This window comes from Paenibacillus vandeheii (assembly GCF_030433635.1).
GTDB lineage: Bacteria > Bacillota > Bacilli > Paenibacillales > Paenibacillaceae > Paenibacillus > Paenibacillus vandeheii.
Genome location: NZ_JAROCD010000003.1, coordinates 346029 through 461371 on the forward strand (window position 1 = coordinate 346029; position 115343 = coordinate 461371).

The following is a 115343-nucleotide window of genomic DNA, read 5'->3' on the forward strand; positions in this document are numbered from 1 at the left end:
TTTTCCGGATTGGCTGACTCCCCGCTGCAAGTGAAAGGAAAGTTAACCGATATTGTCCTAGATGTCGCCGTGGATGGAGAGAACACCGTGTTTGATTACGATATTCCATAAGAATATTGCGTTAGCAAGATAGAATGAATACATAAGAAGAGCTTTCAAGTTAGAAGAAATTAATCAATATGCTGCATTAGAAAGGAGCTGACGGTTGTCGGCTCTTTTTTTGCGTGGAAGTTGCAATTAGTGCAGAAAAGTTGGCTTTGTCACCTTTATGCATGGATATGGTAACGCTTACGATATATAGAGAGTCGATTGTAATGGGAGTAGGTCCGGAATAACGGATAAGCTATGAAGCGGATTCACCCAGAAAAAAAGAGTTTATGTTTAACGCTTGCATCGTTAAAATTAGATTCACTGACTAATGAAGGCAAGGTGAGGTAAGAAGATGTCATACCGGACAAATCTATTTTCCAAAATGGTCATTTTAATTTTAATTATGCTGGTTCCCGTCGTACTGCTGTACTGGTATTCCAACCATAAAACAACAGCAGTTCTGCGGGATGAACTCAATCGTTCCAACAGCAACCAGCTTGAGTTTTTTCAAAATCAAGTGAATACCCACATCGAATTGTTATCCTCGTGGCCGAATCTGCTCATCCATGACCCCGATATTGCGAGCTTCCGGCGGATCTACGCCGATAGTAAATATTTCGATCTGGATACGATCAATCTGGTTAAACGCATTCAGAACAAGCTGAGCATCCAGGAAAGTTCATCGAACTGGACAACAAAATTATATCTGTATTCGCCGACGCTGGGCAGGGTCATCTCTGAAAGAGATGCTGGCTATTATGATCAGCAGACGCTGCGAGGCAACATATCATCCGGATGGAATGTTCGAAAGATTCAGGAGGGGGAAGATGAGCGATTCGTCTTCAGCTGGATCACCGTATCTCCATACGGCATTAGCGACCCGGCAGCCAATGCGCAGACCGTGATCAAGCTTGAATTTGACAGTGACAACATTCGAGATATGCTGGACAAATTCAAGGACGATGGTCGCCATGATCCGTTTTATTACCGAGAAGAGACGGGGGTTATCTATAACCGATCTTCGGATCGTGCACTGACAGGTCAGCTGATGGACAAGCTGGCTATTGATAAGCTTAAGGATGTGGATAACCGGACGGTAGTCATTGACGGCGAGCCTTACATGGTGAATACGGTAAAATCCAGCACAACAGGCTGGTATCTGGTCGATTACATGCCGCTATCGGCGATTCTGAAGCCGATTCATCAATCCAATATACTGTTTTATTCAGCGATGATCTGTCTGCTCTTGATGAGCTTTGCCGTGGCCTATCTGTTATATGTTCAGGTCCAGGTCCCTGTCAAACAGTTGATTCGTGGATTCCAACGATTGAAGCAGGAGGATTATTCAGTTCGAATCACGCCGAAAGGACGCAATGAGTTCAGCTTTTTGTCGGAACGATTCAACTCGATGGTGGCGCAAATTCAGCAGCTGTTTGAACACGTGTATCTGGAGCAGATTCATGTGCGTGAAGCCCGGCTGAAACAGCTGCAATCGCAGATTAATCCACACTTTTTCTATAATTGTTTCTCGTTCATTACAAGCATGGCAAAGCTGAAGCGTGTGGATGCCGTCGTTGCCATGTCGCATAATCTGTCCCGATACTATCGGTATACGACGAGGCAGGAGCGAGATGTCGTGCCGCTTACGGAGGAAATTGAGTTCGTCACCTGTTATCTTGAAATTCAGCAGATGCGTATGGACCGAATACGTTTCAAAATTGACTTGTCGGAAGAGATCCTGAGGCAGGAAGTGCCTCCGCTAATCGTACAACCCTTGGTGGAGAATGCGGTTATTCACGGGATTGAAGCCGATGCCGAAGCTGGGGAAATACGGGTGTCGGGAGAACAAAGAAATGGCTTGATGATTCTTACCGTAGATGACGACGGACAAGGTATGGATGAACTGGCCCGGCAGATGCTGCTCCACAAACTCACAGGTGGTATGGATCAAGAGATGGGTTGTGGGTTGTGGAACGTCAATCAGCGACTCCAGCTCAGGTATGGAGATCAAGCAGGACTTAGCGTCACGGAATCACCGCTGGGTGGGCTGCGTGTTATTTTGTCCTGGCCTGCTAACGAGGAACATCTTCTTGAATAAAAGGATAGAAATTGAAACGGCATATAATCACAGCATGATTACTATGGAATGGCTTGCATAACTAGCAGATAGGGAGTGACTGTCTTGATTGATATTTTACTGGTGGATGACGAAACGTATGTGACTGAAAGTCTGGAATTGACCATTCCCTGGGGAGAGCTCGGGGTTACGACGGTTTTCCGTGCGGCATCTGGCAAGGAAGCGCTGCAGATTTTGGAAGAGAATGCCGTGGACCTTGTGGTAACCGATATTCGAATGCCGGGTATGTCCGGACTGGAACTGGTTGAGGAGGTAAGCAATCGATGGTCTCATATTCGCTGCATCCTGCTGACCGGGCACAGTGATTTTCAATATGCTAAGAAAGCAATCCAGCTGCAGGCTGCCGATTATATTCTCAAGCCGGTGAACGATGAGGAATTCATGGCTTCGGTCTCCGCTGCCATCACGTCCCTTCGGGATGAGTGGGATGAATTTGATAAATACCATCGGTTGTTATACAGCCGGAAGTCGGATTATAAAATTTTGCGGGAAAATCTGATGCACGATCTGTTGCTGGGCCGCGAGATTACAGCACGGGCACTCGGTGAACAGCTGGAGCAGTACGAGATTGTGCTTCAGCCGGACCAACCGGCGGTCATGATGCTCATTCGCCTTACAGGTCGGTTCTCGGCGATGGATCAGCAATCGCTGGATTTGATGGAATTTGCGGTTGGCAATATCGCCGAGGAAGTTTTCGGTCCGCAGTTCAACGTGTGGTTTGGACGAGGTCCCCATGAGTGTCTGGTTATGATTATACAGAGTCAGGGCTGGACGGATCTTGTTCAGACGAACGTGGAAGAACTGAAGCAGCCAGCAGGGACCTTCCGCGAGCATGTCATTCGATATCTGCAAGGCAATCTGTCGATGGTGGTCACCGCACCGTTTCCATTTGCTGATCTGACGACTGCTTATCGTAAAGGTCTAGGATCACTCGTATTGTCGGGTCCAGAGGAAAATACGGTCATTTATATGGACGAAGAGCTGTCCAAACGTCCAGAGAATGATGCGGCACAACAAGCGCTTGAAGAGCTCTATAAGCCACCCGTGCTGCCTCAATTGCTCGAAACCAAACAGTGGGAGGCTGCGGCACGTAAACTGAATGCTGTATTTGATGCAGCGGACCGCGTATGTCTCTCCAGAGAGCATGTATATGAGATGTATTTGTCCGTAACAAGTGCTTTTATGTATATCGCGCATAAACAGGGGCATCTCGTGCATGAGATCGATCATGCGGGATTTGACCTGCTGCTCGCACACCAACTGATTCAATCGCCTGATAAGCTTCGCCGCTGGGCGACGGAAATGCTTGCCAAGCTGCAGGAGGAGTTATCGGATCAGGAAGGTGTACAGAGCCGCAGACACGTCATCAAGCAGGTTCAGGAGATGGTAACCAGAGATGCTGGGCAGGATCTGTCCGTGAAAATGATCGCAGACAAGGTATATTTGCATCCCGTTTATTTGTCCAAGATCTACAAAGCCGAGACAGGTGAGGGGCTGGGCGATTATATGATTCGCATGCGGATGGAGCGAGCATTGTATTTGCTCAAAAATACGAACAAAAAGATTTACGAGATTACCAGTGAGCTTGGATACCAGAATCCGCAATATTTCAGCAAAATGTTCAAAAAGCATTATGGAATGACACCGAATGAATATCGGGATCGTGCATAATTTCAACATCATTCCAACATATAGGTTGCCAAAGGTGCAGAAATCTTGTTTTCGTGACATAGGCTGAAAGACCCGGCAGGCCTATAATGAAAGGGTAACCAAAATGATTGAAGGGGGAACAACTAATGAGAGCGAAATCTACAAAAAAGAGATGGCTGCCGCTCCTCGCTACGACAACGTGTCTGGCTGTCATCCTGACTGCATGTGGAGGAGGCAACAGTGGCGGTGAGAACGCGGGTTCGAGCACGTCAGCTGTTGAAAACGAATACAAAGAAAAATATGATCCGCCAGTAACCCTTACAACAGCATGGGGAATTGACCCTGAGCTGAAATTTAAAAATGGCGAATCGATGGAAAATAACGTAGCAACCAAGTGGGCCAAGGACAAATTCGGAATTGACATCAAATCCTTGTGGTCTGTAACGGATACAAATGGTGCTTTTGCAACCAAACTTCGTCTCGCGATGTCTTCCGGTCAGGAGATGCCTGATGTTGTAACCGTAGGGGATAACCTGCTTGCCCAGGATCTGATTGATTCCGGTATGTATCAGGAAGTGGGGCCGCTGTTCGACAAATATGCTTCTGACACATGGAAAAAAGCGATGGAGCAGGATCCCAATGTATGGAACCAGTACAGCCGTGATGGCAAAAGAATGGGTATTCCCGTACTGGACTATGCGTACAACAATGATTACCTGCTGTGGATTCGCCAGGACTGGCTGGACAAGCTGAATCTGGAGGCACCAAAAACGATTGATGAACTGGAAAAAGTTATGGATGCGTTCAAAAACCAAAATCCGGATGGTTTAGCTCCAGATAAGGTTATTCCGCTGAGCATCGGTTTCAAAACATCCATGAACACATGGATGGGAGATCCATCCTGGATCTTCGGTGCATACGGAACACTACCGTTCCAATGGAATGTAGGTGAGGATGGCAAACTGGAGTATGGTTCCATTAATCCGGGCATGAAGCAAGGTCTGACCAAATTGAGCGAATGGCTCAAAAAAGGATATATTCCGCAGGAAGCCGCATTGTGGGATGAGAACAAAACAGCAGAGCCAGCGGTGGCAGGTACAGCCGGTATTATCCCAGGTCCGTACTGGATGAGCGGATGGCCGCTTCTGGATACAGTGAAAAATGTGCCAAGCGCGGTCTGGAAACCGATTCAAATCCCGTCCGGTCCAGAAGGCAAAGCGATGCGTCACGGTACACAGTTTGTCAACGGCGTTATTTTGATTAAGAAAGACATGGAACATCCTGAAGCGTTCTTCACGTATGAGAATTACCTGTTCGACAATTACGCAGATCCGGCACCAGGTAGTGAATATGACAATGGTCTGTTTGCAGGTTATGACTATCAATTGGATGCGGATGGAAAACAAATGCCAATTGACAAAATCGACGGCGGATATGTCAACGTTGTACGTTATTTGCTTGTGCGTGATGGCGCCCGTATTCCGGATGCACAGATGAAAGCCTTGATGAATCTGGCCAATGGAAAAGAGCCTGAAACCAAGCTCGAAAAAGATGTTGCCGTGAACTATGGTAAAGAGACACCTGCCGCAGCGAAAGTGTTGTTAAGTCAGGAAGAAATCTCTTACAAAAACATGTTTACAGGTCCTACAACACAGACGATGAAATCGAAGCTGGATTACTTGAACAAAATTGAGAATCAGGCATTCAATGAAATTATTTATGGCAAAAATCCGGTAGATTCGTTTGATACATTCGTACAAACATGGAAATCGGGTGGCGGTGACCAAATCACACAAGAGGTCAACGAATGGTATGACAGTGTGAAAAAATAAGTTACAGCGGCGCGCAGACGATAAAAGTCTGTGCGCTTTTTTTGTCGTTATGAAAGCCTGATTTGCTTAGGGGAGGTGTGGGTTAGCAGTGGATGAATGACTGGAATGACAGCGAGTCCAAACTGGTTGCTTTTGTGCCATTTATATTGCTTTTATGTGCTGTTTGACCTATGCAAACGGTTGATATAATCGCAGTATAAGCCACTCAGGGAGTACTTGAGTAGGAAGAATTACAGGGGGAGCAATCATGAGAACTTTAAAACGAACTTGGCCATTCCACGTAATGCTGCTGCCAGCCATCATCTTTCTGATCATATTCAGTTACATTCCCATGGGCGGCATTGTCATGGCATTTCAAAACTATAAGCCATGGCTGGGCATTAGCGGCTCCGAATGGGTCGGGCTGGATAACTTCCGATTTTTATTTGAGCGTCAAGACAGCTTGCAGGTGATCTGGAATACGCTGATCATTGCTGTGCTGAAACTGATATTTAATTTATTTGTTCCTTTTGTTTTCGCCATTCTGTTGAATGAAGTCCGCAAGATGGCTATACAGAGAACCATTCAGACCCTTGTCTACTTGCCTCACTTCTTGTCCTGGGTCATCCTGGGCGGGATTTTGATCGATTTGCTGTCCACTGGTGGCTTGGTTAACCGGGTTCTTGGAACCTTCGGACTGGGGCCCTACTTCTTCCTCGGGGATAACAGCTGGTTCCGGTCTACGGTCATTCTGACGGATGTGTGGAAGGAATTTGGCTACAACATGATTGTTTTCCTGGCTGCCCTTGCCGGAATTAACCCGGCGTTGTACGAAGCAGCAGAAATTGACGGAGCTGGACGCTGGAAACAAACGCTGCACATTACGATTCCTTCGCTTGTGCCAATGCTGATGGTTGTGGGAACGCTAGCGCTCGGAAATGTGCTGAATGCCGGGTTTGACCAAATCTTCAATCTGTACAATCCGCTCGTTTATCAAACGGGTGACATCATTGATACGTTCGTATACCGTTCTGCGATGCAAAATGGTGAGATGGGCTTTGCCACCGCCATCGGATTGTTTAAATCGGTAATCAGCATGATTTTGATTCTTGTGTCTTACAGTCTGGCTAAGAAATACGCCGGTTATCGCATATTCTAATCGAATGAACATAAGAAAGAAGGGACCACGATGTACCACAAATCATTGCCTTATCGCGTGTTTAATATAATTAATACCTGCTTTCTGATTTTGGTCGCCATTATGTGTATTATACCGATGATTCATGTTCTGGCTGTCTCCTTCAGCACGAAGGCTGCGGCCGATGCCAATCTGGTCAATCTTTGGCCCGTGGGCTTCTCGCTTGAGGCTTACAAAAAAACGATGAACAATCCGATTTTCCTGAACTCGCTTTGGATCTCCCTGCTGCGTACGGTCATCGGAACAGCAATTACGTTGCTCATTACCTTCTTGGCGGCGTACCCGTTGTCGAAAGAAAATAGTGAATTTAAAGGCAGAACCATATATTCATGGATATTTGTTTTTAGTATGATCTTTAATGGCGGACTGGTTCCCTTCTACATGGTTATCCAGAAGATTGGTCTGATGGATTCCTTCTGGGTGCTGGTCCTCCCGGGGGCGGTCAATACCTTCCTGGTCATTCTAATGCTGAACTTCTTCCGCGGCATTCCAAAAGAACTGGAGGAAGCGGCTCTGATGGACGGAGCCAACCATTTCAGAACGTTGTTCACGATCTTCCTGCCGATTTCCATGCCATCCATCGCAACAATTGCCTTATTCAGCATGGTGTTTCATTGGAACTCCTGGTTTGACGGACTGTTATACATGAACAAAGCCAAGGATTATCCACTGGCTACGTTTATGCAAACCGTCATAATCGGTCGGGATATGAGCAGCATGAGCATGAACCCCAAAGAAATGGAAGCTCTTTCTCAAACCACGGTAAGAGCGGCACAAATCTTCATCGGAAGCGCACCCATTCTGATCGTGTATCCATTCCTGCAGCGCTTCTTTGTCAAAGGTATGACCTTGGGTTCGGTTAAAGGCTGAGCCTGCATCTAAATTAAACGGAGGTTGATAAAGTGAGCCATTTAAAGGAAGAGGCATTCATTCTCGGAATGGATGTGTCGTTTATGGATGAAATTGAGCAGCATGGTGGGAGCTATCGTGATGAGCATGGGCAGCAGGCAGACTTGCTGACCCTTCTCAAGCTGGGTGATGCCAATGCAATCCGATTGCGAATCTGGAATGATCCTGCAGGTGGATTCTGTAATCTGGAGCGGACGGTAGCGGTTGCCAAACGAATCAAGGAAAAAGGCCTGCAATTCTTGCTGGATTTTCATTATTCCGATCGCTGGGCTGATCCAGCCAATCAATGGAAGCCGAAGGCGTGGGAGAAGCTGTCCTATGAGGAACTGCAGCGTGAGGTATGTACCTATACGGCAGATGTACTGAGAACACTCAAGGAGCATGATGCATTGCCGGACATGGTGCAGGTGGGGAATGAAATTACACCTGGCATGTTATGGGATGAAGGACGTGTCGGCGGAGAAGAACATGATACCGATGAACAGTGGGAGCGTTTTGCCGGACTTGTGAAGTATGGTATTGCTGCAGTTAAATCGGTTGATTCGGAAATCAAGATTATGATTCATATTGACCGCGGTGGTGACAATGCGGAGAGTCGCAAGTTCTATGATCGATTTGAAGCGCTTGGTGTGGAGTTCGATATCATTGGGCTCTCATATTACCCTTGGTGGCATGGAACACTGGATGCACTCCGGGATAATCTGCATGATCTGGCTAAACGATACGGCAAACCAATCAACGTTGTTGAAACCGCTTATCCTTGGACATTGGAGCAGCCTGAGGGTCACGAATGGATTCTGAATCAGGAAGAACTGCTGCTGCCCGGGTATCCGGCTAGTGTGGAAGGACAGACACGTTATCTGAAGGATCTGCTGCAGATTATTCGTGAAGTTCCCGGCGGTCTCGGAGCGGGATTCTATTACTGGGAGCCTGCCTGGATTCCTAGCAAGGAAGAGTGGTCTGTTGGACATCCGAATAACTGGGGCAACCTGACGATGTTTGATTTTAAGGGACAGAAGTTGCAATCGTTTTCAGCGCTGAAGGCTGGAGAGGGAAATGACACTACATTAGATGAGCAGCCGAGTGCTGTATTGATCAAATAGATGGTTCTAAAATGAAATGAATGAAGGAGTTGTCAGCATGACATACACATATCCACCGGTAAGTTCCAAAGCACCTCATATGTTACATGGTGCAGATTATAACCCGGAGCAATGGCTCCGCTATCCTGAAGTACTGGAAGAAGATATCCGCCTGATGAAGCTGGCCAAATGTAATGTGATGTCCGTCGGCATTTTCTCATGGGTATCCCTTGAACCGGAGGAAGGCGTGTACACGTTTGAATGGCTGGATCAGGTACTGGATCGTTTTGCTGCCAATGGAATCTATGCATTCCTGGCTACCCCAAGCGGTGCAAGACCTGCCTGGATGTCAGCCAAGTATCCCGAAGTGCTGCGTGTTGGGGCCAACCGTGTTCGCAATCTGCACGGCTTCCGTCACAATCACTGTTATACGTCCCCTGTATACCGGGAGAAAGTTACGGCGATCAATACGAAACTAGCAGAACGTTATTCGGATCATCCGGCAGTCATTGGCTGGCACATTTCGAATGAATTCGGTGGGGACTGTCACTGTGATTATTGCCAGGAGGCTTTCCGCGGTTGGGTCAAAAACAAATACGGCACACTGGATGAACTGAATCATTCCTGGTGGACGACATTTTGGAGCCATACCGTGACGGATTGGAGTCAAGTGGAGTCTCCTGCCCCACATGGAGAGACACAGGTTCATGCGATGAATCTGGACTGGCGCCGATTCGTAACGGATCAGACCGCTGATTTTATCGTGCACGAAACGAAACCGCTCAAGGCCAAAAATCCGGATCTGCCGGTAACGACCAATCTGATGGAATTTTATGAAGGATTGAACTACTGGAAGTTCGCCGACATTCTGGATTTCCTGTCCTGGGACAGTTACCCGACATGGCATGACGCGGACGAAGAAGATACGCTCGCATCGAGAATTGCTATGATGCATGATATTGTTCGTTCCATCAAAGGAGGACAGCCGTTTCTGTTGATGGAGAGCACACCAAGCTCAACCAACTGGCAAGAGACCAGCAAATTGAAACGTCCGGGTATGCATTTGCTGTCATCACTGCAGGCTGTAGCGCACGGCTCGGACAGTGTACAGTACTTCCAGTGGAGAAAGAGCCGGGGTTCCAGTGAGAAGCTTCATGGCGCTGTGGTAGACCATGTTGGAACAGAACACACCCGTGTGTTTCAGGATGTGATGGACGTGGGAACGGCTCTTGAAGGCATGGAAGCTATTGTGGGAACAGCCGTACCGGCCGAGGTAGCAATCATCTTTGATTGGGAAAATCGTTGGGCCGTTAATGATTCACAAGGTCCTCGTAATATCGGTGTGAAGTATGAGGAAACGGTTGAAGCCCATTACGAAGCATTCTGGAAACAGGGAGTTGCCGTTGACGTTATCGATATGGATGCTGACCTGTCCAAATATAAGCTGCTGGTTGCACCAATGCTCTATCTGATGCGTGAAGGTGTCGGTGAGCGTATTGAACGATTCGTTGAAAATGGCGGTACATTCGTAGCCACGTATTGGTCAGGCATCGTAAATGAGAATGATCTGTGTTTCCTGGGGGGTTTCCCAGGACCACTCCGCAAAACGCTCGGAATCTGGTCGGAAGAAATCGACGGATTGCATGATCGGGATCTAAACGGAATTGTGCCTGTTAAAGGCAATGAACTCAAGCTGAATACAGAATATGATGCGATCGAATTATGCGACCTGATTCATCTGGAAGGGGCAGAAGCCCTGGCAACGTATCGCTCAGATTTCTATGCTGGCCGTCCAGCGTTAACGGTTAACCGTCTGGGATCAGGGAAAGCATATTATATAGCAACACGTACCAAAGCTCCGTTTTACGATGATTTCTATGGCAACCTAATCGCTGACCTGGGTATTGAACGTGCGCTTGAAACGCAGCTTCCTACTGGAGTTACGGCACATATCCGTACAGATGGCACAGCGGATTATGTATTTGTGCAGAACTATACACCGGAGATGAAACAGGTGAAGCTGGACGAGCAGTCCTACACCGATTTGCTGAGTGGTGATGCTTTAGAGGGCAACCTTGATTTGCAGCCATATGACATCCGGGTACTGCGCAGAGCGGCTGAGCGTAAATAATAAAATATTACTCATTTGGCTGAAAAATCTGGGGATAAGTAGCGATCGGAAAAGTTGTTCTGTCATCGGAGTGGCAAGTGTAAATATGCTTTAGTTCAACTTATAAAGCTTGCAGAAGGGTCACCCTTAACGTCTCAATTAGACGGAGAGGGTGGTCCTTTTTGTCGTATTAGATCACGACAAATACTTTTTCTGGACAAGATAAAGGAAAAACGTGTCCGCGCAGCGAAGACAAACAGGTAACACTGTAACTCAAGACTTGCAGTCTGGGAGGAATTGGAATGAATCAAAGGAATCTAGACGGTAACAGTTTTATTATTCGGCTGGAGATGACAACAAAGGATATTAAATTTGGTGAAGTGGCTTCGGCCATCTCGGAAGCTGGCGGGGATATCATTGCCATCGACGTGATTTCGACCAATCAGGATGTAAGTGTGCGCGACTTGACTGTCGCCGTAACAGATGCACAAGATAACAGCAAAATTATAGAAGGGGTGCGCCAGCTTAAAGGAGCATCCATCATAAACGTGTCGGACCGGACGTTCCTGCTGCACTTGGGCGGCAAGATCGAAGTTACACCAAAGGTCCCCATTCATAACCGTGAAGACTTGTCACGCGTATATACACCGGATGTGGCCCGGGTATGTTCAGCGATTGCAGAAGAGCCAGGCAAGGCGTTCTCGCTGACAATCAAGCGTAATACGGTTGCCGTGGTGTCGGATGGCAGTGCCGTACTTGGACTTGGCAACATCGGACCGCGTGCGGCGATGCCGGTGATGGAAGGTAAAGCGATGCTGTTCAAACAGTTTGCAGGGGTGGATGCTTTCCCAATCTGCCTGGATACACAGGATACCGAGGAAATCATTCGAACTGTGAAAGCGATCTCACCAGCATTTGGCGGGATTAATCTGGAGGATATTTCTTCACCGCGCTGCTTCGAAATTGAGCGTCGCTTGAATGAAGAGCTGGATATTCCGGTATTTCACGATGACCAGCATGGTACGGCAGTGGTGTTGTATGCGGGTCTGATCAATGCGCTCAAGCTGGTTGGCAAGTCCATCACGGATGTAAAAATTGTCGTCTGCGGAATCGGTGCAGCAGGTGTGGCATGCAGTAATATTCTGCTATCCGCTGGAGCGAGTCGGGTTGTCGGGGTAGATCGTGAAGGTGCGCTGGTACGGACGAATACCTATGAAAATGAAGTATGGAGCGACTACGCGGCTCGTACCAATCCCGAACTAGAGACAGGTTCACTTCGTGAAGTGATTCGCGGAGCAGATGTCTTCATCGGTCTGTCCCGTGGCAATCTGTTAACGCGGGAAGATGTGCAAACGATGGCAGCCGACCCGATTGTTTTCGCCATGGCGAATCCAGTACCGGAGATTATGCCGTCCGTAGTGGAGGACATTGTAGCTGTAATGGCGACAGGTCGCTCCGATTATCCGAACCAGATCAATAACGTACTGTGTTTCCCGGGGATGTTCAGAGCGGTTCTGGATTGCCGCGCCAGTGAGATTAATGAGGAGATGAAACTCGCTGCAGCTCAGGCGATTGCTTCGGCCATTTCGGATGAAGAGCGAACCCGTTATTATATTATTCCGAGTGTGTTTAACGATAAAATCGTCAAATCGATGCGCAATCGCGTGATTGAAGCAGCGGTCAAGACCGGTGTGGCACGGCGTATACCGCGTGAACAAGCCCGCGAAGGCGGGGAAGTGTAAGATGCAAGAGAAATCCCCTCAACATCCGAACCAAAGCGCGCAACAATCGGGTCATGAGGATCATGTGGATGGAACGGTTACAGGAGAGGCCATTCTTCGCGCGGCTCGCGCTTTTGTTCAAGGAGACGCTGCTGCACATACGGATGGTCATGACTGGTCTCATATTGAACGGGTCACCACACTTGCGGTTGAGCTCGCACACCGTATGGGCGCCGATCCTTTCATCTGTGAACTGGCTGCATTACTGCATGATGTGCCGGATGAGAAGCTCAATGAGAGTCTGGAAGTAGGGATGGCGAAGCTGAATGCCTGGCTGGATACCCAGCCGCTGGAAGCGGGTACACGGGAAACCGTGGTAGGCATCATTCGTTCCATTTCCTATGCAGGAGGACAGCGTCCTGCCGTTTCATCGCTGGAAGCTCAGGTGGTGCAGGATGCGGACCGCCTGGATGCGCTGGGCGCAATCGGTATTGCGCGTACGTTTGCTTTTGCCGGCGCGAGAGGTCGGGAGATGTATGATCCCGCTCTTTCGCCACGAGAGCAGATGACGCGTGAGGAATACCGGAATGGACGCAGTACAACGATTAATCATTTCTATGAAAAGCTGTTCAAGCTAAAAGATCTAATGAACACGTCCTATGGCAAAGAACTGGCTGAGCAGCGTCATGACTTTATGGTGCAGTTTGTGGAGCAGTTCAAGCGTGAATGGGAAGGAAGGTTTTCATAACTTTCTCCATTGGAGTTAAACAACATACAATACCCCCTACTTCCGAGAGTGGAGTGGGGGGTATTTGTTGTGTACACGGAGAAGCAGTGATAGATAATACTTCATCAACGGGATACGGGGCATGGTAACCCAATGGCTTCCATGATACAATAAATCGTTCTCCTGAATTGATTCGGGCAAAAAAACAAATATGGGGTAATAATGATAATGATCATCAAACGAATGAAATCAGTTTTGAAAAAGAGGAGGGGTCACCATGTCATTTGGTGCACGTGTACTTAAGACAGGGATTGCGGTTACGCTGGCCCTTTACCTTAGCAGCATGTTTTTGAACCCGCAATCTCCCGTTCCCGCCGCAATCGCGGCCATCTTTGCCATGCAGCCATCCATTTATCGTTCCTGGAAGTACTTCCTGGATCAACTGCAGACCACTACACTTGGGGCAATCGTGGCGCTGATAGGAGGCATGGTGCTATCCAATGAGCCCATCGCCGTCGGGCTGATTATTGTGTTGGTTATTATGATTTGTCTTAAATTGAATATGGGCGAAACGGTTGGACTGACGCTGGTAACCGTTGTATCGATTATGGAAGCGTCGGGTGACTGGCATTTTGCATTGAACCGTTTCCTGCTGACACTTGTCGGCATTGTATCTGCGTTTCTCATTAATATTACGGTATTCCCACCCAAGCCGAAGATCCAGTTCGTGAAGCAGATTCAGAGTGTGTTCAGTGGCATGTCACTGCTGCTGCGTACATCCATCTCGGATGAGATCAAGGAAGTGGTGTTCCGGGATGAGAAAAATAATCTGGGCGGCTCCATCAAATCATTGTCAGATAAATATAACTTGTTCGAAGAAGAACAGAAGAAGATGAAACGGTCCAAATTCAGTGAGACCCGGCAGATGGTTGTATACAAACAGATGCTGCTGAGTTTGCAAAAAGGATTCGATGTGCTGGATTCGGTAGAACGCCACTATTTCCAGGCACAGCGAACACCGGAAATGGATCAGTTCTTTGATACACATCTGGAGCTTGTTATCAAATTCCATGAACATGCGCTGCTCAAGTTCGAGGATAAGCTGAAACCGAACGGTGAGGAGGCGGCACAGTTCATTTTGGATAATGATCGTTTCATGGAGCAGGCCATCTCCCAGTTTGATATCGATCAGGAAGGGATGCTGAGACTGTCCATCGTGGCTGCTGCAATCTACGATTACGGCTATCAGCTGGAGCGGCTGAATCGGCTTGCCGAACATGTGCATAGTGCCAACGAAGACAAGGATTCACAGGATAAAATTCTGAATTGGCTTAAATGGCCGTAAACATGGTAGTACGGTTTGCGGTGATGTGGTTTTATCATATACAATGGAACCACAACCAGCCCGGACAGCGTGTCCGGGTTGTTTTGCATACATAGCGCAAACCTTGCGCAACCAACTCAATCGAACCGAGGTAGATATATATGAATTTGACACAGCTTGGACCTGAATGGGTGGAGTGGTTTAATGGAGAGAATCTGGAGAAGAAGCAGCACGCAGCGATGCAATTGCTGACCGTGTCCGAGGGTGAATGGCCGCATCAAGCGATGATCAGTATGGGAGAAGTCATTGCGGTCACGCCCAACCTGGTGAGACTGGCTTTATGGCCGGGAACACAGACAAGTATGAATATGAGTCGAACAGGCAAGGCTACCTTGATTGCGGTTCATCAGCAAAGCTTGTTATCTATTCGTCTGGATGTGACTTCACTGCCGGTATTAAGGGAAGCTGTCCATCCGAGAGATCGTTTCGAGGCACAGGTGATTAACGTTCGTGTAGATCATGCGCCGTATGCGGAGATTACTTCAGGGATCACATTTCAATTAAAAGACGAATCTGGGGCTATTACACGCTGGAGAAAGACCATTGAAGAATTACGACAATAAAACGGGGCGCGTTCTATATTCATCCCATTCGAGGGTAATAATAGAATAAAAACAACAAAAAACGCCTCCGCTTGCATCGGGACGCTGTCACTGGTACAATAAAAAATGGTTTTCAGAAAATTAGAACTAATTAACATAAAATAAAAATGTTTACTTTCTAATTAATTATACCATAGCCTTTTCGGGCTTGTCAAATGGGCTTTTGAGGACACAATCCGGGGAAAGAGGGGCGTATTAACATATGAGTACAGACCAGCAATGGAGCGAGGAGCAGCAGCGGGTCAACAAGGTAACGGAACAGATTGATCGGAAAATCGACATTCTGGAAAAAGAGGTAGGTTCCTTCCGGGATGAAGTTGTGGGAATGAGAAAAGATTTCTGGGACGAAGTCACCATGAACTTCAGCGAAGCGGATGATGTAGGGGAAACCTCCACCAGTATGCGGCAGCAATCACAGGTCCTGTCGGATCGGGAGCGCAGCCATCTGAATACGGCAGCAGCTCTGGATAAAATGAAACGGCTGCACCATTCACCGTATTTTGGACGGATTGATTTCAAGGAAGATGGCTATCCGAATGCAGAACGAATCTATCTGGGGATCGCATCCCTGCTGGATGAGAAGGAGGAATCCTTCCTTGTCTATGACTGGCGTGCACCCATATCGAACCTGTATTACGATGGTGCGCCAGGTCCGGTCACGTATGATACACCGAGCGGTGAGATTAGTGGCGATATTGAGATGAAGCGGCAGTTTGTCATCCGGGATGGACGTATCCGCTTTATGTTCGACACCGGAGTTACGATTGGGGATGAGCTGTTACAGGCCGTCCTCAGTCGAACCTCAGATGCACAGATGAAAAGCATTGTGGCGACAATTCAGAAGGAGCAGAACCGGATTATTCGTAATGACCGGACTCGCATGCTGATCGTGCAGGGAGCCGCCGGCAGTGGTAAAACATCCGCTGCGCTCCAGCGTGTAGCGTATCTGCTCTATAAATACCGCGAGCATCTGCAAGCGGATCAGATGGTCCTTTTTTCACCAAACCCGATGTTCAACAGTTATGTTTCCACCGTACTGCCTGAGCTTGGAGAGGAAAATATGCTGCAAACGACCTTCCAAGAGTATCTGGAACGCCGTCTGGGCCGTGAATATCAACTGGAAGATCCATTCATTCAGCTTGAATACGTACTTACGGGAACTGAGGACCCTCAATACGAAGCGCGTATGTCCGGCATTCGCTTCAAATCGTCTGAGTCCTTCCTTAAGGTTATTACACGATATAAGGACAGCATGATGTCTGAAGGCATGAAATTCAAACCGGTTCGTTTCCAGGGGCGGGCTGTTGTTACGGCTGAGGCTATGGCGGAGAAATTCTATAGCTTCGAACCATCCGTCAAGCTGGTGAATCGACTGGAAATACTGCGGGACTGGATGCTGAAAGAGTTGTCGGCCTTTGGCAAAGGCGAATTGGAAGCCCCTTGGGTAGATCAACAGCTGGATATAATGGAACCCGAGGATCTGCAGCGGGCCTATCAGCGCCTGAAGCGAAAGCAAAAAGGGAAGTCGGACACGTTTGATGATTTCCAGCAGGAACGAGAGATACTTGCCCGGATGGTGGTCAGCGATCGGCTCAAGCCTTTGCGCAAATGGATTAAATCTTTACGTTTTGTCGATGTACGTCAACTGTACGCCCACCTATTCAACGACCGGGCACAGATGGTTCGCCTGTTGGGAGAGGAAACATTGCCTTCACACTGGGAAGAAATTGGTGATATGACACTTCGCAGATTGAAAGTACAGGAGCTGGCCTATGAGGATATCACACCCTATTTGTATTTGCGTGAGTTGCTGCTCGGCTTCCATATTAACTCCAATATCCGCCATGTGATCATTGACGAGGCACAGGATTACTCTGCCTTCCAGCTGGCCTTTATGAAAAGATTATTCCCGAGATCAAAAATCACTGCACTTGGAGATTTTAATCAAGCCATCTATGCACACTCATCGGTACTGAGTGGTACGGGGCCGTTGACTAACCTGTATGGACCGGAAAATACGGAAGTGATTGAGCTGACGAGAAGTTATCGTTCAACGCAGGAGATCGTGGAGTTTACACGAGGCATGGTTCCGGGTGGAGAAGAGATTGTTCCATTTAACCGCGGAGGGGAGAAGCCGAAAGTGATCGTTTCCGCCAATGAACAGGAGCATTTGGATGTCATTACAGCCGATCTCAAACATCTGATTCAGGAAGGGTATGAATCGGTTGCGGTCATCTGCAAAACGGCGGAAGAGAGCAAGGACATCCATGAAGCATTAAGCAAAATACTGCCTGTGGCACCGAAGTTGATCAAAAAAACAACACTGGCCTTTGAACGGGGTGTGCATGTCATCCCGGCGTATCTGGCCAAGGGTGTGGAGTTTGATGCGGTTCTGATCTATGATGGGTCTGCATCGCAATATGCGCAGGAACATGAACGTAAGCTGTTCTATACGGCATGTACTCGTGCCATGCATTTACTGCATGTTTATTGCATGGGTACACCTAGCCCGTTCATTACATCCCAGTCCGAAGAGTTGTATGATATGGGTAAGGTGTCTGCCGCTCAAGCCGAATGACTGCGTCTTTCAAATTCATGAAGAAGGCTTCCGTTCGATGGGACGGGAGTCTTTCTATGTATTGCAGAATACGATGAGGGGAATAAGAAGCTTCATGAGGTTGGACTTGGGTGTGAAAAGCATGGAGGAGATCATTGGAACTAGATATCTCTTCTGACATGATATTAGATGGATTAGGTTTTATGGATAAAAAATAATCCATCATTTGTGTTCACGCACAATAGGTGTGAATTTTCTTTACACAAGACGGTGAGACTCATATAATCGTAACAATCTATTTTTTTTGGATCGTTTATTTCATGAAGGAGGCAGCAACATGAACACACCATCTTTTGAACGCCCATTAATGGCGGATTGCGTACCGAATCTGGTGGCAACGGCACGGGGAGACTTACCTGCAACCTTGGTCATTCGGGGCGGAACGCTGGTTAATGTAATTTCGGGTGAAATTTTGCCGGGCATGTCTGTAGCGGTACAGGGAGCCCGGATTGCATATGTTGGCAAAGATGTAAGCCATACGATCGGAGAGCATACACGTATTATTGAGGCGGAAGGCAAATACATTGCTCCCGGATTGCTGGATGGGCACTGTCACATTGAAAGCACACAAATGAAAGTGACAGAGTTTGCGAGAGCCGTTCTGCCTTCTGGTACAACGGGAGGGTTCTTTGACCCGCATGAAATCTCCAATGTGCTTGGACTCAAAGGTCTGCGATTGATGCTGGATGAAGCTCGGACGACACCCATGGCTGCTTATATGCAGGTGGCTTCCTGTGTTCCTTCCACACATCCTGGACTGGAGACAACAGGCGCTTATATTGGACCGGAAGAAGTAGCAGAAGCCTTATCCTGGGGTCCGGATATGATTGGTCTTGGTGAAGTAATGAACTTCCCTGGAGTTGTATACGGGGACGGGACGATGATTGGTGAGATTCAGGCGACGCTGAGAGCAGGCAAGGTGGCAGATGGTCACTTTACCTGGGCAGCGGATGACTGGCGTCTTCCAGCCTACGCAGCAAGCGGTGTGACGGGGGATCATGAATGTGTTACGAAGGAAGATGTAGTGGAACGTCTTCGGCTGGGCATGTACGCCAAAATGCGTCAGGGCTCTGCATGGCATGACGTTGCAGAAACGATCAAAGCCTGCACAGAGCTTGGCCTGGATACACGCCGCATGATGCTGGTGACCGATGACCGGAGTTCTGAATCGCTGCTCAAAGAAGGTCATATGGACTTTGTTGTTCGTTTGGCGATTTCTCAAGGGGTGAAGCCGGTCACTGCATTCCAGATGGCGACGATTAATACGGCTGAGCGCTTCGGCGTTGCCCGTGACATCGGTGCCGTTATTCCGGGCAATATCGCCGACATTATTTTGCTGGATGGACGCTTGGCTGATGTCCGTGTAGGCATGACGATTGCAGCAGGGCATGTCGTAGCAGAGAACGGCAAAATGACAGCGGTCTGGGACAGTTTCACGTATCCGGAAGAGGCGCTGAACACCGTGAAGCTGGAGGCCAATATCCAGCCGAAGCATATGGAGCTGTCTGCGCCGATTACCGAAGGTACGATTGGAGCGAAAGTCATTCATGTGACGGAGAATCATGTGGATACCAAGGAGAAGCATGTTAATGTCACGGTGGAACATGGCAATGTAGTCATCTCAACGGCAGGTGAAATCTGCAAAATTGCGGTGCTGGAGCGTCATAAACAAACGGGGAATCGTGCGGTGGCACTTGTTGGGGGGATTGGCTTCACAGGTCCTGCGGCCATTGCGATGACCGTTGCACATGATAGCCACAATCTGCTCATTATCGGTAATGATGACGTAATGATGGCTGAGGCGGGCAATCGTGTCATCGGAATGCAGGGTGGTGTAGCCGTTGTGACTGCCTCTGGTGTGACCGAATTCCCGCTGCGCATTGCAGGCTTGATGTCCACGGAATCATTCGAAGTGGTGGCAGCTCAATCTGCAGCTGTCAGTGAAGCGCTGCAGTCTGCTGGCTGTACGTTAAATAACGCATTTATGACGCTGTCCCTGCTGGCACTGGTCGTTATTCCGGAATTGCGCTTGTCCGATAAGGGCCTGGTACGCATTTCGGCAGAAGGCATTGAGCTGGTATCCCTGTTTGATGAGATGGTGGAGAATACACCGGCTGCTCCAGCCGGGAACTAACGAATAACATCGTATCCGTTTATCTTAAAAACGGATACGCAAGTGTAGGTCGCCCTAGGGCGACCTTTTTTTGTTGAACAGGAAAACGCTTACTAGGACTTCAGTCGTCTGTTGTGCATATGCAAAAAATGACTCATGTTGAGGCGAATGGAAGCCGAAATTAAAAAGTTTTTCATAATTGAGACTTTAGAACTATAAATACAGAAGTGTGAATACCCGAAATAATGTTATATGATTCTTTCGTCGTAAGTCCAAGAGATGATGTTGCATATAAAAGCAATGTAAATAGTCGTACTTTGAAATAGTGCTTATGGAATGAATGTAAAACGACAGAATGTCATCCGGATTTGCACGTTAGAGCTGCATAACATTATAGGGAGTGTATAAATATGAAAAGCAAAAGAGCTTACCAATTCATTTTGTTAATGAGTTGTTTCATGCTGTTTACAGCGAATACTTATGTTTGCAAGGCCACTGCACTTGGTTCGGTCGACAGTTATGAAACCATCCACGGAACGGTGCAGGGATCTGTAAGAGCAACCTGGGTATGGGACACCACACAGATCCAAAGTAACCCTCAGTTAGTGCTGAAGTTTGCCTCAACGAACAAAATTAATACGATCTACCTACAAATGAATCGGGATGTAAAGCTTCCATACTATACGGATTTCATTCGTCAGGCCAGAGAGAAAAATATTGCCGTGGACGTTATGGATGGAAGGCCTGCCTGGGGACTGACGGAGAGCCGGAATCAAATTGCTGATTTTCTGGACTGGGTTGAAGCGTATCAAAATCAAGTGGAGCCCAACGAGAAATTTGCCGGGATCCATCTGGATATTGAACCTCATGTACACCCGCAGTGGAAAATTAATCAGGCCAGTGTGATTACACAGTGGCAGGGGAACGTTCAATATATTGTCGACCGGGCTGCACAGATGAAAATGCCTGTAGGCGCAGACTTGCCGTTCTGGCTGGACGGATACAAGATTCCGGGTTCCACGATGAATGTAAGCAGCTGGATGATCCGCAAGTTTGACTCCATCACGATTATGGCTTATCGGGATACGGCAGCGGCCATCTATAATGTTGCGAAGGATGAGCTTGAGGAAGCATCGCTTTTGGGCAAAACGGTATCGATTGCCGTGGAGACCAAGCAAAGCAAGGAAGGCGATTTTATTACCTTTTATGAAGAGGGTACAGCGTACATGGAAGCACAGCTCAAGCTGGTAGAGAAAATGGCAAGTGTGCATTCGTCCTTTAACGGGTTTTCGGTGCATGAGTACAGCTCATGGGAGACATTGAAGAAGTAAAGTAAAATGAAATTCCATTGATCAGCATGATAAAGAAGGTGCTTACAGCAGAACGGGCTGTAGCACCTTCTTTGCATCTGCTATCTCATATAAAAGGGAGAACAGTGAACGATCGTCAGTACGGAGTGCCGAGTGCCGCTCCTGATAAAGTTTAACCTTAGACCAGTGCAGGTTCCACCGCCACTTTCTCATAAAACATTTTGCGATATTGGGACGGGGTAATATTTCTGTGTTTCTTGAATGTTGTTATGAAGTAGCTCAAGTGCTCAAACCCGACGTCCATGGCAATATCCACAATTTTGTGATCGGTATTCTCAAGCTGAACACAGGCCTGCTGGATGCGATAATAGTTGATATAGTCGACCGGACTTTTCTGCACCATTTGTTTGAAAAAGCGGCAAAAGTGTCCTTCGCTCATATTGGCTTCATCTGCCAGTTCTTTTAACTTAAGTGGTTCAGGGTAACGCTTGTGAATATAACTTAACACTGATTTTAGGCGCTCCACTTTATCGTGACTGCCTGATGATACGGTCCCTTTGAGTGCAGCGGGTCTCATATGTTCAAACATTTGTGCAAATATTAGATAGAGATAAGCTTTTGTTGTCATCTCGCAGGTTGGTGTGCCGGCGGCATGATCGGCGAAAATTCGTTTCAAATGAGAAATGATTTCTTGCCCCCACGCTTCATCGGTTTGGATATGGTAAGGAGGGATTGCCGTTTTGTGTACGAGCGGGCCAACGAACTTCTCCTGCACAGCATCGAATGTCCGGCTGCCTAACAGCTCCGGGTTAAATACAATGGATGAAAAAACGCAGGGGACATCGCCTTTCAGATAACCTGCGTGAATTTCCCCCCGATTGATAAAAATGGCTTCTCCTGCCTGAACCTCTACCGTATTCATGTCAATTTGAAAGACAGCACTGCCCTGAGTCACCATGGTGAACTCCATCTCGTCATGCCAGTGGCAATCGAGAATACTGTCGCCATTCAGCTGCTGAATATCCGGGTACACACTGACTGGATACATGGCGTTGCCGTGAATCCGGTCTTCCCGTAATCGTTCACGTTCCATATAAGTTCTCCTTTTGCATCATTATTAATGTAAACGTTCCCATAGATTGGTGGTGTTTATAAAGAATCGGATAAGAAATATCAAAATCGTGATATATTTGGTCAAAATATGAGAAGAAATTCGTTATTAATGTCAATATTATTATAGTATAACCGAAGGGGGAAAGAAAACATGAAATTTACTGATGGATTCTGGATGACTCGTGAAGGGTACCACATTCAAAACCCGACTGACATTCGTGATATTGTGCAAAAAGAGGATTCTTTGACCGTATATGCGGCAACTAAATATATTCGCACCAAAGGCGACACGTTGAACGGTACATTGCTTAAAGCAACGTACAGCTCCCCTATGCCTAACGTTATTCGTGTAACCTTGAATCATCATAAGGGCGGAGTGAATAAGGGGCCTGAATTTGAGCTTAAACATCAAGATGTGAACGTTAACATTTCGAAGAATGAACAAGGCGCTGTTTTGAAAAGCGGCAAGCTGGAAGTTCAAATCGACAAAACGAATGGTTGGGACGTCAGCTTCCTGTATGAAGGAAAACGAATTACAGGTAGCGGCCAAAGAGCCGCTGGTTATATTACAGGTCCGAGTAAGGAAGCATACTTCCGCGAGCAGCTTGATCTCGGCATTGGTGAATACGTTTACGGACTTGGCGAGCGCTTCACGCCTTTTGTTAAGAATGGCCAAGTCGTTGACACCTGGAATGAGGACGGCGGTACAAGCAGCGAGCAGTCCTATAAGAACATTCCTTTCTATTTGTCCAATAAAGGTTATGGCGTATTTGTAAACCATCCTGAACGTGTATCGTATGAGATTGCATCTGAGAATGTATCTAAAGTGCAGTTCAGCGTAGAAGGAGAGACGTTGGAGTACTTCATTATCGGCGGTGACAATCCAAAGGATGTGCTTGATAATTATACCCAATTAACAGGTAAACCAGCGCTTCCACCGGCATGGACATTTGGTCTGTGGCTGACAACATCATTCACAACGGATTATGATGAAGCAACGGTTAACCATTTTGTAGATGGCATGGCTGAACGTGATCTTCCGCTTTCTGTATTCCATTTTGACTGCTTCTGGATGAAGGAATACCAATGGTCTGATTTCGTATGGGATGAAGCAATGTTCCCAGATCCGGAAGGCATGCTTGCACGTCTGAAAGAAAAGGGTCTTAAAATATGTGCTTGGATCAACCCTTATATTGCTGAAAAATCCTATTTGTTCGATGAAGGCATGGAGAACGGTTATCTGGTCAAAACAGCAGATGGAAGCGTATGGCAATGGGATATGTGGCAAGCAGGTATGGCTCTAGTTGATTTCACGAATCCGGATGCTGTGAATTGGTATAAGAGTAAGCTGGAAGTCCTGCTTGATCAAGGTGTAGACTCCTTCAAGACAGACTTCGGTGAAAGAATTCCGACAGATGTCGTGTACTTCGATGGCTCTGATCCGGTTAAAATGCACAACTATTATACACAGCTCTATAACAAAGCTGTCTTTGAATTGCTCGAAGACAAGATTGGCAAAAACGAAGCGGCCCTGTTTGCACGCTCTGCAACAGCAGGTGGGCAACAATTCCCGGTTCACTGGGGCGGAGACTGCTCTTCTACTTATGAATCCATGGCTGAATCACTTCGAGGCGGCCTCTCGCTTGGACTTTCCGGTTTCGGATTCTGGAGCCATGATATCAGCGGTTTTGAAAGTACAGCGACCCCTGACGTATACAAACGCTGGGTACAATTCGGACTTTTGTCTTCTCACAGCCGTCTACACGGAAGTACTTCGTATCGTGTGCCTTGGCTGTTTGATGAGGAGTCCGTGGACGTTGTTCGCGACTTTACCAAACTCAAAATCAGTCTGATGCCGTACCTTTACAATTCTGCGGTGGAGTCGACGGTAAGAGGTATTCCGATGATGCGCGCTATGCTGCTGGATTTCCCAGAGGATCCAACAACTTATAGCCTGGATACACAATACATGTTCGGCGATTCCATTCTGGTTGCGCCAATCTTCAATAAGGAAGGCGATGTGCGTTATTACCTGCCTGAAGGAACTTGGACAAACTATCTGACTGGAGCTAAAGTACAAGGTGGACGCTGGATCAGTGAAAACCATGATTTCAAAACACTGCCAATGATGATCAAGCCAAACAGCCTGATCGCGGTTGGTGCTGTGGATAACAAACCGGATTATGACTTTGCAAATGATGTAAGCCTTCATTTGTTCGAATTGGCTGACGGCAACTCCGCTCAAGCGGTTGTGGTGAACCAAAGTGCTGAGCAGGAGCTGGTCGTTAACGTATCTCGTAACGGCTCTGTTCTGGAAGTTCGTGCTGAAGGTGCAGGCAAACCATGGAATATCGTGCTGCGTGGCATTGATCGAGTATCCGGCGTAGAGGGTGGTTCCCAAGCGTCTGGTGCAAATGGTGTTGTCGTTACGGCTGCAGCAGGTGCAAGCTCGCTTACCATTCAACTGTAATGTTTATTGCATAAACAAAAGGGCGGTACCGCAAGGTGCCGTCTGTTTGTTTACTGTCATGCGGTGGAAGTAGGGTTCTAGTAAGGTTGTTCTGTCATCGAAGTGGCAAATGTAAATACTCCTTAGTTCAATTTATACAGCGACAGATAAAGATAGGGGATTATATCTCAAATGAGTACAACGAAGTCAGGTTTACATCAAACCATTAGAGCAGAGATGCTGCATCGGTTAGTAAAGAACACTTTTGGAACCGCTACCATTGTGAAGGATTTTGTACTTTTGCAGGGTGGGCTTTTTAATACAACGTATCGTATTCAGCTAGAACATGCATCGTATACGGATGTGATTTTGCGTTTGGCACCAGAGCGGGGAGATATGCCGTCCGGTTCAGCAAGTGATCCGCTATTCTCGTTTGAGCGCTCGATGATGTCTGCTGAACCTGTTGTTTATGAATATTACCGTAAGGCAGGCATTCCTGCTCCAAATATTATCGTCTGTGATGACAGCGGATCGGTCATTCCTAGAACCTACATGTTTATGGAGTTTATCCCTAGTAAGCAGCTGGACCACCCATCGATTTCGGTGGCCGACAAAGAACGATTGTATCATCAACTCGGCGTTTATACCGCTGCCATACATCAGATTGAGGGTACAGCGTTTGGCTGGCCGCAAGGCGATGGTACGATTAAAGGCTCGGATCAATGGTCCGAGGTGCTGCACTCTTTTGCTCAGGAAACGGCTCTTAAAGCAGCCCAAGTCGGGTATATGCCAGGTGTGGGGGAAGAGGTTGCAGAGATGTTCATTAAGAATAAGGATTTATTTGATCAGGTAACTGTTCCAGTTCTTGTTCATAACGATCTGTGGGAAGCCAACGTGCTTGTTCATGAGAAAAATGGTGAGTTAACCATTGTTGCCATCATTGATGGGGATCGTTCCATGTTTGCGGACAGGGCGTTTGAAGCTATTTTATCGACTGAATCATCAACTGCTTTTCATAAAGGTTATGGTCAACCACAGGATATGTCCGATGAGGGACAGGCCCGCCTTCTTGCTTACCGAATACTGTCCTCTTACTTTAACGCATATGTCCATGAACATCAGGTGGATCAGTCTGAGGCAGGAAAGAAGTACTGCGAACGAACACGGTATCTATTGGAACAATGGAAGCAACTCAAAATTAACGAATAATTAGGAGGGTTAAGTATGAATGAATATCATGAATATCCGATGTGGGACGCAACATTGCCATTGGAAGAACGATTAAATGACTTGATTGCGCGTCTGACAACGGAGGAGAAAATTCGATTAATTCCTACCCGTGAAGCAGCAGTGCCCCGATTGGGAATCCCCGGCTACAATGTGGGAGGTGAAGCAGCTCACGGGGTTGCCTGGATTGGGGAGGCTACCGTTTTCCCGCAACCGCTTGGTTTGTCGAGCACCTGGAATACCAAGCTCATGCGTGAAATTGGGTCTGTCATCGGAGATGAAGCCAGAGCATACCATCATCGTGCACCCGAGCGTCACGGCTTGACCTTATGGGCGCCTACCATCGATCTGGAACGGGATCCGCGTTGGGGAAGAACGGAAGAAGGCTACGGTGAAGACCCTGTATTGACGGGCGAAATGTCGGCAGCTCTTGTGAAAGGCATGCAGGGTCATCATTCATTCTATTTAAAAATGGTAGCGACGCTGAAGCACTTTTTTGCCAACAATAATGAGAAGGATCGGTTGAATTGTTCATCAAGCATCGATCCACGGAACTTGCGTGAATATTATTTAAAAGCATTCGAGACGCCTTTCGTAGAAGGCGGAGCCTTGTCGATGATGACAGCGTACAACTCTATCAACGGCACACCAGCCATTGAAAGTCCCTATGTAAATGATGTAGTCAAGGGTGAATGGGCCATGCCAGGTTTTATCGTGTGTGATGGGGGTGACTTGTCCCAGACGGTCAATTATCACGGTTATCATGCCTCGCATGCGGATTCAGCTGCAGGCGCCTTAAAAGCAGGCGTGGACTGTCTGACGGACGAGGTCGACTTGGTCGTATCTGCCTTGGAAGAGGCACTTGAGCGGAACTTGCTGGAGGTTGAGGATCTTGACCGGGCCATTCGCAATATTTTTGGCGTACGTATGCGACTGGGACAGCTGGATCAGACGGGTCTTAATCCTTATGCTTCAATATCGGAATCTGTATTGTGTGCGCCTGAACATGCCAAATTAAGCTATAGAGCGGCAGCGGAGTCAATCGTTTTGCTCAAAAATGATGGACTGCTTCCGCTCCAACCGGAGGGATTGCAGAAGGTTAGCGTAATCGGACCTCTTGCGGATGTGGTCTATACCGATTGGTACAGCGGCACACTGCCTTATCGTGTTACCGTTCTGGAAGGATTGCGCAAGCAGCTTGCCGGTGCAGAAGTATACTTTACAGACGGAAATGATCGCATCAGCCTCAAGACGGTCGATGGAAAGATAGTAACACTCGATGCTGAAGGAAAACTTGTGGCCGTGCCAGAGGGAAGTGCAGAGACAGCTGAGTTTACCCATCAAGACTGGGGCTGGGGAAGTCACACACTGCGCAGTCTGAAGAATAATCGATATGTTACGTTAACCGAACAGGGTATTTATCAGGCGAGTGCACCGGAGATTGGTGGCTGGTTTGTCAAGGAAGTGGTGCAGATTGATTCACAAGCAGATGGAAGCAATACGTTGCGTACGTGGAACGGATTGCCGCTTGGGCTGAATGAGCATCAGGGCCAGTGGGTTCTGTCCCCAACGCTGGAACAAACAGATAAAGAATTGAGTTCATCTGGTCATCCAGAAGCTATAGTGGAAACGCAGCAACCTGCTTTGTTCAAGCTAGACGTTGTTGCTAACGGAATAGAGCAGGCGAAAGAAGCTGCGCAGAATAGTGACGTTTCTGTTGTTGTTGTCGGCAATAGTCCATATATTAACGGCAAAGAGGAAATTGATCGTCCAAGTCTGCTGCTTCCGCCCGATCAGGTTCGGCTGGTGAAGGAAGTCTGCCAAGTGAACCCGAATACGGTCGTCGTCATTGTGGGCAGTTATCCATTTGCACTGCAAGATTTGAAAGATGTAGCTCCGGCAATCGTATATTTAACGCATGCTGGTCAGGAATTGGGAAATGCAGTTACTGATGTTTTGCTTGGAAATTATGCTCCTGCTGGCAGACTGAACATGACATGGTATGAGGATGAATCGCAGCTTCCTGACATCATGGATTATGACATTATTCATAACGGTACAACTTATATGTATCATGAAGGTCCAGTTTTGTATCCTTTTGGTCATGGATTGACCTATTCGGAATTTGAGTATAGAGCGATTCGAGTACAGCGGGCGCAGGGGTCTTCTGGAGACGATGTACTGAAGATTGAAATACAGGTGGAGAACAAAGGGGAACGCGACAGCGATGAGGTGGTGCAGCTGTACGGGCACGCCCAAACTTCACGGGTGAAGCGCCCGCAAAGTCAGTTGATCGGCTTCCGGCGGATTCATCTTGCCTCAGGCGCATTGGAAGATCTTTCTTTTGAAATTCCTGTTCAGAAATTGGCTTTCTGGGATGTCACTCGTGACAGATATTGTCTTGAAACCGCAACATGGTCAATCATGGCTGGACGTTCCTCGGCAAATATTCGTCAAACGGCAGAGATCCACATTGAGGGTGAAACTATTCCTGCACGCGCGCTTAATCTGCCTACGTTTGCGGAAAATTACGATGCATATGCAGGCGTGCTATTGGATGAATGTCTGGAAGGACGATCAGCTGTCCGTGCCATTGCTTCAGGCGAACCGCTGTATCGTGAGGGAGACCTCTCCTGGATTTCATTCCACGATAATGCTTTCCGGCAAGCTAACGGATTTGAGGGTCGGGTGGCAGCCTTCGGAGAAGGTGGCGAATTGGAGATTCGAGCGGAAGGTCCGAAAGGCCCGCTGCTCGGCACTTGTGTCGTTCCAGGTTCCGCAGGGACTGTAAACGAGAAGAATCTTCAATGGAGCAACGTCCGTTGTGCACTTGAGACAGAGCGTGAGCTAGATCAGCTCTGCATCGTTTTCAAGGGCGGTGCAGCCCTTCAGCAATTTGTACTGAATTAGATTTTCATTTGTAAACCTACATGATGTATAGCAAAAAGGCTGTCATGTCACTGATTTCAGTGAGACAGCTTTTTTGCGTTGTTATCCAAAGTGATCTTTTTTACATAAGCCGTATATTCAACTGCAGAACAACCCACAATAACGTTGTTGTTTTCTGATTCTGTAAAGGTGGTTGAGGTATGAACGATAAAAAGTGGGATCTCGTCGCACTCGCTTCCATCCCGGTCATTATGACACTGGGCAACTCCATGCTGATCCCCATCCTTCCGCAGATTGAGCGTGAATTGAAAGTGTCCTCATTCAAGGTCAGCATGTTAATTACGGTTTATGCGGTCGTCGCGATCCTGCTCATTCCACTTGCAGGATATCTGTCGGATCGCTTCGGCAGGAAAGCCGTCATTATTCCCAGTCTCATCATTGCAGCCGCAGGAGGTGCGGTGGCAGGAGGAGCAGCCTGGATGCTGAATGGAAATGCGGCATACTGGACCATTCTCGGTGGCAGACTTTTGCAAGGGATAGGGGCAGCAGGGGCTTTCCCGATTGTCATTCCATTGGTTGGAGATATGTTCGATGATGAAAACGAAGTGAGTAAAAACCTTGGGATTATTGAAACCTCGAATACCTTTGGCAAGGTACTAAGTCCGATTTTGGGTGCAGCTCTCGCTGTCTGGATTTGGTATTTGCCTTTTATGGCTATTCCGGTACTCTGTTTGCTTTCATTGGTCTTGGTTATTTTCCTGGTGAAAACACCCAAGAGGAAGGAAGAACCACAGAGCTTTCCCGAATTTGTTTCTTCCATCCGCAGTGTGCTGAAAGAAAAGGGGCGCTGGCTGTATGCGATTTTTGCCATCGGCGGAATTTGCATGTTTGTTCTCTTTGGCGTGCTCTTTTATCTGTCGGAGACATTGGAATCGGAGTTCAAATTAAAAGGTGTAGTTAAGGGGCTTGTGCTTGCCATACCGCTGGCAGCCTTGTGTCTGGCATCTTTCTTTGCTGGAAAGTGGATTGGGAAGAACAAGACACGGATGAAATGGCTCGGGTTTATCGGACTTGCTGTTTTAACGGTATCTCTTGGCGTGATCGGGCTTTTTGACAACATTTATGTCGTTGTCGGTTTGTTTACCCTTGGCGGAGCAGGAATAGGTGCTACCCTGCCATGTCTGGATGCTATGGTTACTGAAGGGGTGGACAAGGAACAGCGCGGTACCATCACGGCGTTGTTCAGCAGCATGCGATTTATCGGCGTGTCACTCGGACCTCCAATTGTGTCACTGTTAATCGGGTCCCACCATTTTATTCTGTTTGGTATTCTCGCCGCGTCCGGGGCGGTGGGAGGCTTGCTTACGTTATTGGCAGTCAAGCCAGATAAGGGAAATCAGCCTACATCAGGCGGTGGCCAAAATCATCATGAACCTGATTATGATGATGTGAAACAGCCAAATGGGTATGTGCCAGGACGTAGAAAGAAAAGTCCACTCTGATTAATTACTATAAAAAAACGCGTTTACTCTGGGGGAAGTATGGTTCCCTTACAGAGTAGACGCGTTCTAATGAATTGAAGTACAGCAGTGTAATTGCATCAGTTATTTTTTTCGTTGAGTAGATGTGTCATTTTCACTTGCAGTTTCGGTATGCTCAGGTCGTTCGGAGTCCTGCCCAGCAATATGTGTATGACTCAATAGCGGATGGACAGGAACTGCAAAACCTTCACTTCGTTTTCCTTGAATCAGGTAGATCAGGAGAAATAGGATCATAAATATAATGGAATAACGATACATATCGGTATAACTGGTTATGGAAGCAATAGCGCCCAGCAGAAGTGCTCCCATAGCAATCCCTAAATCCAGCGTATTCAGAAACATGCCGTTAGCCATACCGCGCTGTGATGGAGAGACAATCTGGATCATCCAGGTCTGCATGGAGGACTGGATGGAACCATATCCGATCCCGTATAAAAATGCAGCAACAAACAAGATAGGCATAGAAGTAGCATATGAGAGAGTAATCAGTCCAGCAGCAATGAATATCGCTCCGGGAATCAGTAACGCTTTTGGACCTTTACTGTCATAGATCCGTCCTGCAAATGGTCTGACCAGCAGGACAGCGAGAGCATTAAACAAAAAGAACAGTGCAGGGTTAGCCAGGTTGGCTTCCTTTCCGTACAACACGATGAATCCAACAAGTCCGCCATATGTGATGGACAGCAAACAATTCAGTACACTTGGCAGAATCAGTTTGCGGTTGAAGGGCGTCTTTACCTTGGTGCCTGATATTGCAGCTGTTACAGCCGGTGGAGTCGGTACCACCTCGTCATTGACCTGCCTAGCTTTTTTGCGTGTCAGTGAATAGCTGAGTGGATAGATAACCACTATAACCCCCGCCGTACATAACATGAGTGTCACGAACCCAGCGCCCTGCAGCACGGTGACCCCAATAATGGGACCCATGGACATGGCTAAACTTGTGGACAGGCCGAAATAGCCCATACCTTCACCCATCCGTTTCACAGGCACAATATCCGATGCCATCGTCGGGAAAGCCGTGCTACTCATGCCAAATCCGACACCGAACACCATACGCAGCAATAACAGGACAGCAATCCCGGCAGCAAAATAATATCCAAGTGTCGCAAGCAAGGCAACGGTCAAGCCAATATATATCATGGCATTACGAAGCCCCTTTTCCAATGCTTTGGCTGAATAGAGCCGGGCAGCAATGGCGCTAAGGGCAAAGAGACAGGTGAAAAGGCTAACTTCAAAGGCATTGGCGTGAAAACGGTCCTGCACATAGGAAGGCAGTGGAGATACAATCATGTGAAGTTGCAGAAAGAGTAGAAAGTTACATAACATGAGCAGGATAAAATCGGTGGTCCACAGTTTGACTTGCGATGATTGTGATTTCATTTTTTGTTCATTCCCCCTGGTGTAAAATTCGTTACAGGTTGCTGTTCATGAGGGAAAGAGTATGTCTAAATGCTTCCATCTGGTCTTCGGGAATACCTTCAGTAAGATTTTTATTCATTTCTCTTTCGAGCGGAACAAGCTGGTCAAGCAATCGTTTTCCTTCTTCGGTCAAGTAGAGCAGGTAGGCTCTGCGATCCTGTTCGCTGGTCCGGCGATCGACCCAGCCTTTCTTTTCCAACAGATCAATAATTCGGGCAGTGGTGGGCTGGTCCTTATATACGCGCGTCGCAACTTCCTTCTGATTCACGCCTTCGCCTTTACCGATGTTGAACAGAACGGAAAATTGCTCTGTCGTAATATCATAGGGTTTAAATCGTATGGCTAGTAAAGCCGACGCTTTGCGGTGTGTCATGCCCAGCATGAATCCAATGGATTGATCGAGTGAGTAGTCGGTCCCCATAAAATCCTCTCTTTCTTTAAACAAAATAGTCTCAATTCATTTACTTGTTATAACAACTATATGCTAAACAATTAATTTTGTCAAAACGGATTTTTTGAACACCAGCCCTGATAAAACCCTTTTTATTTAAAATTGACAGTGGATTAAAGTTTTGATGCGAAGATTGAAATATGCAAACGTTGGAAAATACTGATAAAATGGAAGTGCCGCTGTATTGCGGTAATTGGACTACATGATGGTGAGGTTACGAAGACGAATCTGCTCCAGCTACATATGGAGATGACTGAGGAGAGCTGAGTATGCTGAAGAACATTCCCGCAATAATACCTCCGGAACTGCTGAAAATCATGTCTGAAATGGGTCATGGAGACGAGCTGGTACTGGCTGATGGTAACTTCCCCGCAGCCAGTCATGCTCAGCGGCTGATTCGCTGTGATGCGCTGGGTACGGTCGAATTACTCGATGCCATTTTAAGTTTGTATCCGCTGGATACGTACGCTGAGCGGCCGGCAGCCGTAATGCAGGTCGTCAAGGGGGATCAGGTGGTGCCTATGATATGGGAAGATTATCGCAGGCTGATCCTGGACCATGAGGGCATCACGGATGCCTTTGATCATGAAGAGCGTTTCGCGTTTTATGAAAGGGCTTCCCGCGCCTATGTAATTATTGCAACTGGAGAACGTGCGCAGTATGCCAATTTGATTTTGAAAAAAGGAGTCATTTTTCCGGATACCGATCCTTTTCCGCAATCAAAAAAAGTGGAATTAAACTGAATTTAGAGTTCAAGGCGACGAAGGGGCAGAGGCCTCGCTCGCCTTTTTGTTTTTCCCAGAACGCAGCCAGTAAACAATAACATATAGTATAGGCATACACTCGATAAGTACGGCATAGGTAGCGATGGCGTACGAACGAATGGCTAATTCATAGGAAGATGCGTCTTTTGCATATTGAAGCACATAAGAAGCAGCCGTTCCCGCGAGCAGATAGACTACCGTTCTATCCTTTCGAACTCCAGTAAGTTTGGCAAGACAAAGCGAGGCTGCGTATAACAGAAACGAGCTGCGAGTAAACATGGTCGTAGACCAAATAGCAATCAGGAAAGGGTCCAGGTTATCCAGAAAATCGCCGTAACGGGCAAAACGTATCATTTCCAGCAAAGGGTAGCGAAGGCTGCTGGTTACATAAGGTCCAAAATTCATTAAAGTAAACATCCAGAATACGATAATGAATAATGCAAGTGTAGAGCCTGCAAACAACATACTTCGTAGAAGCGGCCGCCTGAAAGCGATGGCAGGGGCAAGAAACAGGAACATCATCCATTCGGAAAACCAGGGCATGGTTGAAAAGGAGCCCGTGAAAATTTCTTTCAGATCATGATGAGTGAGCATGGCAAGCAGTACATCCGGATTCCCCCCGCTTGTTACAGCAGGCATGAGAAAAGTAGACGTAAAGATTTGTACCAAAAATATGCCTTCTGATAAATAGACAATGGTAATCAAACCTGAGCGCGCGGAGAGGCTGATACATAAAATGGTTACGGTTGCTGTCAGCCATATAGGTGTCTCAGGTAAGTACATGGATTGCAGGAAAACGATGAAATTCTCTACGTCAACGGATATCAAATACAGGCACAGTAACACAATGAGACCGAGGAACAGCTTGTGAATGACCTTGCCCACAATTTCTTCACCAAAATCAACCCACGGTCGATCCGGGTGAACTGCTCCCAATCTGTATGTGAAGAAGAGAAGAATCAGACTGATCGCAAACCCGCCAAGGATGGATATCCACCCTTGATAACCGCTCATTTTGAACAAGCGCTGCAGGAGGAAAGCTATGGGTTCAGAATACAGGTAGACAAACATAAAACGGTACGCTTGTCCGGCAGACAATTTGATCATGGCGTACTCCTTTCTCAGCCAAATAAGCGGTCTGCCCAACCAAAGAGCAGCCTGATGACATCATTGGGATTAGGCCAGCCCGGTACAGAGACAGCCAGGGTATTCCACAGAAGAAATAGGCCCAGCAGAACGAAATAGGCCCTTTTAATTCCCTTTTTGCTGGACTTGATCATGGGCCACTCGAGTATGTACAGTACGGCAAACAAAACAACAGCAATCATTGGTTTACCTCCTAAAGTGGCTTGACACTTTCAATTGTCCTATCAGTAGCTGGATTCCGATCCTACGAACTGGATGTTGATTTTGGCATGCACGTTAAACTGCAAATCGTTTTTGACATAATCATTCCAAACGGGACGCAACTGTTCCCAGATGCGAGGATAGGCCCATTCCAGACGATAACCAAGCATCAGAATATCAGCTTTTTTTCGTTGTCCGGCTTTTATTGCATTTGTTAAATAGGCACTCGCCTTTTCATTGGCCTTTTGCTGTATTTGTTTAACGCCCACAACATCCTTGACCTTGAGAACGGGGATCACGGAATTCAGTTCTGCCTCACCCTTTAAAGTGATGTCAAAAAAAGGTTTTCCATTTACAAGTTTGACCTTGATTTTGGAATTCATATTATAGACGGTCATACTCGCTTTCTCGTCATCGGTTTCCACGGAGACGGACAAAGTATCCAATTTGCGATTGGCCCAGGCTACCGTTCTTGTTTCTTCGGGTGAGATCGAATCAACCATCTTCATCTGTTTGAAAAGAGCACCGCCCACCTGACTGGTCCATTGCTTTCGTTTGTTATCCTCACTTGCCATTGTGGTTGCTTTCGATTCCAGTAAGGGGGCGGCAAAGCCCTGATTCATTTTGTCAGCCATAAGTACACTGAGCATTTGTGTCTTTAACATATTTTCTTCAGTTGCAAATTCTCTTAACACATCACTGGGTGTTTCTTCGAAAACCGGGGTCAGATTAGCCACGTCTCGGGCTCTGCCCTTTGCAACCATGATGTAACTGCTAAGGTGGAACAAAGGTTCACGTGAAATCCATTCCATCGTATCTTGAATTCCTTCTCTGGCGTAAGCCTCACCGAATACCACTACCCGTGTGTGCCCCCATGAAAGCTTTCGTGTGAGATCTGTTTGGATTTTCTCCATCGCATCAGCGATGGTGGATGCGGAAGCCGAAACGAGAGCATATGGATTTTTTCCGGGTCCTCCGGTTCCTTCCGGAGTGAGACGGTTCGGTAGCGGCATACTTAGTGAAATGTCGATTTCACCCGGTTTTTCTCCTTTATCCACATACATGGTCGTAATAAACGTACGTTCATTTATCTCCACTTTGGACCAGCAGCCACTGCAAAGTAAAACGCATATCAAAACGACACTCAGTTTGGTTGTAATGATTAACGTTTTCATGTCTTTTGCCTTTTTTTATTCGCATCTTCGTAAGCTGTTGGACGCTGCTTCATCAGGAACCAGGGCACACGAACGATAGTATCTTTGATATCACGAAGTACGAGAGGAGCAAAGGGCTGCATGTAAGGAACGCCAAATGAGCGAAGACTGACCATATACCAATAGATCAGATAGATCGAGATCACGATGCCGAACAGACCCAGCGTTCCGCCCATAAACAGCACTGGAAAACGAAGCAGTCGGAAGGCCAGTCCGAGCTCGAAGTGCGGGATGATAAAGGCGGCAATACCTGTGATGGATACGACGATAACCAATGGTGCTGAGACAATTCCAGCCTGTACGGCCGCCTGACCAATCACAATCCCACCGATAATGGATACCGTCTGGCCCAGCGGCTTCGGAATACGAATTCCCGCTTCGCGCAAACCTTCAAAGGTCACTTCCATAATGAGCGCTTCAATCAGGGCGGGGAAGGGAATGTTTTCTCTGGCAGAAGCAATCGTAATCAGCAGGTTGGTCGGAATGATTTCCGGGTGAAAAGTAGTGACGGCGACATAAAAGGATGGCAGCAGGAAGGCTATAAAGGCAAACAACAGACGAATAAGCCGGATAAAGGAAGCAGAATAAAATCGTTGATAATAGTCTTCCGAAGACTGCATTAAAGAAAAAAAGGTTACGGGAATGAGCAGGGAAAACGGTGTTCCGTCCTGCATGACCCCGATCCGCCCTTCAACCAGTGCAGCCGCCACCGTATCCGGCCGTTCGGTATATTGATATTGCGGAAAAGGAGAGAGCGGATGATCCTCCAGGAATTCAGATAAATAACTCACGCCCAAGCTGCTGTCCATATCTATATTACCAAGGCTATCCAGCACGTTTTCCAAAATGTCCGGTTTGCATAACCCTTGAATATACACAACGAACACCTCGGTTTTGGTGTATTTACCAATGGTGAATTTGACCATTTTCAAATCAGGGTGTTTGATTTTGTGCCGAAGCAGAGACATATTCACATGAATATCTTCGATGAAGGCTTCCTGAGGCCCAACAATGACAACCTCGTTGCTTGATTCCGTTACGGATCGTCTTTGATAATTTTGAAGAGCGAAGTGGATCATGCCCGAAATGCCCTCGATATATAATGCTGCATTGCCTGAAACGATATCATCCACAATTGTTGCTGCTGAATTCGAGTGGTGGCTGTTAAGGGTGAAAAATGATCCGGTCACGACACGGGTAATGAATTGATGATCTATTTCATTTCGTGAGGCTTCCTCAAGCAGTGGTTTGACGATGGCTTCCCGCATGGTAGGGGTATCCACAATGGACTGAATATAGATGAGTTCACAATGGAAAGGTCCGATTTGAAAAGGCTGATAGATTATGTCGGCAACACCCAACAGATTAGCCTTAACCTGCTCATAGATATTGTCTTTTTCCATTTCAGTTTCGCCTCCCTATGCTGTAATCCTGAGTCTCTAATCTGACTATAGTGTGCGACGCTTCCAATGAAATATACTTTTAAGTTTGGATTATCGAAATATATTACAAACTTTGATGCAGATGATGAATGGGGAAAGCGTCAAATTGGGCTTAAAATAAGAGGGTGAATGAGGCGGGGAGACGTTTTTAAATAAGGAGTTGAGGGAAGATGACGTATCGGATTAGACGTGCTGAGCTTGGAGATGTTAATAAAGTGGCACAGCTGTTCAATGGGTATAGGATGTTTTACGATCAACTTACAGATCTGAACGGAGCGAATGAGTATATAAGAGAACGTATGGAACGCAATGAATCCGTTATTCTGATCGCAGAATTGGAAGTGAATACAGACAAGATAGAGGAAAGAAGCTTTACGGATAAGCCTATATCGAGCGAGTTGGGTGGATTTATACAGCTTTATCCAAGCTTTAGCTCGGTGTCCATGAGACCGATCTGGGTGCTTAATGATCTGTACGTACATGCGGATCATCGCCAGAGGGGAATTGCGCGTAAGCTACTGCAAGCTGTACGACGATTGGGAGATGAGAGTGGAACTGTGCGAATCGTGCTCTCTACAGCGATAAGCAACAAGAAGGCGCAGGCTTTATATGAGTCGGAAGGCTATACGCTGGATACCGATTTCATGTATTATGAACTTCATGTATAAGCAATTCATGGAGGCCCCTGAACTTCAGGGCAAGGGAGGGATTAGCTCAAAATGATGCAATGGATAGCGATGATTACGATGTTGATTGATCATATAGGAGCCGTCTTTTATCCGGAGGTAACCGAGCTGCGAATTATTGGTCGGATTGCTTTTCCAATCTATGCTTTTGCCGTGTATATCGGTTATAAACATACACGCAACGTACAAAAATACATATGGCGGTTGTTCTGGATTGCTGTTCTCTCGCAATTGCCGTTTATGGCTGCTTTTAATCATTTTTCGCTGAATGTGGTATGGACATTGTGGTCAGCCCTGCTTGTGTTGCTCGTACTCGATAAACTTCCGAACCGTATGCTGGGAATTCCGATTGTGCTCGGAGCAGGCTTGGTCATGGAGATGACCCATATGGATTACGGCATGTATGGCTTGCTGCTTGTATTGCTGTTCCGTTACTTCCAGGGACCCATTCTGGTCATGGCTCATGTGCTCTTGAATGTTCTGTATATTTTGCTGTACAGCAGCTCCGTTCAGATGTACAGCATAATGGCTACCGTTGGCATCGCAGTGGCCCAGTATTATAATGCAGGGTTCCGTCTGAAAGGTCCACGTTGGATTTGGCGTTATTTTTATCCTGTACATTTGGCGGTCATTGCCTTGATTCGCTGGATTTAAGAAGCTTTCTTGAAGAGAGAGCCTTCATGAAGAAAGAAGCCACCTCAACGTCATCACTGACGTTGGGTGGCTTCTTAATATTTTTTTAGTGGATGCACTACATGCATTCACAGTGTTGAATTTACTCCTTCGTTGAAGAAGTGCCAAATTGCGGTCGTACGGCCTTAGGAAAATAACCAATCTCAATGGCATGCTCTAACATTCTTGAGATGAAACGATCATCCGTTTTGGCACAAGTAATTCCGGCTGGTTCTACATAGGCGGTTGTTACAGGAGAAGCATACACGTATGCAGAATCCTTGGCACCGTCTCCTTCAAGCTGCGCGATTGCCAGTTGAAGCGCCTCAGGTTCCTTGCTGACACTGCCATCGAACAACCAGTTGGTGTACTCTGCAAAGGGCAGAGTCTGCACGTCATAGCCGGCCCGATTCACAGAACGAATCAGATCATCGTAGCTGATCGGCTCCGGATTACAGATATGGAATACCCGTCCTGCTGTGTCTTGGCGCAATGCCAGATGTACAATTGCCTGACTTGCATAGTCAATCGGCGTAAAATCAACCATCCAGTCGGCTGCTGGAGCCTTGCCCAGCAATAACATCGCTTTAATCATACGATAAAAGGCATTGCTATCGATGTTGGACTGGAAGCGTCCCGTTTCTGAATGACAGGTCAGATTACCTGCACGATAGATGCTCACAGGCACACCCTCTTCGGCAGCAATCATAAGCACTTTCTCGGCTTCAAGCTTGCTGTCCGAGTACAGGTTGTCCACATGCAAATCCGCAGGGAAGCGGTCATATTGCAATGAGGTCTCCCACTGTCCACTGAGTGCAAGGTCTTCCGGAATCCCCATCGTGGATACATGGTGGAAGGAAGCACCCGGCTTGCTGCGAATAAGATGGAGCAGTGCGATGGTTCCATCCACGTTGGTTTTGGCGAATTGTGCTGCATCACCGAAATGTCGTACATCAGCGGCACAGTGTATCACACGGTCAATTCGTTCTTGCACATAAGTCGTCTGCTCGGCAGAAAGACCAAGATTCGGTTGCTCCAGATCACCTTCGATAATCTCGACACGGGATGCGAGGAGAGGCAGTAATTCTGGCCCGAAGTAACCCTTCATGACGTTGCTCAGTCGATCCATCGCAGAGCTTCCATCTGCAGGGCGGCGAACAAGAGTATAGATGCGTGTATTCGAAGTTAGAATCAACTGCTGCAGCACATGGGAACCAAGATATCCGGTAGCCCCGGTCAAGAGCACATGCTCGGGATTCAGAATATCCGGGTAACCAATCTGGGATCTCAGCTCTACAGGATGTTCTGACAATTGGGTGATCACGCCCTCATGCACTGAGGAATGGGCTGTTACTTCTGTGACTTGAGCCAGCGTCTCCACGCGTTGTGCCAAAGCACGAATCGTCTTTTCGGCAAAAAAGTCAGCAATTTTCAGCTGCGGATAATGCGGCTTCAGAAGGACCAGCACATGGATGACCCGAAGGGAATCGCCACCAATGGCGAAGAAGCTGTCCTCCACACCAAAGTCATCGTGCTGAAGAATTTCTTTCCATGCTTCCATAATAATAGCTTCAGCTTCCGTCTCCGGAAGTACCCGATCAGGACGATCTTCATGACGCTCGACGTGAGGCAGAGATACCATCGCTTTGCGATTGATCTTTCCTGTCGGTGCGATCGGCATTTCGTCGAGCTGACATATCCATTTCGGTACAAAATAGGAAGGGAGCTTAACGGTTAGCTCGGCTTTGATGTCCGCAACGGAAAGTGTACTGCCATCTTTGGACGTAAAGTATCCTACGAGCATGTTTTGACCATCCGATTCCTTCTTGGGAATCACGGCGACATCCTGGACCTGATCCAGGCGAGCAAAATGATCCTCAATCTCCCCGATTTCAATCCGGTGACCCCGAATCTTTAATTGCGAGTCGCTGCGTCCGACATATTCCAGTAGTCCGCTATCGAGCAGTTTGGCTATATCACCAGACTTATAGATTTTCTCATCGATGGCAAAAGGATTATCAATGAATGCCTGCGCTGTGCGCTCCGGCTGGTTCAGATACCCTTGAGCCAGGGCAGGTGTCGCGATATATACCTCGCCAGGGACGCCTACCGGGCAGAGTTGCTGTTCTTCGTTGACGATATACACTTTATAGTTATGAATCGGTCTTCCGATTGGAATATTAACGACATTTTCAGGAACTTGCTCACTTATGCGATGGGTCGTTGTAGCTACTGTACATTCCGTGGGTCCATATACATTGACAATATCAATCTGGTTGCCAAACTTGCGTTGGAAGGCACGAACCTGCTCACCATAGAGAGCTTCTCCGGCCACGGTAATGATTTTGACTTTAGCCAGCTTGTGGAAGCCTTCATCTGACAGGAAGGAAGCCAGCTGGTTGAAAAAGATGGTTGGCAGTATCGTAATAATCGTTGTGCCTGTGCGCTCAATTGCACTCGCAAACTCTTCAACGGATACACGTTCCTCAGCCGATAACAGGTATAATTCTGCTCCGTAGAACAAGGCGCCAATCGTATCCCACACTGATGCGTCGAAGCTGTATGTAGCAAACTGGGTTAATACGTCACCTGGTTTAATATCGCAATCCCGCTGCACAACACTACCGAGATTGGCAACACCCCGATGGGCAATAAGTGCACCTTTGGGCTTGCCGGTAGATCCTGAAGTATAGATAATATACGCCAGATCATCTGGTTGAATATCCAGATTGGGGTTGCTTGCTGCAAATCCGGCAAGGCGTCCATCCACGGCCAGGATTTGGCGGACAGTAGTAATACCTGAGAATAACCTTGAAGCTTCAAGTAAAGAGGACTCTTTGGTCAGGACAAATGATGAAGCTGTATCTTCGACAATATAACTGTTGCGTTCTTGTGGATGCTCAGGGTCGACAGGAACGTATACTCCCCCAGCTTTGAGAATACCGAGCAAAGAAATAATCGTTTCCAGGCTCCGCTCCATAAAGATGCTGACAAATTCTCCTTTTTGCAATCCGTTGGATAACAGCACACGGGCAACCTGATTCGCACGTTCGTTCAGTTCTCTATACGTGTAACGGCCGGTTGGAGACGTAATTGCCGGTGATTCAGGATATTGGGCTGCTGTCGCTTCAAACCAGCCATGAATCGTCTGATGCTCCGGTTCGAGCACGGTGGTGTCATTCATTTCTCTATATAACAACCGGTCTGAAGCGGACAAAATGTCCACTGTACCGATTGCTTTGTCTTGATTTCGCAACATGGCGCGAAGCAGGGTCTGATAATACTCTGCATATCTTGTGACCGTGGATTCACTCAGAAGTGAACTGTCGTAGAACAGATCCAGCATGAGCATATCCTGATCATCACGAATATTCCAATTTAACAATTGAGGAGCCTGAGGCAACTGGACACGATTAAACATGAACAGGGTTTCCGGGTTTCCTCCTGTTTGGAGCGTATGATGGTGCTGAAGTTGATCTGAAATCTGACGTACCAGCTCACTGAAGGTTAACTTGCCTTGAATCTGCAATAACACATGGGAAGCTGCCTGGTCTGGAGCCAACGTGCCAATGGCAAGTTCCTGTTCTCCTGACAAACGGAATAATAATGCTGCATACGCAGTCAGTAAAACTGGATACACGTTTTCTGAGTTGAACCTCTGTTGGAGTTCCCGCCCCAGAGACTTTTCTAGTGGTATATGAGCAGACTCATAAGAGAAGATTTGTTGACGGCGCCCATAATCCAGTGGAATCTGAAGAACCGGCAGGCCAGATTCCATTGTGTGGGAAGACGATGATTGATTTTTGACCACTTCAGTTTTTCCTCCTTGGTTCAAACCGTTCAATTGTGGATTGAATTATAATTTGCTTACATTAAAATGAGAAATCAGTTCTTGCAGTTCCTCAGACATCGTGTTCAAACGGGTAGAAGAATCAACAAGTGTAATCAGAGATGCTTTTTGTTCATCAACGGATGAAGAGATGCGTTCACTGTTATCAGCTGTCTTACTCACGCTGGCAGACAAATCATCCGCAGTTGCTGTCATTTCTTCTGTACCTGCAGAGATTTCTTCAGTAGCGCTGGATACTTCCTGAATTTGATTCGATACTTTTTTGGCTGCTTCCAGAATTTCCTCGAACAATTGACCGGTTTGATCAGCTACACTGAGGCCGGTATCCACTTCGGAAGTACCCTGTTCCATCGCACGAACGGCTTGTCTGATTTCAGCTTGAATCTCTTGGATCAGTACTGCAACCTGGCTCGTGGATTGTTCGGATTGCTCAGCAAGCTTGCGTACTTCACCCGCTACAACTGCGAATCCTCTGCCTTCCTCACCAACACGTGCTGCTTCGATGGATGCATTCAACGCAAGCAGGTTCGTTTGGCTGGATATACCTGAGATGATATTCAGAATATCGCCAATTTCCTGAGAGCGGCTCTCCAGAACCTGAATGGCAGAAGCGGTATTTTTAACAGATTCCGTAATTAGATTCATCTGTTCGGACACCTGACGAACAACACTGTTTCCTAGTTGTGAACGGCGTTCCATCTCATAGGCTTCGTCAGCTACGCTGGCTGAACTGCTCGCAATAGTCTGAATGACAATAGCCATTTCGGACATTGCACGGGCACTATCTCGTGTTGCCTGTTCCTGTGCACGAATGTTGGATGTAATCTGTGTGACGTTGTTATTGATAGAATCAGCATTCTCACTGTTTCTCTCAGAGACTTCATACAATTCCTTGGCAGACTCATTGACTTCTTGTGAAGTAATTTGCACTTTGACGATAGTATCGTTAATCTTGCGAACCATGGTATTGAACTTTTCATTCACAATTCCAAGATCGTCTTTACCAGTTGGAATCTTGACATTCAAATTACCCCGACTTACGTCATCAATCCCTTTGATCAGGTGACGAATAGGGGAAAGCGTGTTTTTGACAACAAGATATTGGATAATCAGGAACAGCAGCAGGAAAGCTACCAGAATGATAATTCCGTTTTTAAGCAATTTGTTCAGTCCGGCCGGTACCGCTGATGCGTCTGCATCAACTGCAAAGTAGGAATAAATCTTGCCGTTACTATCCTTGATCGGATAAGCAATGGTGGTCCAGGTTCCGAAATCATCCGAATAAAATGTGGTGAATGTCGGGCGATCAGTATTCAACATTTCTTTGAGCGCATTTGCCACAACGACAGGCTGTTCATACATATCGCCAATCTTTACATTTTCACTCTGGAAGGCTTCCTTTAGATTAGTTGGCATGGCGACAAGGGAAGTTAACCGCTTGTTATCTCCACCGAGCTCAACGCCAAAGATGTAGGCTTGTGCAATGTTGGGATAATATTGCTGCATTTCATCGAAATAGGCGCGCAATTTGGTTTGTGTTTTTCCATCATAACTGCCTTCTGTGATAGCAGCCTGTACATCAGTGGAATCAATACCTTCTGCCCATTTTTTGGTGATTTGTTCTACTTGACCATGTAACTGATCTACAAGAATCGTTTTTTGAAAATAGTAGCTGCTGGCAATAAGCGCCACGCCGATAATGATAATGTTCGTAAATGATAGTAACAGATTTTTTGAGAAAAATGACATACTTTTCCAACTTAATGATTTCACTAAAGTCCACTCCTGATCTTCTTTGAATTAAAAACATATATTTTGGTTGCTTTTATGACGCCAATTACATCATTTCTTAATCCCCTCCAAAGGCATAATGTGCGACCATGGTCTTGGGTTTGTAGTCGCTATGTAGAGATATTTTTACCTGGATACCTATAGGTGTCTAATTATTAAAACACATCTATACTTAATATGTCGTATAAAATGTCGCCAGATTGAATAGTTTTGTTAAAACTTTTTTAATATTTTACGTATTTATGGACATATGAAAGCAAAATATAGGTATTTAGAACTGTTTATTTAAAATAATTCCCATTTTTTAGTTTCATTCTGTATTCTATAACATGGTGGGTTAAAAAACATCCTTAAACTTTGAAGAAAATAAGGCAAATGACAGAGAAATGTTCCTATCATCTGCCTTTCCAATCGTGCACCAAGGGGGAGAATGTAAAGGAAATAATGTTTCGAATTGGCATTTAATCTAACCAAGAACATACATAAGCATGTTCAATGATGCATGTGAAGCAGAGAAACAGGCCAAGTTTCCCAGTGGAATACCTCATTGCACAGATATACATCGGAAGCGGTTTTATCTATAATAACTACAGTATGCATTTCTTAAATCATGAGCAGCGGGGGTTTATAGATGAATCTTAAACAGATAGCAGCTGAGCGCGCGGCAGAATATGTTCAAGATGGAATGAAGGTTGGGTTGGGTACAGGTTCAACGGCGTATTACGCTATTTGTCGAATTGGTGAGCGGGTACGCGAAGGGTTAAACATTCAGGCGGTAGCTACCTCGGAAGCATCGGACAAGCTCGCCAAGGAGTGGGGGATTCCGATCGTTCCATTTGATCAGATTGGACGTCTGGATCTGACCATTGACGGTGCAGATGAAGTTGACCCTGAGTTTAACCTGATCAAGGGTGGCGGCGGCGCGCTTTTACGTGAGAAAATTGTAGCTGCAAACAGCGACAAGCTGATTATTGTGGCCGACGGCAGCAAAGCAGTACCAAAGCTGGGGAAATTCCCATTGCCGGTTGAGGTGGTTCCTTTTGCGTCAGAGTGGACTTTCGAGGCGCTTGAGAAACTTGGGTGTAACCCGGAATGGCGTATGGATGGGGATCAACGGTATCTTACGGATAATGGAAACCTCATTGCGGATTGCCGTATGGAAGCCATAGAACAAGCTGCGGAGCTTAACGTGCAGTTAAATATGCTGCCAGGTGTTGTCGATAATGGACTGTTTATTAATATGGCGGACACCGTCATTCTTGCGAAGAGTGATGGCAGCATCGATGAGCGTCATCGTTCCTGAACTGAAAGCGAGGTCATTGTATAGATGAGGGAGAACCCGTTAGTGGATGGAGAAATTTCTCTTCGATGTGTGGAAAAAGAGGATCTGACTGAACTCTATGAATTAATCTACAGTGAAGATGTTCCGGAATGGAAACAATGGGATGCGCCATATTTTGCCCTTGAACACGAGTGCTACGAAGACTTCGAACGGAACATGCTGAGACGACTTGAAGCGACCAAGCACAATTCTGACCCGGACTCCATTCGAATTGTTGAGTTGAATGGCCGAATTGTCGGCACAATCAGCTATTATTGGGAGCATCGTCCATCCTTATGGTTGGAAATGGGAATCGTGCTATATCGTTCAGCCCAATGGGGGCGCGGGATCGGCACGCGAGTACTTCAGATGTGGTCCGGTTACTTATTCGAGCAATTGCCACTGGTCCGGGTTGGATTAACAACATGGTCAGGCAATGAACGAATGATGCGTTCGGCTTCGAAGGCGGGGCTTCAGGTGGAAGGACGTATGCGCAAATGCCGCATCGTGGATGGCCAACATTATGATTCAATTCGTATGGGAATGCTGCGCGAAGAGTGGGAGCAGATACGGTCCCAGACGCAGGTCGAAATGTAAACAACTGATGGAGGATTATAGAAATGCCGAACAACGAGGACAATCGGGAACTGTCTTTACAATTATTTGTGGTTCTCGCTCGCGCATACAATTCCGTTACATCCAGATCCAATCGGGATATCCAGAGTCATGGACTGAATACGACAGAATTTGGCGTGCTTGATTTGTTATACCATAAAGGGCCGCAGGCGTTGCAAAAGATCGGTGAGAAAGTGTTAATGTCCAGTGGTAATATCACGTATGTTGTGGACAAGCTTCAGAACAAAAATCTGCTGATTCGTCGAGCATCCAAGGAAGATCGGCGTGTTATATATGCTGAATTGACGGAGGAAGGAAGACATCTGTTTACACAAATCTTTCCTCAGCACCACCAGGTGATCATTGATGCGGTGGATGGACTGGAACCCTCGGAAAAGGCGGATGCAATTCGTTTGTTAAAAAAGCTTGGACTCGCCGCAGAGGGGAAAACTGACTTGCGTTAATTACGCAGGTCAGTTTTTTTATATCTGAAGAACAGAGGTCACTCGTTAGATCACTTACAGGACAATTTCAAATTATAGAAAATTTGTTGAGTTTAATGATGGGCTGAACACATGCCCATTCATCGATCATGTATAATGATAGATGGGTTGTATTTGAACGGGAACGGTCCAGGCGGTTGAAGCTGGTGAAAAAGGTAGGATGAGTGAAGCCTTCCTATACGCAGTATGGCATAATTCGCGATTAGGAGAGTGATCATGTGATGTCTAATGAACATGGCGAGATGAAATTATTGCGCAGAACGGTTGAACCGATATCCAATCAGATGAATCGCAATAAGGAAAATCAGGAGCAGGTGCATACATTCTTACCGATATCGCTCTTGCTCGCTGACGATAACACCATTAATCGGCAGGTTGTGCTGATGCAGCTCAAAAAGCTGGGCATAACCCAGGTGGATACCGTCTCCAATGGGGAAGAGGCTATAACGGCTTTTCTCAGCAAAGATTATAGTTTGATCCTGATGGATAATATGATGCCTCTAATGGACGGACTGGAGGCGACACGCAAAATCAGGGCCATAGAAGAGAATGTGCCGCGGCACTCCATACCAATTATTGCGATGACAGGAAGTGTTATGGATGGAGAGAAAGAGAAATGTTTTGAAGCCGGGATGAATGATTTTATCGGCAAACCCTTCACGCTTGAAGCTCTAAGCAACGTGATCCAGAAGTGGCAACAATCATCCGTGTCTGGAAAGGTTGCCAAACGATAGATAGTATACATATATGTTTCACGTGAAAGTTCGTCTGAAAGAGAGGGAATGTTCATGTTATTATACGGTCTTGCTGTTCTGGTGCTAATCGTTCTTGCTCTATTATGGTTTGGTGGGCTTTACTTCTTCAAAACTGCCATTCGTCGTGCTCCAAAATCATTTCTGGTTGATAATCCGAATCTGATGCCCGAGCCGGATAATGAAATTATCAGCAGTGCGTCTGACGTGGCGTGGCTTAATTCGCAGCCAACCGAAGATATAGATATGGAATCCCATGATGGATTAAAGCTGCATGGGACATGGCTTCCTTCTCGAAACAAATCGCAGCATCGAACGGTTATTCTGGCGCATGGTTATTCGGGAAAAGGCAGGGAAATGGCGGGTTTTGCTCGCTTTTATGCGGAAAAACATGGCTATAATGTGCTTATGCCGGATGATCGGGGTCATGGCCAAAGCGAAGGTAACATCATCGGATTTGGCTGGCTGGACCGGAAGGATTATGTTCAGTGGGTCCATTGGGTTCTCGACAAGGTCGGCATAGAAACGGAGGTCGTCTTGCACGGAATTTCGATGGGAGGAGCTACCGTACTGATGACAGGCGGTGAAGCTCTTCCCAGGCAGGTGAAGGCCATCGTGTCGGATTGTGCGTATACCTCAGTGAAGGAGGAGCTGACCTTCCAGCTCAAGCAGCTATACAAGATGCCCGCATTTCCGTTTATTCCTGTAACCAGTCTCATCTCCAGGTGGAAAGCGGGCTATTTCTTTGGGGAAGCGTCCGCATTAAATCAACTTGCCAAAGTTCAAGTGCCGGTTCTTTTCATTCATGGTGAGGCGGATACGTTCGTGCCGACGGAAATGGTCTATAGATTGTATGAAGCTTGTCCGACAGAAAAGGAACTGCTAATTGTTCCCCGTGCGGGTCATGGGACAGCGTTCCAGGTGGATCGTACCCGATATGAGGAGGTACTAGAATCCTTTTTGACAAAGAGCTTGTCGCATTCATCTGATTCCATTTAAGCATCCAGGGTATTAAGTAGGAAGATGTACTTAAAGGGGAGGTGTGAGATGCCACGTACACCTAGAGTTTGTTCGTATTGTCATGAAGAAATGGAAGAGGATGAGTTCAAATGCAAATCCTGCGGCAATCTCGTTGTGACCAAAACAGCTGTGCCTGACCAACCATACATGACGGAATATGAAGAATCCGTGTTGGATCAATATTCAATGGTGCTGCTTGTTCTGATGACATTATTTCTTCCTCCGGTAGCCATGGTTATTGGCGGTGTGATGTTATTTAATGACAGTATGTATAAGCGGGACACAGGTAAACTGCTCGTCACCGGGGCATTTGTAGTCATGGTCATACTAACCATTATTCTGTTCGCAGGTTCGGGGACATTGACAATTAACTTCTAAGCCATGGAGGTGCTCTTATGGAAAATAAACAGTTTGAGGCTGCAAGGAAAGCAGAGGCAGGTTACCATTCCAACTTCTATCAGAATAATGAATTATTTGCGTCCGGTACCTGGATGTCAAGGCCTATGCCAATGGTTATGGACATGCTGGATCGTCTGCTTGCCCATAAGACGGAGCTGCGTGTTCTGGATTTGGGATGCGGTGTAGGCAGACATACGATACCGATTGCACAGCGTCTCGGGCAAACGAACAGTGAAGTTATCGGTGTGGATTTGCTGGATGAGGCTGTAGATGGACTTCGCAAATATGCGAAAGAATATCAGGTTGATCATATTGTACAAGTAGAGAAAGCGGATGTTGAGCATTACGCTATTGAGCCGGATCATTTTGATTATATTGCAGCTTGCTCTTTCCTGGAACATGTTTCCAATAAACAAGCCTTGATAGAAGCTATAGAACGATTACAAGTGGGAACACGCAGAGGCGGCATCCATTGTATTACGATGAGTACAAGTGTGGAGGAGATGGAAATCAACACCGGTCGGACAATTGAGCCGTTGATTGAATTGAATCTACCTACAGCTGAGGCTGTCGCATTACTGGAAAATGCTTATGCTGACTGGAATATTCTGCTCCAGGAACATGTAACACAGACGATCGAAGAGGAAAAATATGATGAACCGACACAGTTCCGTTGTGAACTGCTTCGTTTCGCTGCACAGAAGCAATAACAGCTCTGCCGGGATCGAGTAGTTTGGCCCCGGCAGACGTATTACTCGATAGCAATAGGAACATCGCGAGAAGCATCATGGGACATGGGAAATCATCACACCAGAACATGGGGGATAAGAATGAGTACATATGTGATTGGGATGGATGGCGGGGGAAGCCATACACGTGTAGCATTGGCCGATGAGCACGGAAGGGTTCTGTCATACGTGCAAAAGGGTGGTTGCAACCGTTATCATGATGCCAATGCAGAGCAGCATGTATTGGACGGCATCGCTGAAGCCATTGCCGGAGCCGGGTTAGAAGCAGGACAGATTGCTTCCATTCAGGCGGGGATGGCAGGGCTGGATCGGCCTGAAGATACGGTCTGGGCTGAAGCATTGCTCGCCCAAACCGGTATCCTTGGCATAATCAGCGCGGTAAATGACACGCAAATTGCACATACAGCAGCCTTTGGTGGTGAGCCGGGCATTGTAGCTATTGGAGGCACGGGCTCTCTGATCCTGGGTAAAACGGAACAGGGAACCTGGCTTCGCAATGATCAGTTTGGCCACTATGCGCCAACAGCAGCACGTTTTTTGGCTTATGATGCGGTGCATTCGATCCTTGCTGGTCGTTATGGGCGCCAAGATCAGCCCTTGATTGAGCAGATATTAGCCTATTGGAATGTAAATTCGGTTCCCGAGCTTGCTGAACTGGGCGTATCAGGTTTTGCTGAAAACAGACAGGCCCTCAATCGGATATTTGGTCAAATGGCTCCCTTGGTGACTAAAGCAGCTGCCCAAAATATTCCCCTTGCGGTCAGAGTATGTGACTCAGCAGCGGATACGGCTGTTGTAGGTATTCTCATACTTGCATCGTGTTTTAAAGATCAGCAGGTAACCATGACGCTTACAGGAAGTTGTCTGAGTACACCGTACATGGTGGAGGCCGTCCGTAAGGGGCTGAATGCAGCCTATCAACCGGGAGGACAACAGATTCATTACATTACCAGCAATGTGCCGGCAGTTGGAGGTGCGCTGCTGGATGCATATTATTTGGCAGGAATCCTGGTACCGGAAGGCATGACGGATGTCATTCAATCGGAGCTGGAACACTACACGACTTGAACTTTTACAGGCTAACGACTACAATACGATAACGGAATCAAGCAAGTTATAGGAGGAATCAGGGTGTTAATTCATTTGAAATCACGCATACAGGAGCCGGAAGTGCAGGAACTCCTGTCTTACTCGGTCTTTCCCGATCCGGATCATCTGAATCGTGCGTTACAACAATATGTTAACAAGGACGAGCTGCATTTGGACGGTTATGAAGACGAAGGCCAGCTAATAGGCCTGATTGGATATGAGAAAACAGGAGCTAGTGAGGTCACCATTCATCATATCGCCGTCCTGCCAGAGAACCGTTTCAAAAATTATGGTCGTGGCATGATTTCACAGGTGCTGGCCCAATATAATCCGGACAGGTTGATCGCGGAGACCGACGTGGAAGCTGTAGAGTTTTATCGCAATACAGGATTCGTAGTGTATAGCCTGGGTGAATTATATCCAGGTGTGGAACGATTCCGGTGTGTATTGGAGAAGGACGAGGGGCAAGACGAAGACTAGTATCGATCTACTACTGTGTAACATAAAGAGAGCATATCATAACAGGATGTTGGATTTGGCGATGCAGCCGAGTCAGACGTCCTGTTTTTTTGTCGTTCACTTAAAAAAATAGGAAAAACGTATTGCTTTGCAATATAGTTTCATTATAGAATAGTTTCATTGAAGAATAGTTCGATGGATGAACTATATTTGGGAGGAAGGAGAATCAAGGATGAACACACCGGATGCCAAAAGTTTGGTTAACCGCTATTTGGATGCTTCTTTCCTGGTAACCAAACGGTTTGATACCCAGATACGTGAACGCCTGGGCCAAACCATTACCACAGATCAGTTCTGTGCACTTCGTATGATTAAAGAGAAACCGCTTTGTACGCCCTCCGATCTGGCAGAGCTTCTGTGTGTGGGAAAAAGCAGTATCACCGCACTGGTCAACAAGCTGGTGGATCGGGATCTGGTCCATCGGGCGGGAGATGAGCGCGACCGCAGAGTTGTGTATTTAACCCTGACGGATAACGGACGGGAAGTATACAAGGAAACGGAACAGGAAATACAGCAGCTTTTGGAGCCGTATCTGGTTCATTTTAAACCGGAAGAGGTCCAAAATTTCATTGAATCTTTTGAGAAGCTTGCCGCTTTGCTAACGCATGAAGGAGGACAGGAGAACGAATGAGAACGATTTTGAAAGCGCGATGGTGGTTGATGGGGCTATGGGTCGTTGTAGCTGCCGTATTGATGTTCACCGCCCCTAACATGAGTGAATTGATTCGGGAAAAGGGACAGTTCTCGGTTCCTGAAGGGCACTCGTCCACCCAGGCAGCAGCGATTCTGGACGAAGCCGCAGCACAAAAGGGAGAGCAGCAGGGCAGCCAGCTGGCTCTTGTGTTTTATAATCCGAATGGTTTGGGTGCCGATGGTAAAGAAGAGGCAGAACAGGCTGTTAAGAAACTGGAGGCCGAAAAAGAGAAACTGGGCATTCTGTCCATACTGGAGCCATTCTCTCAGCCTGAATTATCAGACAAAATGATTTCTGCCGATGGCAAGACGATCTTAACATCGCTTTCCATTGATCAGGGAGATCGTACAGTCAAGGAAATGCGCGAAGACCTCAATGAAGCATTGTCATCGGTCAATGTGGAGCATTACATAACCGGTAAAGGCTTAATTGATGAGGATACGGTGGAGAGTTCCCAAGAGGGGCTCAAGAAGTCGGAATACATTACGGTTGTATTTATTTTGCTCATTCTGTTCCTCGTATTCCGCTCATTCGTAGCTCCATTTGTTCCGCTGCTTACGGTGGGGATCAGCTACATTGTTTCACAGCAGATTGTCGCGTTCCTTGTGGACGGACTAGACTTCCCGATTTCGACGTTTACGCAGATCTTTATGGTGGCGGTCATGTTCGGGATTGGTACGGACTATTGCATCCTGTTGATTAGCCGGTTCAAGGAAGAATTGGCTCATCATGAAAATACGTGGGATGCCATCATCGCTACCTACCGTACAGCAGGCAAAACGGTGTTCTTCTCCGCACTCGCCGTGCTGGTTGGATTCATTGCCATTGGTTTTGCACAGTTTATGCTGTATCGTTCCGCGGTAGCGGTCGCTGTCGGTATTGCCGTGATGATGCTGGCATTAGTCACGATTGTTCCATTTTTTATGGCGGTGCTGGGCAAAAGGTTGTTCTGGCCTTCCAAGGGTTCACTGGAGCATGCCGAGAGCCGGATTTATGGTGCAGCCGGTCGTTTCTCCCTGAAACGTCCATGGGCAGCCCTGCTCATCGTTGCAGCGGTATGTGTGCCATTACTGGCGACTTACGACGGCAAACTGTCGTTTAACAGTCTCGATGAAATTGGTGACAAATATGATTCGGTCAAAGCATTCAATATCATTTCGGACAGCTTCGGTCCGGGTGAATCCTTGCCGGGTCAGGTCGTCATCCAGAATGATGAAGCAATGGACAACGCCAAATATATGGCGCTCGCCGAGAAGATCAGCCGGGAAGTGGAGAAGGTGCCAGGTATCTCTGGTGTCCGCAGCATGACACGTCCAACCGGTGATGAGATCAAGGATTTTGAAGTAACACAGCAAGTGGGGACATTATCTGATGGACTGGGTGAAGGTAAAACGGGTCTGGATAAAATCCGTGATGGTCTGAGCGAGGCCAGCAGTCAGTTAAGCAAAAATGAACCACAAATCAAAGAAGCTGCTGATGGAGCAGGAGAACTGTCAAAGGGTACTTCCCAGCTGCAGTCGGGTATTACACAGTTATCAGAAGGACTTCAGCAGATTGAAAAAGGAATCCGTGACGGCTCCTCAGGTGCCGGGGAACTGAAAGCCGGACTTCAGAAAGCCAAAACGAGTGCTGATCAACTTGCACAAGCGAACAATCAATTGCTTCAAGCCTATCGTCAGGCAGGAGCAGGTGTCGCTGCCCTGGGTGATGGCGTAGGTGAACTGCAACAGCAGCTCACAGGTGTATCTACAGCGTTGACCAGCCTGAACGAATCGTTCACAGCACTTGAGGAGCGCTATCCTGATTTGCTGCAAGACGCCGATTATCAGCGTATCAAAGGAACCCTTGGAGAGACGGGTACCGGAACGGCACAGCTCGCTCAAGGATTGGGTCAAATTCAATCCAAGCTGGGCGAAGCCGCGGCTGGAATCAATCAGGCTAACGAAGGCTTTGCCTCCGCAGCTTCCGGACAGAAGGCACTTGCCGATGGTCTGGGTCAGATTGTGACGGGAATCAGTCAGTTGCAATCCGGTCTCAAACAGGCCGCTGACGGTCAGGGTAAAGTTATAAGTGAAATTCCTTCCATCCAGAACGGACTTGGTCAGCTTCAGGGTGGTCAGGAGAAAATTCAGCAAGGCTTCTCGGATCTGAGTGGTCAACTGACGCAATTGACGGATGGTCTTAATCAGAGTGTCGATGGAATCGAACAGGTTTCAGGTGGACTCGATTCAGCGCAGGACTACCTGACACAATTGCAAAATTCTCCTGATTCCGATTTGGCAGGCTGGTATGTTCCTGAAGAAGCACTGAACAGTAAAGACTTCACGCAGGTATTCGATACGTATCTGTCCAAGGATCGGAAAACGATGACGATTGACGTTATTTTTGCCGAAAATCCATATGGGACAGAAGCGATTGATCGGGTTCCGGATATCGAAGCTGCTGTACATCGTGCTGTACAGGGAAGTGCACTTGAAAAAGCGGATATCGCCATTGGCGGGGTAACCAGTACGTTTGCAGATCTGCAGGAAGTCTCCAACAACGACTATACACGCACGGTCATGCTGATGCTTGCAGGAACGTTTATCATTCTGGTCCTGCTGCTCCGTTCGGTCATTATGCCGTTGTATCTCATCATCTCGTTGTTGCTGGCGTATTTCACATCCATGGCCCTGACGGAAACCATCTTTGTGAATATACTTGGATTCTCGGGTATCAGCTGGGTTACACCGTTCTTCGGCTTTGTCATGCTGATTGCACTCGGGGTGGATTACAGCATCTTCCTGATGGATCGTTTCAATGAGAATAAAGGCATGAAAGTACAGGATGCCATGCAGTATGCCATGAAGAACATGGGTACGGTCATTCTGTCTGCAGCCGTTATTCTGAGCGGTACCTTTGCCGCCATGTATCCATCGGGAGTACTTTCGATGATGCAGATTGCGACGGTTGTACTCAGCGGTCTAATCTTGTATTCTCTTCTATTCCTGCCATTCTTCGTTCCTGTGATGGTGAAAATGTTTGGCCGTGCCAACTGGTGGCCATTCCCGAACAAGGAACAGGCAGATTCCGTTGAATCGGATCGTAATATAGGCATGTAATCAAATGATTAATGAACAGCTCCGCTGGCGTTGCCGGCGGGTTTTTTTGTATTGTTTTATGCAAGAAAACCGTGAAACGACAAATAAATGTGTATGCCTACGGACACCATCCCGCGCCTTGTCTGCGTTCCTCTCATAGGATATATAGAAATTGTATATGGAGTAGTTATAACATGGCAGAGAGGGGCGGCGGGATGGTATATCGATATGTGGCTATAGGAGATTCATTAACGGTAGGTACAGGAGCGCTGCTGGGCACCGGCTTTGTTCCTTTATATCGGAGAATGGCAGAAACGAATGTACGTACGTTTGTATCGATGGATAACCTTGGAGTGAATGGACTTACGTCAGGGGAAATGCTGCATATGATATCCAACAATCCAAGAGTACGGCAATCGCTGCGTGAAGCAGATATTATTACGTTATCGATTGGTGGAAACGATCTGATTCGTACGTTCAAAGCGAGTGGCGGGATCCCGAACGCAAGTAAAATGACACAGGTGCTTGGCGAAACGCGTAGTAACGTGTCCCAGATTATGAGGCACATCCGGCAGTTAAAAGGGAACAGTGTATATATGGTTCGTACCATTGGGTTGTACAACCCGTATCCGCAAGCAGCCGAAGCATCATATTGGGTGCGGCAATATAATTCCTTTCTGAATGGTGTGGGATCAGGGAACTATGCCTGTGCCCAGATCTATGACCGGTTTGAAGGGCGTGAACGTGAACTGTTATTTTGGGACAGGGTTCATCCAAATGCAAAAGGCTACCGCGTAATTGCAGAACAGCTAAATCGTACAGGATACTATCCTTTTGCCTGATCAGCAGGGTTAAAAATTAGAATGACGATTACCTCGGAGAGCTGACTAGACCGAAAGAAATACTTCCGTTAAGATGAGGACATATAGAGGTTGTATTACGTGAGATAAAGGAGTTATTTTTGGTGCAAATCATCGATTCAGATTCCCTAAACGATTCAGAACAGCAACTGATATCTACAGTTTTATCCTTATATGGCTTCATGTCCCAGTGGAACGCTCAGCGCGGAAGGGGAGGAATGAACAACTCTACCTTCATGGTAGAGATAGACCAAGAATGTTACGTGCTTAGGCAGTATGAAACGCATAACGATAAAACTAAAATTACTTTTGAACACGAGGTGCTGGCTGCATTGTCAGGTTCAGATTTGGAGCTTCATGTGCCTGCACCCGTTAGCCTTCCTGATGATAAAGATGGGACATTTCTTACCGTACAGGATCGTCTAACAGGCCATACCAAAATCGTAACCTTGTTCCATTATCGTGAAGGCCACAATCCGGTCTGGATAACACCCGATCAACTGATCGGACTGGGCAGGGCGGCGGGGATGTTATCTTCTGTTATGGCGAGCCTTCCCATATCTCTGGCTCCCGTTTACCCGCCTTATTATCAAATTCAGGAGGCTTACCCGCTCTGTTCACCGGAGAAACTGTTACAACTATGCACTTCACCCCCGGATACGCTCGAGGCATGTGCGGATGACCTGCAGAAGCTGAAGATGGTGTTGCCAGACTTGTTCGATACGCTGCGAGGTATGGAGGTTTTGCCGCATCAACTTGTACATGGGGATTTGAATGCCTCCAATGTATTGGCAGACTCTCGGGAAGGCATATGTGCCATATTGGATTTTGAATTTGCCACATGGGATCTGCGGGTGATGGAGCTTGCTGTTCCCATGTCTGACCTTCTGACGATGGACAAGGATGAAGCATGGATTTGGGCGGCTTTGGAGGGATTAATCCAGGGATTCAGACAACAGGTCAGCCTGGAACCAAAGGAGCTGAGCGTAATTCCAGAGCTTGTTTTGCTTCGAAGTCTGGATGTGGTCATGCACTTTATCAGTCGGTTGTTCGAAGGTACAGATGAGCCTGAAGTGGCTGTGCAGCAAATCAGAAAGCTGAGAGAACGGGTAGACTGGATGAAAGGTAATGAGGAACGGCTGCGTGAGCTGCTGATGTAGCGATAACCTTTGGAAGAATTTCAATGTGCAAAAAAAGTGCACTGGACCTGCCTCGAGGCAGGAACCAGAGCACTTTTTTTGATGAGATCGTTTATCATGAGGAGTTGTATACAATCATTCACATAATATCTAGCTGCTAAAGCAAAGGAATTCAGCAGTCTACAGTCCGCGCTTGCGGAACCAGCTGCGTACAGCCCAGCGACGCTCCTGGCGTTTCTTATATTTTGGCAGGGAGCGATATACGTTCAGTGATTGCTCGTAGGCTTGCTTTGCATCATCAGTACGCCCAAGGGAACGGTACACCGAGCCAAGCAGATAATACGCTTCACTGGATGAGGAATGAATCTCCTGGAACTGCTGAACGTATGCCAAAGCTTTGTCCCGGTGAGTATCCTTAAACGCACCTGCAAGTGTCAGATAAGGACGTCCGTATTTTACTCTTGGATTAATATCCAGTGCCTGCAAAATATGACGCTCCCCTTGTTCCGTTTCGCCCAGATGAAGTTCAGTTGTACCCAGCGCCTCCCAGTATTCGGCTGATTGCTCGTAAGGACGTTCCAGTTCCAGCAGTAAGGCATGAGCTTCACTATACCGTTTGCGTTCAATCAACAGACGGGCCAGATCCAGCTTGGAAGAGACTTCATTCGGACTCATGGCAAGCTGCTGCCGAAGCCGTGAGATGTTACGCATACGCTTAAGTGGCTTCATGAAGCTTGGCATCACCCCAACATAGCGACGATCCAGGAAATACAGAATGATGAGGAAAATAAGAACCGCCAAGAATGGATTGCCTACAATCCGCCACAGCAGGCCAAAGATTAGAAATTTAATCAGCACAACAAAGTCAACTCCAATTATGATGAATCGCATTTCGAACACTTAAAATATATTTGGATTGGTCCAGCGGGTTAACGCCTCTGCGTTTCCGCGTGTGTGTCACATCCGAAGGACAATCCTGATACCCGGCAAAAGAAGTGGTCAGCACTCCACGTCCACTCGTCTCTGAACGCAGTTTCACCGGATAATCCATGGAGCTTGCCAGAGGCATACGTCCTTCGACGATGCACCTTCCGCCTCCGATGATCGGTGCTTCAAAGGTTGCCCGCATATGTACGAGATCACTGAGCGCCTTGCCTCCGTACTCCTCCGGTACGGTTAACCGGAAATTCAGAATAGGTTCCAGCAGGGTTGTACCGGTGCTTGCCAGTCCGTCCATGATTCCCATTGGCGTGGCTACTACAAAATCCAGTGGATGGGTATGCCAGACATGGTGCTCTCCCTCAATTAGCGTGATGCGCAGATCGGTAACTTCCCATCCTAGCAAGCCCTGAGATAATGCTTCGGGAATACGGCGCTCCACCTCATTCTGATAACGAAGCAGGAGATGATCCGTTCGGACGGTGGATGAATAGATCAGGCCGCTGCCACGGGGCAAAGGCTCCATGCTGAATCGAAGAATGGCCCAGCACGGCTTGGGCATCGTATACGCGATGAATCCCTCCCCGGAAGAACGGGGAGTTTCTTTATAGATGACGGAAGGTGGGTCGAATACGACATCCAGTCCGAAACGACTCATCAGCAGGCTGGACAGAATTTCAAGCTGAATGGTTCCCATGACTTTAAGATGCAGTTCCCGATCTTCAGGCAACCATTGCAGATCAAGCAGGGGATCTTCGTCTGTCAACTCCTGCAATGCCGCTACAAGGTCAGGATAACGTGCCGTGTCTTTACCATGGACCTGCACGGTCAACAAGGGAACAGCCATCTGTGGTACAGGCGGCACACCTTCAGGGCTGCCAATAATGTCACCAACATGGGTTTCGCTTAGTCCGTACAGTGCGGCGATTTGTCCGGCATGAACAGCACCCGTGTCTGCCCATTTCCGTCCATCCATCCTGCGAATCTGGGTTACTTTCTCTTCCAGCTCCCGAGTGGAGTTATAGATCGTATCCCGATTATACACGCTGCCACCATACATGCGAACATAGGCTGTACGGCCCATTGTTTTATCCCGTTCAATTTTGAATACTACCCCGGATACCGAAGCATCTTGAGGCTGTGCAGGTGCAGGAAGAAATTCAATGATGGCATCCAGCAATTCAGTTACGCCGATCCCTTTGCCCGAAGCACCATAACAAATCGGGAACACTACGCCCTGATGTACCTGTTTGCGAAATGCTTCATCCAGCAAGTGAGCAGGCAGCGTTTCACCATTAATGTAGGCTTCCATCAGATCTTCGTCCAGTTCGGCAAGTAATTCAAAAAGGCCGGGTATGGATGAAGGGGAGCCTATCACCTCTGTTTGACTCGCGTTCCAGAGGGTGTCAATACCGTCGAACACGTCGTCATTCATACGATAGGATTGAATTCCGCATATGAAGGGAGAGAGGCTGGAGCGGATCTGATCGATAACCGTCTCAGCAGAGGCGCCAATCCGATCCATCTTGTTAATATAGATCAGGGTAGGAATTCCGAGCGAGCGGAGAGCATGCCAGATGGTCTCGCTCTGGGATTGAACCCCTTCTACGGCGGACACAATCAGAATGGCCCCATCCATAACACGTAGGGATCGCTCTACTTCAGAGCTGAAATCAATATGTCCTGGTGTATCAATCAGATCAATAATTGTATCTTTCCAGATCAAAGAGGTCATAGCCGCCTGAACGGAAATGCCTCGTTCCTTTTCAATATCCAGAGAGTCTGTTGCCGTTGTTCCGTCATCTACGCGACCTGGGCTACGTACGACACCGCTTTGGAATAACATATGTTCCGTCGTTGTTGTTTTCCCTGCATCGACGTGTGCGAAGATGCCGATATTTCTGCGATTCAGTTCGTTTAACATGGGATGTAAGGCTCCTCTGGCAGCAGAAACATATCGTTTCCGACATTGTAATTCAGTATTATATCATACCACATGGAGTGTATGGAAGAATATGTTACACTCAGACAATTCTCTACATTTCAGGATGGTATGCAATCACATTTGATCCTGACTCTTCATGGTTTTACGGTAGGCAGCTGGTGTGGTGCCCGTCTGCTTCTTGAATTGTCGATAAAAATGGGGCAGACTCTCAAAGCCGCAGGCATCGGCAACAACGGCCATCGTGTCATCACTTCGAAGCAGATGCTCTTTCGCCATAATGACCCGGCGAGCCAAGGCATAGTCCGTTAGCGTCATGCCAGTATACCTTTTGAAGGCACGACTGAAGTGAGCCGGAGATACGGCTGCCTGCCGTGCCAGTTCCGCCAAGGAAAGACCACTGCGGAGCTCTTCGTCCATATGGGCCAGTGTAGAGGCTAACCAGCCTGGTCCAGGAACACTTTTGACAGGACTTGCCGGACCGGCTGCCTCCAAGCGCTCCAAATCAATAAGTAAGAGCTGCAACCGCAGCAGTGCTGCGTGAGCACTCAGGTGATGGTCCAACTGAAATTCTGCATGAATGTCGTCAATGAGCGCAGCAACCTGGGTTTGTTCCTTGGCATCCAGATGCCTCTTGTACACCCTGCGCTTGCGACAGCGTTCAAATAGAGAGAGCAGGGCTGATGCACTGCCTCCCGCTGTGGAGGCCAGTAATCCTGGACTGAAGAACAAGGCCGACGAAGTCACCGGATTCCCGGCATCTGGCAATGCACGATGTACCGTGCTGCCTGGAATGATGAACAAATCGCCCTCCTGCATATCTTCAAGACCGGTATCAATGAAAATGGTGCCCTTACCCCGATATACATAAATAATTTCATGCCAGTCATGAAGATGATCCGGCAGCTCGTTCTGGGGGGACTTGGTATCTGCATACACCAGACGAAAGGGTATCCCCGATTCCGCCTGAATGGTCTTACGAACGGGCGAACGTTCCATTCGATCTCCTTTCGAAACATTGATCACAAAAATGGTAGTACACCTGGTCATGAAAGAGTACATTTACCGCAATATAAGCAATTAAATTTCCTTTTATTGATGATACAATGAATTTAAAGCGTTTTCAATGGAAGTAATGAAGGCAGTATGGCGTGCAGCGGGACATCTAAATATGACAATAAAACGATGAGGTGAGTGTTCATGTCGGCGAGCACGAAAAGACCAGGGCTAAAGCTGAATCTGCTCGGAAGTGATAGCCAGCGCAAGTGCAAAGAAGTGATGGAACGTCCCGTAAAGGTACTGCAGATTGGGGAAGGCAACTTTTTGCGCGGGTTTGCAGACTGGATGCTTCATGAGAGTGCGAGACAAGGTAAATTCCATGGCAGTGTTGCTGTGACCCAGCCTCGGCCCGGGGGAAAGGCAAAGCTGGAACAAATTCGTAATCAGGACGGATTGTATACGATGATTACCCGAGGTCTTTCACAGGGAAAAGCGGTGGAACGCACGGAAATGATCTCGATTTTTTCACAGTGTATTAACCCTTACGAAGAATGGCAGGATTTTCTGAGGATTGCGGAATTGCCTTCCCTGGAGTTTGTCATCTCCAATACAACCGAATCGGGATTGAAGTATACGTATTCGGAGTACTTGCAGGGTGAACCAGTACAATCGTTTCCGGGTAAATTGACGGTCTTTCTGCATCACCGTTATCTGCGGTTTGATGGGGACCCATCCAGAGGATTGATTCACCTGCCGTGTGAGCTGCTTGAAGGCAATGGGGATGTACTGCGCAGTTGTGTACTGCGGCATAGTAAGGATTTTGGTTATTCTGAAGGTTTTCGTTCATGGATTGAAAATCATAACTTGTTTTTGAACAATCTGGTTGACCGGATTGTCACGGGTGCACCGACCAAGGAAGAAGCCGATTCCCTGGCCCATCGCTGGGGATATGAGGATCAACTGATCAATACGGCAGAGCCGTATCATTTCTGGGCCATTCAGGCAGATGAAGCACTGGATAAAAAACTGCCCTTGAAGCAGGCGGGACTCAACGTACACTGGGTGAAGGATCTGAAACCTTTTCAGCTGCGCAAGGTTCGTATTCTAAATGGTGCTCATACACTCATGTCATCGCTCGGCATTCTGCAAGGCAAGGACCATGTAAGAGAGACAATGGAAGACCCGGAGTTTGGCTCATGGGTCAGAGAAGCGGTACATCAGGAGATTGTGCCTGCACTGGATATGCCGGATCATAATCTGGATGAGTACGCAGCAGAAGTGTTTGAACGATTTCTCAATCCGTATATTAATCACAAGCTGCAGGATATTGCATTAAATACAGTAGGAAAGTTCAAGGTTCGTGTGCTGCCTACACTTATGGCTTATAAGCAAAAACAGGGAAACTGGCCTCTTCGGCTTGTGAAAGGGTTTGCGGGATTGCTGTGTCTTTATCGCCCGATGAACACGCCAGACGGTTATATGGGACAGCGACTGAACGGTGAGTCCGTCCTGCTTCGGGATGATGTCGATGTATTGGCTGCACTCGCCAAGCACTGGGACAGTTATGAGCCACTGATGAGGGATAAGCAGCAATTAGACCGCCGTGTAGCTGCCGTATTGTCTGATGTATCGATTTGGGGAGAAAATCTGGATGATCGAGAGGGACTTCGCGAAGCACTCGTTCACGAAATAGGTCTGTTGGAAGGTGAGAGTTGATGAACACAACCCATACAGTTAATGACTGGATTGCAATTCAGCCGCAGGATGATGTCATTATAGCCCTTCGAGATTATGTAAAAGGGGAAAGCATCACGCTGCCAGACAGCTCTACTTTTACACTAAGGGATGATGTGCCCAAAGGCCATAAAATTGCTGTGCATACCCTCGCACCGGGCGAGGATGTGATGAAATATGGTTTTTCCATCGGGATAGCCAAAGAACAGATTGAGCAGGGAAGCTGGATTCATAGCCATAATCTGAAAACAGGACTTCACGGATTGCTGGAATATCAGTATCAGCCCGCACCACCTGTTCAGACGGACATGCCTCCAGAACATTTACGGTCCTTCGATGGATATTTGCGACCTAACGGTGAAGCAGGTATCCGTAATGAAATCTGGATTGTCAATACGGTTGGCTGCATTAATAAAGTATGTGAAGCATTGGCTCGTATGGGTCAGTCCCAGTTCGGCAGCAGGGTGGATGGGGTTTACCATTTCCCGCATCCGTTCGGCTGCTCGCAGCTGGGAGATGACCTGAAATATACGCAGCAGGTGCTGGCTTCCTTGGTCGAGCACCCGAATGCTGGCGGTGTGCTGGTTATTGGGTTGGGATGCGAAAACAATCAGGTAGATCAGTTCCGCGAATGTATTGCACCGGAATATCAGGGGAAAGTACGTTTTCTCAAAGCGCAGGAAACGGATGACGAGCTTGAAGAAGGACTGCGTCTGATGGAAGAGCTAGTGGAGCTTGTTGAACATGAAGAGCGTCAGCCGCTGCCTCTGAGCAAGCTCAAAATTGGATTGAAGTGTGGTGGCTCGGACGGTTTGTCAGGGATTACGGCTAATCCACTAGTGGGCTCCGTTGCAGATATGCTGGTTGCTGCAGGAGGCACAGCCATATTGACCGAAGTTCCCGAGATGTTTGGTGCGGAGACTATTCTGATGAATCGGGCGGCCAGTGAGCAGGTATTTGATGATTTGGTAGACTTGGTGAATGGCTTCAAGCAATACTTTGTGAACCACGGTCAGAATATATATGAAAATCCTTCACCAGGGAACAAAGCAGGGGGCATTACGACGCTGGAAGAAAAGTCTTTGGGATGTACGCAAAAGGGAGGGCGCTCTGCCGTAGTTGATGTGCTTCGTTATGGTAAACGTGTCACTTCAACCGGCCTGAATATTGTGGAAGCCCCGGGCAATGACCTCGTGTCTGTTACGGCACTGTCTGCTGCGGGTGCACATATTGTTCTCTTCACAACAGGTCGCGGAACACCGTTTGGAGGCCCGGTGCCTACGGTCAAGATTGCCACCCAATCGGATCTCGCGAATCGAAAAAAACACTGGATCGATTTTAACGCGGGTCAACTGCTGGAAGGAAAGACGATGGAAGATGTGAAAGTACAGCTGTTCAGCCAACTAATCGATATTGCTTCAGGACGGGGGCATACGCTCAGCGAGCAGCATGGATTTCGGGAAATTGCGATTTTCAAGGATGGGGTCATTCTGTAATCCGGATTCGGTCCGCTGCCATGCAATTAGACTCATCCATCATCAACGTATATCGCAAATCCCGGCGGCTTCTTTTTCGGCTTCCGGGATTTGTCGTATACACATATTTCAATCAATCAATTCATGGCAAAGGCTTTTTTGATTTTGGTCAGTGCAGCCGCAGAAGCGTGTTGCTCCAATTGATACAGCAGGAGTTTGCTCGCGTCTGCAACGCTTCCCTCAAACGGTTTAATTCCTTGACGCTTCATCCAATAGCCCGAGGTCTCATAAGAAGAGCTGTTCCAGGCGACCTTGCCTTCAGCTAGGCCTTCTTTTTCCTTGGTGCCACAGATGACAATGGCGCCAGCACTCTGGAGGTCCAGCAGTCCCTGGTCAAATGCTTTTTTATCCTCTTTGGCTCCAAACCCTGCCTGTGAACGTAATTTACGACCATCTATACCTTCGTGCTCCTCAATTCGTTCATACAGTTTGAATGCTTCACGAGAGATCAAACCCGCATCATACTGTTCTTCCATGACTCTGGAGTCCGCTAGCAGGCGGTGCACCCAAGGGAAATATTCGCGTGAGACCAGGATGGCTTTCTTTTTGACAAATTTTCCATAGGCAGCGATTCCTTCCTCGGCCAGACGTGAACGCCACAGCCAGGGATCAAGCGCGTTATCCTTATGCCAGTTTTCTTTAGGCGTTATGGAGGACAGTGAAGGATATTCAGGGAATAAAGGTGCGAGTGGGAGCAGTCCCACAGCTTCTATTCGCTGAACAGCTTCTTCGTAAGTTACGATGGATTCATTCTCATTCATTGAATTCGGCAATCTCCTTTCTAACTTGTGCTGCAACGATTATGGTTGGAAGTGAGATACATCTGGCTTACTTCCTCGGCATGTTGGCGAATCTCGGAGCGAAGGTTCTCGGGTTCAAGTACTTCTGCCTCACGTCCAAGTCGATAAAAGAATCGTACAGCCCATGCCCACTCACCAGGAGGGCACAGAAAGGAAAGTTCCCAGACATCCGGAGCAATTTCGGTCATCTGTTCGCCAATATGCTTGTCCTGTTCTGCCTCAATCATTCCACTGTAACTCAAACGTGCCGTAACGCGCGTTGGAGAACGCTCGGGAGATTTCGGTTTGCTGCGCTGCCGTTCAGCCTGTTCAGTCAGTTGTTGTGACTCGATCAGCTCAACCGGCTTAACGTCCAGAATGCGGTCTGCCCTGAACAGGCGCTGTTCACCATGCTCCTCCGAATACGCTTCACAATACCAGAAACCGGCAGAAGCATAGATTCGAGTAGGGCAGATCGTAAGCCAGCGTTGACGAGAAGCAGATCGGTATAACATACGCAGCCACCCTTGTTCCGGGATACAAGCCAAAAGCGGTTCCAAATGATGAAGGATGTAGTTCCGCTCCGGAACGTCATGTTTCAGTTGTTTGAGCATGGGATCCATTCTTGCCTTGACATCATCCGGAATAATACTTTTGATCTTGTCCATTAATGTCCAGCGTTTCTCTTGAAAAGGGGTATCTGCGTAATGGCTTAGGCCTTCGAGAGCAAAGATGAGAGTAGCTGCTTCAACCGGGTCCAATTGCAGTGGGGGCAGTACATACCCCTCCATAAGTCTGAAGCCGCCTCCGGGACCGGAGATAGCAATGATCGGGACATTCATCTCGGAGAGTGATTGGATATCCCGCAGGATGGTACGACGGGAAACTTCAAACTTTTCCGCAAGTGAATGCGCCGTTTCGTGACCGTTCTGCAATGCCATAACGATGGCGGCAAGCCGATTTGTTCTATTCATGTCAGCCACTCCGTTTCGAGGGTTGCGCCGCCGGAAAGGATGCTGGAGTGTTCCTCTCATTATAGCAGTGTATAAGTGACATTATGGTTGTCACCAATAATTTCGCAGCATGATATTATTATTCCATATACAGTGCAGCGCCTGCTTTCAGAGGGGCCGCTTCCTTTTCCCGGCGGGCGTCGTTAAATTGTGTGTATCGTCCAATTCGCTTCGCTTCTCGGGATTTCCTTCTAACCGAGAACCTCACAAATAATGACAAAAACCCGTATCCGGTCTAAACGGATACGGGAAGTAGCAGATTGAAACAGGTTCAATCCTATAATACTTTAAATTTTAACAATTGACACGCATTTAAGCTACAAATATGAATCAACGCGATTTGCGTGTAACATGTTGTATCATCGGTTTTCCAAAATTATTTCATTTCAAGCAGCTGCACACCGCGGCCTTCAATCTCAATCGTACCTGAAAGGGGCCGATCTGTAAGCAAATCATGAGCCTTAGCCTTGCCGAGATCATAGGATTGGGCAGTAGCATTGTGATTCATGACAAAAAGGTACTGCTGTCCACCTTTGGTACGAGCAGTCACTTCAACACCTTCCGGAGTATTCAAAAGGGAATCAATATTTTTGGCTGCAGCCAGTTGTCCCAGTAACCCGTCCAGGAATCGGTCTTCCGGATCGGAAGCTACATACCAGGCTTCACCTTGACCGAATGTGTTACGTGTCACGACAGGCATACCTTTATAGAAATCGTCTCCATACTCGGCGATGACTTCAGCGCCTTCACTGTGCAGCAGGTCACACAGCATGCCACAACCATATTCTCCTTGAAGATCACCATAAGCTTCTTTCAGGACAATACTGTTTTTTTGCTCAGGCAGCAGGGCATCAATTTCTTCGACCCAAATCCCGAGTAGTTTGCGAAGTTCACCCGGGTAACCACCAGTTGTTACGATGTCACTTTCATTAACGATACCACTGAAGAAGGTTGTCAGGAATGTACCGCCTGCTTCAACGAATTTCTCCAGTTTGGCTGCAAAGCCGGGTTTCACCATGTAGAGTACTGGAGCGAGAACGATGTCGTATTTGCTGATATCCGTATCCACACTAACGATGTCCACCTGAATGTTGCGGCGGAAGAAGGCAGCGTAGTATTTGTGAATTTGGTCTACATAGTTCAATGCAACGGTAGGTCCGCTTGATTTCTCAATTGCCCACCAGTTTTCCCAGTCGAACACAATTGCCACTTTCGCATCAACGGTAGCATCCAGCGTCTTGTTACCGAGCAGCTGCAATTCCTTGCCCAGCTCTGCGACTTCACGGAACACGCGCGTATTCTCATGGCCTACGTGTTCAATTACAGCGCCGTGGTACTTCTCGCAGGCGCCGATGGAACGGCGAAGCTGGAAGAACATGATCGTATCCGCGCCGTGAGCCACGGACTGATAACTCCACAGACGCATGACACCGGGACGTTTCAGTGAGTTATAAGGCTGCCAGTTCTGCTGGCTGGGTGTCTGCTCCATCAGCATGAACGGTTGACCGTCCTTCAGTCCACGCATCAAATCATGGGCCATAGCGGTGTAACTGACCGGCGTTGCCAGGCCGGGATAACTGTCCCAAGAAACGATATCCATATGCTTAGCCCATTTGAAATAGTCCAGTTGTTTAAAGAATCCCATCAGATTGGTCGTAACGACCGAATCCGGGATATGTTTCTTGATCGCATCATATTCCAGACGATAACAATCAAGCATACTGTCAGAGTTGAAGCGGGAATAATCAAGCGATATGCCTTGGAACGTGGAATTGTTGTTTCCCCAGTGCTCGCTCAGGTTGCTTGGCAGTACAATTTCGTCCCAATCATAGAATGTATGGCCCCAGAAATTGGTGTTCCATGCTTTGTTGAGCTGCTCCAGAGTTTGATAGCGTTCTTTGAGATACACGCGGAACGCTTTCTCGCAGTTATCGCAGTAACAATCGCCGCCATATTCGTTGGAGATATGCCATACAAGCACAGCAGGGTGATCCTTGTAACGTTCCGCCAGCTTGTCTGCAATTTTCTCGGAGTATTTACGGTAAGTTGGGCTATTCGGACAGGAGTTATGTCGTCCACCGAATTTGCGTTTACGTCCATCGGCATCCACACGCAGTACATCCGGATATTTCTTCGCCATCCACGCTGGATGTGCAGCAGTGCTTGTTGCGAGGCAAATGTAAACGCCGTTTTCATAGAGACTGTTAATGAACTGGTCCAGTCCTTCAAAATTATAAGTGACTTCATCAGGCTGAATCAGTGCCCAGGAAAATACGTTGATGGTTGCAATATCAATACCTGCCAATTGGAACATGCGCAGATCTTCAAGATGAGTCTCATGATCCCATTGTTCAGGGTTATAGTCGCCGCCGTAGAACATTTTGGGTAACTTGCTGCTAATCAAATGTGTTCACCTCTTGTATAAGAATAATTCTATACTATATGATGAATATGACTTTTAAAATATAAGAAAAGTAATGAAACATATAAGAATATGGAACTGTAATATTGTTTTTTTGTTCAAAGGAGAGAATCTCAATGCTCATCACACCCGATCATCGGCGCTATTTTATGACCCCACGGGATCGGCCGCTTCCGCTCTACATCGAGAGCATCGGATATAACGGAAATCAGGAGAGTGTCTCCAGACCAGCGGGCTATCCCTGCTATCACTGGCTTCAGACGGTGAAGGGGGCCGGAGAGTTCAGATTTGCAGGTTCAACTGCACTGCTGGGAGAGACGTCCGGCATTTTGCTGCCGCCCAATGAGCCGCACGAGTATGTACCCTCGCAGGGAGAGTGGCAGACACTTTACATTACATTTGGAGGTGCCCAGTGTCCGGCCATCACAGAATCACTTGGTTTGGGGGAGGCTGCCCTTCATCAATGGGATTCGGAGAGCCCGCTTGAATATTATGGGCGGGAAGTGCTGGGTTCCATCAGCAGTGACCAGGATTTATCCGGTTTGGAAGCGTCAGCGGACATGTACCGATTTCTGATTTTGCTCAAAAAGCATGGCATGACGGGCAGTCGTTCTTCGATCTCGCATGCTGTGGAACGGCTGGCTCCGTTAATTTCATTTATGAATGAACACTACGCCGATCCCGATATTGGCCTTGAACAGATGGCCGCCATTCCAGGCATTACGCCAAGGCATTTGAATACCATTTTCAAACAATCCTTTGGCATGACCGCCTACAGTTATTTCATACTCCTTCGCATCCGCAAATCGAAAGAATGGATGACAGGAAACAGCAAACTGACCGTCAAGGAAACGGCAGCGAAGGTTGGATTTCGGGATGCGAGCCACTTTGTGGCTACATTTCGGCGGATTGAGGGCGTAACTCCGGAACAGTATCGAACGTTATACTAATCATTGAGAGGTAATCCATGTGCTATAAAACACTGTTCAAGTAGGGACATTCGGTGTAACCTGTTACAAATTGAATAAAAAGTGATGCCAGGAAGGTATTGATGCGTATGGGTGCTTCCCGTTATGATGGTATCGATTCCTTAGATTGGAAAACGATTATACGGATCAACGTATCCGTTCAATTTAGAGAGGATGATAGAAGTGACGTCAACTATACCATTATGGGACCATGCAGCACCTTATGCAGCCAAGGGCCATGAGGATGAAATGCCCCATCTGATTCCATTTATTCAACCAGGTTCCGAGAGCGCTGTCATTATATGTCCGGGTGGGGGCTATGGATTTTTGGCCGACCATGAAGGAGCTCCAATCGCTGAATTGCTGAACCGTGCGGGAATTAGTGCATTTGTGCTGAAGTACCGCGTGGCGCCTCACCAGCACCCGGCACCAATGACAGATGGTCAGCGTGCAATTCGTTATGTACGGGCTCATGCCGAGCAATTTGGCATTCAGCCTTCCAAAATTGCGGTGCTTGGTTTCTCGGCGGGGGGGCACCTTACAGCGACGTTGGGAACTTTGTATGACGAGGGTCAGCCAGATCATGAAGATCCTATTGAACGGGAGAGTTCACGCCCGGATCGGGTTATTCTTTGTTATCCGGTAATTACGATGGAATCCTATGGACATGCCGGTTCTCGTGAAAATCTGCTTGGGTCAGATGTGACTGCCGAACAGATCAGGGCCTTCAGTGCAGAGCAGCAGGTGAAAGCTGACGCCCCTGAAGCATTTATTTGGCATACGAGTGATGATCAGGCGGTCCCGGTGGAAAACAGTTTGCGTTATGCGCTTGCCCTGGGTGCGCATGGCATTCCCTATGATTTGCATGTTTTCGAGAAAGGTTCACATGGTCTGGGATTGGCAGAGGATAACCATGCCGTTCGTGCCTGGTCTGACCTGTGCCTGACCTGGCTTAAAAATCAAGGGTGGTAACCTTGCAGCTGGCTGAGCTCTGTCTTTCCTGATTATGAAATATGAATACGAATGATCTCACCTATTTTAACGCTTATGAGAGCGAAGGAGAAAACGACAATGAAATTGCAAAAGAATGATAAGCTGCTTTTTATCGGAGATTCGATCACAGATTGTGGTCGTGAACATCCTGTAGGTGAGGGCAGTTCTGGATTGGGGCATGGCTATGTGGCACAAGTGTATGCCCTGCTGCGTTCCATCTACCCGGAATTGATGTTGCGGATTCAAAATGTGGGTAATAGTGGGAATACGATCCGTGATTTGAAGCAGCGTTGGGACCGTGATGTGCTTGATCTCAAACCGGACTGGCTAACCATCATGATCGGGATTAATGATGTATGGCGTCAATTTGACAATCCACTATCTACAGATTCGCATGTTTTCCTGGAGGAGTATGAATCTACACTGCGTGAGCTGGTTGCTTCTGTTCGTCCGGGGTTGAAAGGACTTGTTCTGATGTCTCCTTATTATTTGGAAGCCAACCCGGAAGATCCGATGCGGGCTACGATGGACGTATACGGGGAAGCTGTTCGTAGAGTAGCCGCTGAATATGATGCCATTTTCGTGGATACACAGGCTGCATTTACTCCGTTCTGGGATCATTTCTATACGGCCGTGCTGACGTATGATCGGGTTCATCCCGATGCAACAGGCCATATGGTTCTTTCCAAAGCATTCCTGGATGCCATTGATTTCGAATGGTCAGGCGGCGTCAAATCATAAAAAGGATGTGATGGCATGAGCAACTTGAACATTGCAGTACATACCCCGGCCTTGCTGGGCGAAGGTCCAAGCTGGGATGCAGAACACAATCGGTTATTATGGGTGGATATTGAAGGGTATAAGGTCCACGTATATGATCCTTCTACAGGTGAAGATCAGGCTTATGATGTTGGCGAGCATGTAGGTGCGGTTGTCCCATACCATGGTGATGAGGTTGTCGTTGCTTTGCGCAGTGGCTTCCACACCTATAACCTGCTTACGGGAGAGCTGCAGCCGATTGAGGATCCTGAAACAGGCAAGGACAACAACCGTTTCAATGACGGGAAATGTGACTCGCATGGCCGCTTCTGGGCAGGAACGATGAGCATGAAGAACGAAAGCAAGACGGGGGCATTTTATTGTCTGGAGGAAGGAAAGCCTGTTCGAACGATGTTCAGGGATGTGTCCACGTCCAATGGATTGGGCTGGAGTCCGGATCAGCAAACGATGTATTACATTGATACGCCGACACGTTCTGTTGATCGATTTGATTTTGATCTGGCTGCTGGAGAACTTACGAACCGGACAAGTGCTATTGCTATCCCGGAGGAATTTGGCTTTCCGGATGGAATGACTGTAGATGGTGAGGGAATGCTGTGGATTGCCCATTGGGGCGGAGGAAGAGTCACACGCTGGAATCCCCATACGGCAGAGCTGCTGCAACAGATTGAGATACCTGCGGATCAGGTTACATCCTGTTGTTTCGGAGGGCCGGATTTGGAGGATTTGTATATTACGACTGCCCGGATTGGTATTGGTGAAGAGCGGCTGCTAGAGACGCCGAATGCAGGATCTCTATTTGTAGTCAGACCGGGTGTGAAAGGGCAGAAAACCTACGCGTTTGGCAGTGTAACACAGTCGGATAGCAAATAAATGAAGGAACGAACGTGTTAGCGGGATTGTGTTTTTCTTTTATACAATAGCATGTCAATGGAGAAGGGTGCTGGATCAAGCAGCAGCCTTCTTTATGTTAGTGAAAGCGATATACTGAAAAAAAATACAAAAATTAGAATTAGAGCAGAAGGGGTTTTTTAATGGTCATCGAATGTTATGTATTGACAGTATAATCCAGTGAATGGTATCGAAACTGATTTATGAAAGCGTTCTATAAATTGGAGAGGAGGTGGGGCTGGTTGCCTGTCCCAATGCATTAAATGTCTGACACTGCACTCATCAACAGGATGACACAGCGGGAGTTGACCGGATGCGATGAACATATTGAAGAGGAGGCTAAGTTACTATGAAAACGTTTTTGGAAAAGCTGCGGATGATGAGCTTGGCAATTGCCGTAGCAACCGTTTCGCTAGGCGTACTCGCTGGAACAACAGATGCGGCACCAAGTGATTCATACCAGTGGAAAAATGTCGTGACTGGGGCTGGTGGAGGTTTTGTGCCGGGTATTATTTTTAATGAGTCAGAGAAAGATCTGATCTATGCCCGGACGGATATCGGGGGAGCTTATCGCTGGAATCCGGTGAACGACAGTTGGATTCCGCTCACCGATTTTGTCGGCTGGGAGGAATGGAACAAAAACGGTGTCGATGCGCTGGCAACAGACCCGGTTGATCCGAATCGGGTATATATGGCTGTTGGCACGTACACGAACTCATGGGACAAAAGCAACGGCTCCATCCTGCGTTCTACGGACCGCGGGGATACTTGGCAGACAACCACTCTTCCGTTCAAAGTCGGCGGCAACATGCCGGGTCGTTCCATGGGGGAGCGTCTGACCGTTGATCCCAACAAAAATAGCATTTTGTATTTTGGTGCACGTAGTGGCAATGGGCTCTGGAAAAGTTCGGATTTCGGGGTAACTTGGAACAAAGTAACGAGTTTCCCGAATCCGGGCACGTATGTAGAGGACCCGTCTTATGAGTATACCAGTGACATCGTAGGCCTCTCTTGGATTACTTTTGACAAATCAACAGGTTCCGCTGGACAGGCAACACAGACCATCTATGTCGGAGTAGCCGACAAAAATCAAAGTGTATACCGCAGTACGAATGGAGGCGCAACGTGGACTGCTGTCGCTGGACAACCTACAGGGTATTTGCCTCATCACGGGGAACTGGATGCCAATGGCAATCTCTATATTTCTTACAGCGATGGTGCAGGCCCGTATGATGGGGAGAAGGGAGACCTGTGGAAATTAAATACGTCTACAGGGATATGGACCAATATCAGTCCGGTGCCAAGCAGCAGCGCGGATAATTATTTTGGATACGGGGGACTGGCAGTAGATGCACAGCATCCTGGTACACTCATGGTAGCAACCCTTAACTCATGGTGGCCTGATGCGAATCTGTTCCGCAGTACGGACGGTGGAACTACCTGGACCCGCATCTGGGAATTTGAAGGATATCCGAACCGCAAAATGCGCTATATACAGGATATTTCGGCCGCTCCTTGGTTGACCTTTGGGACGAATCCTACACCGCCTGAAGTGTCTCCAAAGCTGGGCTGGATGATTGGCGATCTGGAGATTGACCCATTTGATTCTGACCGTATGATGTATGGAACAGGCGCGACCATCTACGGTACCACAAATCTGACAGACTGGGATGACGGCAACAAAATTAATATTTCAGTGATGGCCAAAGGGGTCGAGGAGATCGCGGTTCTGGATCTGATCAGCCCGCCAAGCGGGGCACATCTGTTAAGTGGAGTAGGAGATGTCTCGGGATTCCGTCATAATGATCTGGATCAGGCACCAGCTACGATGTTTACCAGCCCCAACTACTCTTCTACGGAAAGTCTGGACTTTGCAGAGCTAAGTCCGAATGTGATGGTTCGTTTAGGTAAAGCAGACTATACTGCTGATCCGAATGCAAAATCTATTGGTTTATCCAGCGACGGCGGGGCAACGTGGTATAAGGCGAACGCAGAGCCCGCCGGCACAACCGGAGGGGGAACCGTCGCTATCTCTGCAAATGGTAACCGACTTGTATGGAGCACCTCAGACAAGGGTGTGCATTATTCCACTGGCGGCAACTCATGGACCGCGAGTTCAGGCATACCCGCACAGGCAAAAGTAATTTCCGACCGGGTAAACCCGAACAAATTCTATGGATTTGCTGCTGGTAAAGTCTATGTGAGCACCAATGGTGGTGTCTCTTTCACCGCATCTGCGGCTACCGGGCTTCCGATAGAAGGAAATGCAGATCTGCACGCTGTTCCAGGTACGGAAGGTGAGCTCTGGTTTGCAGGCGGTAGTGAAGATGAAGGGCCTTATGGTCTGTGGCATTCCACCGATTCAGGAGCGACCTTTACCAAACTTGCCAATGTGGAGGAAGCGGACAGCATCGGTTTTGGTAAAGCGGCACCTGGACAGAACGTGGTCGCGTTGTACACGATTGCAAAGATCGACGGAACACGGGGTTTTTACCGTTCCGATGATGGCGGGGCGAATTGGGTACGAATTAATGATAATCAGCATCAATATGCACGTGTAACCACAATTACAGGTGATCCACGTCTGTATGGAAGAGTGTATCTGGGGACGAATGGACGGGGTATTTTATATGCTGATCGTATTGGCGGGAACAATGGCGGTGGAGAAGGTGGAGGCGGCACGTCTCCGGTGACCAATTCGGCCATCACACCAATGAATGCTGAATTTGACAAGAATACAGGCAACCAGGCCGATATTCCTGTCATGTTGACACTGAACGGAAATTCACTTAGTACGATCCGTAACGGCAGTTCAATGCTGGTTTCAGGTACGGATTACACATTATCGGGCAATCAGGTAGTGCTGAGCAAAACCTATCTATCTTCGTTGCCCAAGGGAAGCGCAGCGTTAACCTTCCATTTTAGTGCAGGCAATGATGCGATTCTGAATCTGACTATCAAGGACACGACGGCTGTACCCGCGGGCGCCATTCGAATTGGGATGTTTAATGGAACGACTTCAGCAACGGGAAACTCCATTAATCCCAAGATCAAATTAACGAATACAGGCACTACGGCGATCAACCTTTCGGACGTCAAGATTCGTTATTATTATACGATTAATGGCGCTCAGACCCAAAACTTCTTCTGTGACTGGGCCACGGCTGGAAACGATAATGTTACAGGTACGTTTAGTGCGCTATCGCCCCCAGTGACCGGAGCGGATTACATGCTGGAGATTGGCTTCAAGACTTCTGCCGGTTCACTGGCAGCGGGGCAAAGCACGGAAATTCAGGCCCGCTTCTCCAAAAGTGACTGGACCAACTATACTCAGACGGATGATTATTCCTTTGCACCGGCTCAAACCGCTTATACCGATTGGTCCAAAGTAACTGGATATATTGGCGGAAGTCTTCAATGGGGAATCGAACCTTAGACTTAAACTTGAAATGAAAGTTTGAGTTAATCTAAACGTACATGGATAAGAAGTCTTGGTTCGCCAAAAAAGATTCACGGCGGACCAAGGCTTCTTATTTTGTCGAAATATAGTGTACACTAAAGAGAGTTTCCATTGATAAAACGTTCGTTTTGAGATATAAAAAGAAGTACAAAACTTTAAAATAAATGTAACCGCTAACACAGGGATGCCATTTTATCCGATATATGATGGGATAACCTGAAGAGACATAGAAGAAAGATTAGACAAGGGGGTCAAGGGTCATGAACCGGTTGTGCAAGGTGCTGATTGTTGACGATGAGTTTCTTGTAAGGCAAGGTATTAAGCACCATATGAACTGGGAAGCTGAAGGTTTTCAGATTGTAGGTGAAGCTTCCAATGGAGAAGAAGGACTTGAGCAGGTACAGTCGTTACAGCCGGATATTGTCATTACGGACATCGTAATGCCTGTGATGGATGGGGAAACCTTTGTCCGGACGTTAAAAGCCAGCCATCCGCAGATTGAGGTTATTGTACTTAGCAGCTTCAGTGAGTTCGAGTATGTACGTTCAACGCTCCAGAATGGAGCGGCAGACTACATTTTGAAACCGAAACTGGATACCAATGAATTATTACAAGTGCTTCAACGTACCGCTGGCAAAATTCCAGAATTGCAATTTGAGCCTTCACATGATGGGTGGAGGCTCGGGCAACTGATGGAAAAGATGCTGTCCGGTTTTACGTTGGATGAGAGTAACGAGATGGATATCATTAGCGAGACGTTTCCTCACCGATGCTTTCGTTTACTCGTATATAAGCCGCAGGATACACAGGTACATGTGCACAAGCTGGATAAGGAGCAGTTGGAGAACAGGTTACGGGATCTGCTTCCTGAAGTAGAGTGTGCAATCGTTCCGGCCGAAGGCATGTCACCGGTGGTGCTCCTTAATGTAGACCCTTCGAAGGATGAATGGATGGTGCAGCAGATTAAGGAGTTGGCGAGCAAGAACAAGGAGGCCCAGGACGGATCTTGCTGGGTGCTGAGCGACAGCTTTTCTTCATTTGAAGAGATGGGGAACGTGTATCGAACGCGTCTGATCAAACTAATGGAGTATCGCTTTTATTATGAGGATCGCTCTATTCTGGTATATGGCGAACTTCCGCCTCTCCACCCTGCCGGGTACCAGTTCAACGTGAACATGTTTTTGCAGCATGTGAAGCGAAATCGAACAGAAGCGGCAAGAGAATATTTGCAGGAGCATGCCCTTACGTTGGGAAGGGATTATATTGCAGATGTGTTCGAAATCAAGTCCTTCTTGGGCAACCTGATCTTTAACGTGTCCATCACCCTGGCAGATATGGATGTTCAGTCTGCTGTGCTGGAAGAAGGCAAATACGCCTATTTCAAACATGTGGATGGAGCTTCCAGTCTCAGGGAAGCCATGAGTGTGCTGGATCAATTCATGACTGAGGTACAGGAATGTACTAGTGGAGAGGGCGGACGTCGAAGTGATCCAAATATGAAAATGCTGCTGGAATATATGCATGAGCACTTTGATCAGCCGCTCGGACTTACCGAAGTAGCCAAGCATTTTCATTTTAATCCATCGTATCTGTCCAGTTATTTCTCCTCACACAAAAAAGAAGGCTTTAACGAATATTTGAACAAAATTCGAATCGAAAAGGCAGAGGAACTGCTCCGCTCGGACGACGTCACCATTTCCGAAATTAGCAGTATGGTAGGGTATTCTGACCACAGCTACTTTTGCAAGGTGTTCAAAAAATTTACCGGACTGTCACCCAGCCGATACCGGCGAAAATTCTGGGCATAACGTCAGAAGGAAGAAATAAATGAAGAAATGGATGAACGCATTTTCCCGCCTCGGGCTTTTTCCGAAACTGTTCCTTGTTATGGTGGTCAGCATCATTCTTGTTTCCGTACTCATTCTATGGACATCGATTCATATGTCGACCAAGCTGTTTACCGAGACGTTCAGTATTACGAACTCCAAGGTACTTAGCCAGATCAAAACGAACTTTGAATCCTTTAACGATGCGATCGCTGCTGTATCCAATAATGTTAGACAAAGTGGGGCAATCCGTGGTTATTTGTCTGAGGGGGAGGGTGACTCCCTCACGATGGCAAAATCCTATTATAATATGAGGGAAACCATGGACCGGATTCAGTCGATCACAGAGTCCTACGAAGTCGGTATTACGATTAGCGGTATTAATGGGCGTACGTATTCCACCGATCGGTCTCATCTGCGTTTATCAGCGGATGAATTGAAAGAACAGCCGATAACGCTGGAAGCAGCGGCAAGTCCGAATCGGATCATTTTTGACGACTATCAGACGAATGATGAGACTGCCGGGCAGATGATTTCAGCGACCAAGGCCTTGACGGATCGTTCCGAAAATCGACTCTACGGTACATTGTATGTGACTATGAGAGAGAACGCATTTCGTCAGTTCTATAGCAGTTTCACGAGCCGAGGCAACGATGTGGTTATCCTAAATGATGCGGGTGAGATTGTATCGTCCAATCGGGAAGAGTGGATCGGTACCACTCAACTTGAATTGCTGTCCTATGCCAGAGAAATGAATAATAACGAAACCGCAAAAGGGTTAAATGCGCGAGTCATGGATCAGGATAGTGTGGTATTGTCCGAGTACTTGCCATTTTACCGTTTTTATATCATAAACGTCGTCGACAAGGATCTCGCAATGGGGCAGCTGATTGATATGAAGACGGTTGCTCTGATTTGCGCTGGCATTGTGGCTGCTGCGCTCATACTGGTATTTCTAATTACGAATCAAATCACCAAATCACTGCGCAGACTCGTGAAGCAGATGTCTAATATTACCAAAAGTGATCTCGACAACTATATTCCGGTCAGCGGAAGTTATGAGAGCCGACAGCTAGGTCATGCCTATAACTACATGCTGGATGAGCTGCATGACTATGTGGATCAACTGGTATTTACACAGCGAGAACAGCGAAACGCTGAGCTGGCGGCGCTGCAAAGCCAGATTAATCCTCATTTTCTGTACAACACTCTGGCTTCCGTTAAGGTTCTAGTGCAGCAGGGGAACAAGGACAGGGCTGCCGAAACCATTAATGCGCTAATCTCTTTATTACAAAATACGATTAGTAACGTGAGTGAGACCATAACGGTGGAGCAAGAAGTCGAAAATCTGAAAAACTATGTATTCATTAATCATGTCCGATACGGAGGACGCATTAAAGCGGCCTTTTACGTAGCTCCGGATTGTACGCATTATCATGTGCCCAAGCTGGTGATTCAGCCATTTATTGAGAATGCCTTCTTCCATGGATTCATTTCCAAGGAAACAGGCACCATTCATGTGATGGTCTCCAGAGCCGGAGAATCATTGATATGCGAGATTATGGATAACGGCGACGGGATTGAAGGATTCTCCATGGGTGAGTCGCTGCCCAATCCGAAGAATAATCGACAGTTGTTCAGCGGTATCGGTATACGGAATGTACATGATCGCATAGAGCTGTTGTACGGGGCACCTTATGGTGTAACGATAATGAGCAAACCGGGAGAGGGGACAAGGGTTACCGTTACACTCCCGTTGGTTACGAGCTAAACAATAGGGCTTAAGTGAAAGCAAGGACGTTATTTAAGTGAAAGTAGCTTCAATTGGAGGCCTTCCTGTCTTGTCAATGACAACACGGGAGGGTCTTTTTGGTGCGTAAAGCCTAAGAATGAAGCCTGACTTGTAAAATATTTAGATCAAAAAAGTACAAAATCAAAAGAAATTACAAAAAAACAAATTTAATGCAAGCGGTTTCTGTAAAGGTTTTCATTGTGGCAATAAGATGACAAATCCACACAAAATTATTACTAACGAATGAAGATTTGGGAATGATAAGATGAATATATCGAAAGCAAACGCTTTCAGGAAACGTAAACAATTTACAAACAAAGAGGTTAAGGGGAGTTGAATGGTTTGAAAAAAATGTGGGTATTGATGCTCGTAACTGTTCTGTTATTGTCTGCATGTTCTTCCGGTGGTGGAGGAAATACGGCAAGTGAAGGTGAAAAAACCGCCAATGAAATTACGATTTGGGCTTGGGACAAGGCATTTAACGTTGCTGCAATGGAAGCAGCAAAAGAAGCATATCAGAAGGAAAATCCTGATTTGAAAATTAACATCGTTGAGTATGCTCAAGATGCTATTATTCAGAAGCTGAACACCGGCCTGAATTCTGGAACAAGCAGTGGTCTTCCTAACATCGTTCTGATTGAGGACTATCGGTCACAAAGCTTTTTGAGTGCATATCCTGATGCGTTTAAAGATATGTCCTCTACAATCAAAGCTTCCGATTTCGCAGAGTACAAACTGGGGCCTACGGCTTTTGATGGTAAACAGTACGGTGTTCCGTTTGACTCCGGTGTAACAGGTCTCTACTACAGAACTGATCTGCTGGAGCAAGCAGGCTACAAAGCAGCTGACCTTCAGGACATCACATGGGATGATTACATCAAAATCGGTAAAGATGTGAAAGCCAAAACAGGTAAGGACCTGATCACACTTGATCCCAACGATTTGGGTCTGATCCGCATGATGATCCAATCCGCAGGTTCTTGGTATTCCAAGGAAGATGGAAAAACACCTGATCTGGCTGGCAATGCAGCACTGAAAGAAGCTTTTGTAACCTACAAAGAACTGATGGATGCAAACATCGTTAAGCTGAACTCAGACTGGAGCCAATTCGTGGCAGCATTCAACAACGGTGATGTAGCTACGATTCCTACAGGAAACTGGATTACACCATCTGTTCGTCAAGAAGCATCCCAATCCGGCAAATGGGCGGTAGCACCGCTTCCTAAAATGGCTGGACAATCGAATTCTGTACATGCTTCCAACTTGGGTGGTAGCTCATGGTACGTCATGAACAATGTTGCTGGTGCAGACCAAGCTGCTGATTTCATGGGTAAAACATTCGGTTCTGACAAACAATTGTATCAAGACTTGCTGAACAATATTGGTGCGATCGGTACGTACAAACCGGCAGCAGAAGGCGAAGCATTTAATAAAGCCGATGAGTTCTTCGGCGGACAAAAAGTATTTGCTGATTTTGCAAAATGGACACAAGAAATTCCTAGCGTAAACTACGGTATCAACACATATGCCATCGAGGACATTCTGGTTGTTGAAATGCAGAACTTCCTGAACGGCAAAGCGATTGATGACGTTCTGGCTGATGCACAGAAACAAGCTGAAACACAATTACACTAAGATGATCCACGGTAACTTGTAGAACCCAAGGAAGCATCGGAGCCGTTCCACTGTCTGGCGCAAGCAATAGCCGACCCGGACATGGTGGAAGGCTCCCTGGGTTCTATCTATGTTACAAGGAGAGAGAGGAGCCATACTGTGAAAGCCATGAATACAGGAGACAGTCTCCAAAAGAAAAATAATTTGACTGGATGGGCTTTTATTTCGCTCGCTGTTATCGGGATCGTTGCATTTTACTTCTATCCGATGCTGCAAGCGCTGCTCTTATCGTTCAAGTCTGGTGTAGGAGCCAATCTTGAATTTACGGGCCTTGATAATTATAAACGATTATTTAGTGACACCACGTTCCGCACTGCTGTATCCAATACATTTCTGTACTTGATCATTCAAGTGCCTGTCATGATTATTCTCGGTTTGTTTATTTCCGTTTTGTTGAATGACAGTACGTTGCGCTTCCGAAGCTTTTTCCGTACTGCCATCTTTCTGCCGTGTGTAACCTCGCTGGTTGCTTACTCGGTTGTATTCAAATATCTGTTCTCTTCTGACGGAATGGTGAACCAATTCCTGATGAATCTGCACGTGATTGCTGAACCGATTCAATGGATCACTGACCCGTTCTGGGCTAAAATTACGATTATAATCGCCGTTACTTGGCGTTGGACCGGATATAACATGATTTTCTATCTGTCATCCCTTCAGAACATTGATCAGTCGATCTATGAAGCTGCACGGATTGATGGCGCGAATGCTTTCACGCAATTTTTCAAAATTACCGTTCCATTGCTCAAACCGATTATCCTGTTCACCTCCATTACATCGACGATTGGTACATTGCAAATTTTCGATGAAATTATGAACATCACCAAAGGTGGCCCGGGTAATGCGACGATGTCCATCTCCCAGTACATCTATAACCTTTCGTTCAAATATTCACCGGACTTCGGATATGCGGCAACCGTTTCGTATTCCATCGTGCTGATGATTATCGTCTTATCCATAATCCAGTTCAAAGTGGCAGGTGAGAGAAATGGCTAAAGCAAAAACAAAACGTATATTCACATATGTCTTTTTGTCCATCGTTGCATTTGTGTCCATCTTCCCGTTCTTCTGGATGCTCGTCAGTTCGACAAACGCTTCTGTAGATGTCACCAAAGGCAGATTGCTTCCCGGCTCATTTTTCCTTGATAACTTCAACAAATTGCTGGAGCAGACGAACCTGGTACAGGCTCTGGGGAATTCGGCGATCGTTTCAGTCATTTCCACACTCTTGGCACTGTTGATCGGTTCTCTTGCCGGTTATGGATTCGAAGTGTACCGGACGAAATCACGGGATATCGTATTTAACATTCTGTTGCTGTCCATGATGATTCCGTTCGCAGCGCTGATGGTTCCTTTATACCGAATGTTTGCTACGATCTCCGGTTTTGCACCGTTTATTGGAATCAATACGATGGCCGCCGTTATTCTGCCAACCATCACAACAGCGTTCCTGATCTTCTTCTTCCGTCAGAACACCAAAATGTTCCCGAAAGAGATGCTTGAAGCAGGCCGGATTGATGGTTTGAGCGAAATTGGTATCTTCCTGAAGATCTACATGCCAACGATGAAAACAACATATGCAGCCGCTGCGATCATCACATTCATGAGCAGCTGGAATAACTACCTCTGGCCTCTCGTGGTGCTGCAAACGCCAGACCAACAGACGATTCCGTTGTTAATCTCGAACCTCGGTTCTAGTTATTCACCGGATTATGGTGTTATAATGACCGCCATCGTCATCGCGACTTTACCGACAGCGCTTGTATTCTTCATTATGCAAAAACACTTTGTCGCGGGTATGGTTGGTTCCGTCAAGTAATTTCAAATAATGCATTTTTTTAAAAGCGTCTGTACGGACGTCAATGCAGAAAAGAGAGGAGAGGACGCCTGAAATGGCGTGCCTCTGTCTTTCTGTTTGTTTCTGTTTGTTTCGTAAAAGGAAAATAAGGATTTGCACTGAATAAGTAATAAATATATTTGTTTCAAGAGGAGAGGGAGCCGAATGAAAGCAACACATGCAGATATCAACTGGCTGGGCGATGTGAGTGTATTTGAAGTAAACCGCCTCAACGCATACTCGGATCATCGTTATTACCGCACTATGGAAGAAGCGAAGGCATCCGGTGCAATGGCTATGCGCTACGACCTTAACGGAACGTGGAAATTCAATTATGCTATTCGTCCGGATTGCCGTCCCGAAGCTTTTTACAAGCAGGACTTCTCCAGTGCCGCTTGGGATGATATTGAAGTGCCGGGGCATATTCAGCTCCAAGGGTACGGTCAGATTCAATATGTAAATACGCAATACCCTTGGGATGGGTTAAACGATCTGCGTCCACCTGCATTACCTCAGGACCAGAATCCGGTAGGCAGTTATATTCGGACATTCCATTTACCTACAGACTGGCAGAACAGTCCGGTATATATTTCGTTTCAGGGTGTGGAATCTGCATTCTATGTATGGCTCAACGGACAATTTGTCGGGTATGGGGAAGACAGCTTCACACCATCCGATTTTGATCTGACCCCCTTCCTTCAGGACGGAGAGAATAAACTGGCTGTGGAAGTGTATCAACGCAGCACAGGCAGTTGGCTGGAAGATCAGGACTTCTGGCGGTTCTCCGGCATTTTCAGAGATGTGTATCTGTATACTGTGCCAGCTGCGCATATTCGAGATGTGCGGGTTGTAACGGATCTGGACAAGTCTTATACCAATGGTACGCTAAATGTTAATCTTAAGCTTGAAGGGAAAGCCGCTGCGGGGGCAAAAGTGGAAGCTGAACTACGGGATGCTGAAGGCAACACGGTGAAAACGTTTGGTGGTATGGAAGTTACCAATGGTCTAGCGAGTCTTCGTGAGGAGATTGGCAAAGTAAATCTGTGGAGCGCGGAACTTCCTTATTTATATCGATTGTACATTCGTATATATGATGCAGCTGGTGAGTTGGTGGAGGTTGTGCCTCAGTCCGTTGGTTTCCGGACATTTGAAATGATTGATAAAGTGATGCACATCAATGGTAAACGTATTGTTTTCAAAGGGGTAAACCGTCATGAATTCAATCCGCGCCGTGGACGCGCTGTAACCAAAGAAGACATGTTATGGGATGTTCGTACCATCAAACAAAACAATATGAACGCTGTTCGTACATCTCACTATCCAAACCAAAGCCTGTGGTATGAACTGTGTGACGAATACGGATTGTATGTAATAGATGAAATGAACCTGGAGACGCACGGATCATGGCAGAAGCTTGGTGCAGTTGAGCCGTCATGGGTTATTCCTGGTGATAAACCGGAGTGGCATGACATCGTTATGGATCGCGCGGTATCCATGGTGGAGCGGGATAAAAACCATCCCTCCATTCTGATCTGGTCTTGTGGTAACGAGTCCCATGGTGGTGAAGTTATTTATAAAGTGTCTCAATACTTTAAAACAGCAGATCCGACCCGTCTCGTTCACTATGAAGGAGTCTTCCACGACCGTCGCTTTAACGAGACGAGTGACATGGAATCGCGCATGTATGCCAAACCGGCGGACATTGAGGAATTCCTTAACGCTAATCCGGAAAAACCTTATATCAGCTGTGAGTATATGCATGCCATGGGTAACTCCATTGGCGGTATGCATAAGTATACGGAACTGGAAGATAAATATCCGATGTACCAAGGCGGCTTCATTTGGGATTACATCGATCAGGCTATCTACAAAAAAAATCGGTACGGCAAGGAATTCCTTGCTTATGGTGGAGATTTCGGCGATCGTCCTTCGGACTATTCGTTCTGTGGCGACGGGATTGTGTACGCAGACCGTAAAGTGTCTGCCAAGATGCAGGAAGTGAAATTCCTGTACCAGAACATCAAGCTGTTCCCCGATCGGGAAGGTGTGAAAATCGTGAACGGTAATTTGTTTGCGGACACGTCTGAATTCGAACTGGTATACAGTCTGGAGCATGAAGGTCACAAAGTGCTGCACGGAACACTGAACGTAAACGTGGGCCCACAAAGCGAAACTATTGTGAAGCTTCCACTTCATGTGGAATCGCTTGCTGGTGGGGAATATGCAGTGAATGCTGCGTTTGTCTTAAAAGCGGATACGCTGTGGGCGAAAAAAGGAGAAGAAGTTGCCTTTGGACAGTTTATATTCGCTCAGGGCAAGTCGGAAACTGCGGTGTCGGATCTGAACCTGACAAATGAAATTCAGGTAGTAGAAGGGGACGTTAATATCGGTGTAAGGGTTGGTCAAACCCATGTCCTGTTCTCCAAAGCTTTCGGTACAATGGTATCTCTGAAGCTGTCAGGTCGCGAGACGATTGCTCAGCCTCCTGCACCGTTGTTCTGGCGTGCGACCACCGATAATGATAAAGGTACTGCCATGGGCTTCGAGCTTGGGGCTTGGTATGCTGCGAGTCTGTTACCTAGATGTGTGAATTGGAAAGCAGAACAAAACCCGAGTCACTATCGGATTGAATTCACGTACAAACTTAATATTTCGGCAGATGTACAAGTAAAAGTGGCGTATACGGTGCGTGCAGACGGAAGTGTGCATGTGCATAATACGTATAAAGGAACGGCAGGTTTGCCAGATCTTCCGATCCACGCTCTTTTCTTCAAGACGTCACCGGACTTCGAAAATGTGGAATGGCTCGCGATGGGACCCGAAGAAAACTATGCGGACCGTGCATTTGGCGCTCGTCTGGGTATCCATGACAGCAAAGTAACGGATACCGTTGCTCCATATCTTGTACCGCAGGAGTCGGGCAACCGTACGGGTGTACGTTGGGCGAAATTGACCGACAACGCGGGACGTGGCTTCAAAATTGAATCTGCTGCAGCTCCAGTCGAGCTGAATGTATCTCCATATACCGCATTTGAGCTTGAGAATGCACAACATGCGTATGAGCTGCCTCCGGTGCATTATACGGTTGTAACGGTGGCCGGTAAACAAATGGGCGTAGGCGGCGACGATAGCTGGGGTGCACCGGTTCATCCGGAATACCGCATCGCCTCGGACAGCGAGCTGCAATTTGAATTTGTCATTCGTGCACTGTAATAGGGCTATATAAGATGTAGCTAAAGGACAGAGGTCTCTGCAATTTGGGGGCCTTTGTTTTTTTGTTATCAGAGGATGGCCAATGAAACCGCTACCGTATCTGTCTCGTAGTGTACTGGACATGGATAAAGGAGGGGCTTATTTTGAGCAGAAAAGCAAAGACAGGTGTATGGGTAACGATACTCGTCATACTAGGCATCATCGTGGGCTGTTTCATCTGGTATTTCAACACGGCTTCAGGTGAACGTGCTCTGAAAACGATGCGGTCCAACAATTCCGGCGGTCTGGAGCGCGTGGTTAAAGTGTATAGTGATTCGGGAGAATTGATTCATACGTATGAAGGTAAGATTGATTTGCAGGATACAGAGTATGGGAACAAGGTACTTTTTGACCTGGATGGCAAACGGATTGTAATCTATAACGCGACCGTGATTAGTGAGGAGAAATAAATAAGGGGGCGGGGGGAGAGCTTAGACAGAGGTATTCCAATGACACTCTTTCGCTCATATGGTAAAATTAAGGAAATGAAGTTGAGTGGAGGAGGAGAAATCTTGGGCAATGCTGCTTTAATCGTATTCTTTGCCATTCTCGGAATGGCTGTTTTCTATAGTGTGGTTGCCTATTTCCTGATTCGGATCATTTCTAAAAAGGCATTCAAGCGTAATCTGGACAGATTTCAGATTATACAGATCATAATACTGATGGCAATTGTCCTAATTGTCATTCAATCTGTGAGATACCAGTCCTGGAATATGGCTTTGCCTGCATTGGGGTTATTGATGCCGCTGTTGAGTTTGAATGTTTCCATGCGTAGGAGGCGGGAATCCAACAAGGTAGATTAAGGGCGAAACGTGGTTCTAATGCTTCACATTGTGTTCAGATCTGGATTAGCTATGAGAGGGGACTGTGCCATGATACTGGATAAATCAACTGACACCTCAGGGTTAACACAGATTGCCGTAATTTCGGATGAATTACAGCCTGTGTTTGATAAAGCAGAAAGTAAATATCATGCGTGTGACATTGAGCTGTTCTTTGTTTTTAGATGTCTACCTGAAAAATATGAGAGAAAATCGACAGCCAGATATGCAAAGAAGGACCATACGATTTACTTTGATATGACGGTCAGTGAGGACCAGTATCAAACGTTAAGCAAAAGCAAGCAGCGATATGAGCTGAGTCATTATTTCTATGCTTTTCTGAACGACAAGCTGAAGAAATATAAGATCGAACACTTGAATCACATAGACTTTTATGAAAGACATGGAAGAATGGCTTAAAGATATTGGATGGTTACAATCCGAATCGAGGCAGTATGGAAGAATATGGGGAATGGTTTTGACTGAGGGCAGTGGTTTGGGGATTGGTCGGTTCGTTTCTGGTACATAATATTGGGATAACAAAAAGAAGCCCTCTTTCGAGAGCTTCTTTTTCGTTGGTCTATTATTTTCGATGATCTGCACTTGTATTTATTGTCACTTTTCTTGTTAGAAATTTTTAAAAAGGTCATATACTAACTATAAAACATAGTTGGGAAAATTACTTACTAATGTTAGTTAATTAGTGGGTATTGTACTCCCTTAGTTCAGTGGTAGATTCCCAACTAAAAGTTGGGATTTGGCGGTTCGATTCCGTCAGGGAGCATTACTTTCAAATAAGTCATCAAAACTATAATTTAGGGAGTGATTTTGATGGAAGAGGAGTTAAGGGATTTGGATGGTAATCTTTTAGCATGTCAAGAGATAGACCAGAAAGTTGGCAACATAAACGCAACTGCTGAATTAGAAGACAAAGCCGCTAGTATTGGGATTGTGAACGTCAAATCTTTTGGAGCGGTAGGTGATGGATTTAGCCATCCATTGTCAACCGTTTACTTGACACTGGAATCAGCTAAATTGGTATACCCACATGCGCAAAGTTTGACAGATGAGATTGATTGGTGCGCAATTCAAGCGGCGATGACCAAAGCAAAGGATCAAATTTACGGGCCAACCCGTGGTGGGACGGTATACGTTCCTTCTGGCCGTTATATAATCAATCGAGCTTTGGTTGCGGAGAACATTTCACTATTTGGAGACAAACAATCAGCCACCCTTTCGTTCACTGAATTAGGCGCTGGCGCAGCTGCTATAACAATGCAACGAACTACAGGTAAACGCTTTGTGTGGAGCGATATCACTATGGTTGGTCCCGGTTGGGCTGGCGGTGATTATGTGATTGGCACAAAGTCGGCTTTATGTGATGGGTTGAGAATCACGGGTACATGTATGCCATTGCTTGAGAACATCACAATACAACGATTCAATAACGGCATCAACGTAGCTAATGAAGCTGGCCATATTAAGCTTTTTCACTGCCATATTGAATACAATTATTATGGTATTTATTGGTCTAAAAACACAGGCGATTATTCTGTATTTTACTCAAGTGTCAATCAAAACGCATTTGCAAATTTTGCGACAAGTGCAACAGTGGGAATTGAGGGATTGTCCATACGAGATAGCCATGTAGGATACTCGCCGTTTAGTTTTTATTGCGAACCTGAGTATAACAACCAGGGTGGCAAAAACCAATTCATGTTGGATGTTAACCTCGACCATGCACGTTTTGAACAGGTCGGTAATGCAGCCATATACGCCGATCCTTCCCTTGGCTCACATCCAAGAATTACATCACTGAAGATAAAGAACCCTGGATTCTCGTGGGATATAGATAAGGCGAACCGTTTCACGCTGGCCAATTATCCAAGAAATTACGCAATCGATATCGGCCGGGTTGAGGATGGGGATATTGTCATAGAGAATGATAGTTACCCATTCACCCCAGGGCTGATCAACATGATGCGAGTCCGTAGTCAAGTAGCTCCTGCTCAAATTACTCTTTTGGGTAAAGGTATGGATCCGAGCAAGATTGAAGTAGTAGGGGGTGTGACTAGGGTACAGGCTGGTTCTTCTGTTAAGCTAACCAAAAATGGACTTGATGAGAGAACTCCCCGGAGATTTTCGAGAGATGATCAACCAAACGATGTGTGGGAAGAAGATATCACACTTGATGGTGCTTCTGGTACTCAATACAGAATGTCCAGAATAACGGACGGTACAAGAAGAGAAATATTCGTTGTAAATACTAATAATGATATGCGAATTAAACGTCCAATTTTATTGGATGGACTGTTTAATCCTGCGCGTTCAGCAACCGTCCTCCCTAATCCCCGTGAAGGAGCCGTATACATTGATACAAGTAATACGGGTTATGAATGCATTAGGACTTACCTGGGAGCTGCGTGGATACGTAAAGGAAGAGGTGCTCTGCCTACAATAGGAACATGGAATAAAGGTGACTATATCGAAAACTCAAACATTGTTGTTATCGGAGATGTAGGGTCGAGATATATTGTTCGTGGCTGGCTTAGATTAACATCTTCCTCAAACAATGCATTGGGTACAGATTGGCTAGAAGAAAAAATAATAGTTGGAATATAGACAGTTGAAACAAAGGTTAAGAAGGACCTACGTAGATGACTTCGTAAGTCGAATTATCTGGTTATTCCCTTAAAACAAAAAGAAGCCCTCTTTCGAGAGCTTCTTTTTCATGGGAGAGGAGAAACCGGACGAAGAGCTTATGGGGAAACGTAAGTCTTCTCCGCGGTTGTCTACGACACTTGTGATGTCGATAATTACAGGATGGCCTGGAAGTTTCCTTTTTATACATCTTCGTCAACAAATTGGTCAACAATTTTCTTGAGCGAAAGCAGACGGACTATTTTTCAAACTGAACCCGATTGTGGTACGATAGCTTTATCAATAAACTTACATAGAGAGAAAAGGTGACTCATCAGTGAGAGTGGTATCTGGGAGTGCGAAAGGCAGACCGCTGAAGGCTGTTCCTGGCACAGGAACGCGGCCGACCACCGACAAGGTGAAGGAAGCGTTGTTTAGTATGATTGGCCCTTATTTTGAGGGTGGTACAGCATTGGATCTGTTTGCAGGCAGTGGTGGTCTCGGTATTGAGGCGCTGAGCCGCGGCATGGACAAGGCTGTTTTTGTTGACTTGGAATCGAAGAGTATTGAAGTAATCCGTGCGAATCTGAAGGCAACCAAGCTGGAAGATCAGTCGGCTATATACCGGAATGATGCCAGTCGTGCATTGAAGGCGCTCGCCAAGCGAAGCACTCAATTTGATCTCGTATTTTTGGATCCGCCCTACCGTATGAAAAATGGGGACGAGTTAATGCTTACGATGCACGAACTGGACTTGCTTGAACCAGAAGCGACCATCGTGCTTGAATATGAATCCAAATATAGTTACCCTGAGCAATTCGGCCCGTTTGAACAAACGCGCAAGGCATTGTATGGGGAGACAGCTGTATCCATCTATCATTATGTACCTGCTGCAACAACAGAAGATGGAGAACCTAGCACACCGGAAGAGGAGGCTCCTCATGAGTGAAATGATACATCGTCAGGAACGAATTGCTGTATATCCAGGGAGTTTTGATCCTGTAACTATGGGCCATCTGGACATTATTGCTCGGGCGTCGAAGCAGTTTGATCGCGTCGTTGTGGCTGTATTGAATAATATGAGCAAAAATCCATTGTTTACGGTGGAAGAACGCAAGAGTCTCATTACGGAAGTCACGAGTCATCTGCCTAATGTGGAAGTGGACAGCTTCCGTGATCTGACGGCGAATTATGTACGGCAAAAAGATGCTCAGGTCATTGTTCGCGGCATTCGCTCGGTGACGGATTTTGAATATGAGCTGCAGTTGGCTTCCACCAACAGTAAGCTGAACCCAGATGCGGAAACCATCTTTATGATGACCAATCCGAAGTATTCTTATCTGAGCTCCAGCATTGTCAAGGAAATTGCCCACTACCACGGAGATGTCACCGATCTGGTCTCACCTGAAGTAGAAGCTGCGCTACGTCAGAAAATTAGCGAGAAAAACGGCGGTTGAACCAGAAGGTCAGCCCGGACAGGCTGATCATGACGGTAAGCAGTAATGCCAAACCGACACCGGCAGCAGGAAAGCCGCTCCAGACAGCCTCGATAATGTCTGAAGTGTTCATGCCAACCAGGGATTGCTTGTTCAGAAATGGTGCTAAATGATTGCCTGAAGTGGTCTGGAAAGTGGTCCAGACCTCGGAGCTATAACGGCTGAATGGCAGCCATAGCAGTAAGCTGATGGAAAATGCAACCAACGCATGAAGCAGGCGGACTCCGGCAAAATACAACATGGACGTTGTGGCAAGTCCCGCAGATTTCAGCACAGCGGAGACTTGCAAAAGGGAGCACAGACCTCCCCAGCCAAGAACGGCTGCAAGCAAAGACATCAGGAGAACCGGTGTCAGTGGGCTCTGACTCAAGTGATAGGTTCCGAGATGGAGCTCCAGTAGTGAGGGCCAAAAAGTTACGGAAGTATCCGGGGTGATATAGAGCGTGAGCAGCCGAACAAATACGGCAAACACAATCATATATCCTCCGGTCATCATTAACGTTTGTACAGCTTGGGAGACCGTGTCACCAAGCAATTTGCCGAACCCGCGCCCGTCACGTTCCTGGGCGTCGCGGGCTGCAAGCATCATCTGGGACCACAGACTACGCTTTTTGAGTGAACCAGTGTGGGTAGCAGATTTGAGTTTTTTTGGATTGGAAGCAACCTTATTGCTTTCCAAATCAGTGGATAAAATGGTGATACGGGTACTTTTTGACTTCGCAGGCAGAAGACGTACTCCGATCATGGTGGCAATCCAGCCACTTACCCAGTGGACAACCAGAAGGAAATATCCGGCCGCAGGCTGGTGGAGAAAAGCTGCACCAATGACAAGTATAATCATCAGTGGATTGGCGAAATGAGCTGCTGCTGCCACAATACCCGCCTGTTTGGCGGTAATTTGTTGATCCTGCACTAATCGAGATGCGGTATCCGCTCCTGCTGGAAAGCCGCCGCACATGCCGACAGCAATAGCCAGTCCGGCTTTGCCTGGCAGGCGGAACCAGCGCTGCATCAAGGGGCCTAGCAAGACGCCAAGCGCGTGGGTGAAGCCGAAGGCAGTCAGCATTTGGGATAACATCAGGAATGGAAGCATGGCAGGAAAGATGATTTTCCACCAAATATCCAACCCTTGGATAGAGGCATCAAATGCATCTTTCGGGGATACAACTACTGCAACTACCAGCAATAAAGCGCCGGTACTCAGAAGTACTGTTCTTAACGGTCCAGAGCCCGTAACTTCGCTCTGCATTGTCATTGTTTCACCTCATATGGATAGTGCCGCATACACTCGGCCAGGATTGGTTGTGGACGGCCGAATGACGTCCGTGGACGCTTCGGCCTTGACCGGATAGGCTACTGTAAACAGCGGCCTATCCGGCCTGTACCATTGTATGCAAAAGCATGAGAGTGTTAGACTTATAATTATTGAAAGATACGCAAAGAACGGGGGCTCATGCAATGAATCGTATTCGGAAATCTGGCGGATTCAGAGCTTCGATCTTTGTGATCGTGGTCGCTCTAGTCGTCTATGTTGCGGTATATATGCCAACGCCATATATCATTTATATGCCTGGCAGTGCCGATGAAGTAAAACCGATGGTTACCGTGAAAGGGGGGGATGAGGAAGAACGCGGTGTGTTTATGATGACGACAGTGTCGGCAACATATGCCAATGTGTTTTTGCTAGGAACCTCCTTGTTTAATCGAAATGTACAAGTGGATAAAAAAGAAGATCGACTGCGCGGCAAAAGCGAAGCGGAATATTCTGCCGAACAGGTCTGGTTCATGAGTGATTCACAATCCTCGGCAATGGAGGCGGCTTATGAGCAGGCGGGTGTGAAATACTCGATCGTTCCTGAGCATATTTTTGTATTTGGGCTGTCCGAAGATCCAAAACCTAAGGGAGATATTGAGCCCGGAGATATTATTTTGGGTGTAGACGGAACGGCAACTCCAGACAATACGGTGCTCTCTGAGCTGTTGAAGAACAAAAAGGTCGGAGATACGGTTGAGATGCAATTGGAGCGAGGCGGAGAGACCATCAGCCGTGATGTTCAACTGATTGAAGTGAAGGACAGCAAAACGGGTGAAACTCGCCCGGCATTGGGTGTCATGATCGGTGCGGTACAGAAGGTCAAAGCAGAAGATCCGGATAAACAGATATCTTTCACGGATACGCAGGTAGGTGGCCCATCTGCCGGACTGATGTTCACCCTGGAGATTTACAATCAGTTGACCCCTGGAGATTTGACGAAAGGTCACCGGATTGCTGGCACAGGCACGATAAACAAAGAAGGTGTGGTTGGCGCAATTGGTGGCGTTGTGCACAAAATTGTTGCGGCAGACCGGAAAGAAGCAGAAATTTTCTTTGTGCCGAAGGACAATTATAAGGAAGCTGAAGCCAAGGCTGAACAGATTGGTACCAAAATGAAACTCGTCCCTGTTAGCACGGTGGATGACGCACTGGCTTATCTGAAAACCTTATCCGTCAAATCATAAAACGATCATTATTCGTGAACAGGATGGCTGAAAGAATACTTGAATAATGTGAAAACCCCCTATTGCAACAATGCCGAATCGGTGTGCAATAGGGGGTTTTTGGTTGAATAATCCATATCAAATAACGAATTATCAACAGAGTGTGATCACTTTTATATGGGTACATCGGGATTGCATTAATTCAGTTGAAAATTGGCAAAACCTAGTGAGTTGATCCAATTGAACAATGATGTTGAGGGCTTCGAATGGTTATGTTCATTCCGCTATGGATATGAATGAAGGTAAAGCTAAAGCTAGAGCTTCACAGGCGGTTCATAGTAGTCGCTGTACATGATGCGCGTATCGACGTGTTCGCAGGCGAGTGTGTATGCTGCCTGAGCTTGTACATCCAGCTCCAGCTGGTTATGGACAAAGGTCGATGGTTTCAGCAGCACAGGCAGAGAAGCCGTCTTTTTCATGTGTTTCAATAGACTCTGTCCTTGTGCATTAAACCCTAGCACCCGCAGATATCCTGGCCCTTCAGCCAGTTTCTCGGGTGAAGACTCGGCCTTAGTATGGTTCAACAGCAAATGGGTCAGCATACGCTGCAGCTTTGTGCGTGTGTACCGTTTCGTCTTAAGCGCGTTCAGCAACGCTTCGACTGAAGGCTCCGGCAGCTGAGCGAGCGTGCGGCTCAGCCGGTGTTCGAGCCCTTCCGTGACTTCGGCGATCTGCTCCAGCTCGGAGGCACGGCGGGTGGCCGCGATGTGTAACAGCGGCTGCGCAAAGCGCTCCCAGTGCACGGGAGCGCGCCTTTCCTGCCATTCGCGCCGCAGAATGGCAAGGGTTGCCGCCGGCACGTATGGCGCGGCGGCTTCGGGCCCGTCCGCCATCAGCAGGCAGCGGACGGCGGTTGCACTGGCGATCGCCCCCGGTCCGGGCGTCGCCTCGTGATACGCGGCACCGGTACGCGCCGCCGTAAAGGGCTGAATCGCGCTGCCTAGCCGTTGCAGCGCGATCAGGTAATGCAGCCCAAGCGAATTGTTGGGCTGCCCCAGCAGTGCAGCGGCGTCGTCCGCATCGACGCCGCCAGGCGCCAGTGCTGCCGCCGCACCTGCGTACGCGGCGGGGTAGCTGGCGCCTTCCCGCAGGCGGCGCGCGATATCCTCGCGCAGCCCTGCGGGCTCCACAGCCAGCACGCGCGCAATGCGCTGCAGGCTGTCCAGGTCGCCGGACTCGCTGCCGAAGCAGAGCGAGTCCACAACGCCGGTGCGGTGCAGCAGCGACACCGCACCAAAGGCGAACCACTCGGCCGGTTGTACAGCATAGGCAACCGGCAGTTCAATCACAAGATCGGCGCCAGCATGCAGCGCCATCTCGGTGCGTGCCCTTTTGCCCACGATGGCGGGTTCGCCGCGCTGGAGAAAAGGGCCGCTCATCACGGCCACAACAACGTCTGCTCCACTGAGCCGCCTTGCTTCACTCAGATGGTAGACATGTCCATTATGTAAAGGATTATATTCAACAATGACGCCAACGGCTTTCATATGGGAACGCGCTCCTTTCGGTAACAATACAATCGGAAAGAAATTTTTCACTTCCTGGCCCGATAACATACGAGCTCATCTTGTTCCATAATAGGCCATGGATATCCCTTTGTTCAAATCATGAAGCAATATAATAAAACGAAATAGACACGAATTCTTCTCATGGATAGAGCTCAAACCTGCTCACAAAATGCATGACTTGTAGTTTATCCTATAGTAAGCCTATAATGTACCAGGGATTGAATGCGGTTCGGGATCTTCATTTTCTAAAGGGTGTAAAGTTAAAAGTGTTGACAAACGTCTTGAAAAATCGGTATAATGATTTTTGTTTGTTAAGTCAATTTCATAATACTTTTAACGATGATTCGTCAGAATACATACAGTCAGGATTATGATGTGTTGCAAGAGTCAGGCTTGACCTGTATAACTGTCGTAAGGCGTTTAACTTTAATTATGAGATTGGTTTCGTTTGGAGTGATGGAAAATGTTAATGCCATTTCGCAAAGTGGCTACCAGTGACCGCCCCCTGCAGTTTAATGAACAGTGGGATATCAAGGAACTGGTTTCTAACCGACAGGATATCACAGCCGTTACCCCGCTGACTGCGGATTTATCTGCAGAGTACAGAGAGGGCGACGTTGTGGATGTTCATGGCAAGCTGACAGCAGGAGTGGACATGTTATGCTCCCGATGTCTCAAGCCGATTAATGAACATTTTCATATTGATTTTCATGAGCAATTCAAGCAGGGGAAACAGCCAGAGGACTTGCCCGAAGACGACGATACTTTCTACGTGGATGGAGAGAGCGTTGATCTGAAAGGTTATGCCGAGGAAGCTTTTCTGCTGGATCTTCCGTTTATACCGCTATGCAGCGATACATGCAAAGGGTTATGCCCCAAGTGTGGCCATGAGCTGAACGAAGGTGACTGCGGTTGTGATAACCAAGTTATCGATCCGCGGCTTGCAGGGCTCAAGGATTTTTTTAAATGAGCATGAGTGAAAATCGAACATTGTAACAACTACCTGCAAAGGTTGATTTTGATAAGGAGGTGGGAATAATGGCAGTACCTCAACGGAGAACGTCCAAGACGCGTCGCGACAAACGTCGCACTCACTTTAAATTGGCTGTACCGGGCATGGTGAAATGTGAACAATGTGGCGAACTTAAACTTAGTCACCACGTGTGCAAAGTGTGCGGAACGTACAAAGCAAGAGAGATCATCTCTCAATAATAGCTAGACATCAAGTAGCACTTCATTTCGATGAGGTGCTACTTTTTTTAGACCATAACATCGAAAGATGGACCACTTCTACCTGTATTCTATCTCCTTGAATTGAATTCAAAAAAAACGATTTTCATATTTTAGTAATGCACCGTACTGGCTGTGTTCGGGACTGTGAAGCCAGGCTCCGCAAGGCAGGATTGTTTTTGCTCAGCCAGCCTTTCTTTTTGACACGGGATGAGATATACTATAGTTTAGTACCAGGTTCTAAGATTTGACGTTACATAAACATGAGCCATGATTTGTGTGAGAACGACCCTGCTGAACAGGGATGCAACTATAGAAGCACGTGGAAGAATGTTGAACTGACCGGATGGGGCGGTTCCTTAAACGATACAGCGGGGGGTGTCAGGCATCGAACGTGTACCGAAGAGACAGAGGCAGCAGCAGTTGACCAAAATGATCGAAGACAACCCGTTTGTGACGGATCAGGAACTTACACGCCAATTGAAGGTGAGTATTCAGACGATTCGTCTCGACAGGCTTGAGCTTGGGATTCCCGAGCTGCGGGAGCGGATGAAGCTGATGGCCGAGCGTTCTTACGATCAGGTGCGCTCCTTGCCCCTGCATGAGATTATCGGTGATATTGTGGACCTGCAGCTGGACAAGAGCGGGATTTCATTGTTTGAAATAAAGGAAGAACATGTATTTTCAAGAACGGGCATCGCTCGGGGGCACTATGTATTTGCACAGGCCAATTCCCTGGCAGTAGCCGTTATCAATGATGAGATCGCTTTGACGGCTTCCGCAGACATTCGTTTTGTCCGTTCGGTTCATTTGGGAGAGAAATGTATTGCGAAGGCATATGTGAGATCGATCCCGGGTCAAAAGGGTAAAGCGAAAGTGGAAGTTTTTACTTACGTGGGTGAAGAAATGGTGTTTCAAGGCAACTTTGTAATCTACCATTCTGGTGGAGAAGACAGCGTAGAAGGAGGTCATATGGAATGAAAATCGTCATTGATGCCATGGGAGGCGACAACGCACCTGCGGCAACAGTAGAAGGCGCGATCGCCGCAGCTACAGAATGGGCGGATACACAGATCGTTCTGGTCGGCGATGAAGCCAAGCTGGAACCTCTTCTGAGCAAGTCAGGCGCTAAACCTGCCAATCTGACGGTTCGCCATGCTTCCGAAGTGATTGGTTCGGATGACGAGCCAGTGAAGGCTGTCCGGCGTAAAAAGGATGCCTCCATGGTAGTCGCAGGCCGGATGTTGAAGGAAGGCGAAGCGGATGCCATGATCTCCGCGGGCAATACCGGAGCACTGATGACAGCCGGATTGCTTGTGGTCGGTCGTATGGAAGGCATTGAGCGCCCGGCACTTGCGCCCATGATTCCCACGATTGATGATGTGGGTGTGCTGGCACTTGATCTCGGGGCGAATATGGATGCGAAACCGGAACACCTTGCACAGTATGGTCTGATGGGCAGCTTGTATCGGCAAAAAGTGCAGGGAATTGCCTCGCCAAGAGTTGGCTTGCTCAATGTGGGAACGGAGCCGGGTAAAGGGAATGAGTTGACCAAACATGCATATCCTTTGCTGGAGCAACTTCCGATCCGTTTTGTTGGTAACGTAGAGGCCCGTGACGTGCTAACAGGTGCGTGTGATGTGCTTGTGTGTGATGGGTTTGCCGGAAATATATTGCTGAAATCGCTTGAAGGCACAGCAGGTGCCATTTTCGCTCTGCTTAAGGAACAATTTTCATCATCTCTCAAAAGCAAACTGGCTGCTGCTGTGCTTATGCCTGAGCTGCGTGGTTTGAAACGGAAACTGGATTATACCGAGCATGGTGGTGCACCGCTCCTCGGTTTGAGCAGACTTGTGGTGAAAAGCCATGGATCAGCTGATGGCAATGCCATCAAAAATGCTGTGCGCCAAGCACGGATTGCAGTACAGAACCAGCTGGTGGAGAGCATATCTAAGGAAATTAGCGGGAAGTGAGTGACGACATGAATAATTTGCGCCCGGTAGGGGTTATCGGTACAGGCAAATATGTACCTGAGAAAATTTTGACAAACAGCGATTTGGAGAAAATGGTCGATACGAATGATGAGTGGATCGTCAGTCGTACAGGAATCAAGGAGCGTCACATCGCTGCACCGGATCAGGCAACTTCGGATCTCGCATACGAGGCGGCTATCAAAGCACTTGAATCTGCTGGTATGACTGGTAGTGATCTCGATCTAATTATTGTGGCAACCATTACACCGGACTCTTCGTTCCCATCTACTGCTTGTATTCTGCAAGATAAGCTTGGTGCCAAGGGCGCTGCGGCATTTGATTTGTCTGCTGCCTGCTCGGGATTTGTATATGGTCTGGCGACAGCAACCAGCTTCATCAAAAGCGGCATGTACAATAATGCACTTGTTATTGGTGCAGATTGTTTGTCTCGTATTACCGACTATACCGACCGTAACACCTGTGTGCTGTTTGGCGATGGTGCAGGCGCGGTTATTGTGGGTGAAGTTCCGGAAGGCCGTGGATTCAAATCATTCGATCTCGGAGCTGAAGGTGCGGGCGGCAGCCTGCTTCAAATGGAGGGCGGCGGTTCACGACTGCCTGCATCCGTAGAAACGGTTGAGAACAAAAAACATTACATTTACATGAATGGCCGTGAAGTGTTTAAATTTGCAGTACGGGTGATGGGTACAGCGACAGTCGAAGTGCTGCGCAAGGCTGGCCTGGAACGTACGGACGTGGATTTGTTTGTTCCTCACCAAGCTAATATCCGGATTATCCAATCTGCAATGCAGCGACTTGAGCTTCCAGAAGAGAAAGTTGTGGTCAACGTGGATAAATATGCCAACACATCTGCAGCTTCCATCCCGCTTGCTTTGGTTGAAGCCGCTGAAGAAGGTCGCATGAAAGCCGGAGATACTGTCCTGATGGTAGGTTTCGGTGGCGGACTGACGTGGGGCGCATCCGTACTTGTTTGGTAAACTAGACAGCTGGGAGAGATTAGTGGCATGGCTAAAATAGCATTTGTATTTCCCGGACAGGGATCGCAGGCTGTAGGCATGGCCAAGGACGCGTATGAGTCCGTGCCTGCGGCAACAGAGATTTTTCGTACAGCGGACGAAACGTTGGGTTTCTCGCTGAGCAACTTGGTATTCCAAGGACCAGAGACCGACTTGAAACAAACATCGAATACGCAACCGGCTCTGCTGACAGCCAGTATCGCATTGCTTGAGGCTTTTAGAGAAAAAGGAGTTCAGCCTGATTATACAGCTGGACACAGCCTTGGTGAATACAGTGCACTGGTAGCAGCGGGCGTTCTTTCGTTCGCGGATGCGGTAAGTATTGTGCGTGCACGCGGTCAATATATGGAACAGGCTGTTCCTGGTGGACAGGGAGCGATGGCTGCTGTATTGGGTGCGGATCGGGAAGCGCTGGGGGTGCTTTGCCGGGACGTATCCGAAAGTGGTCATGCAGTTGAACTCGCCAACATAAATTGTCCGGGACAAATCGTGATTTCCGGTGTGAAGGAAGGGGTAGCTGCTGTCGCTGAACGGGTCAAGGAAGCGGGCGGCAAACGTGCCATCACACTTGAAGTAAGCGGTCCGTTCCATTCGTCCTTAATGAAGGATGCAGCAGAGAAGCTGGCCGAGAAACTGAAAACTGTTTCGTTCTCACCCGGGACGGTCCCTGTAGTCGCAAATGTGACTGCAAGACCTGTGGAGGACGGTAAGGTACAGGATTTGTTGACGGCACAGGTCTATTCTCCGGTTTTATGGGAAGACAGTGTGACATGGCTTATTGAGCAAGGTGTGGATACGTTTATTGAGATTGGATCTGGCAGTGTATTAACCGGTTTGATTAAAAAAACAGATAAAACCGTTAAACTGTACAATGTAAACAGTCTTGAGACGCTCGAAGCAACGGCAGCTGCACTGATTTGATTAACCATGATTAGATTTGGGGAAAGGAGGAATGATGATGTCTAAACCATTACAAGGCAAAAATGCGCTCGTTACTGGTGCATCTCGTGGCATTGGGCGCAGTATTGCACTCGCTTTGGCCGAGGCAGGCGCCAATGTGGCCGTGAATTATGCGGGCAGTCAAGCGGCAGCTGAGGAAGTAGCGGAAGCAATTCGTGCCAAAGGTGTCGAGGCCATAACGATACAAGCGAATGTAGGCCAGATGGACGAAGCCGAGCAAATGGTCAAAGCTACGATTGAAGCGTGGGGCAACGTTGATATTCTTGTCAACAATGCTGGAATTACTCGTGATAATCTGATCATGCGCATGAAAGAAGAGGAATTCGATCAGGTGATCGAAACCAATCTCAAAGGGGTGTTTAACTGCCTTAAGGCGGTTACACGTCCAATGATGAAGCAGCGGTCAGGAAGAATTATCAATATCTCCTCGGTTGTGGGTGTTCTCGGAAATGCTGGACAAGCCAACTATGTTGCTGCGAAAGCAGGGGTCATCGGTTTGACGAAGGCATCTGCACGTGAGCTTGCTTCCCGCGGCATCACAGTCAACTGCGTTGCACCGGGATTTATTGAGACCGATATGACGAAGGAATTGTCTCAGGATCTGGTAGATGGCATGTTGAACGGTATTCCGTTGTCCCGTCTGGGCCAGCCGGATGAAATTGCCGGTGTTGTCACGTTCCTGGCTTCAGAAGCTTCATCTTATATGACAGGGCAGACACTGCATGTTGATGGTGGCATGTACATGTAATTCTTCCCGGACTTGAACAATAGTCGGGGAACAGGCGCTGGACGATCCGAAATGCCGGAAAAAGGCCGGGTTCCCCGGCCGGGAGCCGCATATGTCTTCTATGGCATTTTGCCTGCGATTCTCGTATAATACCAAGGAGGAGGTGAACCGGATGTCCGATGTATTGGAGCGTGTAAAACGCATCGTCGTCGACCGCTTGGGCGCAGACGAAGCTGAAGTTACACTTGAAGCATCTTTCAAAGAAGATTTGGGTGCTGATTCTTTGGATGTAGTGGAATTGGTCATGGAATTGGAAGATGAATTCGATTTGGAAATCTCTGATGAAGATGCAGAAAAAATCACGACCGTAGGTGAAGTTGTAAACTACATACAATCTCATACCTAAAGTCAATTCAGTCCCGCTCCTGTTTTCGAACAGGCGGGACTTCTCATCATTCATTGGTTTTTCTTATTCCGTAAGCGGCGCTGGTCAAACAGATCTTCGGATCATGCTTGGCTAGACGTCTGCTTGCGGATATTCCCACAAAATACTTGCGTAATGCAGTCGATATAGAGGTGAGTTGGTTTGAAACAAAGAGTTGTAATTACCGGAATGGGCGTAATGACATCGCTCGGAAAAGATTTGGAAACGTTCTGGGGAAGTTTAATGGCAGGCAAGTCCGGAATCTCTCAGATTGAGGCGTTTGATGTAAGTGAATATACCACTCAAATTGCAGCCGAGATCAAGGATTTCAACCCGGAAGAGTACATGGATCGCAAAGATGCACGTAAAATGGACCGTTTTGTTCAATTCGCTGTAGCAGCTGGCTTCAAAGCCGTTGAAGACAGTGGTCTGAAAATTGACGAGAACATTGATGCAGAGCGCTTCGGTGTGTCCATCGGATCGGGTATCGGTGGATTGGGTACTTGGGAAGACCAACATAATGCATTGTTGCAAAAGGGTCCTAAACGCGTAAGTCCATTTTTCATTCCGATGATGATCTCCAACATGGCTTCTGGCCAAATGTCGATTTCTCTCGGGGCGAAAGGTCCTAACATCAACGTGGTAACAGCCTGTGCTACAGGAACACACTCCATTGGAGATTCCTTCAAGCTGATTGCAAACGGAGATGCGGACGCGATGATCTGTGGTGGTGCGGAAGCGACGATCAGACCAACCGGTCTGGCTGGGTTCTGTGCAATGCGTGCCATGTCTACACGTAATGATGATCCGGCTAAGTCGAGCCGTCCTTTTGATACTGAACGTGACGGATTTGTCATGGGCGAAGGCGCGGGAGTTCTGATCCTTGAATCTCTTGAACATGCACAAAAACGTGGTGCCCGTATTTATGGTGAAATAATTGGTTACGGTCTCACTGGTGACGCACATCACATGACAGAACCTGATCCGGATGGAGCAGCACGCTGCATGAAGATGGCTCTGCGTAATGCTGGAATTGAACCGGAAGAAGTGGACTATATCAATGCACACGGAACATCAACACCTGTAGGTGACAGATCCGAAACGCTTGCGATCAAAAAAGCGTTTGGCGATCATGCGTACAAGCTTGCGGTGAGTTCCACTAAATCGATGACAGGTCATATGCTTGGTGCTGCGGGTGGCGTGGAAGCTGTAATCTGCGGATTGTCGCTGACACATCAGACGCTTGCTCCAACAATTAACCTGGAAAATCAGGACCCGGAATGTGATCTGGACTACGTTCCAAACGTTCCACGTCAAACTAAAGTCAATATTGCCATGTCCAATTCATTTGGGTTCGGCGGTCACAATGCCACCATTATTCTCAAAAAATTTGAAGCATAAGGGGCTAGTTCGTTTGAGTGAAGATCTGAAGCAGTTACAACACAAACTTCAAATCAAATTTGACAACAGGCAGCTTTTAAAACAAGCGTTTACCCATGCTTCTTATGTAAACGAGCACCGGTTCAGTCAGCATCAGGATAACGAACGTCTGGAGTTTCTGGGCGATGCGGTACTGGAACTGACTGTGTCGGAATACTTGTATCACTTGTTTCCTAACCGGCCAGAGGGTGAATTAACCAAGCTGCGGGCATCGATTGTCTGTGAGCCTTCCCTCGTCAAATTTGCTGAAGCGTTGGGTTTTGGGCAGTATGTACTTCTTGGTAAAGGTGAGGAACTGACGGGAGGACGAACAAGACCGGCTTTATTAGCGGATGTGTTTGAATCTTTCATCGGTGCATTATATCTGGATCAGGGATTGGCGCCTGTCCGGACATTTCTGGATCAGCATGTATTTCCGTTAATCGTTCTGGGCAGCAAGCTTCAAATGAGCGATTACAAAACGGAATTGCAGGAACTCACTCAGCATCACAATATGGGAGCTCTTGAATACCGTATCGTTGAGGAACGGGGCCCTGCCCATGAACGGGAGTTTGTCTCCGAGGTCCATATGGGTCAAGAACGGCTTGGAAGAGGTACAGGACGTTCCAAAAAGGAAGCCGAGCAACAGGCTGCATCCGCAGCACTGGATCGACTGAAGCTTCCGGAAGCCTGAGCTTTACCGTAAGCGCATAGACAAACGAAGAGCAAAGAGCAGCCCGCGGGTCCGCCTGGCGGAATTTATCGGCCGGACTGCTTTTTGCTCTTTTTTTTGTAAGGAGGATCAGGATTTGCTTTTCTTGATCGATAACTAGGCGCTGAATGCAACACTTGAAATTTGCAAGAGGAGGTGACGGGAAACCCTATGTTTTTAAAACGGATTGAACTGGGTGGATTCAAGTCATTCGCCGACAAAACGGAAATGGAATTCGTTCGTGGCATTACCGCTGTTGTAGGCCCGAACGGAAGTGGGAAAAGTAACATTTCAGACGGCATACGCTGGGTTCTTGGGGAACAAAGCGCCAAATCACTGCGTGGTGGCAAGATGGAAGATATCATTTTTGCCGGCAGTGATGCACGGAAGGCTGTTAATTATGGTGAAGTTTCGCTGACGCTGGATAACGAGGATCATGCGCTTGCTTTGGATTTTGGCGAAGTGACGGTGACGCGTCGTGTACATCGCAGTGGAGACAGTGAATATTTTATCAACAAGCAGTCCTGTCGTTTGAAGGATATTACGGAATTGTTTATGGATACCGGGATCGGCAAGGAAGCTTACTCGATTATTGGGCAGGGACGAATCGAAGAGATTCTGAGTACCCGTTCAGAGGATCGCAGGGGGATCTTTGAAGAGGCATCAGGTATTGTTAAATATAAATCTCGCAAACGGGATGCTACTCGCAAACTGGATGAGACGGAACAGAATTTATTGCGCATTCATGATCTGGTCACTGAGCTGGAAGACCAGATTGGTCCGTTAAAGGAACAATCGGAGAAAGCAATCCACTACAAGGAATTGCGTGGGCAGCTGAAATCACAGGAAATCTCCATGTATGTGTATCAGATCGAACAAATTCACGCTTCCTGGAGCAAAGCAAACCAACGACTTGAATCGTTGAAACAAGAAGAAGTCGGATTGGCTGCCATCGTCTCCACTCATGATGCCAAGCTGGAAAGTGATCGGAATGCACTGCGTACGCTGGAAACGGAGACAGAACAGCTGCAATCTGCCTTACTGCAATTCAGTGAAGCAACGGAGAAAAGCGAAGGACTCGGGGAACTGCTCAGGGAGCGTTCGCGCCATTTGCAGACGAATCAGGAACAGCTTAGAGTGACGCTTGCAGCGAGTGAAGAGAGACATCGGGAGCGTGAAGCCGAGTTACTTGCATTACGCGAAAAGTTTGCCAAACTTGAGCTTGAACTGAGTGATGTGAGAAACCGACTGTCCGAAGAAGAGGCCAAACTCATCGGTGTCACTGGCGGCATTAGCCAACAGCAGGAAGAAAGCCTTAAGGGCAACTTGCTGGAACTGATGAATCAGATGGCTCAGACACGAAATGAAATTCGTTACGCGGACCAACAGAAAGAGACGTTGGAACGGCGAATGAATCGCGCGACGGAGGAATCCGGCAAGTGGGAAGGCCAGAAGGAAACACTGGAAGCCCGCAAAACGGAGATTGAGAAAAAGGTCATTCGCTTGGGCAAGGAAATCAGTGATCTGCGCGGTGGATATATTACGGAAAGTGAACGTCTCCAGTCGTTGCAGAAGCTGCTCGAAGAAAGCCGGGGAACGGTCCGTAAATGGGAGCAGAAGCGTGAGGCCCAGGTTTCCCGTCGCGATACAATGAAAGAAATGCAGGATGATTTTGATGGTTTCATGTTGGGTGTCAAGGAAGTACTTAAGGCATCACGCAAAGGTACACTGAACGGCGTTCATGGGGCTGTTGCAGAGCTCGTTAAAGTGCCTGAGAAGATCGAGCTTGCGGTAGAGACAGCGATGGGCGCTTCCCTGCAGCATGTCGTCATGGAGAATGAATCGGTTTCTAGACAGGCGATCGCTTTTCTGAAACAACGTCAATTGGGCAGAGCTACGTTCCTCCCGCTGGATGTTATTCGTCCACGTACCATTGGTGCGGGTGAACGTTCGATGATTGAAGGCATGGATGGGTTTGTCGGCATTGGTGCGGATCTCGTACAATACGAATCCCGATATGCTTCGATCATTGGAAGCTTGCTCGGAAATGTCATTATTGCGGAAAAACTGGAGGATGCCAACAAAATCGCTGCTCGCTGCCAATATCGTTTCCGGGTGGTAACCTTGGAAGGCGATGTGGTTAACGCAGGTGGTTCGATGACTGGTGGTAGCCAGCACAAGAAAAATGTAAGTTTGCTCAGCCGAAAACGGCAGCTGGACCAGCTGGATCAGGATATTGTGGACACCGAGAATCAGATTGTAAAACTGCATCGCAGTGTGGACGATGTGAAAACTCAACTGGAGCAGTGTCAGGATAAGCTGGACGAGCTGCGCCAGTCTGGAGACGACACCCGAAATGCAGAACAGCAGGCTTCAATGGAAATGAAGCAGGTTGAGCATGAGCTGCGCCACGTGCTGGAACAGGTTGCGGTAGCCGGGCAGGAAAAGAGCGGGTTTACCGAAGAAATCAAAGAGATGGATACAGCCCGCGAGGTCGCTGTGAAGAAGCTGGAGCAGCTTGAGGAAGAAGAGAAGGCGACTCATCGTGCCATTCATGCCGCAGAATTCGCGCGTAAAGCGAATGAATCTGCGAAGGAGGAATTGCAGACCCAGCTCACCGACCTGAAAGTACGAGAGGGGAAACTGGATCAGGAGCGATTCTCCAACGAGGAGCAATTGCGGCGTCTGGAGCGTGAAGTGGATTCACTGGTGAAGGATTTACGTCAAAATCGCACGCTGCTGGCCTCCATGGAAGCCGATCTGAAGAAAACAGAGACTGAAAGTGTTAAACAGATTGAGGATCTTAACCAATACAAGCTGAAAAAAGCGGAATCTGCACAGGAGCTGGACTTCAAGCGTGCTGCCCGAAGCGAGCTGTCGAAAAAGCTTGAGCTTGCGGAGAGTGAAACGAAGGAACAGCGCACGCAGCTGAAAGCTGTGGAGGAACAGCTGCGCCAAACGGAAATTTCCGTGAACAGACTTGATGTTGAGTTGGAAAACATTTTGCGCAAACTGATGGATGAGTATGAGCTCGGCTATGAACTTGCCAAAGAGCGTTATCCTGTGCCAGAAGATGTGGAAAGCACACAGGCAGAGGTACAGAAACTGAAGCGCAGCATAACGGCTCTTGGTGATGTCAATCTGGGAGCGATCGAGGAATTCCAGCGGGTTAATGAGCGGTATGAGTTCCTCAGCACGCAGAAGAACGATCTTGTTGAAGCGAAAACAACATTGTATCAGGTCATTCGGGAAATGGAAGACGAGATGGCCAAGCGATTCAAGATGACGTTTGATGCGATTCGTCGAGAGTTCGGCACGGTCTTCAGCAAGCTGTTTGGCGGGGGGCGGGCGGATCTGGTCCTGATGGATCCTGAGCGTTTGCTGGACACAGGCATTGATATCGTCGCCCAGCCACCAGGCAAAAAGCTGCAAAACCTGCAACTATTATCCGGTGGAGAACGAGCGTTGACTGCGATGGCATTGTTGTTCGCTATTCTGCATGTGAAGCCTGTACCGTTCTGCGTACTGGATGAAGTTGAAGCAGCACTGGATGAGGCGAACGTAGTCCGTTTTGCCCAGTATTTGCGTGAGTTCTCGGAACAAACCCAATTCATCGTTGTTACACACCGCAAAGGCACAATGGAAGAAGCGGATGTGTTATATGGCGTCACGATGGAAGAGGGCGGAGTATCCAAGCTCGTTTCGGTTAAACTGGAAGATGAGGAAGCTGTCATTGCCTGATCTTGGAGTGATTGTCACACATGAACTCATCTAATATCATTTAAACTACGAAATGTACACGATGGAGGGGCTTTATGAGTTTTTTTAAAAAGCTGAGAGACAGCATTGCAAGCAAAACGGAGTCGGTCACCAAACAGTTCAAGGACGGATTGGAAAAGACACGTAAAGGCCTTGTAGAGAAAGTATCGGATCTCGTCATTCGCCGCAAAAAAATTGATGAAGAGTTCTACGAAGAATTGGAAGAGATTCTGATTGGAGCCGACGTAGGTGTCAATACGGTCATGAATCTGATTGAAGACCTGCGTGATGAAGTCAAAAAACGGAAAATCGAGGATGCGGCTGAGCTGCAGCCTGTATTGTCCGAGAAACTGACAGATCTGCTCCGCGGTGAGCAGAATAACGAACTGAAAATGAATCCGAATGGGATCACGGTTATTTTGTTTGTCGGCGTTAACGGTGTTGGTAAAACGACAACGATTGGCAAGCTCGCGTATCGCTTCAAGCAGCAGGGTAAAAAAGTCATCATGGCTGCAGGTGATACGTTCCGTGCCGGAGCGATTGAACAATTGGAAGTGTGGGGACAACGTGCTGGTGTAGATGTTATCAAGCAGCAATCGGGCTCGGACCCTGCCGCTGTAATGTATGATGCGGTACAGGCTGCGAAGCAACGGGGTGCCGATGTTTTGCTTTGTGATACAGCGGGTCGCCTACAAAATAAATCCAATCTGATGGATGAACTCAACAAAATCTATCGTGTTATCCAGCGTGAAATTCCGGAAGCTCCACATGAAGTACTGATGGTACTGGATGCAACAACAGGCCAAAATGCCTTGAATCAGGCTAAACTTTTCGGTGAGAAAAGTGGCGTAACTGGCCTCGTATTGACGAAACTGGATGGAACGGCCAAAGGTGGTATCGTTGTTGCGATCCGTCAGGAGCTGGACTTGCCAGTGAAGCTCGTGGGACTAGGTGAGAAAATTGATGATCTACAACAATTTGATTCAGAGCAATTCGTGCACGCTTTGTTCGCGGGATTGATCCAGGAACAGCCAGAGCAAAGCATAGAAGAAGAGGAATCCAATTCATAGTCGTTAAATAAATCAATATTGTTTGACCGTATTGCCACTGATATACGTGATAAGTGTCACGTATTATATCAGTGGCAATACGTGTATAATGAAATAAAACAGGCAATTCCTCAGGATTAGAAAGGACGGTTGAAATGGCCAATACCTATACCTATTCCCGCCGTGAAGAAGTCGCCAATGCGGTGACTCATGGTATCGGCGCTGCGCTCAGCGTAGCTGCACTGGTGCTATTGATTGTATTTTCCAGTATAAAAGGCACAGCCTGGCATGTGGTCAGTTTCACGATCTACGGGATCACGATGCTACTGCTTTATACAAGCTCAACACTCGTGCATGCATGGAAAGATGGCAAAGTAAAAGATTTATTTGAAATTTTTGATCATTCTTCGATTTATTTGTTTATTGCGGGATCATACACTCCGCTTTTGTTTATTGCTGTTCGAGGCACGCTCGGCTGGAGCTTGTTCGGTGTGATCTGGGCCATTGCATTATTCGGCGTGATCTTTAAGGCGTTTTTTACGAAAAAGTTTCTATTCATGTCCACGATTTTCTATATTGCAATGGGCTGGCTCATCATTATCGCCTGGCAACCGCTTGTGGCTGCCATTCCTACAGGCGGAATCGTGCTGCTGGTTGCTGGAGGACTGATGTATACGCTGGGTACACTTTTTTATGTGTGGCGTGGTTTTCCTTACCACCATGCGATTTGGCATCTCTTTGTGCTGGCAGGCAGTATTCTTCATTTCTTTATGGTATTAATATATCTGACTCCTCTTCGCTAGGGTGTGGTTGGTCATCTGAAACGAATCGGCTCCACCTGAGGAGACGCATTCGTTTTTTTGTTCTATATAAAGGACAAAGCAGACTGTAATTTACAGTAGAGGAATGGATGAAATCAACCGTGTAGGCACGAAATATGAGCTCCAAATAGTCGTTTTTATTGTGACAAGTATTTTTGCTTGACAACCTGATTTGTTTTAGGTATTATTAGGAACGTTGCAAGAGTGTAAAGTGTTTTTCCTTGACGAAGGGAGTGCCCCGTTATGAGTCAAGAAAACCGGCTTGAGAAGACAAACCGGATTAACTTGCTGTTTGCTTTCTATGAAAGCTTACTCACAGAGAAACAGCAGACTTTTCTAAAGTATTACTTTCATGATGATTTCTCGCTGGGTGAGATTGCAGCCGAGTTTGAGATCAGCCGCCAGGCGGTATACGAGCATATCAAGCGTGCCGAACAAGTGCTGGAAAATTACGAAAGCAAGCTTGGCTTGCTGGAGAAGCACGAACAGCGCAACCGTAATCTTGAAGATTTGCAAAATGCATTGGAACGCGCAGGTGTTTCCATTGATAACAACCAACAAATACACGATATTGTTCATCAGCTCAGAGAATAGTTCGTAAGAGTTGAACGAAACGTATCGGTCCTGAAAACAGTATTACAGCTTAAGGAGGTGGGATCATGGCATTTGAAGGATTAACGACCCGATTGCAGAATGTGTTCAGCAAGCTCCGTGGCAAAGGCAAGGTGTCTGATGAAGATGTTGCCGAAGCGATGCGCGAGGTACGTCTGGCATTGCTCGAAGCGGATGTAAACTTCAAAGTGGTCAAGGAATTCATCGCCAAGGTGAAAGAGAAGGCTGTTGGCAAAGAAGTGATGGAGAGCTTCACGCCAGGAATGGTCATTATCGACATCGTAAACAAGGAACTGACGGATTTGATGGGTGGAAGCCAGTCGAAGCTGGCCAAAGCAAACAAACCGCCTACAGTACTGATGATGGTTGGTTTGCAGGGTGCGGGTAAAACGACCACATCCGGTAAACTGGCCAAGATGCTGCAGAAGCAAAATAGCAGACCGTTGCTTGTTGCAGGAGATATTTATCGTCCAGCAGCGATCAAGCAGTTGCAAGTGCTTGGCGAGCAGATTAAAGCGCCAGTATTTACACTGGGAGATCAGACAAGCCCTGTAGAGATCGCACGTCAGGGTCTGCAGCATGCCAAGGATAATGGTAATGACTACGTCATTATTGATACAGCTGGACGTCTGCACGTCGATGAAGAATTGATGGAAGAACTTCGTCAGATTCACAGCGTAGTGAACCCGGATGAAGTATTGCTTGTCGTGGACAGCATGACAGGTCAGGATGCGGTTAATGTGGCAGAACACTTTAACCAGCAGCTTAATCTGACCGGTGTCGTTCTGACCAAGCTGGATGGAGACACTCGTGGTGGTGCGGCGCTTTCCGTTAAAGCAGTTACCGGTTGCCCAATCAAGTTTGCCTCCCTTGGAGAGAAACTGGATGCACTTGAGCCTTTCCATCCAGAGCGTATGGCTTCACGTATTCTTGGTATGGGTGACATGCTCTCTCTGATTGAGAAGGCACAGTCCAACATTGATACCGACAAAGCCAAGGAAATGGAACGGAAGATGCGTAATGCAGAATTCACGTTCGAAGATTTCCTTGAACAGATGGATCAAGTGAAAAAGCTGGGACCAATCGATCAGATCATGGATATGATTCCCGGTATGGGCAAGATGAAACAAGCTAAGGACCTGAAGGTTGATGATAAACAGATGGGCCGGATTGAAGCGATCGTGTACTCCATGACGACCGAGGAGAAACGTAACCCGGATATGATCAACCATAGCCGCCGGAAGCGGATTGCTACAGGTAGTGGAACATCCCTGGCTGAAGTAAACCGTCTGATCAAGCAATTTGATGAGATGCGTCGTATGATGAAACAGTTCTCGGATATGATGGGACCTAAAGGCGGCAAAAACAAAGCGATGAAGCAGCTTAAGGGTCTAGGTAAAGGAATGAAGTTTCCTTTCCGTTGATTCCAATTGCAGCTGAACGATATACAGATTTCATTGAAGGAGGTGAATTTTCAAATGGCAGTTCGTATTCGTCTGAAACGTATGGGTGCTCACAAAGCTCCTTTCTACCGCGTAGTGGTATCGGATTCCCGTTCCCCACGTGACGGTCGTTTTATCGAGGAGATCGGTTACTACAACCCGGTTGAACAACCGGCTGTTGTTAAGATCGATGAAGATAAAGCATTGCAATGGCTTCAAAACGGTGCGCAAGCATCCGACACTGTCCGCAACTTGCTGAGCAAAGCGGGCGTGATGAAGAAGTTCCACGAGTCTAAATTGACTAAATAAGGTGCTGATTCGGAGGGTCATCTATGGAAGAATTAGTAAGCATAATTGCTAAGGCTTTGGTCGATCATCCGGAAGATGTGGCGGTTCGGACGGTTGAGAAAGATCGGCTTGTCGTATATGAGTTAACCGTTCATCCTGACGATGTTGGGAAAGTGATTGGTAAACAGGGACGAATCGCAAAGTCTCTTCGTACGGTCGTCACATCAGCAGCAGTTAAGATGGATAAACGGGTAACCGTCGATATCATATCTTAAAGATATACGAAAGGGGGTTAGGATGCATGTCCTAGCCCCTTTTCGTGCATGCTGAAATTATTAATAAAACCCATCAAATAAATTGATTTTAGGATTAACAATAAAATTTTATAGTATGGATTGCAGGAGGAACTTATGGCAGAATTTATGAATGTAGGTAAGATCGTCAATACACACGGCATTCGTGGTGAGTTGAGAATTATGCCTTTAACCGATTTCCCTGAAGTACGGTTCGCTAAAGATGCGGAACTTTTTCTTTTTACACCAGATAATCATCCCGTATTGGTTAATGTGGAATCTGCACGATTGCATAAAAATATGTACATTCTTCGTCTGAAGGAATATGGAGATATCAATGAAGTGGAGAAGTTCAAGGGTGGCATGGCCAAAGTGTTGAAAGAAAACTTGGCTGAGCTGGAGGAGAATGAATATTACTTCCACCAAATTGTTGGATGTTCGGTCATTACAGATGAAGGTGAAACACTTGGAACCATATCTGAAATTTTGACTCCGGGCGCGAATGACGTATGGGTTGTCAAAACACCGGCAGGCAAAGAAATTCTGCTTCCGGTCATCGATGATGTTGTTCTTGACGTAGACGTTGATCAGCAGCAGGTCAAGGTTCACCTGATGGAAGGGCTGCTGTAACATGAAAGTGGATGTATTAACTTTATTTCCGGAAATGTTCGAAGGCGTGTTTGGGACGAGCATTCTGGGCAAAGCCCAAACCAAGGGGCTTGTGTCCTTAGGGGCAACAAACTTTCGGAATTTTGCGACCAATAAACATAATACAGTCGATGATGCACCTTACGGCGGAGGTGGGGGTATGGTATTAAAGCCAGATCCAATCTTTGCTGCCGTCGAGGATGTGTTAGAGCAACGGGGCGAAGCAGCGGCAACGATGAAACCGCCACGTATTATTCTAATGTGTCCGCAAGGTGAGACGTTCACACAGAAAAAAGCAGAAGAACTTGTACAGGAAGATCATCTGATTTTTATTTGCGGACATTATGAAGGCTATGATGAACGTATCCGTGAATTTCTCGTGACGGACGAATTGTCAATTGGTGATTACGTGCTGACTGGCGGCGAGCTGCCTGCGATGGTGGCGATTGATAGTATTGTACGCCTTATTCCCGGTGTGCTGGGGAATGAGACAAGTGCTGTAACGGATTCATTCAGCACCGGATTGCTCGAATATCCGCACTACACACGTCCTCCGGAATTCAGAGGTATGAAGGTGCCAGATATGCTATTATCCGGACATCACCTGAATATTGAGGCATGGCGCAGGGAACAGTCCTTGCTTCGTACGTTGGAACGCAGACCGGATATGTTGGAGACGGCGGACTTGACGGACAAAGAACGGATTTGGCTGAATAAGATTCGTTCCAATCGTGAAAAGAATGCTGAGTAATTTGATGATATCTCTTTTGAGCACGTAAAATAATCTCATTGAAAAGCTTGAAAGACCAGCCTTGTGATATATAGGTTGGTCTTTTTTGTATAGAACATTTTTGCCACATTTAACTTTTTTGCATGTTCCGAAATAGGGTTGTTTAAATTGGGAAATATCTTTATGGTGATCTCAGCTAGAAGCGTATGAACACGACATGCTGAGGAGGAAGAAATATGGATCATCAACCTTATGAAATTGGTAGTGTGAATATTAGCGAAGCAGGAGAGCGCTGCAAGATGCTTCTGGGAGATCTGAATGGAGATGGCAGGCTTGAGATGCTGTTGGTGCAGGCTGATGGAGGCATAGACGATCGTTACGTTCCGCATCAGGTATGCTGTTTGTCGGCATATGATCTGGATGGAACATTAATTTGGCAGGTCGGAACACCGGATCCGGATGCAGGGGGGCCAGGGTCAGACTATCCCGCTCAGATCGCAGATTGGGATGGGGACGGAAATAATGAAGTGCTGTGTGTAATGAACAAGCAAGTTCTTATTCTGGACGGAAGAACGGGAGAGATAAAGAAACGTCATGATCTACCTGGAGAACAAGCGCATGACTGTATTATTCTTGCCAACCTCACTGGAGACCAACACAGTATGGATATCCTGCTGAAGGATCGATATAAGACGTTATGGGCATTAGACCATGATTTCAATTTGTTGTGGAAGCATGAAGGCAACATAGGTCATTTTCCGTGGGTATACGATATCGATGGGGATGGCAAGGATGAAGTGATGGCCGGGTATGACATGCTGGATCATGATGGAACACTATTATGGTCCTGTCAGAATCTTGATGATCACGCAGACTGTATATGGTTTGGCGATGTGGATGAGGATGGAGAGGTTGAGATTGTTATCGGTGGCAGTGTCACGGTGATGATGGATCGGTACGGTAATGAGAAATGGCGTTATGAAGATTCAATTGAATCGCAGCATATCGCATTGGGAAAATTTTGTGCGGGAAGGCAAGGTTTACAGATTGCAGGCCTGGATCGGATCATTCGAGGAGATGAGAATGGCAAGGATGGGATGTTTATGCTGGATAGCGAAGGAAAAGAACTTTGGAAAGAAGATCGTAAAACTCGAGGGTGGTTAACCATTATTGAACCTGTATGTAACTGGGATGACAGCGGGGTTGACTATATTCTGGCTTATCGTCGAGGTGGAGGCGTCCTGCCTTCTTTGGTGAATGGTCACATGCGAACCGTTGCAGAGTTTGGAAAAGAGGGCTACGCCGTACATGCAGACTTGTGTCAGAGCGGCAGGGAACAGATCATCATCTATGATGCACATGAGGCCGTGATCTATTCCAGCTCAGTGATGGATCTAACCACTCCAACCGCTTTGGACATAAAAAGAGCCCAGCTTCAGCCGAAAAGACTGTATAGCTCGACTCTTTATCCGGGCGGGGAAGTTTCAATCTAGCCTAATGACTGATCTCTACGACAGGAAGGATTTCCTGTTGTTTTGATTCAGGGTGGAGCAATACAGCCAAATCGGTTCCTGTCGTAACCGTTAATCGTGGGAGCTTCATGGGATTATCCCCGGGTCGGACAAAACCTGAACGTACGGAAAAGGCCATGCGATACCCATTTTTCTGTAGTTGATAGATCATCTGCGTGCTGATATAGCCGAATGGATAGGCCATATACGGCGTGTCTATACCGGTTGCCTTCATTAGTTTGACGTCATCATTCAGCAGACTTGTGTCGAGTCCGACGGGTACGTTGTCACCGCAACGCATATACCCCTTGTGATGCAGATTATAGGTATGGCTATTGAACTCAAAAACGTCCTTAGCGGCTTGCATCTCCTGTTTGGAGATAAATGTTTTTTTGTCTGGATCAAAAGCCGAAGGCTGATCCTGAATTTTGCTGCCGATGACAAACAGGGAAGCATGGAAATTATATTTTTTGAGCACAGGGTAGGCTAAAGTATAATTGTTCTGATAGCCATCATCAAAGGTGATGACAATAGACTTTTGGGGCAGGGAGATCTGTCCATTCACGTATTGCTCAAGCTGCTCCAGTGTAATTGTGTTGTAACCTTCTTCATGCAGATATTTCATGTTTTCTTCGAAGTCTTCCAGATTAATGATCGATTTGTTGTTTTTTTCATGGTTGTTGATTTTGGGCTGTATGTAATGATACATCAGTACAGGTACTTCAGTTGCCGAACCTTGTGCGATGTGAAAGGTAGCTTGATCAAGTACAGGTTTGCTGGAATAATCGGAGTGAGACATTAGAAATGCCT

93 protein-coding genes and 1 tRNA gene (2 of these 94 cut by a window edge) are annotated in these 115343 nt (G+C 47.3%); 76 read left to right on the forward strand and 18 right to left on the reverse strand.

Features of this window, described 5'->3' with window-relative positions; all coding sequences use genetic code 11:
* From P5G61_RS07165 to P5G61_RS07235, 15 genes are all read left to right on the forward strand, one after another.
* Positions 1-111, forward strand: the final stretch of a protein-coding gene (locus tag P5G61_RS07165; protein WP_301245799.1) for a hypothetical protein. 588 nt of this gene lie to the left of the window's left edge; the window shows 111 of its 699 coding nt (coding positions 589-699); its start codon lies beyond the left edge, outside the window; the stop codon is at positions 109-111.
* Positions 112-442: 331 nt separating this feature from the next.
* Positions 443-2188 (forward strand): sensor histidine kinase, encoded by a 1746-nt coding sequence (locus P5G61_RS07170; RefSeq protein WP_301245800.1) that lies wholly within the window; start codon positions 443-445, stop codon positions 2186-2188.
* Positions 2189-2272: 84 nt separating this feature from the next.
* Positions 2273-3898, forward strand: coding sequence for a response regulator (locus tag P5G61_RS07175; protein ID WP_301245803.1), 1626 nt, complete (start codon positions 2273-2275; stop codon positions 3896-3898).
* Between the two features lie 125 nt (positions 3899-4023).
* Positions 4024-5709 (forward strand): type 2 periplasmic-binding domain-containing protein, encoded by a 1686-nt coding sequence (locus P5G61_RS07180; protein WP_301245804.1) that lies wholly within the window; start codon positions 4024-4026, stop codon positions 5707-5709.
* A 247-nt stretch (positions 5710-5956) separates the two neighbouring features.
* Positions 5957-6847: an ABC transporter permease gene (locus P5G61_RS07185; RefSeq protein ID WP_024630104.1), complete on the forward strand. Its 891-nt coding sequence runs from the start codon at positions 5957-5959 to the stop codon at positions 6845-6847.
* A 30-nt stretch (positions 6848-6877) separates the two neighbouring features.
* Entirely contained in the window at positions 6878-7756 is an 879-nt protein-coding gene (locus P5G61_RS07190) for a carbohydrate ABC transporter permease (protein WP_301245807.1), read from the forward strand.
* A 32-nt stretch (positions 7757-7788) separates the two neighbouring features.
* The gene (locus P5G61_RS07195; RefSeq protein ID WP_301245809.1) at positions 7789-8898 is read left to right on the forward strand and encodes a glycoside hydrolase family 53 protein; all 1110 of its coding nucleotides are present in this window, start codon (positions 7789-7791) and stop codon (positions 8896-8898) included.
* Positions 8899-8935: 37 nt separating this feature from the next.
* Entirely contained in the window at positions 8936-11008 is a 2073-nt protein-coding gene (locus tag P5G61_RS07200) for a beta-galactosidase (RefSeq protein WP_301245811.1), read from the forward strand.
* Between the two features lie 281 nt (positions 11009-11289).
* Positions 11290-12729, forward strand: coding sequence for an NAD-dependent malic enzyme (locus tag P5G61_RS07205; protein ID WP_301245813.1), 1440 nt, complete (start codon positions 11290-11292; stop codon positions 12727-12729).
* Between the two features lies 1 nt (position 12730).
* Positions 12731-13456 carry an HD domain-containing protein gene (locus P5G61_RS07210; protein WP_301245815.1) on the forward strand — a complete coding sequence of 242 codons (726 nt, stop codon included), beginning with the start codon at positions 12731-12733 and terminating at the stop codon, positions 13454-13456.
* Between the two features lie 256 nt (positions 13457-13712).
* Positions 13713-14780 carry an FUSC family protein gene (locus tag P5G61_RS07215; RefSeq protein WP_301245817.1) on the forward strand — a complete coding sequence of 356 codons (1068 nt, stop codon included), beginning with the start codon at positions 13713-13715 and terminating at the stop codon, positions 14778-14780.
* 140 nt (positions 14781-14920) lie between these two features.
* Positions 14921-15382 carry a pyridoxamine 5'-phosphate oxidase family protein gene (locus P5G61_RS07220; protein WP_301245819.1) on the forward strand — a complete coding sequence of 154 codons (462 nt, stop codon included), beginning with the start codon at positions 14921-14923 and terminating at the stop codon, positions 15380-15382.
* Between the two features lie 241 nt (positions 15383-15623).
* Positions 15624-17999 (forward strand): RNA polymerase recycling motor HelD, encoded by a 2376-nt coding sequence (gene helD / locus P5G61_RS07225; protein ID WP_301245821.1) that lies wholly within the window; start codon positions 15624-15626, stop codon positions 17997-17999.
* Positions 18000-18315: 316 nt separating this feature from the next.
* Positions 18316-20172, forward strand: coding sequence for an adenine deaminase (locus P5G61_RS07230; RefSeq protein WP_301245823.1), 1857 nt, complete (start codon positions 18316-18318; stop codon positions 20170-20172).
* A 389-nt stretch (positions 20173-20561) separates the two neighbouring features.
* Positions 20562-21482, forward strand: coding sequence for a hypothetical protein (locus P5G61_RS07235; protein WP_301245825.1), 921 nt, complete (start codon positions 20562-20564; stop codon positions 21480-21482).
* A gap of 157 nt (positions 21483-21639) precedes the next feature.
* Here P5G61_RS07235 and P5G61_RS07240 read toward each other — a convergent pair whose 3' ends face one another.
* A complete protein-coding gene (locus tag P5G61_RS07240) occupies positions 21640-22554 on the reverse strand; it encodes a helix-turn-helix domain-containing protein (RefSeq protein WP_301245827.1) in 915 nt (304 codons plus the stop codon).
* Between the two features lie 171 nt (positions 22555-22725).
* Between P5G61_RS07240 and yicI the strand changes: the two genes are divergently transcribed.
* From yicI to bcbE, 4 genes are all read left to right on the forward strand, one after another.
* On the forward strand, positions 22726-25044 hold the full coding sequence (gene yicI / locus P5G61_RS07245) for an alpha-xylosidase (protein WP_301245829.1): 2319 nt from the start codon (positions 22726-22728) through the stop codon (positions 25042-25044).
* Between the two features lie 171 nt (positions 25045-25215).
* A complete protein-coding gene (locus P5G61_RS07250) occupies positions 25216-26232 on the forward strand; it encodes a phosphotransferase (protein ID WP_301245832.1) in 1017 nt (338 codons plus the stop codon).
* Between the two features lie 15 nt (positions 26233-26247).
* Positions 26248-29160 (forward strand): glycoside hydrolase family 3 C-terminal domain-containing protein, encoded by a 2913-nt coding sequence (locus tag P5G61_RS07255; RefSeq protein WP_301245834.1) that lies wholly within the window; start codon positions 26248-26250, stop codon positions 29158-29160.
* Between the two features lie 179 nt (positions 29161-29339).
* Positions 29340-30641 (forward strand): bacillibactin exporter BcbE, encoded by a 1302-nt coding sequence (gene bcbE, locus P5G61_RS07260; RefSeq protein WP_301245836.1) that lies wholly within the window; start codon positions 29340-29342, stop codon positions 30639-30641.
* Between the two features lie 102 nt (positions 30642-30743).
* Here the strand turns inward: bcbE and P5G61_RS07265 are convergent, their stop codons facing one another.
* Both P5G61_RS07265 and P5G61_RS07270 read right to left on the reverse strand, forming a co-directional pair.
* Positions 30744-32063 carry an MFS transporter gene (locus P5G61_RS07265; protein ID WP_301245838.1) on the reverse strand — a complete coding sequence of 440 codons (1320 nt, stop codon included), beginning with the start codon at positions 32061-32063 and terminating at the stop codon, positions 30744-30746.
* A gap of 31 nt (positions 32064-32094) precedes the next feature.
* Positions 32095-32523 carry a MarR family winged helix-turn-helix transcriptional regulator gene (locus tag P5G61_RS07270; protein WP_079347093.1) on the reverse strand — a complete coding sequence of 143 codons (429 nt, stop codon included), beginning with the start codon at positions 32521-32523 and terminating at the stop codon, positions 32095-32097.
* A 299-nt stretch (positions 32524-32822) separates the two neighbouring features.
* On the opposite strand from P5G61_RS07270, the gene P5G61_RS07275 reads away from it, so the two are divergent.
* A complete protein-coding gene (locus P5G61_RS07275; RefSeq protein ID WP_301245840.1) occupies positions 32823-33296 on the forward strand; it encodes an RbsD/FucU family protein in 474 nt (157 codons plus the stop codon).
* A 9-nt stretch (positions 33297-33305) separates the two neighbouring features.
* Here P5G61_RS07275 and P5G61_RS07280 read toward each other — a convergent pair whose 3' ends face one another.
* From P5G61_RS07280 to P5G61_RS07295, 4 genes are read right to left on the reverse strand one after another with little or no spacing between them, the layout of a single operon-like run.
* Positions 33306-34424: a GerAB/ArcD/ProY family transporter gene (locus P5G61_RS07280; RefSeq protein WP_301245842.1), complete on the reverse strand. Its 1119-nt coding sequence runs from the start codon at positions 34422-34424 to the stop codon at positions 33306-33308.
* A gap of 14 nt (positions 34425-34438) precedes the next feature.
* Complete coding sequence (locus tag P5G61_RS07285) at positions 34439-34645, reverse strand: hypothetical protein (protein WP_301245844.1); 207 nt, start codon at positions 34643-34645, stop codon at positions 34439-34441.
* Between the two features lie 42 nt (positions 34646-34687).
* The gene (locus P5G61_RS07290; protein WP_301245846.1) at positions 34688-35839 is read right to left on the reverse strand and encodes a Ger(x)C family spore germination protein; all 1152 of its coding nucleotides are present in this window, start codon (positions 35837-35839) and stop codon (positions 34688-34690) included.
* The gene (locus tag P5G61_RS07295; RefSeq protein WP_301245848.1) at positions 35836-37281 is read right to left on the reverse strand and encodes a spore germination protein; all 1446 of its coding nucleotides are present in this window, start codon (positions 37279-37281) and stop codon (positions 35836-35838) included. The genes P5G61_RS07290 and P5G61_RS07295 overlap by 4 nt, the downstream gene beginning before the upstream one ends.
* A 209-nt stretch (positions 37282-37490) precedes the next feature.
* On the opposite strand from P5G61_RS07295, the gene P5G61_RS07300 reads away from it, so the two are divergent.
* Together P5G61_RS07300 and P5G61_RS07305 are read left to right on the forward strand one after the other, a co-directional pair.
* Entirely contained in the window at positions 37491-37988 is a 498-nt protein-coding gene (locus P5G61_RS07300) for a GNAT family N-acetyltransferase (RefSeq protein WP_301245850.1), read from the forward strand.
* A 51-nt stretch (positions 37989-38039) separates the two neighbouring features.
* Positions 38040-38660 (forward strand): TraX family protein, encoded by a 621-nt coding sequence (locus P5G61_RS07305; protein WP_301245852.1) that lies wholly within the window; start codon positions 38040-38042, stop codon positions 38658-38660.
* A 121-nt stretch (positions 38661-38781) separates the two neighbouring features.
* Here the strand turns inward: P5G61_RS07305 and P5G61_RS07310 are convergent, their stop codons facing one another.
* Entirely contained in the window at positions 38782-42489 is a 3708-nt protein-coding gene (locus tag P5G61_RS07310) for a non-ribosomal peptide synthetase family protein (protein ID WP_301245854.1), read from the reverse strand.
* 45 nt (positions 42490-42534) lie between these two features.
* On the reverse strand, positions 42535-44277 hold the full coding sequence (locus P5G61_RS07315; RefSeq protein WP_301246003.1) for a methyl-accepting chemotaxis protein: 1743 nt from the start codon (positions 44275-44277) through the stop codon (positions 42535-42537).
* 673 nt (positions 44278-44950) lie between these two features.
* On the opposite strand from P5G61_RS07315, the gene rpiA reads away from it, so the two are divergent.
* The 13 genes from rpiA to P5G61_RS07380 all read left to right on the forward strand — a co-directional run bounded on the left by rpiA (position 44951) and on the right by P5G61_RS07380 (position 57080).
* A complete protein-coding gene (gene rpiA / locus P5G61_RS07320) occupies positions 44951-45622 on the forward strand; it encodes a ribose-5-phosphate isomerase RpiA (RefSeq protein ID WP_301245856.1) in 672 nt (223 codons plus the stop codon).
* A gap of 42 nt (positions 45623-45664) precedes the next feature.
* Positions 45665-46237, forward strand: coding sequence for a GNAT family N-acetyltransferase (locus P5G61_RS07325; RefSeq protein WP_363325730.1), 573 nt, complete (start codon positions 45665-45667; stop codon positions 46235-46237).
* Positions 46238-46260: 23 nt separating this feature from the next.
* Positions 46261-46719 (forward strand): MarR family winged helix-turn-helix transcriptional regulator, encoded by a 459-nt coding sequence (locus tag P5G61_RS07330; protein WP_024630132.1) that lies wholly within the window; start codon positions 46261-46263, stop codon positions 46717-46719.
* Between the two features lie 260 nt (positions 46720-46979).
* The gene (locus tag P5G61_RS07335; protein WP_301245863.1) at positions 46980-47492 is read left to right on the forward strand and encodes a response regulator; all 513 of its coding nucleotides are present in this window, start codon (positions 46980-46982) and stop codon (positions 47490-47492) included.
* 54 nt (positions 47493-47546) lie between these two features.
* Entirely contained in the window at positions 47547-48509 is a 963-nt protein-coding gene (locus P5G61_RS07340; protein ID WP_301245867.1) for an alpha/beta hydrolase, read from the forward strand.
* A gap of 48 nt (positions 48510-48557) precedes the next feature.
* On the forward strand, positions 48558-48908 hold the full coding sequence (locus P5G61_RS07345) for a hypothetical protein (protein ID WP_301245869.1): 351 nt from the start codon (positions 48558-48560) through the stop codon (positions 48906-48908).
* 17 nt (positions 48909-48925) lie between these two features.
* A complete protein-coding gene (locus P5G61_RS07350) occupies positions 48926-49639 on the forward strand; it encodes a class I SAM-dependent methyltransferase (protein WP_301245871.1) in 714 nt (237 codons plus the stop codon).
* 120 nt (positions 49640-49759) lie between these two features.
* Positions 49760-50746 (forward strand): N-acetylglucosamine kinase, encoded by a 987-nt coding sequence (locus P5G61_RS07355; RefSeq protein WP_301245873.1) that lies wholly within the window; start codon positions 49760-49762, stop codon positions 50744-50746.
* Between the two features lie 63 nt (positions 50747-50809).
* The gene (locus tag P5G61_RS07360; RefSeq protein ID WP_301245874.1) at positions 50810-51247 is read left to right on the forward strand and encodes a GNAT family N-acetyltransferase; all 438 of its coding nucleotides are present in this window, start codon (positions 50810-50812) and stop codon (positions 51245-51247) included.
* Positions 51248-51458: 211 nt separating this feature from the next.
* A complete protein-coding gene (locus P5G61_RS07365) occupies positions 51459-51917 on the forward strand; it encodes a MarR family winged helix-turn-helix transcriptional regulator (protein WP_301245876.1) in 459 nt (152 codons plus the stop codon).
* Positions 51914-55081: an MMPL family transporter gene (locus tag P5G61_RS07370; protein ID WP_301245878.1), complete on the forward strand. Its 3168-nt coding sequence runs from the start codon at positions 51914-51916 to the stop codon at positions 55079-55081. The genes P5G61_RS07365 and P5G61_RS07370 overlap by 4 nt, the downstream gene beginning before the upstream one ends.
* A 173-nt stretch (positions 55082-55254) precedes the next feature.
* A complete protein-coding gene (locus P5G61_RS07375) occupies positions 55255-55902 on the forward strand; it encodes a GDSL-type esterase/lipase family protein (protein ID WP_301245880.1) in 648 nt (215 codons plus the stop codon).
* Between the two features lie 236 nt (positions 55903-56138).
* Positions 56139-57080, forward strand: coding sequence for a phosphotransferase (locus P5G61_RS07380; RefSeq protein ID WP_301245882.1), 942 nt, complete (start codon positions 56139-56141; stop codon positions 57078-57080).
* A 159-nt stretch (positions 57081-57239) separates the two neighbouring features.
* On the opposite strand, the gene P5G61_RS07385 is transcribed toward P5G61_RS07380, so the two are convergent.
* The 3 genes from P5G61_RS07385 to P5G61_RS07395 all read right to left on the reverse strand — a co-directional run bounded on the left by P5G61_RS07385 (position 57240) and on the right by P5G61_RS07395 (position 60939).
* Positions 57240-57917: a tetratricopeptide repeat protein gene (locus P5G61_RS07385; RefSeq protein WP_301245884.1), complete on the reverse strand. Its 678-nt coding sequence runs from the start codon at positions 57915-57917 to the stop codon at positions 57240-57242.
* Between the two features lie 7 nt (positions 57918-57924).
* Positions 57925-59922: a GTP-binding protein gene (locus tag P5G61_RS07390; RefSeq protein ID WP_301245886.1), complete on the reverse strand. Its 1998-nt coding sequence runs from the start codon at positions 59920-59922 to the stop codon at positions 57925-57927.
* Positions 59923-60057: 135 nt separating this feature from the next.
* Positions 60058-60939 carry an AraC family transcriptional regulator gene (locus tag P5G61_RS07395; protein ID WP_301245888.1) on the reverse strand — a complete coding sequence of 294 codons (882 nt, stop codon included), beginning with the start codon at positions 60937-60939 and terminating at the stop codon, positions 60058-60060.
* 201 nt (positions 60940-61140) lie between these two features.
* Here P5G61_RS07395 and P5G61_RS07400 point away from each other — a divergent pair, with 201 nt between their 5' ends.
* The gene (locus tag P5G61_RS07400; RefSeq protein WP_301245890.1) at positions 61141-62655 is read left to right on the forward strand and encodes a tagaturonate reductase; all 1515 of its coding nucleotides are present in this window, start codon (positions 61141-61143) and stop codon (positions 62653-62655) included.
* Complete coding sequence (locus P5G61_RS07405; protein ID WP_301245892.1) at positions 62655-64169, forward strand: UxaA family hydrolase; 1515 nt, start codon at positions 62655-62657, stop codon at positions 64167-64169. The genes P5G61_RS07400 and P5G61_RS07405 overlap by 1 nt, the downstream gene beginning before the upstream one ends.
* Before the next feature lie 116 nt (positions 64170-64285).
* On the opposite strand, the gene P5G61_RS07410 is transcribed toward P5G61_RS07405, so the two are convergent.
* The 3 genes from P5G61_RS07410 to P5G61_RS07420 all read right to left on the reverse strand — a co-directional run bounded on the left by P5G61_RS07410 (position 64286) and on the right by P5G61_RS07420 (position 68404).
* The gene (locus P5G61_RS07410; protein ID WP_301245894.1) at positions 64286-64969 is read right to left on the reverse strand and encodes an AlkZ-related protein; all 684 of its coding nucleotides are present in this window, start codon (positions 64967-64969) and stop codon (positions 64286-64288) included.
* A gap of 20 nt (positions 64970-64989) precedes the next feature.
* Positions 64990-65961 (reverse strand): helix-turn-helix transcriptional regulator, encoded by a 972-nt coding sequence (locus P5G61_RS07415; RefSeq protein ID WP_301245896.1) that lies wholly within the window; start codon positions 65959-65961, stop codon positions 64990-64992.
* Between the two features lie 415 nt (positions 65962-66376).
* A complete protein-coding gene (locus tag P5G61_RS07420) occupies positions 66377-68404 on the reverse strand; it encodes a beta-galactosidase (protein ID WP_301245898.1) in 2028 nt (675 codons plus the stop codon).
* Positions 68405-68538: 134 nt separating this feature from the next.
* On the opposite strand from P5G61_RS07420, the gene P5G61_RS07425 reads away from it, so the two are divergent.
* The 18 genes from P5G61_RS07425 (at position 68539) to coaD (ending at position 90813) form a co-directional block, all read left to right on the forward strand.
* Positions 68539-69372 (forward strand): AraC family transcriptional regulator, encoded by an 834-nt coding sequence (locus P5G61_RS07425; protein ID WP_301245899.1) that lies wholly within the window; start codon positions 68539-68541, stop codon positions 69370-69372.
* Positions 69373-69573: 201 nt separating this feature from the next.
* Positions 69574-70362 (forward strand): alpha/beta hydrolase, encoded by a 789-nt coding sequence (locus P5G61_RS07430; protein ID WP_301245901.1) that lies wholly within the window; start codon positions 69574-69576, stop codon positions 70360-70362.
* Between the two features lie 99 nt (positions 70363-70461).
* Positions 70462-71124, forward strand: a complete 663-nt coding sequence (locus tag P5G61_RS07435) for an SGNH/GDSL hydrolase family protein (RefSeq protein WP_301245903.1) — start codon at positions 70462-70464, stop codon at positions 71122-71124.
* A 15-nt stretch (positions 71125-71139) separates the two neighbouring features.
* Entirely contained in the window at positions 71140-72036 is an 897-nt protein-coding gene (locus P5G61_RS07440; RefSeq protein ID WP_301245905.1) for an SMP-30/gluconolactonase/LRE family protein, read from the forward strand.
* A 367-nt stretch (positions 72037-72403) separates the two neighbouring features.
* A complete protein-coding gene (locus P5G61_RS07445; protein ID WP_301245907.1) occupies positions 72404-75490 on the forward strand; it encodes a cellulose binding domain-containing protein in 3087 nt (1028 codons plus the stop codon).
* Between the two features lie 284 nt (positions 75491-75774).
* Positions 75775-77322, forward strand: coding sequence for a response regulator transcription factor (locus P5G61_RS07450; protein WP_301245909.1), 1548 nt, complete (start codon positions 75775-75777; stop codon positions 77320-77322).
* Positions 77323-77341: 19 nt separating this feature from the next.
* A complete protein-coding gene (locus tag P5G61_RS07455; protein WP_301245911.1) occupies positions 77342-79111 on the forward strand; it encodes a cache domain-containing sensor histidine kinase in 1770 nt (589 codons plus the stop codon).
* A 363-nt stretch (positions 79112-79474) separates the two neighbouring features.
* A complete protein-coding gene (locus P5G61_RS07460) occupies positions 79475-80767 on the forward strand; it encodes an ABC transporter substrate-binding protein (RefSeq protein WP_301245913.1) in 1293 nt (430 codons plus the stop codon).
* 147 nt (positions 80768-80914) lie between these two features.
* Positions 80915-81802 (forward strand): carbohydrate ABC transporter permease, encoded by an 888-nt coding sequence (locus P5G61_RS07465; protein ID WP_024630158.1) that lies wholly within the window; start codon positions 80915-80917, stop codon positions 81800-81802.
* Positions 81795-82625, forward strand: a complete 831-nt coding sequence (locus P5G61_RS07470) for a carbohydrate ABC transporter permease (protein WP_301245915.1) — start codon at positions 81795-81797, stop codon at positions 82623-82625. Before P5G61_RS07465 ends, P5G61_RS07470 begins: the two co-directional genes overlap by 8 nt.
* A 183-nt stretch (positions 82626-82808) precedes the next feature.
* Complete coding sequence (gene lacZ, locus P5G61_RS07475; protein WP_301245917.1) at positions 82809-85856, forward strand: beta-galactosidase, LacZ type; 3048 nt, start codon at positions 82809-82811, stop codon at positions 85854-85856.
* Positions 85857-85999: 143 nt separating this feature from the next.
* Positions 86000-86305 (forward strand): hypothetical protein, encoded by a 306-nt coding sequence (locus tag P5G61_RS07480; RefSeq protein WP_024630161.1) that lies wholly within the window; start codon positions 86000-86002, stop codon positions 86303-86305.
* 102 nt (positions 86306-86407) lie between these two features.
* Positions 86408-86698 (forward strand): hypothetical protein, encoded by a 291-nt coding sequence (locus P5G61_RS07485; RefSeq protein WP_301245919.1) that lies wholly within the window; start codon positions 86408-86410, stop codon positions 86696-86698.
* Positions 86699-86767: 69 nt separating this feature from the next.
* A complete protein-coding gene (locus tag P5G61_RS07490; protein ID WP_301245921.1) occupies positions 86768-87136 on the forward strand; it encodes an Imm44 family immunity protein in 369 nt (122 codons plus the stop codon).
* A gap of 295 nt (positions 87137-87431) precedes the next feature.
* A tRNA-Phe gene (locus P5G61_RS07495) sits at positions 87432-87500 on the forward strand.
* Positions 87501-87547: 47 nt separating this feature from the next.
* The gene (locus P5G61_RS07500; RefSeq protein WP_301245923.1) at positions 87548-89338 is read left to right on the forward strand and encodes a pectate lyase family protein; all 1791 of its coding nucleotides are present in this window, start codon (positions 87548-87550) and stop codon (positions 89336-89338) included.
* Between the two features lie 355 nt (positions 89339-89693).
* Positions 89694-90305: a 16S rRNA (guanine(966)-N(2))-methyltransferase RsmD gene (gene rsmD, locus P5G61_RS07505; protein ID WP_301245925.1), complete on the forward strand. Its 612-nt coding sequence runs from the start codon at positions 89694-89696 to the stop codon at positions 90303-90305.
* A gap of 1 nt (position 90306) precedes the next feature.
* Entirely contained in the window at positions 90307-90813 is a 507-nt protein-coding gene (gene coaD, locus P5G61_RS07510; protein WP_094936495.1) for a pantetheine-phosphate adenylyltransferase, read from the forward strand.
* Here the strand turns inward: coaD and P5G61_RS07515 are convergent.
* A complete protein-coding gene (locus P5G61_RS07515) occupies positions 90791-92107 on the reverse strand; it encodes a nucleoside recognition domain-containing protein (RefSeq protein ID WP_301245927.1) in 1317 nt (438 codons plus the stop codon). The two genes, coaD and P5G61_RS07515, sit on opposite strands and share 23 nt — an antisense overlap.
* 203 nt (positions 92108-92310) lie before the next feature.
* On the opposite strand from P5G61_RS07515, the gene P5G61_RS07520 reads away from it, so the two are divergent.
* Positions 92311-93351 carry a SepM family pheromone-processing serine protease gene (locus P5G61_RS07520; RefSeq protein ID WP_301245929.1) on the forward strand — a complete coding sequence of 347 codons (1041 nt, stop codon included), beginning with the start codon at positions 92311-92313 and terminating at the stop codon, positions 93349-93351.
* 293 nt (positions 93352-93644) lie between these two features.
* Here P5G61_RS07520 and P5G61_RS07525 read toward each other — a convergent pair whose 3' ends face one another.
* Positions 93645-94877: a nucleotidyltransferase gene (locus P5G61_RS07525; RefSeq protein WP_301246004.1), complete on the reverse strand. Its 1233-nt coding sequence runs from the start codon at positions 94875-94877 to the stop codon at positions 93645-93647.
* Between the two features lie 484 nt (positions 94878-95361).
* On the opposite strand from P5G61_RS07525, the gene P5G61_RS07530 reads away from it, so the two are divergent.
* From P5G61_RS07530 to P5G61_RS07625, 20 genes are all read left to right on the forward strand, one after another.
* Positions 95362-95868, forward strand: a complete 507-nt coding sequence (locus tag P5G61_RS07530; RefSeq protein WP_301245931.1) for a YceD family protein — start codon at positions 95362-95364, stop codon at positions 95866-95868.
* 68 nt (positions 95869-95936) lie between these two features.
* On the forward strand, positions 95937-96110 hold the full coding sequence (gene rpmF, locus P5G61_RS07535; protein WP_017689233.1) for a 50S ribosomal protein L32: 174 nt from the start codon (positions 95937-95939) through the stop codon (positions 96108-96110).
* A 450-nt stretch (positions 96111-96560) separates the two neighbouring features.
* Complete coding sequence (gene fapR / locus P5G61_RS07540; RefSeq protein ID WP_052016600.1) at positions 96561-97109, forward strand: transcription factor FapR; 549 nt, start codon at positions 96561-96563, stop codon at positions 97107-97109.
* Positions 97106-98101, forward strand: a complete 996-nt coding sequence (gene plsX / locus P5G61_RS07545; protein ID WP_024630172.1) for a phosphate acyltransferase PlsX — start codon at positions 97106-97108, stop codon at positions 98099-98101. The genes fapR and plsX overlap by 4 nt, the downstream gene beginning before the upstream one ends.
* 8 nt (positions 98102-98109) lie before the next feature.
* Positions 98110-99099, forward strand: a complete 990-nt coding sequence (locus P5G61_RS07550) for a beta-ketoacyl-ACP synthase III (RefSeq protein WP_024630173.1) — start codon at positions 98110-98112, stop codon at positions 99097-99099.
* Positions 99100-99126: 27 nt separating this feature from the next.
* Positions 99127-100059: an ACP S-malonyltransferase gene (fabD, locus tag P5G61_RS07555; RefSeq protein ID WP_301245938.1), complete on the forward strand. Its 933-nt coding sequence runs from the start codon at positions 99127-99129 to the stop codon at positions 100057-100059.
* Positions 100060-100096: 37 nt separating this feature from the next.
* Positions 100097-100846: a 3-oxoacyl-[acyl-carrier-protein] reductase gene (gene fabG / locus P5G61_RS07560; protein ID WP_301245939.1), complete on the forward strand. Its 750-nt coding sequence runs from the start codon at positions 100097-100099 to the stop codon at positions 100844-100846.
* 151 nt (positions 100847-100997) lie between these two features.
* Positions 100998-101231, forward strand: a complete 234-nt coding sequence (gene acpP / locus P5G61_RS07565; RefSeq protein ID WP_024630176.1) for an acyl carrier protein — start codon at positions 100998-101000, stop codon at positions 101229-101231.
* Positions 101232-101411: 180 nt separating this feature from the next.
* Entirely contained in the window at positions 101412-102650 is a 1239-nt protein-coding gene (gene fabF, locus P5G61_RS07570; RefSeq protein WP_090993440.1) for a beta-ketoacyl-ACP synthase II, read from the forward strand.
* A gap of 13 nt (positions 102651-102663) precedes the next feature.
* Positions 102664-103362, forward strand: coding sequence for a ribonuclease III (gene rnc / locus P5G61_RS07575; RefSeq protein WP_024630178.1), 699 nt, complete (start codon positions 102664-102666; stop codon positions 103360-103362).
* 189 nt (positions 103363-103551) lie between these two features.
* The gene (gene smc, locus P5G61_RS07580; RefSeq protein ID WP_301245940.1) at positions 103552-107121 is read left to right on the forward strand and encodes a chromosome segregation protein SMC; all 3570 of its coding nucleotides are present in this window, start codon (positions 103552-103554) and stop codon (positions 107119-107121) included.
* A gap of 74 nt (positions 107122-107195) precedes the next feature.
* Complete coding sequence (gene ftsY, locus P5G61_RS07585) at positions 107196-108209, forward strand: signal recognition particle-docking protein FtsY (RefSeq protein ID WP_301245941.1); 1014 nt, start codon at positions 107196-107198, stop codon at positions 108207-108209.
* A 134-nt stretch (positions 108210-108343) separates the two neighbouring features.
* Positions 108344-108991, forward strand: coding sequence for a PAQR family membrane homeostasis protein TrhA (gene trhA / locus P5G61_RS07590; protein WP_301245942.1), 648 nt, complete (start codon positions 108344-108346; stop codon positions 108989-108991).
* A gap of 261 nt (positions 108992-109252) precedes the next feature.
* Entirely contained in the window at positions 109253-109603 is a 351-nt protein-coding gene (locus P5G61_RS07595; protein ID WP_301245943.1) for a putative DNA-binding protein, read from the forward strand.
* Positions 109604-109668: 65 nt separating this feature from the next.
* Positions 109669-111045 (forward strand): signal recognition particle protein, encoded by a 1377-nt coding sequence (ffh, locus tag P5G61_RS07600; protein WP_063564662.1) that lies wholly within the window; start codon positions 109669-109671, stop codon positions 111043-111045.
* 54 nt (positions 111046-111099) lie between these two features.
* Positions 111100-111372, forward strand: coding sequence for a 30S ribosomal protein S16 (gene rpsP / locus P5G61_RS07605; protein ID WP_024630184.1), 273 nt, complete (start codon positions 111100-111102; stop codon positions 111370-111372).
* Between the two features lie 23 nt (positions 111373-111395).
* Complete coding sequence (locus P5G61_RS07610; protein WP_024630185.1) at positions 111396-111626, forward strand: KH domain-containing protein; 231 nt, start codon at positions 111396-111398, stop codon at positions 111624-111626.
* 135 nt (positions 111627-111761) lie between these two features.
* On the forward strand, positions 111762-112274 hold the full coding sequence (gene rimM / locus P5G61_RS07615) for a ribosome maturation factor RimM (RefSeq protein ID WP_301245944.1): 513 nt from the start codon (positions 111762-111764) through the stop codon (positions 112272-112274).
* A gap of 1 nt (position 112275) precedes the next feature.
* Positions 112276-113043 (forward strand): tRNA (guanosine(37)-N1)-methyltransferase TrmD, encoded by a 768-nt coding sequence (gene trmD, locus P5G61_RS07620; protein WP_301245945.1) that lies wholly within the window; start codon positions 112276-112278, stop codon positions 113041-113043.
* Between the two features lie 215 nt (positions 113044-113258).
* Entirely contained in the window at positions 113259-114515 is a 1257-nt protein-coding gene (locus P5G61_RS07625) for a hypothetical protein (protein ID WP_301245946.1), read from the forward strand.
* A gap of 1 nt (position 114516) precedes the next feature.
* On the opposite strand, the gene P5G61_RS07630 is transcribed toward P5G61_RS07625, so the two are convergent.
* Positions 114517-115343, reverse strand: partial view of a polysaccharide deacetylase family protein gene (locus tag P5G61_RS07630; RefSeq protein WP_301245947.1) — the 3' portion only. It continues 139 nt past the right edge of the window; only the last 827 of its 966 coding nucleotides appear in the window; its start codon lies beyond the right edge, outside the window; its stop codon occupies positions 114517-114519.

Bases quoted from the DNA above. Each gene is read 5' to 3' on its own strand.
- P5G61_RS07170 (WP_301245800.1), top strand. From the start codon at position 443: ATGTCATACCGGACAAATCTATTTTCCAAAATGGTCATTTTAATTTTA.
- P5G61_RS07180 (WP_301245804.1), top strand. From the start codon at position 4,024: ATGAGAGCGAAATCTACAAAAAAGAGATGGCTGCCGCTCCTCGCTACG.
- P5G61_RS07185 (WP_024630104.1), top strand. From the start codon at position 5,957: ATGAGAACTTTAAAACGAACTTGGCCATTCCACGTAATGCTGCTGCCA.
- P5G61_RS07190 (WP_301245807.1), top strand. From the start codon at position 6,878: ATGTACCACAAATCATTGCCTTATCGCGTGTTTAATATAATTAATACC.
- P5G61_RS07200 (WP_301245811.1), top strand. From the start codon at position 8,936: ATGACATACACATATCCACCGGTAAGTTCCAAAGCACCTCATATGTTA.
- P5G61_RS07205 (WP_301245813.1), top strand. From the start codon at position 11,290: ATGAATCAAAGGAATCTAGACGGTAACAGTTTTATTATTCGGCTGGAG.
- P5G61_RS07210 (WP_301245815.1), top strand. From the start codon at position 12,731: ATGCAAGAGAAATCCCCTCAACATCCGAACCAAAGCGCGCAACAATCG.
- P5G61_RS07215 (WP_301245817.1), top strand. From the start codon at position 13,713: ATGTCATTTGGTGCACGTGTACTTAAGACAGGGATTGCGGTTACGCTG.
- P5G61_RS07220 (WP_301245819.1), top strand. From the start codon at position 14,921: ATGAATTTGACACAGCTTGGACCTGAATGGGTGGAGTGGTTTAATGGA.
- helD (WP_301245821.1), top strand. From the start codon at position 15,624: ATGAGTACAGACCAGCAATGGAGCGAGGAGCAGCAGCGGGTCAACAAG.
- P5G61_RS07230 (WP_301245823.1), top strand. From the start codon at position 18,316: ATGAACACACCATCTTTTGAACGCCCATTAATGGCGGATTGCGTACCG.
- P5G61_RS07235 (WP_301245825.1), top strand. From the start codon at position 20,562: ATGAAAAGCAAAAGAGCTTACCAATTCATTTTGTTAATGAGTTGTTTC.
- P5G61_RS07240 (WP_301245827.1), bottom strand. From the start codon at position 22,554: ATGGAACGTGAACGATTACGGGAAGACCGGATTCACGGCAACGCCATG.
- yicI (WP_301245829.1), top strand. From the start codon at position 22,726: ATGAAATTTACTGATGGATTCTGGATGACTCGTGAAGGGTACCACATT.
- P5G61_RS07250 (WP_301245832.1), top strand. From the start codon at position 25,216: ATGAGTACAACGAAGTCAGGTTTACATCAAACCATTAGAGCAGAGATG.
- P5G61_RS07255 (WP_301245834.1), top strand. From the start codon at position 26,248: ATGAATGAATATCATGAATATCCGATGTGGGACGCAACATTGCCATTG.
- bcbE (WP_301245836.1), top strand. From the start codon at position 29,340: ATGAACGATAAAAAGTGGGATCTCGTCGCACTCGCTTCCATCCCGGTC.
- P5G61_RS07265 (WP_301245838.1), bottom strand. From the start codon at position 32,063: ATGAAATCACAATCATCGCAAGTCAAACTGTGGACCACCGATTTTATC.
- P5G61_RS07270 (WP_079347093.1), bottom strand. From the start codon at position 32,523: ATGGGGACCGACTACTCACTCGATCAATCCATTGGATTCATGCTGGGC.
- P5G61_RS07275 (WP_301245840.1), top strand. From the start codon at position 32,823: ATGCTGAAGAACATTCCCGCAATAATACCTCCGGAACTGCTGAAAATC.
- P5G61_RS07280 (WP_301245842.1), bottom strand. From the start codon at position 34,424: ATGATCAAATTGTCTGCCGGACAAGCGTACCGTTTTATGTTTGTCTAC.
- P5G61_RS07285 (WP_301245844.1), bottom strand. From the start codon at position 34,645: ATGATTGCTGTTGTTTTGTTTGCCGTACTGTACATACTCGAGTGGCCC.
- P5G61_RS07290 (WP_301245846.1), bottom strand. From the start codon at position 35,839: ATGAAAACGTTAATCATTACAACCAAACTGAGTGTCGTTTTGATATGC.
- P5G61_RS07295 (WP_301245848.1), bottom strand. From the start codon at position 37,281: ATGGAAAAAGACAATATCTATGAGCAGGTTAAGGCTAATCTGTTGGGT.
- P5G61_RS07300 (WP_301245850.1), top strand. From the start codon at position 37,491: ATGACGTATCGGATTAGACGTGCTGAGCTTGGAGATGTTAATAAAGTG.
- P5G61_RS07305 (WP_301245852.1), top strand. From the start codon at position 38,040: ATGATGCAATGGATAGCGATGATTACGATGTTGATTGATCATATAGGA.
- P5G61_RS07315 (WP_301246003.1), bottom strand. From the start codon at position 44,277: ATGTCATTTTTCTCAAAAAATCTGTTACTATCATTTACGAACATTATC.
- rpiA (WP_301245856.1), top strand. From the start codon at position 44,951: ATGAATCTTAAACAGATAGCAGCTGAGCGCGCGGCAGAATATGTTCAA.
- P5G61_RS07330 (WP_024630132.1), top strand. From the start codon at position 46,261: ATGCCGAACAACGAGGACAATCGGGAACTGTCTTTACAATTATTTGTG.
- P5G61_RS07335 (WP_301245863.1), top strand. From the start codon at position 46,980: ATGTCTAATGAACATGGCGAGATGAAATTATTGCGCAGAACGGTTGAA.
- P5G61_RS07340 (WP_301245867.1), top strand. From the start codon at position 47,547: ATGTTATTATACGGTCTTGCTGTTCTGGTGCTAATCGTTCTTGCTCTA.
- P5G61_RS07345 (WP_301245869.1), top strand. From the start codon at position 48,558: ATGCCACGTACACCTAGAGTTTGTTCGTATTGTCATGAAGAAATGGAA.
- P5G61_RS07350 (WP_301245871.1), top strand. From the start codon at position 48,926: ATGGAAAATAAACAGTTTGAGGCTGCAAGGAAAGCAGAGGCAGGTTAC.
- P5G61_RS07355 (WP_301245873.1), top strand. From the start codon at position 49,760: ATGAGTACATATGTGATTGGGATGGATGGCGGGGGAAGCCATACACGT.
- P5G61_RS07365 (WP_301245876.1), top strand. From the start codon at position 51,459: ATGAACACACCGGATGCCAAAAGTTTGGTTAACCGCTATTTGGATGCT.
- P5G61_RS07370 (WP_301245878.1), top strand. From the start codon at position 51,914: ATGAGAACGATTTTGAAAGCGCGATGGTGGTTGATGGGGCTATGGGTC.
- P5G61_RS07375 (WP_301245880.1), top strand. From the start codon at position 55,255: ATGGCAGAGAGGGGCGGCGGGATGGTATATCGATATGTGGCTATAGGA.
- P5G61_RS07380 (WP_301245882.1), top strand. From the start codon at position 56,139: ATGAACAACTCTACCTTCATGGTAGAGATAGACCAAGAATGTTACGTG.
- P5G61_RS07390 (WP_301245886.1), bottom strand. From the start codon at position 59,922: ATGTTAAACGAACTGAATCGCAGAAATATCGGCATCTTCGCACACGTC.
- P5G61_RS07395 (WP_301245888.1), bottom strand. From the start codon at position 60,939: ATGGAACGTTCGCCCGTTCGTAAGACCATTCAGGCGGAATCGGGGATA.
- P5G61_RS07400 (WP_301245890.1), top strand. From the start codon at position 61,141: ATGTCGGCGAGCACGAAAAGACCAGGGCTAAAGCTGAATCTGCTCGGA.
- P5G61_RS07405 (WP_301245892.1), top strand. From the start codon at position 62,655: ATGAACACAACCCATACAGTTAATGACTGGATTGCAATTCAGCCGCAG.
- P5G61_RS07410 (WP_301245894.1), bottom strand. From the start codon at position 64,969: ATGAATGAGAATGAATCCATCGTAACTTACGAAGAAGCTGTTCAGCGA.
- P5G61_RS07415 (WP_301245896.1), bottom strand. From the start codon at position 65,961: ATGAATAGAACAAATCGGCTTGCCGCCATCGTTATGGCATTGCAGAAC.
- P5G61_RS07425 (WP_301245899.1), top strand. From the start codon at position 68,539: ATGCTCATCACACCCGATCATCGGCGCTATTTTATGACCCCACGGGAT.
- P5G61_RS07435 (WP_301245903.1), top strand. From the start codon at position 70,462: ATGAAATTGCAAAAGAATGATAAGCTGCTTTTTATCGGAGATTCGATC.
- P5G61_RS07440 (WP_301245905.1), top strand. From the start codon at position 71,140: ATGAGCAACTTGAACATTGCAGTACATACCCCGGCCTTGCTGGGCGAA.
- P5G61_RS07445 (WP_301245907.1), top strand. From the start codon at position 72,404: ATGAAAACGTTTTTGGAAAAGCTGCGGATGATGAGCTTGGCAATTGCC.
- P5G61_RS07450 (WP_301245909.1), top strand. From the start codon at position 75,775: ATGAACCGGTTGTGCAAGGTGCTGATTGTTGACGATGAGTTTCTTGTA.
- P5G61_RS07455 (WP_301245911.1), top strand. From the start codon at position 77,342: ATGAAGAAATGGATGAACGCATTTTCCCGCCTCGGGCTTTTTCCGAAA.
- P5G61_RS07465 (WP_024630158.1), top strand. From the start codon at position 80,915: ATGAATACAGGAGACAGTCTCCAAAAGAAAAATAATTTGACTGGATGG.
- P5G61_RS07470 (WP_301245915.1), top strand. From the start codon at position 81,795: ATGGCTAAAGCAAAAACAAAACGTATATTCACATATGTCTTTTTGTCC.
- lacZ (WP_301245917.1), top strand. From the start codon at position 82,809: ATGAAAGCAACACATGCAGATATCAACTGGCTGGGCGATGTGAGTGTA.
- P5G61_RS07490 (WP_301245921.1), top strand. From the start codon at position 86,768: ATGATACTGGATAAATCAACTGACACCTCAGGGTTAACACAGATTGCC.
- P5G61_RS07500 (WP_301245923.1), top strand. From the start codon at position 87,548: ATGGAAGAGGAGTTAAGGGATTTGGATGGTAATCTTTTAGCATGTCAA.
- coaD (WP_094936495.1), top strand. From the start codon at position 90,307: ATGATACATCGTCAGGAACGAATTGCTGTATATCCAGGGAGTTTTGAT.
- P5G61_RS07515 (WP_301245927.1), bottom strand. From the start codon at position 92,107: ATGACAATGCAGAGCGAAGTTACGGGCTCTGGACCGTTAAGAACAGTA.
- P5G61_RS07520 (WP_301245929.1), top strand. From the start codon at position 92,311: ATGAATCGTATTCGGAAATCTGGCGGATTCAGAGCTTCGATCTTTGTG.
- P5G61_RS07525 (WP_301246004.1), bottom strand. From the start codon at position 94,877: ATGAAAGCCGTTGGCGTCATTGTTGAATATAATCCTTTACATAATGGA.
- P5G61_RS07530 (WP_301245931.1), top strand. From the start codon at position 95,362: ATGTTAATGCCATTTCGCAAAGTGGCTACCAGTGACCGCCCCCTGCAG.
- rpmF (WP_017689233.1), top strand. From the start codon at position 95,937: ATGGCAGTACCTCAACGGAGAACGTCCAAGACGCGTCGCGACAAACGT.
- fapR (WP_052016600.1), top strand. From the start codon at position 96,561: ATGATCGAAGACAACCCGTTTGTGACGGATCAGGAACTTACACGCCAA.
- plsX (WP_024630172.1), top strand. From the start codon at position 97,106: ATGAAAATCGTCATTGATGCCATGGGAGGCGACAACGCACCTGCGGCA.
- P5G61_RS07550 (WP_024630173.1), top strand. From the start codon at position 98,110: ATGAATAATTTGCGCCCGGTAGGGGTTATCGGTACAGGCAAATATGTA.
- fabD (WP_301245938.1), top strand. From the start codon at position 99,127: ATGGCTAAAATAGCATTTGTATTTCCCGGACAGGGATCGCAGGCTGTA.
- fabG (WP_301245939.1), top strand. From the start codon at position 100,097: ATGTCTAAACCATTACAAGGCAAAAATGCGCTCGTTACTGGTGCATCT.
- acpP (WP_024630176.1), top strand. From the start codon at position 100,998: ATGTCCGATGTATTGGAGCGTGTAAAACGCATCGTCGTCGACCGCTTG.
- smc (WP_301245940.1), top strand. From the start codon at position 103,552: ATGTTTTTAAAACGGATTGAACTGGGTGGATTCAAGTCATTCGCCGAC.
- ftsY (WP_301245941.1), top strand. From the start codon at position 107,196: ATGAGTTTTTTTAAAAAGCTGAGAGACAGCATTGCAAGCAAAACGGAG.
- trhA (WP_301245942.1), top strand. From the start codon at position 108,344: ATGGCCAATACCTATACCTATTCCCGCCGTGAAGAAGTCGCCAATGCG.
- P5G61_RS07595 (WP_301245943.1), top strand. From the start codon at position 109,253: ATGAGTCAAGAAAACCGGCTTGAGAAGACAAACCGGATTAACTTGCTG.
- ffh (WP_063564662.1), top strand. From the start codon at position 109,669: ATGGCATTTGAAGGATTAACGACCCGATTGCAGAATGTGTTCAGCAAG.
- rpsP (WP_024630184.1), top strand. From the start codon at position 111,100: ATGGCAGTTCGTATTCGTCTGAAACGTATGGGTGCTCACAAAGCTCCT.
- P5G61_RS07610 (WP_024630185.1), top strand. From the start codon at position 111,396: ATGGAAGAATTAGTAAGCATAATTGCTAAGGCTTTGGTCGATCATCCG.
- rimM (WP_301245944.1), top strand. From the start codon at position 111,762: ATGGCAGAATTTATGAATGTAGGTAAGATCGTCAATACACACGGCATT.
- trmD (WP_301245945.1), top strand. From the start codon at position 112,276: ATGAAAGTGGATGTATTAACTTTATTTCCGGAAATGTTCGAAGGCGTG.
- P5G61_RS07625 (WP_301245946.1), top strand. From the start codon at position 113,259: ATGGATCATCAACCTTATGAAATTGGTAGTGTGAATATTAGCGAAGCA.